The organism is Klebsiella sp. JB_Kp042 (assembly GCF_040065275.1).
Lineage (GTDB): Bacteria > Pseudomonadota > Gammaproteobacteria > Enterobacterales > Enterobacteriaceae > Klebsiella > Klebsiella quasipneumoniae.
Window position 1 is genome coordinate 56,045 of the sequence record NZ_JBEAJL010000083.1, and the last position, 83,537, is coordinate 139,581.

Consider the following 83,537-nt stretch of genomic DNA (forward strand, 5'->3'; position numbering starts at 1 on the left):
CTGCCGGTGATCCCGCTGCTGTTCGCCAGCGTCCGGGGCCGACGGGGGCAGCTGGCGATCATGCTGGCGGGAATGGCGCTGATGTTTGGCGCTGTCTCGTGGCTGGTGACGGTCGCCAGCGGCTGGGTGGTCAATCTTACTCTGGTTGGACGCAGCCTGGCGCTGGCGTTCTTCGCCCTTGTCGGGCTGAGTCTGCTTTCGCAGCGCATCGCACAGCGGCTGACGTCACCCCTGGTGGCGCTGGGGAATCAGCTTAACGACGCCAGCTCACGCCAGCGCGGCTGGATCGGTTCGTTGCTGGCCGGGCTGGCGGTGGGTCTGCTGTGGGCGCCGTGCGCCGGGCCGGTACTGGGGGCGATACTGAGCCTGGGCTTTGTGCATCCGGGCCAGGCGACCACCGGTGGGTTGCTGCTGGCCTACGGCAGCGGCGGGGCGCTGATGTTATTCCTGCTCGGGTGGTGCGGCGCGGCGTTGATTGCCCGTCTGCGTCGCGGGCTGGCGTTCGGCGAACGGCTGCGCCGGCTTGCGGGGGTGGCGATGCTGGCCTCGGTGGCGCTGATCGCCAGCGGCGGCGACCGCTATTTGCAAAGCGCGGGAGGGTGGAGTCAGGCGCTGGAGCAGCGGCTGGCCGCCCATCTGCCGCAGCCGACGCAGAAAACGGTTCTGCAACCGATCGCTATGCCCAAGCCCAGCAGCGCCATGCCTTCGCTGGTGGGGGGCAGCGCATGGCTCAATAGCCCGGCGTTAACCCCGGAGCGTCTGAAGGGCAAAGTGGTGCTGGTGGATTTCTGGACCCGGGAGTGCATCAACTGCCAGCATACCCTGCCTTACGTGCGCGACTGGGCGAACAAATACCGCGCGGCCGGGCTGGTGGTGATTGGCGTTCATACCCCGGAATATCCCTGGGAGCGTTCGCTACCGCTGCTGCGCCAGGCGGTGAAGGACTGGCGGATAACCTACCCGGTGGTGGCGGATAATGAGTACGCCATCTGGAACGCCTTCGGCAATCAGTACTGGCCGGCGCATTACATTTTCGACGCACGTGGGCAACTGCGCTATACCGCCTTCGGCGAAGGGGATTATGCCGGCCAGGAGCAGGTGATCCAGCAGCTGCTGCAGGAGAGCAAAGCCTGACCCGCGGACGCCGGTGACTGCCGGACGGTTCCCTTTATCCCTTATGCCCATTGCCGGGCGGCGCTGCGCCTGCCCGGCCTACAGGATCGCGCAGGGAGAATGTAGGCCCGGTAAGGCGCAGCCGCCACCGGGCATTGAAACGGGAAGGGTGCTGAATGCCTGTTGCCGGGCGGCGCTGCGCTTGCCCGGCCTACAGGAGCGCGCAGGGAGAATGTAGGCCCGGTAAGGCGCAGCCGCCACCGGGCGTTGAAACGGGAAGGGTGCTGGATGCCCATTGCCGGGCGGCGCTACGCTTGCCCGGCCTGGGGGGTTACGAAGCCGCGTGTAGGCCCGGTAAGGCGGGTTACGAAGCCGCGTGTAGGCCCGGCCAGGCGGGTTACGTAGCGGGTGGAGACAGAATCTTGGCCGGGGTAACAGACGTTGCCGAACGGTTCCCTCTCCCTCCGGGAGAGGGTTAGGATGAGGGAAACTGGCGTGACACTGTCACCGAACAACCCACTCCTGCAGGGCCTCGGACATCAGTTCGCCGAGCAGCGTGACCGCGGCGGAATGGGGTTCCTGACGCGGGGTTTGTTGCAGACTGACGGCCAGGTTGCCGGGGGATGGCAGTGATCTGCCGGCGGGGCGCAGATTGCCTGGCATGCCGATGCGGGTGCGTACCGTCAGCCCCAGGCCGGCCTGCACCGCCGCCCAGATGCCGCTCAGGCTGTGGCTGACGAACACCACCTGCCAGGGGATCCCTGCGGCATCGAGACAGGCAATAGCGCGGGAACGCATCAGACACGGGCTGTCGAACATCACCAGCGGCAGCGGCTCGCCGGACGCCAGCCGCGCGCGAACGTCAAAGTCAGGATGCGCAATCCACGCCAGCGGGCAGCGGCCCAGCCCGGGCCCCTGATCTTCGGTTTGCCACAGCAGCGCCAGATCCAGCGTCTGCTCCGCCAGCGCCTGGCGCAGCGGGCCATTGCGATCCACCCTGGCGACGATCCGCACCTGCGGATGGTGGCGGGTAAACTGCCCAAGGATCCCCGGCATCAGCGATTCGCCAAAATCTTCCTGCATGCCAAGGTGAATTTCGCCAGTGAGCCGTTCGCCCTGCAGCGCGCGCAGGGTTTCATCATTGAGCGCCAGCAGCCGTCTGGCGTAGCTCATTAGCTTTTCGCCCTCCGCGGTCAGCGCCAGGTGCCGCCCCTGTTTAACCACCAGCGCGGCGCCGCACTGACTCTCCAGCTTTTTGAGCTGGGCGCTGACGGCGGAGGTGGAGCGCGCCAGACGCTGCGCCGCCAGGGCGAAGCTGCCGCACTCCATGCCGGTCACAAAGCTGCGCAGGGCGTCGAGATCGAGGCCGGGTAAGCGTTTCTCCATTATCATCCTTATTACCGGGACGTTGGATTCTGGCGATTGCCATTATCGGGACCTTACTGTGGCATCGCGGCGGGCAGGCGTCAACGGACCCTGCGGCGAGAAGCGTAGAAGCGCGCGCCAGTCGCGCAGGCAGGCATAAAAAAAGCCGATAAGGGAACTTATCGGCTTAGTGCAGGCAGGGCTGGCCGCTGAGCGGGGCGACAGGCGCCGCCTCGCTCAGGCAGATTATTGCGCCAGCAGCTCCTGAGCGGTGCGCTCCACCAGGCTCAGCAGGACCTTCACATCATCCAGCGTCACCACCGGGTTCAGCAGGGTCAGCTTCAGGCAGGTAACGCCGTTGTGCTCGGTCACGCCAACGTTGGCGCGGCCGGAAGCCAGCAGGGCGTCGCCGACGCGCTGGTTGAGCAGGGCGATAGCCGCCGCGTCGCTCTGCGCCATCTGCGCCGGACGGGAACGGAACAGCACGCTCGCCAGCTGCGGCTGCATCACCAGCTCCAGCGTCGGCTGCGACTTCACGTACTCCGCGACGTTTTTCGCCATGGTGACGCCGTGATCGATGATCGCCGCATACTGTTTCTGCCCCAGCGCTTCGAGGCCCATCCACAGCTTCAGGGCATCGAAGCGGCGGGTGGTCTGCAGCGATTTGGAGACCAGGTTCGGCACGCCGTGTTCTTCATCGAACTCGGAGTTCAGATAGGCCGCCTGATAACGCATCAGCTCGTAATGGCGGGCATCCTTCAGCAGGAAGGCACCGCAGCTGATGGTCTGGAAGAACTGCTTGTGGAAGTCCAGGGTAACGGAATCCACCAGCTCCAGACCGTCAAGATAGTCGCGATACTGCTCAGACAGCAGCAGCGCGCCGCCCCAGGCCGCGTCAACGTGCAGCCAGATCTGATGCTCCGCGGCGATACCGGCGATGTCGCGCAGCGGGTCGATAGCCCCCGCGTCGGTGGTCCCGGCGGTGGCGACGATCGCCATGATCTGTTCGCCGTTAGCCTGCGCCTGCGCAATCTTCGCCTTCAGGTCGGCCACGTCCATCCGCGCGAATTCGTCGGTTTTCACCAGCGTAACCGAGCGGTAGCCGAGGCCCATCAGCGCCATGTTCTTCTGCACCGAGAAGTGGGCGTTTTCCGAGCACAGCACTTTGTACTGGCGGATATCCCCCGGCAGCCCATCCTGCTGGATGGAGTGTCCCTGACGGGCGAAGAAGGCGTCGCGCGCCAACATCAGGCCCATCAGGTTGCTCTGGGTGCCGCCGCTGGTGAAGACGCCGGCGTCGCCTGCCGGATAGCCGACCCGGGCGCGCAGCCACTCGATCAGCTTCATCTCAATGATGGTCGCCGACGGGCTCTGATCCCAGGAGTCCATACTCTGGTTGGTGGCGTTGATCAGCACTTCCGCCGCCTGGCTAATCACCAGGCTCGGGCAGTGCAGGTGCGCCACGCACTGTGGGTGATGCACCGACAGGCTGTCTTTCAGGAAGTACTCGATCGCACGATCAATCGCCGCCTGGTTACCCAACCCCTGTTCGTTAAATTCAAGGGAGATACGCTCACGCAGTTCGTCAACGCTTTTCCCCTGATACATCTCAGGTTGCTTCAGCCACTGCACAACGGCCTGACTGGTCTGCTCGATAACCTGCTGATAGGCCTCAACGCTCTGCGCCGAACCAGCAAGAATCGGATTCAATGTGGACATGGTGGTCACTGACTCCACTCAGACCGGTTTCACACCGGCGGCCAGCAGGGCCTGTTCAAATTTGTCGAGGAACACATTCAGTTCCGCGTCGCTGATCAGCAGGGACGGCAGCAGGCGCAGCACGCAGCCGTGACGGCCACCGCGCTCCAGAATCAGGCCCGCTTCGAAGCATTTCTTCTGCAGCAGGGCAGAGAGTTCGCCGTCAGCCGGGTAGCAGCCCATATGATCCTGCGCGTCGTTCGGCTTGACGATTTCGATACCGATCATCAGACCGAGACCGCGAACGTGGCCAATGACCGGGTAGCGCTTCTGCAGCTCCGCCAGTTTGCCTTTCAGCCACTCGCCCTGGGCGGCGACTTTGTCGGCAATGTTGTTGTCGCGCAGGTGACGCAGGGTGGTCAGGCCGGTAGCCATCGCCAGCTGGTTGCCGCGGAAGGTGCCGGTGTGGTGACCCGGTTCCCAGGCGTCGAACTGCTTTTTAATGCCCAGCACCGCCAGCGGCAGACCGCCGCCAACCGCTTTCGACATCACGATGATGTCCGGCTGAATACCGGCGTGTTCGAAGGCGAAGAATTTACCGGTACGGGCAAAGCCGGCCTGCACTTCATCGACGATCAGCAGAATGCCGTGCTCTTCGGTCACTTTGCGGATGCGCTGCAGCCACTCGACCGGCGCCGGGTTCACGCCGCCTTCGCCCTGAACGGCTTCGAGGATCACGGCCGCCGGTTTACGGACGCCGCTCTCCACGTCGTTGATCAGGTTTTCGAAGTAGTAGGTCAGCGCTTTGACGCCGGCTTCGCCGCCGATGCCCAGCGGGCAGCGGTACAGGTGCGGGTAAGGCATAAACTGCACTTCCGGCATCATGCCGTTGACCGCCGCTTTCGGCGACAGGTTGCCGGTGACCGACAGCGCGCCGTGGGTCATCCCGTGATAGCCGCCGGAGAAGCTGATCACCGACGTACGACCGGTGTATTTTTTCGCCAGCTTCAGCGCCGCTTCCACGGCGTCAGCGCCGGAAGGACCGGTGAACTGCAGGCAATACTCTTTCCCTTCGCCCGGCAGGCAAGAGAGCAGGTATTCGGAGAAACGATCTTTTAACGGGGTAGTCAGATCGAGAGTATGTAACGGCAAGCCGCTGGTAATGACACTTTGGATGCTCTGCAATACATCAGGGTGGTTGTGGCCCAGAGCGAGAGTACCGGCGCCGGCGAGGCAGTCCAGGTACTGTTTGTTATCCGCATCCGTCAGCCACACGCCTTCAGCTTTAGTGATAGCCAGCGGTAACTTACGCGGGTAACTCCTGACATTCGATTCGAATTCGGCCTGGCGGGCCAAAAAGGTTTCGTTGTTTGCGTCTAATAAATCGGCACGTAAAGTATCAATACGGACTTTATCCGTCATCATATCACTCCCACAACCAGCATTGCGGTTGAACGCTGGTTGAATAATTGGTGTAAGGAATTGAATTGGCATTCATAAAGCGCGCACAATATATGGCTTTTTAAATCCGCATTCAACGTTTTATTGATTGCGTTATTTTGACGTTATTCTTACCGGGGTAAAAATTAACGTAACCTGCTGAATTATAATAAAACAACCCAGAGTAACGATAACCCTTTAAAGTGTAATTATTAGTGAGAAAGTCTCTATATTTTTATTGCCGCTGCGTTAAAGCGCTGACGGAAAGCCTTCCGTCAGCGATGGCAAGAGTCAATGCAGCTCAACCGCATAATTTGTTAAAGGTGTAACTTTTTTCACCAACTTATTGTTATATAAAAACTGTTCGTAAGTGTCGTAGCGCGCTTTATCCAGCGCCGCCGGATCGGCGGCGAACAGGGGCACGGTTTGCAGCCACGCCTGATGGTTAAGCTCGGTCTTCAGCTCCGGATGCGCGGCGGCGAACACCTCCCAGCTCTCCTGCGGATGCGCGCGCAGGTAGCTGACCCCGGCCTGCAGGGCGGTGAGGAATTTACGGATTTTCGCCTCATGAATCGCGTCGCGGTGGGCGACAATCACCAGCTCGTCATAGGCCGGTACGCCATAATCCTCAACGTTCATCACCACCGGGGTTTTGCCCTGCAGCTTCAGCTCCTGCGCTTCTATATTACGATAACCGCCGATGACCGCGTCCACCTGGCCCGCCAGCAGAGCGCTGGTCAGCTGAAAATTGACGTTGACCAGCTTGATACTGGCCGGATCGATCCCCGCATGCTGCGCCATGGTCGACAGGGTGGCCTGCTCAATGCCGCTGACCGAGTACCCCACCTTCTTGCCTTGCAGATCCGCCGGGGTTTTGATCTGCTTATCCAGGGCGATCACCGTGTTCAGCGGCGAGCCGATCAGGGTGCCCACGCGCACCAGCGGTAACCCTTCGTCAGCGAAGAAGTGCACCTGCGGCTGGTAGGTGATGGCCAGGTCCGCCTGACGGGCGGCCACCATGCGGGGCGGCAGCGCCGGATCCGACGGGGGGACAATCTTGACGTCCAGACCCTGGGCCTTAAAGGCGCCGATCTGCTCGGCCACCATAATCGGCGCATGGTCGGGGTTAATATACCAGTCCAGTACCAGGGTGAGCGGTTCATTGGCCAGCGCGTGACCGCTGAGCAGCGCCGTCAGGGTTGCTCCGGCGAAAAGCGACGTTTTCATCTGTTTTCCTTTATTACTTCATGATTATTCCGGCGACCAGTCGATCAGCCGGTGCAGCAGGGTGTCTACCGCCAGCCACAGGAAGAGGGTCAGCAGTACTAAAATAAACAGCGCGGCGAAGCAGATATCGGTTTGCAGCCGCGCGTTGGCATTGAGCATGACGTAGCCCAGCCCCTCGGCGGAGCCGACCCATTCGCCGATAATGGCGCCGATGGGAGCCACCGCCGCCGCCATGCGCAGGCCCGAGCCCAGCGCCGGCAGGGCGGCCATCAGGCGGACATGCCGCAGCTGAGCGCCGAAGGAGGCGTTCATACTGCGCGCCAGATCGAGATACTCGTGGTTGACCCGTCGCAAGCCGTCAAAGAAGGCGGACGTGACGGGAAAGAAAATCACCAGCACCGCCATCGCCACTTTGGCGCTCATGCCAAACCCCAGCCACAGCACCAGCAGCGGGGCGAGGGCAAAGACCGGGATCGCCTGACTGGTGAGCACCAGCGGCATCAGCCAGCGCTGCAGGCGCGGGGAGAGGATCATGCCCAGCGCCAGCGTGACGCCGAGCGCCACCCCCAGCGCCAGGCCGCTGAGGATCTCGCTCAGGGTAATCAGCGTGTGCCAGCCGAGATAGGCGCGATTGACCCACAGCGCCTCGGCGACCGCCGCCGGGGAGGGTAAAAGAAAGTGCGGAATGCCGCTGCGGCTGGCCAGACCCCAGAGAAGCATCAGTCCGCAGAACACCATGCCGCCGCGCCAGAGACGTCCAGTCATGAGTGGGCCCTCATCAGCTGCTGCAGCAGCGCCGCCTGGGCGTTCAACAGCTCGGGCGCATCCGGCGCGCGCGGAGGCGCGCCGGTGAGGTGATGGCTGTCGTCGATCTCCCCGTCGGCGGCCGAGAGGACCAGCAGACGGTGGCTCAGCCGGCAGGCTTCCAGCGGATCGTGGGTGATCAGCACCACCGTGCGCCCCGCCAGCAGAGTGGCTGCGAGGGTCTGAATGCGCGCGCGGGTGAGGGTGTCCAGCGCCGAGAAGGGCTCATCCATCAGCACGATGGGCCGGTCCTCATACAGGGTGCGGGCCAGCGCGGCGCGCTGACGCATCCCGCCGGAGAGCGTCGCCGGCCGGGCGTCGGCGCTGGAGGCGAGCCCCACCTGTTCAAGCAGGGTGGCGACCCGGGCGTGATCCACTTTCTCACCGCGCAGCCGCGCGCCGAGGGCGACGTTCTCCCGAACGCTCAGCCAGGGGTAAAGCAGGTCTTTCTGCCCCATCCACGCCAGGCGGCCGGGTATCGGCTTTCCGTCGCTGGCGACCACTTCCCCGCGGGTGGCGGGGGCCAGGCCGGCCATGACCCGCAGCAGGCTGGTTTTACCGGCCCCGCTGGCGCCGAGCAGCGACACCCACTGGCCGCCGGGGACCGTCAGCGACAGGTTGTCGAACAGGCGGCGGTCGCCGAAATGGAGGCTCAGCTTGCGGACCTCGATACCTGGCGCCGTCACGCCCGGGACTCCGCCGCGGCGTTAAGCCCCATCTGCCAGAACTGCGCCTCCAGGCGGGTGGCGGTGGTGAAGATGTCGCTCAGCCCGGCGAGGCGGGCCTCGCTTCCGCGCTGTTGCCACACGGTCTCCAGCAGCGCCAGCGCGGCGCTGACGCCCTGCAGATAGCCTTCATCGCCATAGTTACGGATCCACGAGGCGTAAGGATTATCCTCCAGTCGGGTGGAGGGGTGATGCAGCAGGCCCAGACCGATTTCGGCGTAACCCGCCACGCAGGGCATCAGGGCGACCAGCAGATCCAGCGCGTCGCCTGAATGACCGATATCCAGCACGTAGCGGGTGTAATTGATGGTTTCTGGCGCTTCGGGCTGGGCGGCCATCTCCGGTTCGCTAATGCCCCACTGGGCGCAGTAGCCGACGTGCAGCGGCACTTCGTTAAGGATGGCGTTCATGGAGGCGGCCGCGGCGCGCATCTCCGGCAGCGTGCGCAGTTTACTCACCAGCAGCGCGTAGCTGCGGGCGAAATGGATCAGAAACAGATAATCCTGGGTCAGATAGCGACGGAACGCGCTTTTCGCCAGGGTGCCTTCGGCAAGCTGCCGGACGAAAGGGTGCGCCACATAGTGCTGCCAGTCAGCGGCGGCCAGCTGGCGTAAACGGCCATAAAGACCTTGGCTAAACGCGGGAACAATCACAGGACCTCCATTTATGCAGGGGAGATCCGGGCGTGCAGGGGTGTGAACAGGCAATGGCGGTAATGCTGGCAAAATTGCCGACCCGTCCCTTCGCTGGCATGACCCAGATCAGGTTCAAAGGGTTCGGCTTGCGCCATCTCAGCCCTCACGGGACACCCCTCGGTAGCGCTATGTTATACGACATTCACCTTATGAATACAATCATCGCGCCGACCGGCGGCGCGAAGGCGTTTTTCTGTGACGGCCAGCTCTTTTTTGTACAAAAATACCCGAAAAACAAGCCGCTGCGCGTTGGTGAGGGTTCTCCGGTTACGTTATATTTTCATTATTCCGTTGTAATAATCCTGTTCGCCACGCGTGTCGTGCGCGCCCCAACGCCCTGGAGTGAGCATGAAATTCCCGCTGTCCGCGCTGGCGCTTCTGTTCCTGTTGTGCCCGCCTGGCGATGCCGCCGATCTCTTCGATGCGGAAGATAGCATGCTCGACATGAGTCATTATCTGGCGGAAAACCGTTACGGTTTTCTGCCGGTGCCGCTGGTGATAACCGAGCCGGCGATCGGCTATGGCGGTGGACTGTTTGGCCTGTTTTTACACGGTAAAGGCAGCCGGGAGGGCGGGCAGTTTATTCCTCCGCCGCTCACCGCTTTCGGCGGGGCCGCCACGCAGAATGGCACCTGGTTTATTGGCGGCGGCCATCGTCACACCTGGCGGCATGATCGCATTCGTTACCTGGCGGGAGCCGGCTACGCTAACGTCAATCTGGATATCTATTCCGGCGATACCGGCGGCTTCAGCCATGCTAAACCGGTGCAGACGCAGACCAAAGGGGTCGCCGCGCTGCAAAAGCTGCTGTTTCGCGTGGGCGATACGCCGGTGTTCCTCGGGGCCTCCCAGGTGTATGCCCGGGCGGATGTCTCTTTCGATAATCCGCGGGTCAACCGGGTCTGGCAGCAGGTGCTCGGGCAAAACAGCACCTCTTCGGCGCTGGGGGTGGTGGCGGAATATGACACTACCGATAATATTTTCTATCCTCAGAATGGGTTAGCGCTGAAGGGAGAATATCGGTTTTTCCGTTCGCTGCTCGGGGGCGATTATCACTACAACACGTTTACTCTGGACGGGAAGGTGTTTATTCCGCTCAGCCACACGCTGACCCTGGCGGTCGCGGGCAATTATCAGTCCTTAACCCACCATGATAAGCACCTGATGCCGATGGCGCGTCCTTACATCGCGCTGCGCGGGATTTCGCGCTACCGCTATCAGGGCGACTATGTGGCCACGGCGCAAACCCAGCTGGCCTGGGCGGTCACTCCGCGCTGGATCCTGCAGGGATTCGTTGGCGCCGGGAGCGCCGCTGACGCGGCGGAGACGCTATGGGAACAGTCAGAGATGGCATGGGGGGCCGGTTTTCGTTACCTGATCGCGCGACAGTACGGTTTGCGTACCGGGATTGACGTGGCGTTCAGCGAGCATGAGCAGGCGGTCTATTTCAATGTCGGTTCGGGTTTATAACTACACATGAGAACAAAAATGAGAGCATCCGGCGCGGTGTTAACGCTGCTGTTAGCGACCTGGGGCACGTCGGCTGCGGAGCCGGACGAGAGCGACAGCTATTTTCCTATCTGGGGCGATGAGGCTCGCGCCAGAGGATATTCCATTCCGTTACCCTACGGCGTCAACCTGAGCTATATGAATATCCGCCAGGATATCATGGTCGACAGTATTACCTTTTCCGGGCTTAAGCTCGGCAATCATCCCATTCCCAGCGATATGTTCGCCATCGATGCCGGACACACCCGTGAGAAAAGCAAAACCGAAAACCTGCGCCTGGATATGTGGGTCTTTCCGTTCCTCAACGTATACGGACTGGTGGGGCATACCCGCGGGTCGTCCGTCTCCCAGGTATCAGTGGATTCAGACCCGTCGCAGTTTCGCGGCCTGGATCGGGCCATCGCCGGCGCGGTTCACCAGCTTTATCAGAGCGGGAAGTTGCAGGATATTGATTTTAAACTTGATTTTAAAGGGACCACCTGGGGGGCCGGCTTTACGCTCGCCGGCGGCTACGGCAACTGGTTTGGGTTAGTGGATACTAACTATACCCGCACCGACTTCGATATCCTCGACGGCAGCATTTCGGCGGTCACCGTCTCGCCGCGCGTCGGCTATCGGTTCAGTTTTCAGGGGATCGATGGGCCGTCCCATCTCAGCCTGTGGGTCGGCAGCATGTATCAGGACGTGCAGCAGGAGTTTAAGGGCGATCTCGCCGACCTGCACATGCCGCCAGAGCTGCAGCCCCTTATTGCCGCGGTCAATAAAGACGGCGAGGGCAAATTCGACGTTAAGCAGAAGCTGACCTCGCCGTGGAATATGCTGATTGGCGCCCAGTATGAGGTCACCAAAAACTTTAACGTGCTGACTGAATTCGGTTTTAACGACCGCAACAGCTTCTTTGTCTCCGGTGAATACCGTTTTTAACTAAAACTGCAGGCGCCGTCTGCCGGTAAGATGCGCGCTCTTTTGTTGCTGTGGAGAGGCTGTTGATGCGTAAAGCCTTATGGCTGTTATTCGCGCTGGCGCAGGACCCGGTGTTGCCCGCCGTGACGGCGATCCATCCTGCGCCCACCCTGGGCGAGCTGTCGCCGCCGGAATCGCTGCGGCCATGCTGCGCCTTTGGCTACGACCTGCACGTGCGGGCGGTGGGCATTCCGATCCCGGTGTATCAGATTGGTAACGTGCTGACCCTGGATACCCTGGGCAAGCACCATTACAACGACAGCGCGCTCGGCGCGGTGAAAAATCTGCTGGGGCTGAGCGAGGAGCAGAACGGGCTTATCTATACCCGTCGCGGCGGGTTTATCGATATTGCCCATGTGCGCGACACGGCGGATTACACCTTTTATCTGTTCAATCGCATTTCGCCGACGCTGGGCCAGGCGGGGCGCATATTCTACAGCGAAGAACTTGGCGTGCGCCGCGTTCAGCTCAATGCCTTTACGCCGCCGGCGGGGGTCAGGCAGCGCTATCAGTTGGCGGCCTGGCTCGCCGGGCATCTGGCCTTCGAAATCGCCCAGTGGCATGAGATCGCCCAGTGGTATGGCTTCCAGTCAGTGCCCGGGTTTTCAGAGGAGATCTCCGCGTTTTCGCCGGAGGATCTCTACTCCAACTTACTGGGCGCCAGACTGGCGATTAACGTCATCCTTAGCGGCCACGGCGGGTCAGTGGAAGCGTATAACCGGGCCATGGAGGCGGCGCTGAAAAAGGCGCTGACCCGGCTGATGGTGGCCACGCGAGGGGAGACGGAAGCGATGTTCCAGCGGATCGATGGCGACTGGTGGAACAGTCGCCGCCGGGTGCCGGATAAGTTTCTGGTGCTGAAGCGTAATTACGATCTACAGGAAAACCGGCTGCCGACGCCGGTCCCTTTCGAAACCATGCCGCCATATCGCCTGACCATGCCGGCGCAGGTGGGGGGATTCCGCTTGCGCGACCTCGGCGAGCTGCAGATCTATCCGGGGCACGATATGCAGGCGCTGCCGGTTCCTGAGCAATACTATGGCGCTGCCGCGTTTCAGGGGCTGGCCGATCGCGCCCGCGAGGCCGATAAAACCCAGCTGGCGCGCATTGAGAAGTAGCGAGAAAGGCTCAGGGCGAGGCCCTGAGCCGGCGAATTAGCGGAAGTTGACCCAACAGGCGCCGTTGTCGGCAGAGCGTACGCAGTTTTCCACCCAGCGGACGCCGAACGCCCCGGCGCGAGCGTCCGGATACCAGAAGTCCGCCAACAGCGCCTCGTCACGCCGGTCAGCGGCGTCCATGGCGATGGCGAAGCGGCGATAGAGATTCGACCAGGCGTCGAACAGCCCCTCCGGGTGGCCACCGCCGATGCGATCGTCCTGGCGCGCCAGCGGATCAAGATAGCCCATGCCGCGCTCCAGAACGCGCGCCGGTTCGCCCTGCACCTCGTAGCGCAGCTGGTTGGGCTGTTCATCCCACCATTCAAGACTGGCTTTTTCCCCCACGATGCGCACCTTTTGCCCGTGCATGGAGCCGCAGTTAACGGCGGAGCTCCACAGCGAGCCGACGGCGCCGTTGTCATACTCCATCAGCACATGCGCGTTATCTTCCAGCGGGGCGCGGCTTTTGACGAAGCTTTGTCTGGCGCACATCAGCCTGGCGATCTTCAACTGCGGGGCCATGGTTTCGACCAGAAACAGCGGGTGAGTGGCAAGATCCCCCAGCACATAGCTGGGGCCGACGAAGCGGGGATCGACCCGCCAGCGGGTACTGGCGTTTTCCTGCTCCACCGGCTGGGCGTGGAAGCCATGAGCAAACTGCATGTTGACGATACGAATGTCGCCCAGCAGTCCGTCGGCGATCATCTGCCGGGCCTGCAGGATCATCTGATGGCCGGCATAGCCGTAGGTCACGCCGATGATCTTACGCTGCCGTTGGCTGAGGGCCACCAGTTCGTCCGCCTCTTCGCTGCTGAAGCACAGTGGCTTTTCACACACCACGTGCAGGCCGGCCTCCAGCGCCGCCCGACAGATGGCATAGTGGGTGTTATTCGGCGTGGCAATCGATACGGCCTGAATACCGTCCGGGCGGGCAGCCTCGTCGCGAAACAGACTCTGGTAATCGGCGTAACAGCGTGCGGGATCCACCCCCAGCTGTTGGCCGAACTGGCGCCCGCGATCGGCATCAATATCAAAGGCGCCGGCCAGCAGCGCAAAGGTGTTATCGCGCAAGGCGGCAGAGCGGTGAATATAGCCGATCTGGCTGCTGCCGCCGCCGCCGACCATGCCCCAGCGCAGGGTGCGGTCGAGCGGTCTTAAACCGTTAATCATGGGGTTCTCCTGTCAGAATCCGATGCCGCGCAGATAGCGCAGGCTCTCCGTGACCGCCTGCAGGCTGCCTGCGGCATGGCGCGGATCACGCTCTTGTTCAATGGTTATCCAGCCCATATAGCCGCGGCGGGCAAGAAAATCGTTAATGGCCGGGTAGTCAATGGCGCCGCTGCCGAGCGGGCACATCACCCCTTCGGCGCAGGCGGTGAAAAAGTCGATGCCTTCGGCGATGGCGCGCTGGTAAACCTGCGGATCCACATCCTTGAAGTGCAGGTAGTCGAGCCGCGCGTAATAGCGATCCAGCCAGGTGAGCGGATCCATTCCGGCGTAGTAGAGATGCCCGGTATCCAGACACAACCCTGCCACGTCGTGCGGGATAGCGTTGGCCAGCCGCTCGATTTCATCGGCAAATTCGATGCAGCCCCCGGCGTGGGGATGGATAACCGCCCGCACGCCGTACTCCCGCCAGGCGAGGGTGCTGAGGGCGGTAATGTGCGCCATCATCCGCTGCCAGTCTGCGTCATTGAGGCGCGGAGCCAGCGCGCTGCGTCCGGCAAAGCGCGCCCGCTCGGGGTTGCCGAAGTCGATAATCACCAGATAGGGCGGCTGGAAAGGGTGTCCCGGGATGGGGGCGGCGGTCGGAACCTGCGACAGATTGCGGCAGATTTGATGGGTCAGCGCCTCCAGAGTGGGATAATGGTCTTCGCTCACCAGATCGTCAAAGATCGTCCCGGCGACCAGCGACAGCTGATGCTTTTCCAGCGCCGCGCACAGGCTGCTCGGGTCGGTGGGCAGGTAGCCCCACGGGCCGAGCTCGATGCTGCGATAGTCGGCCTGCGCCGCCTCCTTCAGCACGGTAGTCCAGGCGGGAAGGTCAGGGTTTTTCGGGTCATCCACGCCCCAGCTACAGGGGGCGTTGGCGATAGGATAGGTCATGTCGGCTTCCTTTTATCACAGGGGATGCCGCTGAGTATTGAATAAAAATTTCATAGCCAACAATGTTGGAATGATAATTTTATGATGGCCGTCATGATTTGTATTGAGGTTGTTTTTGATAGTTATTTATCAAAATGAGTCCAGGCGTGGTCCAGGCGTGAGGCCGCCCCGTCGGCGACGGGGCGGGCGTTTACATATTTTCTTTGGTGATGATATCGAAAGGCTGAGGGTGCGAAATCACTTCGCTGGGCGGCCGCGAAACGGCTTCCGTCATGGCGCGCAGGGTGGCGGCGGCAAAGTCATCCAGCCGGTGGTTGAGAATGACATCGATGGTGCCATCGATCAGTGCCAGTTCACTGTCGCTTAGCGGGCCATGGCAGACCAGGGTGACGGCCTGCTGGCGGCCGCTGTCGCGCAGCGCCCCGACAATCCCTTCAATGCCGCCGCAGGGAGCATAGATCGCCTGCAGGGCCGGGTACTGGCTGAGCAGCTGTTCCGTTACGCTTCTGGCGACATCCGCCCGTTCATGGCTGCGAACCGGCTCAAGGATCTGCTGCCCTTTACCCTGCTCGCGCAGACAGGAGCGGAAGCTGATCTCACAGCTTTCCTGACAGGTAAAACGATTATCGCCAATGATAATGGCTATTTCGCCTTCGCCACGGCATAAGCGGTCGATAAACCAGGCGGCGGTGCGCCCGGCTTTTTGGTTATCAAGTCCGATATAGCCGCTGCGCTGGGCAACCGACAGATCCGAAAGCAGGGTGAATACGCGAACGCCGCGGGCGGCGGCCCGGCCCACCGCATGGCGAATCAGCGGGTGATCCAGCGCCACCAGGCCGAGCACCTCCACCTCATCGCTGAGCCGGTGAATGGCCTGGGCCATCGCTTCCACCGCATCAATGGCAAAATGCAGGATCGCGGGCGTCTCGCCCGCCGGCAGCCACGGCGCGGCCTCTCTTGCGAGCGCCCTCGCCAGCGGCAGGTAGAAGGAGTGGGTCTCCTGCAGCAGAATAAAGCCCATCCTGACGGTAACCGGCGCTTTGCCGGCGGCCAGGCGATAGTGCGGCTGTTCGAGCGTAAACCCCAGCCGTCGGGCGGCCTCCAGCACGCGGTACGCGGTAGATTCCTTCACCGCCGCGCGTTTGTTGAGTACCCGGTCGACGGTGGCCACGCCGACGTTGGCTTCGCGCGCAATGTCGGTAAGCGTGATTTTGCTGGCGGATTTTTTCACTGTGATGACCATTGAAAATGAGCGTTATGATAGAAACTATCATGGTAACGCTGAGCAGAACAACGGCCATCTGTGTGCCACGGCACAAGCCTGCGCCCCTGCAGCGTAAAGTGTGACGGGTATACACAGTCTGTGATCAAAAGCGACTACCCGTTCTGGCATTGCTGCTATGCTATTGAAATAAAATTAATAATAAAGGCAGTGTCTCCTCTGTCGGTTAAACCGTGCGCAAAGTCGCTCCGGGTGGGCGTCGCTGGGCCAGGAACCGACTATACTTGCCGCGCACGCGCGTAATGACGGTTACTCGATTATTTTTGCTATCACTTTATGCCAGCGTCAGGGCTGCACTGAATGATGTGCCGTTCCGCGCCGGGAGTGGGTCGGTTTGGGGCCTGTATGTTATTAAAAGAACTGGCTGTTTTTGATGTATTAAGCACCCCTATCTGGGTAGTCCATCCTTTTACAGAGTGTGTGGTCTATGCCAATCAGGCTTCCCGGACGCTGAGCGGCGATATGTCGCTGAATGAGATGCGCAACGGTATCTATTCCACCTGCCCGGAAACGCAGCTGCAGCATTATTTGCGCTATCTCGACGCCATGACTGAGATATTTGAAGTCTGGACGCTGCAGACCGCCAAAGGGTTGCAGTCGGTATATTGTAAAACCACCCTGGTGGAGACCGAGGACAGCGGCACCTTACTGTTATTCGAAGCGGTGAAGCTGCTCGCGCAAAATCAGTCGATTCATACCGGCTCTCGCCGCTACCAGCGGCGGAACAATGGCTTTTTTGCCCGCTTTTTTATGACCAATACCGCGCCGATGCTGTTGATCGATCCTCAAAAAGAGGGCCGGATTGTCGATGCCAATATTGCCGCGCTGCGCTTTTATCATTATTCCGATGAGGAAATGCGCAATAAACATACCTGGCAAATTAATACCCTGGGCCGGGATGTGATCCCCATTATGAATAACATTGCCAATATGCCCGGCGGGCATAAGCCGCTTAATTTTACTCATATTCTGGCTGACGGTTCGCTGCGCCATGTTCAAACCTATGCCGGGCCGGTGGTGCTGTATAATATCCGGCTGATGTTATGCATCATTCACGATATCACCGAAGAAGTGCATCTGAAAAAAGAGCTGGAATTTTCCGCCGCCCACGATCCCTTAACCGGACTGTTAAATCGCCGCGAATTTTACCGGCTCGTCGACGCGCCGTCGTTTATCCCCCATGGTTTTTGTCTGTTGTTAATCGATATCGATCATTTCAAGAGTATTAATGATATTCACGGTCATCAAAAAGGCGATGAAGTTCTGCTGGTGATCTCCCGCATTCTGGAAACCTCGGTGGACCGTGAAGATAAGATATATCGCTGGGGAGGTGAGGAGTTTCTGCTCTTTTTGCCCCATTCGCCGATCGCCCGCGCGCTGATGGTGGCGGAGGCGATCCGCCAGGCGGTCAGCGAATATCAGACGCTGTCGGTCACCGTCAGCATCGGCGTCGCCGAGCATCATGATGGCGAAGCGATTGATCAGCTGTTTTACCGCGTCGATAAAGCGCTGTATGCGGCGAAAAATGACGGGCGCAACCGGGTAACGCGCATGCCTTTTGACAGTGCGGAACTGTTGCGCAATAGCGGTGGCGCAGCCTGATTCGCGCTCGCCGACTATACTGAGGATGAGCCAGCCTGCTGTAACGGGTGGTAATAAGATTAGCCTGTGTTTGAGGTGGCAAACAACGTATGGTGCGTCTTCTCGTTCTGCTGTCGGTAGTCTCTCTTTCTGCGCCGACGACGCTGGCGGCGGACGGGCACGCGATTAAACAACGTGCCGATGCGGTATTGACCTTGATGAGCTATACCGTGGTTCCCGACGTGACCGCCAGCGATCTCAACATCGGTTCCGGGAGCAACGATAAACACAACCTGACCATCACCCAGTTTGGCGGCGGAGCGACCCTGAGCGAGTCGTTTCCTCTTTACCTCGAAGGCACAATGGGCTACAGCCGTTACGACCCGCGATTCGTCGTCAGCAATGGCCAACAGACGCGGAATGTGCCGACCAAATGGAACAGTCTGACCACCACCGGCGGCGTCGGCTGGGATTTTTCGCTGCATCGGGACAGCCTCGGAGGTAACCTGGTGTTGCGGCCGATCGTCAATGTGATGCTCGGCACCCTGGCCAGCGATGTACGCCTTGGCCGCTGGGTCATAGAGCGAAAAACCAACGCCGATCTGCAGTTTCTTGACGGCGGACGCTTCAACGCCTGGGGGCTGGGCGGGGCGCTGATGCTGGATTATGAACGCTTCTCCGCCACCCAGGATATTGATGCCGAACTGCGTTACTCCTATATGCGTCTGCAAAGTTTCGGCAGCAGCGCCGAGGTGGTGCAGGGCGAAGCCAGCGCGGAGAACCTCGGCCTGTATCTGCGCCGCCGCGCGCCGATCGCTGACTGGACGCTGCTGGGCAACCCGTTGCGCTACGTGCTGGAGGGCGCGCATACTGAATTTATCGGCGACCAGCGAGGGGCGCTGGGTTTTACCGGTTTGACCTCCCTGGGGGTTGGTCTCGAACTGGACAGCAGTAAATACCCGGTCTTTATCACCCGCACCCGGCTGGTGGCGCGCTATATGTTCGGCAATAACACCACGGGCTATGGCCTCGGCCTGGCGATGAGTTTTTGAATGCCATTAACCCAGCCGCCGCCGGCCAGCGCCTTCTCCCTTTTGAAGAGGGCCAGGGCGAGGATCAATCCTGACACCACACCCGCTCGCCGTTCACCCACGTCTCGCTGATATTGCGCTCATCGCCCAGGGTCATCAGTACGAACAGCTGCTCATAAATATCATGGCAGCGGCCCATCCGCAGACGCTGCAGCGGAGTGACCGCCGGGTCAATGACCACAAAGTCGGCCTCTTTGCCCGGCTGAAAATTGCCAATCTTCTCTTCCAGCCGCAGGGCGCGCGCCCCGCCGAGCGTGGCGTGATAGAAGGCCTCGCTGGCGCGCAGGCGATAGCTCTGTAGTTGTCCTACCTTGTAGGCCTCACCCAGCGTTCGCAGCATGCTGAAGGTGGTCCCGGCCCCGACGTCGCTGCCGATGCCCATCCGCACCCGGTGCTGCCAGCAGGCGGGCAGGCGGAACAGCCCGCTGCCGAGGAACAGATTCGAGGTCGGACAGAAGGCAACGGCGGACCCGGTGTCATGCAGGCACTGCCACTCGGCATCATCAAGATGGATCCCGTGAGCAAATACGCTGCGTTCGCCGGTGAGCTGGTAATGATGATAGACATCCAGATAGCGTGCATGCTCCGGCCACAGCTGTTTAACCCAGGCGATCTCCTCCCGGTTTTCACTGAGATGCGTCTGCAGCCAGGTATCGGGAAACTCGGCCCGCAGACGCTGCACCGCCTCCAGCAATGCCGGCGTCGAGGTGGGGGCAAAGCGCGGGGTGATGGCATACCCCAGCCTGCCGCGCTGATGCCAGCGGCGGATCAGCGTCCGGGTCTGCTCGTAGCTTTCCCCGGCGGTTTCGCACAGATAGTCGGGCACATGGCGATCCATCATCACCTTTCCGGCGATCAGGCGCATATTGAGGCGCAGCGCTTCGCTGAACAACGCCTCCACCGAGGCCGGATGAAGGGTACAAAACACCAGCGCGGTGGTGGTGCCATGGCTAATCAGCTGATTGACAAAAAACTGCGCTATCTCCTGGGCATACTCCGCATCGGCAAACTGGCTCTCCACCGGGAAGGTGTAAGTGGTAAGCCACTCCAGCAGCTGTTCGCCAAAGGCGCCGATCATCTCAGTCTGCGGATAGTGGACATGGGCATCGACGAACCCCGGCAACAGCAGCTTACCCCGCAGGTCAACATAGCCCTTCAGCGGATGCAGAAAGGCTTCACCCTCCTGCCATGGCAGCAGCGTAACAATTTTCCCGTCCTGCAAGAACAACAGGCCATCATTGAGATAGCGGGCCTGGGCGGCCACCTCATCCGGCGTCTCCGCCACGCCGGCGATATCAAAAAATGCACCGCGCACCGCGGTCTGGTAATCCATCATCGAACCTGCCTTCTCTTAACGCTCAGGGAATAGTGATAAAAAGCAAGATTGGTGCCAGTTTGCAGCCTGCCGCGGCCAGTCGCCGCGGCAGAAGGGGAAGGTTACTCTTTTTGCGCCACCGCGCCGGAGCGGAAGGCGGCTTTCGCCTCCACTTCACGCTCGTCGCGAGCCAGCCAGCGGTAGGTGGTCGCGCCGAGGAAGACGCCGATAAACCAGCTGAAGTTCGCCACTTCGTGCAGGGCCGGAATAAAGCTGATAATCAGCCCCAGGCCCACCGACGGCAGCAGGGCGGCAATGGCTTTCGGGTTAAAGCCGTTGCGGTACCAGTATTTACCCTTCGGCGTATCGTCAAACAGGTCGTCCACCGACACCCGACCGCGTTTGATCAAATAGAAGTCGGCGATCAGGATGCCAAACAGCGGACCAATAAAGGCGCCCAGCACGTCGAGGGTATAGTGGATCAGTTCCGGTGAGTTAAACAGGTTCCACGGCGTCAGAAGTATCGACCCCACCGCGGCGATCATCCCGCCGGCGCGGAAGCTGATTTTCTGCGGCGCGCAGTTGGAAAAATCGAAGGCCGGCGAGACGAAGTTAGCCACGATATTGATGCCGATGGTGGCGGTGATCATAGTCAGCAGGCCGATGGCCACCGCCAGATCGTTGCCCACGCGGCTGACGGTTTCAATCGGGTCGGTGATCATTTTGCCGAACAGCGACTGGGTGCCGGAGACAATCACCACGGTGACCACCGAGAACAGCAGGAAGTTAAACGGCAGTCCCCAGCGGTTGCCGCGGCGGATCTCGCCCATGCTTTTGCCGTAGCGGGAAAAGTCGCCGAAGTTAAGCAGCGGCCCGGAGAAGTAGGAGACGACCAGGGCCGTGGCGGTGATCATCTGCCAGGTCTGCTCTCCGGCGCTCAGTGATTTGCTGGCGAGGGTAAAGGAGATCCCGTCGAGACCGGTCTTGTATACAATCCAGCCCGCCAGGGCCAGCATTACCACATAGACCGCCGGACCGGCGATGTCGATAAAACGCTTGATGGCGTTCATGCCGTGCCAGAAAACCATCGCCTGCAGCAGCCACATGGTGGCGAAGCACAGCCAGCCGAGCGTCGACAGCCCGAGGAAACTGCTGCCGGTCAGCGAGGCAAGGGAGGGCCAGAACTTGAGCAGGACCAGCATCAGGGCGTTTGCCGCCAGATAGGTCTGAATACCGTACCAGGCGAAGGCGATCAGCCCGCGGATCACCGCCGGGATATTGGCGCCGAAGACACCGAACGCCTGGCGACAGATCACCGCGTAAGGCACCCCGGCCATCTGGCTGGGCTTCGCCACCAGGTTAGCGCACAGCTGCACAATACAGATGCCCACCAGCAGGCAGAGCAGAACCTGCCAGCTGGCCAGTCCAAGCGTAAAGAAGCTTGCCGCCACCACGTAGCCGCCCATGCTGTGCACGTCCGACATCCAGAATGAAAAGATATTGTACCAGCTCCAGTTCTGGTCGCGGGTGGGCGCCAGATCGTCATTACATAGCCGCGGACTGTAGCCGGCGGCCGCCTCGTGAGTCTTCGTCTGCTGCGTGTGGGATGAATGTGGCATGAAACCTGCTCCTCTGAATGAAAACCCTTTGATATGGATTGCTGAGGCTATTGCAGGATCCAGGCCAGAATGATGAATCTTGTATACAAAAAATAAATTTTATGTATACGATCTCCTATCGATAAGTGAAACCGGAGTGGGTTAATGAATAATGAACATCGTCTCCAGGCCGCGCCAGCGCTGCAGGATAAGGACGAAAGCATTTACCAGGCGCTGATGACGGCTATCGTCGAACATCAGCTGCCGCCGGGCAGCAAACTGCCGGAAGAGGCGCTGGCGGAAGTATTCGCCGTGAGCCGCACCGGCATCAGAAAGGTGCTGCAACGACTCGCCGCTGTGCAACTGGTCACGTTAACGCCCAAACGTGGTGCACACGTCACCAGCCCGAGCGTGGAAGAGTCCCAGGCGATCTTTCGTACCCGGGCGCTGCTTGAGGTCGCTAATCTGCCCGATGTGATCGCGCGCTGTCAGCCGCCGCATCTGGCGGCGCTGGAGAACATTATCCAGCGTGAACAGCAGGCCCATGAGGCGCACGACGGCCCGGCGGCGATCCGCCACTCCGCTGACTTTCATATTCAGCTGCAGGCTATCTCCGGCAACCCGGTGCTCACCGAGATGGTGACCCGCCTCAGCCAGCGCTCCTCGTTAGTGATTGCCGCCTGGGGCGCACCCTGGCGCCAGGGCTGCCGCTGCGACGATCACCAGCAGCTGGTCGGTTTGCTGCGGGATAAAGCCCTGCAGCCGCTTAGCGAGGCGCTGATGCACCATTTTGATCATATTGTCGCCAGCCTGTGCTTCGAGCGCGATGGCGTCAGTCTGCCCGATTTTTCCCGGCTGTTCGCCGGCCACAAGGAGTCGTGATGTCTTCCGTTTGTATACAAGTGATCAACCCCAACACCAGCCTGGCGATGACCGAAACGATAGGCGCCGCCGCGCGTGCGGTCGCCGCGCCGGGCACCGAGATCCTTGCGGTCTGTCCCCGCGCCGGCGTGCCGTCAATAGAGGGCCACTTTGACGAAGCCATCGCGGCGGTCGGCGTGCTGGAGCAGATCAGGGCCGGACGCGAGCAGGGAGTGGATGGGCATGTGATCGCCTGCTTTGGCGACCCGGGGCTGCTGGCGGCGCGCGAGCTGGCTCAGGGGCCGGTGATCGGCATTGCGGAAGCGGCGATGCATATGGCGACGATGGTCGCCACCCGGTTCTCCATTGTGACCACGCTGCCGCGCACGCTGATCATCGCCCGCCATTTGCTGCACCAGTACGGATTTCATCAACATTGCGCGGCGCTGCACGCCATTGATTTACCGGTGCTGGCGCTGGAAGACGGCAGCGGCCTGGCGCAGGAGAAAGTGCGTGAGCGCTGCATCCGCGCGCTGAACGAGGACGGCAGCGGGGCGATTGTCCTTGGCTGCGGCGGGATGGCGACGCTGGCGCAGGAGCTGACCCGCGAGCTGCGGGTGCCGGTGATCGACGGCGTCAGCGCGGCGGTGAAGATGGTCGAGTCGCTGGTCGCGCTGGGCCTGGCGACCAGCAAGCACGGGGACTTAGCGTTCCCGGAGAACAAAGCGTTAAGCGGACAGTTTCAGTCGTTAAATCCATTTTAAAAGGGGCAGGAGATGGTTGAGAACCAGGAACACTATCCTCGCGATCTGCGAGGTTATGCAGGGCAGCCGCCGCACGCGCGCTGGCCGGGCGGGGCGCGGATCGCGGTGCAGTTCGTCCTTAACTATGAGGAAGGCGCTGAGAACCACGTCCTGCATGGCGATGCGGGTTCGGAACAGTTCCTGTCCGATATTATCGGCGCCGCCAGCTACCCGGCGCGCCATATGTCGATGGACTCGCTCTATGAATACGGCAGTCGGGCCGGGTTCTGGCGCATCCATCGCGAATTTAGCCAGCGCGGGCTGCCGCTGACGGTCTTCGGCGTGGCGATGGCGCTGGCGCGGCATCCGGAGATTGCGGCGGCAATCAAGGCCGCGGATTACGATGTGGTCAGCCACGGCTGGCGCTGGATCCACTATCAGCACATGGATATCGCCGAGGAGCGCGAGCATCTGCACAAAGCGGTGCAGGTGCTGACCGATCTGTTCGGCAAGCCGCCCACCGGCTGGTATACCGGCCGCGACAGCCCCAACACCCGCCAGCTGGTGGTGGAGCACGGCGGCTTTGACTACGACAGCGATTATTACGGCGATGATTTACCTTTCTGGAGCGAAGTGGCCTGCAGCGACGGCAGCCGCCGACCGCACCTGATCGTGCCTTACACCCTCGACGCCAACGACATGCGCTTTGCCACCGCCCAGGGGTTCAACACCGCGGAGCAGTTTTATACCTACCTGAAAGACAGCTTTGACGTGCTGTACGCCGAAGGGGAAACCGCGCCGAAGATGATGTCCGTGGGGATGCACTGCCGGCTGCTGGGGCGTCCGGGCCGTTTCCGCGCGCTGCAGCGTTTCCTTGACTATATCCAGCAGCACGACAAGGTATGGGTCTGTACCCGGCAGCAGATCGCCGACCACTGGCGCGAGGTCCATCCGTATCGCGGGTAGCTTGCTGCCACTCATCAGGCCCTCTCCCCGGGGAGAGGGCATCGCCCGGTCGCGTCTGTTGAACCGGTTCACCAGGATGTATTTTGATTATTGAATAAGCATGGCGAGGAGTACCAGGCACAACAGCAGCACATAGATGCGTGCATACCATACATCTGGTACTGCAGGGATAGCCCGGCGGCTAAACATTATCCCGGCCCAGCCGGTCAGGACGAGCAGGACCAAAATTTTCAGGCTGATAAACCCAAGAAATCCGTTCAGCGGAATGCTGTGCCAGCCAATGACGGCATAGGTCACAGCCCCACATAGCGCCACGGGCAAAGAAAGCGGGTTGGATGCGCTAACGCACTCCTGCATCGCATACCCGTGTCGCCGTAGCAGGGGCACCGTCATGACGCTGCCACCCACGCCCAGCAATGCGGCAATCATGCCGATAACCATACCGCCGCCAGTGACCACTGGCAGGGACAGGCGACGCCGAGCGCTGCCCGTGAAAAAACCTTTGCGCAACAAACAATCGCTGATGGTTGCCAGCATATAGAGAATAAACAGCGCGCGAACGATCTTCTCGCTCAATATCCCTGCCAGACAGGAGCCGACCACCGCCCCAATGGCAATAAACCATAACAACGGGAACAGCGTCTGCGCGGCAAGCTTACCAGCCCGCCAGTTTCGATAGCTGACCCAGCCGGCGTTAAATATCATCACCGCCGTTGAGGTAGCCACCGCGACATGCATGGCGTTTCCCGTGAGTTCCGGCTGCCGAAGCATCAGTTGATAGACAAATGGCACCACCACAAAGCCGCCCCCGAAGCCGAACAGGACTGTGGTAATGCCGGTCGTAAAGCCAGCCAGCGCAATAATAACGATCTCATTCAAGAGAGTATCCCCGACCTGAAAATGAGCGAGCAGCTTATACCGGTCGCGTACGGCTTCCCATTTGCGTAGCGCTCAATTACCTTTGTAAATCGGTCAAAGGGAGGCAGGTGTGCGCAACGTAAAAGTTGACGAAGTCGATCAGCTCGATCGCGAAGTGGTGGCGTTAGGTAATGACTATGCGCAAGGGTTTATCCTGCCACCGCACCAGCATCGTCGCGCACAGCTGCTGTATGGCGCGACCGGACTGATGTATGTCACCACTCAGGACGGAGAATGGGTGGTTCCTCCGCAACATGCTGTCTGGATCCCTCCTGAAACTGTGCACGCCGTCAGATTTGTGGGGGTGACCACGCGTAGCTTATATATTGAGCCAGATTATGTGACCGCTTTCATTAAACACCGTCGTTGCGAAGTGATCAGCGTCTCGCCGCTGTTGCGCCAGCTACTGCTTGAGGCTGTGGATTTGCCACCGTTGTACGACAGCCCACGCGATCGCATGCTGATACAGTTGATGTTGCTGGAACTGGCCGCCATGCCGGTCCGCGAATTTGACATTCCGTTGCCGCAGCATCCGGCGCTGCTGGCGCTTTGTCAGGCTTTTTTGCTTAACCCCTCTATCCATGATCCTGCGGCGCGCTGGGCCAGGGCGCTGTTTATGAGTCCTAGTACCTTTCGCCGCCATTTCCTGAAGCAGCTGGGCCTGTCATTTTCCGCCTGGCGACAGCGAGCCTGTGTGGTGAGCGCTATGGCATGGTTGATAGCAGGGAAACCGGTGAACGAAGTGGCATTATCTCTTGGATACGACAATGCGTCCTCTTTCGCCACCATGTTCCGCCGCGTGACCGGGCAGCCGCCATCGTTTTATCACCCAGCCTGATGCGTCGGGGAAGGGGACTCCGGCAGCATGGGTCGGAAATGAATGTCACTTTATATGGCGTGGCTATGCGTTAACGCAGTCATAAGACAGACAATCCTGGTATGCCTGGCTTGCGTCTTCAGATACCCCTACATTTAGTGGTGGCTGCCTCCAGGCGGTTTCTCTATTCTGCCTGTAACCGTGAGAAGACCGGAGTCTCTCTTTGTGAACCATCTTATCGTTGAAAAAGTCATCATCATCTTTCTTCTCATCCTGTGGGGATTCGATACATTCAGAACCAGGAAAAGAAAACGTTATGATCCCGCGATTGAAGCCGCTGATGCCAGCGAACGCCATCAATGGCGCTATCTGAGATGGGGGTTTCGGATCATACAGGTGGTAGCGGGAGTGTATATCGTCGTGCAGCTGATTCAGGTTTTACTGAGATAGCGGTCCCGGGCAGGGGCGACTGAATATAACCCTTGTCAGCGACACGTGTTCCTGTTTTTCGCCGAGAGCTGAGAACTTGCCTGCATATAAACGGGGTGTTTTTAGTTTGTAACATTTCAAACAACAGCATAGGTGACCTTTCAATGATGCAAGTGATACTGGTTCGACACGCAGAAACAGAATGGAATGTAAAAGGTCGTATTCAGGGGCACAATGATAGCGCATTGACGCTTCGGGGGGAGCGTCAAACATCAGCCTTACTGGCGGCGTTTGCAGCGAGTGATTACCGGGCAGAATGTGTTTACGCTTCTCCGCTTGGCCGGGCCTGGCAAATGGGACAGCGCCTGGCGGAGAGTTTTTATTGTTCACTGATAGCTGAACCAGCTCTGAAAGAACAGGCTTTTGGTCAGTTTGAGGGCATGACAAGCGTAGAGCTCCTGCAGAATAATCCAGACGCCGCAGAAGCATTATTCAACCTTGATGCAGAGTATTGTCCGCCAGGGGGGGAGTCTCTCTCACATGCTTCGCAGCGAATTATGCATTTTTTATCCAATCTGGAAAAAAAACATCATCATCGAACAATATGTCTTGTGTCTCACGGGCAGGTCATTCAGGGCGTGCTTGCGATGCTAACAAGCGGAGCTGTGGATGATTTTCACAGGTATGCGCAACCCAACGCGAGTTACTCCGTTTTCGAGCTGGTTAATGGAAGGTGTTCCGCCCTTAGATGGGGGATCGCGACACATTTACGTCACCTGGATTGAACAGTCTGACTTACCCCAAATTAATATACTTCACTTAACGTATATCCCTGCTTTGATACAGATAAATGCCCCAGGAATCGGCAGGCTGAGTAACCAGGAACCCCTTAGAATATCGGATGATTTGTATCGGCACTCATTACACCATGCGTTCCGAATAACGCCGCATAGCCAGTTGAACTTTGCTACTCTGTGAAAGGTAGTGCCGTCTATCCAGTGCGGATTTAATTAATGGAATAAATGATTATGAGTAATAATGATACAATCCCAAAGAAGTCTACAAGCCAGATTAACAAAGCGGTATTCTTTACATCTGCTTTGCTAATTTTCCTTCTTGTCGCCTTTGCCGCCGTATTCCCGGATGTCGCCGACAAAAATTTTAAACTACTACAGCAACAAATCTTCACGAATGCCAGCTGGTTCTACATCCTTGCTGTGGCCCTGATTTTACTAAGTGTCACGTTCCTTGGACTCTCACGCTACGGTGATATCAAGCTGGGCCCGGACCATGCGCAGCCTGATTTCAGCTACCACTCCTGGTTTGCGATGCTTTTTTCGGCAGGGATGGGGATCGGCCTGATGTTCTTTGGCGTTGCCGAACCTGTAATGCATTATCTTTCGCCTCCCGTTGGCACGCCAGAAACCGTTGCGGCAGCCAAGGAAGCAATGCGTCTGACCTTCTTCCACTGGGGACTGCACGCATGGGCAATTTATGCCATTGTGGCGCTGATTCTGGCGTTCTTCAGTTACCGTCACGGTCTGCCTTTAACTCTGCGCTCCGCACTCTATCCCATTATTGGCGATCGCATATACGGGCCTGTAGGCCATGCGGTTGATATTTTCGCTGTTATAGGCACGGTCTTTGGCGTCGCGACATCGCTGGGTTACGGTGTTTTGCAGGTGAATGCCGGTTTGAACCATCTTTTCGGGGTGCCCATCAATGAAACGGTGCAGGTCATTCTGATCGTAGTCATCACGGGGTTAGCGACGATTTCAGTGGTGTCCGGCCTGGATAAGGGAATACGTATCCTGTCTGAGCTCAATCTGGGTCTGGCGTTGTTGCTCCTGGCGCTGATTTTGTGTCTGGGACCAACCGTGCTTCTGCTGAAGTCATTTGTGGAAAATACGGGCGGTTATCTTTCGGAACTGGTGAGTAAAACGTTCAACCTTTACGCGTATGAGCCTAAGTCGAGCAACTGGCTGGGGGGCTGGACATTACTGTACTGGGGATGGTGGCTTTCATGGTCGCCGTTTGTGGGGATGTTCATCGCCCGGGTCTCCCGCGGGCGAACCATTCGCGAGTTTGTCACCGGCGTGCTGTTTGTTCCCGCGGGTTTTACGCTAATGTGGATGACGGTGTTTGGTAACAGCGCGATCTATCTCATTATGAACCAGGGGGCCACAGACCTCGCCAATACTGTTCAGCAGGATGTGGCGCTGGCCCTGTTTAATTTCCTCGAGCATTTCCCGTTCTCTTCCGTGCTGTCATTCATCGCAATGGCGATGGTCATCGTCTTCTTTGTCACGTCTGCTGATTCGGGGGCAATGGTAGTTGATACTCTGGCATCAGGTGGAGTGGCAAACACACCCGTCTGGCAGCGAATATTTTGGGCCTCGCTCATGGGCATTGTCGCAATTGCGCTTCTCCTTGCCGGAGGGCTCAGTGCGCTGCAAACAGTGACAATAGCGAGTGCATTGCCTTTCTCAGTGATCTTACTGATATCTATATACGGACTTTTAAAAGCTTTGCGCCGGGATTTGACCAAGCGTGAAAGCCTGAGTATGGCGACAATTGCTCCTACAGCTGCACGTAACCCAATTCCCTGGCAGAGAAGGTTGCGCAATATCGCGTATCTGCCGAAGCGATCTCTTGTGAAACGTTTTATGGACGACGTCATCCAGCCCGCCATGACGCTGGTTCAGGAAGAGCTGAACAAGCAGGGGACGATAAGCCACATCAGTGACGCAGTCGAGGATCGTATTCGTCTTGAAGTCGATTTGGGTAACGAGCTGAATTTTATATATGAAGTGAGGCTTCGCGGGTATAGCTCACCGACCTTCGCGCTCGCCGCGATGGATAATAATGAGCAGCAGACTGAACAACATAGATATTATCGCGCTGAGGTTTATCTCAAAGAAGGCGGTCAAAATTATGATGTGATGGGCTGGAACCAGGAGCAGCTGATTAATGACATACTGGACCAGTACGAAAAACATCTGCACTTCCTGCACCTGGTTCGTTAATAGCAACATGCCGTCCTGGGGGCGGCAATTATTTATCCCGGCCGCAATATGAGGAATGCAGAATGATTTCACGCTGGAAATGGATTCTGAAGCAGACATTTAAAAAGCTATGGTTCAGGGCAACGTTATTCGCCATTGTCGCGATAATAACGGCCCTTTTATCAATTCTTTTTAAATCAATGATACCTGAGTCGGTTTCCGTGAAGGTTGGTGCGGAAGCAGTCGATAACATTCTGAACATACTGGCATCGAGTATGCTGGCAGTGACCACTTTTTCGTTGAGTATCATGGTCACAGCCTACGGTTCAGCCACTACTAATGTGACTCCCAGAGCTACGCGTTTAGTTGTTGAAGACGTAACCACACAAAATGTACTGGCCACCTTCATCGGTTCTTTTCTCTTCAGTCTGGTAGGGATTATTGCCCTCAATATGGGAGCTTATGGAGAAAGGGGGAGAGTCATTTTATTCATTGTCACACTGGTTGTCATTGCCTTAATCCTCATCACATTGCTTCGCTGGATACAGCATTTGACCTCTCTGGGGAGGGTAGGTGAGACAACGGCAAAAGTAGAACAGGCGGCCATCGAATCATTTATTGCGAGAGCAAGAAATCCCTTTCTCGGCGGATATCCATGGCTTGAGAACAATGAACAGCCGAAAGGAACGGTTGCAGTTTATCCGAAGAAGATTGGCTATGTTGAATATATTGATATGGTGCAACTTAGCAAGCTGCTGACCAATGATCCCCGTCATGTATACCTCGTGGCGCAGCCAGGCAGTTTCATACATCCATCCATGCCCGTTTTGTACCTGAGTCAAGGCCAGGAGTCATCAATCAGCGCCGATTTACTTGAGGCGATTATTGTCTCGGATGTACGTTCATTTGCTCAGGATCCCCGATTTTGTCTTAGCGTCATGGCCGAAATAGCCTGCCGGGCCCTTTCCCCCGCAGTGAACGATCCTGGAACCGCCATTGATGTCATTGGCAGAGGTGTTCGTATACTTTCCACTTACGCGCAGAATAAATCTGATGAAATAGAAGTGAAATATCCTTCCGTTCATGTTGCACCACTTCAGAATAACGATCTACTGGAAGACTTTTTCTCACCTGTCGCGCGCGATGGTGCCAGTATGAGGGAGATTCAGATAAGAGTCCTTAAAGGACTGTCTATGCTGAGTAAGGGTTGGCCTGGAATATTTTCTGAGACCGCGCATAATTTAGCATTTGAAACATTAGAACATGCAACACGTGCTGACCATATAGATTCTGACAGATGTCTAATAAAATCAATTTATTATAATTTATTTGGTGGCGAAGATTCTAATAAAAAACCATAGTTGTGGAGCAATCGATTCGGTTGTTGGCAAGTAAAGGGCAAAGCATTCGCGTGAGAATGGGCGTCTGCTTTGTGCCAGGAGCGGACATTGTCGCCTCACTCAAATTTGATGGGTATGCTTTAGAACTTTTATGGTAGATGTAAATAGCTCGCAGAATAAAACGTACAAGGAAAAGCTATGAAGATCAGACTTGCTGTGCCTGTAGAGGCAGAAGAATGTTGGAACATTCGAAATCAGGCTATACGTTACGGATGTAAGAATAGTTATGATGATGCGATTATTGAAGCCTGGACACCGGAAAAAATGCCTGAAAGCTACAGGAATGTCATTGTAGCGAATCCTTTTTTCGTTGTTGCTGCTGATGGCAGACTATTAGCTACAGGCTATCTTGATCTATCTACAGGAAGTATTGAGGCTGTATTTACGTTACCTCGATATACAGGTAAAGGGTTAGGTAGTCAGATTATTGAAGCCATCAAAAGTGAAGCTCGTGAACGTGGATTTGAGCAATTGACTTTGTCCTCAACACCTAATGCCCAGACTTTTTATGAGAAGCATGGTTTCAAACTTATGCAGGAAAGCATGTATCCCTCTGCCTTGGCGCAGGCTGAACTGCGCTGCATGGAAATGTCTATAAATCTCCTGGGATAGTAGTTCGCTGTCTAATCGCAATGATCACTATACCCAGTAACCACTGCAGATAGATCTTAAAAGCTTCAAAAATTAACGTCCGCTCTTTGCACCGTCCGGACCTTGCTTAGCATGAATTTCTTCTGTGCCCAGGTGCGGAAGTGGTTACAACATTCTGTGTGATGCAACGGGGAGCGTGTCAAAGGAGTCAAGCTGGCAATCAGGCAGAGCTTGAAATTACGCTAGGGACTAAAATCAGTCCTGCCATCGCAACACTAAATTAGCGTCAAGAAACGCTTTAGATTGCCGACATATACATTTAACGTAATCCCTGAAAATAAACAAAATGGATTGAGCCGTATGAAAAAACTTTTACTTCTTTTTCCGCTGGTGTTTATTGCGCCGGTACAGGCTTCTGAAGTCACGGTAGGTCAGATTTGCAAGGCTACTTCTGCTGCGATGTTTGGCCGTGACCATAAGATCATGCAACTGGATAAAGTTGAATCAGGTATTGCCTACGTACATTATATCCGACAGAACGATGGCACCCGTTGGGCAATAAAGTGCAAACTTATAGGTGATCAGGTTATGTGGGCATTTGATAACCCTGACAGCACCGGTCGCTGGCGGGATGATCCTGCGGACAGTACAGTCAAATATTCTATTGATGGTAAAAAAATAATTATTACCGAGCTCTATAGTGACGGTTCCAGTACCACGAACTCTTATCCCTTGAAGCAGCTAAAATGACTTTGACCTGCTCTCCGTTGATTACGACACCTCAATGTTAGTAACGTAGTTGTGGGAGTTGCAAACTTCCGCTCCTCGCTCATAGCGGACCTTCAAATCAGTTAGTTCGTCCGCTCTGTGCCAGGAGCGGACATGACAATCTCAACCCGATGGCAAGCTCACCGAGCATGACATTAGGCTTGAGCGGCGTTGTAACGCGCTTCCAGCTTGTCCAGAAAGCCAAAAAGCACTTGATTCATTTCACTGTAATCGTGGGCCCGGAGCGCTGCAGGCGTGTCAACGAAACGGTAGTCTGCTGCACGGCTCAGGTCTTGCTCAGAATGGGCGATCAGCCGTTCTACAACGTCCAATGTGAGCTCCATATGGCACTGGAAACCAAAGACGCGGTCTGAATAGGCAACGATCTGCCGGGGACAGCCTTCGCTGTAAGCGATAATTTTAGCCTCCGGCGTCAAGCCTGGCATGTCGTTATGCCAGTGACCCACTTCCAGTGTTTTCCCAAAGTGAGAGAACATCTCATCCTTTCTGCCGTCTTCGGTCAATGTGATCGGGAATTTACCAATCTCTTTTTCCGGGCTATGAGAGAACGGCGCGCCCAGTGCTTCACCAATGAGCTGTGAACCCAGGCAGATACCGATCACCGCCTTACCGGTTTTAACCGCGGAAGCAATCAGCGCCTGTTCCGCTTTAGCATTAAAGTGCGGGCACGCTTCAAGCGTGGTGTCCGGATCTTGCGGACCGCCCATCACGATAAGAAAATCGATGCCTTCGGCGTCATCAGGTAGCCGATCGCCTGCATAGACGCGTGAGTAAGTTACATCATGACCTTGGTTTATTGCCCAGGTTTCATATGCGCCCGGGGCTTCAAAACTTTCATGTACGATAAAGTGTACACGCATGAGGTTAAGCTCCTGTAATATCTTTGATGATCAGAATGATAAGTCACGCACCCATTGCCTAAGGCTCTACTCCGGGTGGTTCCAGTTTCGATATGATAAATGCAGGGGCTAAATCTGAAATGCCAGGTAGTATAGATAAAGCGCCAAGACATGATGAAGCCACAGGCTGGTCCAATACTGCGATAAGCTATCAACGTGGTGAGGTAGATCCTCCCCATCATCATGTTGAGGGGCAGCTACTCTTCGCCACCAGAGGGGTTATGCTGGTGCAAACAGAGAGTGACCGTTGGGTGATCCCTCCTCAGCGGGCATTATGGCTACCGCCTCTGCATATCCATAGTTACCATCTGCTTTCACAAACCGATCTCAGGGCGATCTATTTCAGCAGTAGCCTTATCGCAGAATGTATGAGCTTTACGAAGAGTCAACAGGTGCATGTGATCACGGCTACGCCGTTAGTCAAAGAGCTTATCGCAGGGCTGTTCAGTGAGGACTACGCCAGACCGATTCAACGGAAGATAGCGTTGTTGCTTCTGGAAATTCTCAGCGAGGCGCCACCTTTAACGATGGCGCTACCCATGCCGAATGATGAGCGATTATTTAGCGCGGTCAGATCGCTACTGGTCAATCAGCGCTGGGAAGCATCGTTGAGCGAGCTGGCTTTTATGTCGGCCATGTCGGAACGGACCTTTTCCCGATTGTTTATGAAGGATACAGGCTTTAGTTTTCGAACATGGAAGCAGAGAGCCAGAATTTGCGCTTCGTTGGATCTTCTCGCGAACGGCGTTCCAATCAAACAGGTCGCTTACCAGCTTGGTTTCTCATGCCCGGCGGCATTTACTGCTGCTTTTCGTTCCATTCTTGATTCAACGCCGCGCGATTTTGTGCCTTAAACCGGGAAACCATATCCGCTTTTTGCTCATCGCAGCCGTTCGGATATTTTGCACGACAAAGAGGGGATGGCAGGGGAGCCATCAGCGAAAAACAGAATCACCGTAAAATCCCTGGGGAAGAGAATGATATTTACCCCTGTAATCCTGTGCACGGGCGGCCTGCCAGCGCGGTGTCTTCGGTCGCCATTTCGTAGAAATACAGGGCGCTTGTCTGAGTTTTTGTGGTAAGGCACATTGCCAGACAAAGCCATGTCGATTGTTTCATGTGTCCTCTGCCGGTTCTCAGCCATTAAAGCGAATTTTTCCCGTCTGACGGAGCGGCGGGGGCGGCATACCAGTTCTCTTTTGCAACCATTACGCTGCCTTCAGGCTGCATAACAAAGTTCGGCGACATTATCTGAACGTTAAACTCATTGAAAACATCCTGAATATTGCTGTGCAGTTCGTTGCGCGCGACGGCCAGTGACTGCTCCGGTAATAGCCGGACCTGAAGTTCATAGGCGATATACCAGTCCATCAGCTCCAGCTGACGCACCACCGGCGGGCGCGTCAGGTCAACACATGTTGCCCGTTTGGCTGCCAGCTCAAGCATGGCGTGAACCTGCCGCCAGGGGGTGTCGTAGCCGATAGTAACGCTGACGGTTAAATTGATGCTGCCATCGTTATTTTGCGCGCTGAGATTGGTGATCTTGCCGCTGACCACCACCGCGTTAGGCACGGTGACCACGTAGTTTTCGCGGGTGATAATTTTGGTGGCGAGCATGCCTATTTCGCTGACTTTGCCTTCATTATCCGCCACGCGAATGACATCCCCTTTGCGCAGCGCGCGGGAATAGATAAGCACCAGGCCACTCATGGCATGGTTCATCACCCCCGCCGACCCCAGCGTTAACATCAGGCCAAAGAAGACGCTGATGCCCTTAAACGCCAGTGAATTTGCCCCCGGTAAAAACGGGTAGGCGGCAGACAACGCAAATAACCACACCATCACTGAAATCAATTTGCGGGTCGCGCCAACTGTTTCGGGGTGCAGGCCCGGAAACTGCATGCGCCCCGCTTCAACCTGATTAAGTACCATCTTAAGCAGCTTAAGAATGAAGGCGGTGATCAGGAAAATAATCAACACAATCAGCAAGCCGGGTAACGATGAAACGATGGATAAGGCAATCTGACGAATGACGCGCAGCGACCAGTCACCCAACGACGTTGCCCAGACGCGAGTCCAGGGGAACATGCCAAAAGCCCAGCTCAGCCATGCGTAAAAGGCAAAAATAGCGAGAATAATCATCAGCAGAGCGAATAATCGAGCCTCCACAACGCCGATATATCGCCGCCAGCTTTGCGGAATTTTGCTTCGGTTTTCCACCACGCGGCGACGGAAATAGCGGCTAACCCAGCGGTACGCGCGCCATGCACCGTAGAAAAAGCCCGCTAAAACCAGCAATCCCGCCAGCGTTTTAATACCGGAAAGCACCAGCCAGCCGGTGTCATACTGATCGCGAAGCGCTGTGCGCTGCGTTTCCATGCGGGCCAGCACGCGCTGTGCGGCCTGATCCAGGGTGAGATCGTCCCCCTCGTCCAGATCGGCCTGAGTCAGCAACATAATCGGTTTGCCATTCATCACGATAAGACGGCCCTGCTGGTTATAGCGCGTCACAGGAATGATTTTTAGCGGTTCACTGACATCCGCCTTTGTGAAGCCACGTAAGGTATTTCGAATACGCAAAACCCGCTCTTCCGGCGTGGTGAGACCAAATTTCGCCTGCAGCATCACAATGGGTTGATGGAAGATATAAACCGTACGGGCTCGCTCTGCGTCGGTGGGTTCCTGACGGGGTTCTGCAGCAAGAGAAGAAAACGAGATAATCGATAACATCGTCGAGACAATTGCGAGCACAAGCTTATTCATACCCACCACCGAGTAATGTGAAATTATCATTATTATTCAAGCAACCCGCCGAGCGGCAGTTCCCCTGTTTTTCTGAGCATAGACCAGCGATCCACATCTGCAATGTCTTCCGGTGAGTGTGGTCGCCATCGCGCAAAGCCCCGTCTGGCGCTATCCGGTGTTCTCGCCAAAATAACGGTAACTGGCTTCCTCAGGAGGAGGCGCAGTCGCTGAGCGACGAACTTTACTATCAGGATGCAATCCAGGCCTATATTCAGACATTGCCATTGCTCAACACCATTGGCCTGCGCGACGGTTCGGAAGCGGCATTCGGCAAAGGCTATAACGTCCTGCCTGTCTGGAAAGAGCGCATGGACAGTCGCGCAGTGGTGCCAACTCCGAACGGCGACGTTATCTATTCGATGAGCTATCTGGATCTGAAAGAGACCGGCCCGTTGGTCATCAAAGCGCCGCCGAACGTGATCGGCATGTTTACCGACTTTTTCCAGAAAACGATCACTGACGTGGGCGCTATTGGCCCGGATCGCGCCCGCGGCGGGCTGTATCTGCTGTTACCGCCGGATTACGAAGGGCCGGTGCCTCAGGGGTACTACGCGTTTAAATCCTCTACCTACAATGTGTTCCTGTTCTTCAGAACTATTATGGGCAAAGGCGACGGTAAGCCAGACCCGGTCCCTGCGGTGAAAAACGCGGAAACCACCCGTGTCTATCCGCTGTGGGATGTCGAAAAAGAAGTCAAACCGATGCAGTTCCCGGACGCCAGCGGCAAGCGCGTGAATATGATGTACCCGACCGACGCCAGCTACTGGCAGAAGCTGAAAGCCTTCGTGGACTATGAGCCGTTGACGGCCATCCCGGAGGAAACGCGCAGCGCGTTACTGAGCATTGGGATGGTGAAAGGCAAACCGTTTAACCCGACCGCGAAGCAGCAGGAGATGCTGAAAAAGGCCGTCGAGACCGCGCCACGGATGATCCTTGCGCGTCGCCAGGTGGGCCGTGACGATCAGCGCCAGCTCTACTATAAAGACCGCCAGTGGGAAACCTCCTGGGCTGGCGCGACCGCTGAGTGGATGCAGTACGGCACGCTCGATGCCAACCAGCGTGCGGCATTCTTCCAGATTGCTTACTCCAGCGCGGCGGCGATGGTAATGCATACCACCGGCGCCGGTTCTAAATATCCGTTCGCCACCAAAGACAATACCGGTAAGTTCCTCGACGGCGGCAATACCTACAAGCTGCACCTGCCGCCGAACCCGCCGGCGGCGCTGTTCTGGGCGGTCACCGCCTATAACATTACCGACGGGACCATGCCGGAAACCGACCAATTGCTACCGTCGACCAACGGCTATTACAACATTCCCAAAAACCAGGACGGCTCTATCGACCTGTGGTTTGGGCCGAATAAACCGGATGGCGTAGCCGACAGCGCGTTTATTAAAACCGTTTCCGGCCGCAACTTCCTCGTGGCATTACGACTTTACGGTACCGAAGATGGTTTTTATGACCAGACCTGGGTGCCGGACGATCTGGTTCAGACCAATAAATAACAGCGAGATAGAAAATGAAATTGAAAATGAAACACCTGGCGATGTTGACTGCTCTGACGTTAAGCGCCGGCGCCTTTGCCCAGAGCGCGCCGCTGACGATCCCGCATCCGACTAAATTTGCTGAGCTGACGCAACCGTCGCCGGACGTCACCATGCCGGAGAGCTATGTAAAGGCCATTGCGCAGCAGGCCTACATCTGGGGCTGGCCGATGGTTAACCAGTTCAACCGCCGTGAAACTATTACCAAAGCGCCATACCCGGCGCTGAACGGAGGGATGGTACCGGTCGCGCCGATGGGCCAGCTGAGCATGCTCACCGACTACATCAAACCGGAAGAGACCTTCGTCACCTGCCCGAACCAGGACGTGGCCTACGGCCTTGGTTTCTTTGAGCTGGACAAAGAGCCGATCGTTATTCAGGTGCCGGATTTTGGCGATCGATTCTGGGTCTATGCCATCTATGATGCCCGTACCGATCAAATTGGCAATGTGGGTAAGCCCTATGGAACCAAACCCGGTTTCTATTTGCTCGTTGGCCCTAACTGGAAAGGCGAAACGCCCAAAGGCTTTAACGGCGTGATTCAATCTTCAACCGAAATGGCGAACGTCATACCTCGTATCCAGATGGATGATACCCCGGAAGATCGCAAGGCCATTCAGGCGCCTATCAAAGAAGTGATGACTTACCCGTTAAGTCAATTTGATGGCAAGATGAAATCCTATGAATATTCCAAAATCCCGGCAATCGGCGATAAGCCAGATCCAAGCGCCGGTGAGACACGCTGGGTCGTTCCGGAAAAATTCTTTGACCAGTTCGCTAACGTGCTGGAAAAAGTGCCGCCGCTGCCGGGGGAAGAGGCGATGTATGCCCAGTTCCGTCATCTGGTAGAAGCGGGCAAGAAAAACCCGGAAATCCGTAAATGGATGGACGAAACCGCCGTCGCGACGGACAAAACCGTCATCGCGGATTTCTTTAAATGGAAGAACAACGGCGTGCCCGCCGGCAACGGCTGGAACCGTTCCAAAAATAACGCCGAGTTTGGTGTGGATTACTACAACCGTACCGGCACGTCGAAATCCAATATGTTCGACAACAAGCCTGACGAAACGCAGTATTTCTATACCGACAATGATGCCGCCGGTAACCAGCTTTCAGGCGACCATGATTACACGGTAACCTTCCCGAAAGGCGAGCTGCCGCCGGTGAAAGGTTTCTGGTCACTCACGCTGTATAACAGCAAACATCTGTTTAGCCCAAATGAGCTGAACCGTTATTCGCTGGGGACGAAAAATAAAAACCTGAAGTATAACGAAGACGGTTCTCTAACCCTCTACGTGAGCAAAAAGCGCCCAGCAGAAGATAAGGTGAATAACTGGCTGCCGGCACCGGACGGTAAGTTATCACTGTATATTCGCGCTTATTGGGGTGAGCAGTCGATTCTGGACGGGACCTGGCAGCCGCCGAAAATTGAAACCGTGAAATAAGCGAACCAAGTAGCCTTCTGTTTATGAAAGGGGGCTTTTTCTAACTCCTTTTGACCGTTTGCGCCTCGCGTACTGCAGACCTTTTGCTCGATAGCTTTTCCGCTCCGCGCCAGCATCGAATATTGTTATCAAAGGCGATTGATAAAACGTCAGCCCGTTAACCTTGTCTCACAGCACCTCAACCACTTCAAACTCTTCTGCGATCAACTCCATATCCTCAGAAAAATGACCTTCACGAATGAAAAAACGCTGATGCTCTTGCTGCCAGTATTCAAGGCTTAAATCGCCTTCACCCTCTTTGCGGGCGAATGCTTCAGTCACATCACAAAAACGCACCAGCTGCATCGAAACCAGTCTGATCACGCAAACTGGAACATTCTGGCCATCAAGAATAATGTTATAATCCCCAATCCTCGGGGCAGACGCTTCCTGCTGATAAGAGGCAAAAGATCCGCAAGAAGCTGTTTTGATCCCTTTTTTAATCAGCTCCGCAAGCTCGCTTGCCAGTTCCGGACTGTCACCCATTTGCCAGGCCCCTGCGCCCGGATATTTCCTTTTTATTTCCTCAACCTCAACCATGAAAATTCCTTCGTTATCGTCAATGAAAAGAAAGTTATACCTTTTTTAACCTGAGCGGTCCTGACATTATCAGCGAAACCCTTCTTTAGATAGCGTCGTCCGGTCTTCGCTCAAAACGGACCTTAAGCGCATTTAACGCATTCGCTCTGTGCCAAAAACGGAAATTAACGTCAGGACGATCAATAACATCGCCTGTCTTAGTCAGACTGCCAGTAAAGCGGTGAACCGAACGCGTCCAGGTAGTAATCGATAATCGCCCGAACATTCAGAGGAGGGTGGCGGGCATTCGGATAGATTGCCGCGATATGCTGTGGCTCCGTTTTTATGGACGTATCCAGCTCCGGCAGCAGTTCGACAAGCTCGCCGCGCTTCAGCCGGTCTCCAATCAGCCAGTCAGGAAACAGCACAATCCCCATCCCCCCGAGCGCGGCAATCAGCAGAGTTTCAGCATTATTCGATGACATCAGGGGCGAGACGGGGTAGTGCACCCATTCCTCTCCGTGCCTGCGCAGCAGCCATTGGTTTGGTCCTGACGAACCGCGATAGACCAGGCATTTATGCCGCGCCAGCTCTTCGGGTGATCCCAACATGCCGTGCCGGCGGATGTAATCCGGTGACGCGGCAAGATGATAGAACTGCTGGCCAAACACGCGCGCATGAAATGCGGAATCCGTCAGCACGCCAATGCGGAAAATTACGTCAGCCGGCTCGCGGTGCGGATCGATGTAATCATCAGTCAGGGTAAGCTCAATGCTGAGCTTCGGATATCGCGCCGTCAGGCCGGGTAACGCGGGGGCGACATGGCGCTGTCCAAAGAACACCGGTGCGTTTATGCGCACCATTCCGGAAGGCTCAAGCGTTCTCTCGTTGAGTTCCCGCCGCGCCTCCTCCATGCTGCCAGTCATGGCTCGCGCATAGCGGATAAAAAGATGGCCGCTTTCCGTCGGAATTATCGCCCGGGTATTGCGGTAAAAAAGCTGCTGCCCGAGCACATCCTCCATCTGATGGATGACGCGCGAAACCTGAGAGGCTGATATCCCTTCCCGCCGAGCGACCACAGAGAAATTCTGCGTCTCATAAACGTCTATAAAAATCAGCAGGGCGCGAATACTGATGTTCCCGAGTTCATTCATTAATGCATATCCTGCACAGGTGTTTATCTCATTATGGCATTTTTCTCATCTATGTTAAGTCGTAATCTTCTCCGCCTGAACAACGGGAGACTGATTGCTATGCAACTCATATTGATTTTTATCGTCATTGCCGGAGGCATGGGACTGTCCATAGAGGCAGGATTGCTCGGGCCACTGGGTGGGGAGGTCGGTGACCTCTGGGCTACCTTCAGCATATTCGGCGTGGGTGCGGCGCTGACCTTTCTGCTGATGCTTTTTTTCAGCCCGCGCAACAGCCCGTCATTCTTTGCGCAACCAGGGTGGCAGCTGCTTGGCGGCGTGCTTGGGCCGATTTACGTCATCATCCTCACCGTGGTAACGCCGGCAATCGGCATCGCCATGACGATGATCGGCATTCTGGCAGGCCAGGTTTTCAAAAGCCTGATGATTGATCACTTCGGCCTGCTCGGTACATCGCACAGGAAAATTGACAGTAAACGTATCATTGCGCTGATTTTTATCATTGCAGCGCTGGTTATGGTTGCCCAGGGGTAAAGGAACGTTATGACAATTATCATGATTCTTCTCGCCGTCGCCGGTGGCGCCATGCTGAGTATCCAGGCGGCTATCAATGGCCAGCTGGGCAGCAAGGTCGGCGTATTCAAAAGCGCGTTCCTGACATTTTCTGTCGGCGCGCTGGTGACGGGATTGCTGATCTTCTTCTTCGAACCCAAACACACCCTGACGCTGATGGATGTGCCTAAATGGCAACTGCTGGGCGCAATGTTTGGCGTGCCGTATATCGTCATTATGGTGCTGGCCGTGCAGCGTATTGGCGCAGCAGTGGCTACGGTCGCCGTCATTTTTGGCCAGTTAACCATGAGCATGCTGATCGATAACTTCGGCTGGCTGGGCAATGCGGCGATTCCATTCTCGCTGAGCCGAATCGGCGCCATTGTCTGCCTGGGTATTGCGCTGTTCTTTATTTACGCCAGCAGCAGGTCAAAAGTCGCAACGGCGATACCCCCCAGGCAGCAGGAAAACGCTAACACATAAGCTCAGGTCTTCGTCATTAACATCGGTTTTGGTCTGCAGGACGCCAAAACCCTAACGCACCCGTTTTCGCAGCAACGCGTCAGTGGCTCCCATTTTTTGACCTTAAGAGAAAGGGGCCGCTCACCCGGCTTCAGCGTTGGTAGCGAATTTTTCGGCTTCAGCAGAGAACACAGGAGCAAGGTGGACAAGTGACACCAGCGACAGCGTAGGGTGTCCGGGTGGAGCTCCCCCGCCAGCCCGCGCCGGCGGGGGAGTTGACGATTATTCCCAGCGTTTCAGCAGCAGGCTGGCGTTAACCCCGCCAAAGCCAAAACCGTTCGACAGCGCATAGCGCATCTTCTGCGGGCGGGCCTCCAGCGCCACCAGGTTAAGACCTGCCGCCTCTTCATCGGGGTGATGCAGGTTCAGCGTCGGCGGCACCACCTGGTCACGCAGCGCCTGAATGGTGAAGATGGCCTCAATCCCGCCTGCCGCGCCTAACAGATGGCCGGTGGCGGATTTCGTCGAGGTAATGGCGACGGGATGGGCGCCAAACAGCGTTTTAATCGCCGCCAGCTCGCCTTTATCGCCGACCTGGGTCGAGGTGGCGTGGGCGTTGATATGGTCAATCTCTCCAGCGGTCACTCCGGCCTGGCGAAGGGCGGTTTCCATGGCCCGACGCGCGCCGTTACCGTCTTCCGGGCCTGCGGTCAGGTGATAAGCATCTGCGCTGGTGCCGTAGCCCACCAGCTCGGCCAGCGGCGTGGCGCCGCGCGCCAGCGCGTGCTCCAGCGACTCGATCACGATAAGCCCGGCGCCTTCTCCCATCACAAATCCATCGCGGTCGCGGTCAAAGGGGCGGGAAGCGGCTTCCGGCTGGTCGCTGGAGGCGCTGGAGAGCGCCCTTGCCGCGGCGAACCCGGCAAGGCTAACGCGATGTATTGCCGCTTCCGCGCCGCCGCAGAGGGCGATATCCGCCTCGCCGCTGCGGATCATCCGCGCCGCATCGCCAATGGCCTGGGCGCCCGCCGCGCAGGCGGTGACCGGCGCGCCGATGGGGCCCCGGAAACCGTGAGCGATAGACACATGCCCGGCGGCCAGGTTGGCCAGAAAAGAGGGAATGGTGAACGGGGAGAGGCGACGCGGCCCGCGCTCATCGGTGGTATGTACCGCATTGGCGATCTCGCTGAACCCGCCGATCCCGGTGGCGATCACCGTGGCGGTGCGTTCCTGTTCGGCCGCAGATGCCGGCGACCAACCGGCCTGAGTCAGCGCTTCACGCGCGGCGACCAGCGCAAACTCGATAAAACGATCCATCTTTTTGCGCTCTTTCGCCGGGATGGTCGCCAGCGGGTCGAAGCCGTGCAGCGGATCGCTGTCAATGGACGGCACCTGGCCGGCCACTTTGCAGGGAATATCCGCGACCAGTTGCTCGCTGAGTCGGGTGATCCCTGATTTACCTGCCAGCAGCGACTGCCAGACGTGCTGTACGCCGCAGCCCAGCGGGCTGACAATCCCCATCCCGGTGACGACAATGCGTTTAACGGAAACGCCCATAGTTAACTCTCCTGTAGTATCAGTGTGCCGGCGGCTTTTTCATCAAGGGAACCAGCAGCGCGGCAAGTAAAAAACCCATCATGATGAGGTATAACGCATCGGAAAATGCCTGGGTTCGCGCCTCCCGCAGCGCCAGCGCGGCATCCGGCGAGATCCCCGCGTGGCGAAGTTTGCCGCGCTGCGCTGAACAAAATCCTGGCGTTATTCAGATGGCCGCCAGAACGACGACGCTTTTCTTACTGGTCGGATTCATTGCTGGCATCTCTGTAAGGTTCAGGCTGGAATTTTTGCCCGCTATCGCCTTCGCGTTTGCGCAGCAGATATTCATGACGATATTTCATCAGCGGCGAGGCGGCGGGGCCCGGCACCATGGCGTATTTACCCGGAATAATCTCTTCCCCGGTCGCTTTATCCACCATGACTGGCTCCACGCGGCGCTGGGTGGCGGTTTCCACCAGCTGCATCTGACGGCCTTCGGGAGCGAAGTGGCGATTACCCCATTCCGCCAGCGCCAGCAGCACCATGCGGAAATCGCGGCCGCGCGGGGTGAGGTGGTATTCGTAGCGCGGCGGGGTGCTGCTATAGCAGACCTTCTCCAGCAGCCCGTCGTCGACCAGCGCCTTCAGGCGGCGCGACAGAATATTGGGCGCGACGTTGCTGCTTTTCTGAAATTCGTCGAAGCGGGTAAAGCCCGCAAAGGCGTCGCGCAGGATCATGATGCTCCAGCTGTCGCCGATGCGGCCCAGGCTACGGGCGATGGGGCAGGGAGCGTGGCAAAGCGGTTCATTTTTCATGGGCGGTCCAGGGAGCAGGTGGCTGTTGCCAGCAAATTGACATAGTCACTATCAAAATGCAAGTTACTCTTGATAACTGTCAGGGGAGCAACCGCTGGCGTTCCGCTACGTCATTTCTTCCTTTGAATGCTGAAAGCGGGACAGTCTCCGCCGCCTGCTTATTTCTGCTTTACCGTAATAAGAGATAAAAACCGCTGATGGCAGATGAAACATTTTAATAATCATAGAAATCGATGTGGTGGGTAATGACCTTTATTGGGGGATACGATATAAGGTATGGCGAAGGCAAATTAATATTCTCATAACTTTTTAAGGTTAAATAAATGAAGCAGGTGGGTATTGTTGGCTGGCGGGGCATGGTTGGCTCAGTATTGTTGCAGCGAATGATCGAAGAGAATGATTTCGACGATATTTCAGCGCATTTTTTTAGTACCTCCAGTGCGGGTGCCGCGGGCCCGGTTATTAATGGTAAAAGCGACAGACTGAAAGATGCGAATTCCCTTAGCGCCCTCGCCGAAATGGATATTATCATCACCTGTCAGGGCGGGGATTATACCAAAGCCATCTATCCGGCGTTAATTCACTCTGGCTGGCAAGGGTACTGGATCGACGCCGCTTCGGCGCTGCGAATGGATGAGAACGCCTGCATTATTCTCGACCCGGTCAATCGCGATAATATCGATCGTGCGGTGAAAGCAGGAGTGAAACTGTTTGTCGGCGGCAACTGCTCCATTACGCTGAGCCTGATGGGGCTGGCCGGGCTGATCAAGGCTGATCTGATCGAATGGATGAGCGTCATGACCTATCAGTCTGCCTCCGGGGCGGGCGCTAAACAGGTGCGGGAATTGATCGCGCAAAGCGCGTACATCAGCCAGCATTTGTCCGCTGACGAACTGGCGGCATCAGGTTCCGTGCTGCCTTTAGTCAATAAAGTGAGTGAGCTGATTAATAGCGCCGGCATGCCGGTGGAGAATTTTGGCGTCCCACTGATGGGCAGCATTATTCCATGGATCGACAGCGATTTAGGCGATGGAAATAGCCGCGAAGAATGGAAGGGGGAGGCGGAAACCAATAAAATACTTGGCCTTGCGCCCGGCACCATCCCGGTTAATGGTTTATGTATTCGGGTCGGCGTGATCCGCTGCCACAGCGCTGCCATTACCCTTAAACTTAAACGTGAGGTCAGCGAAACGGAATTCGCAGAGTTAGTGACCCATTCCCATCCGTGGGTAAACTATATCCCCAATAATAAGCCAGAGAGTGTCAGTAAACTGACCCCGGCTGCTATTAGCGGTTCGCTGCAGGTGGGTATTGGCCGCTACAAGAAAATGTCGCTAAATAATGAGCCGATCTACTCGGTGTTGACGGTGGGCGATCAGCTGTTATGGGGCGCGGCGGAACCCTTGCGCCGTATGTTAAATATCCTGCTTGGCAAAGTGTAATGACTGGTGCTGCCTGACAGGCCTGCGGCAGAAATGACCTTTTCAGCGCAAGACTCTCTGCTGGTTCAGCAGCCCTCAATCATCCTGACCATCGTCAATCACTCTATTTTTACCGGTCCGGGAATGGCCAGGGGAGACGGTATCCACCTGGCCATAATCGGTATTGTTCCCCTCAGTCCATCAGACTGACCTGGGCGGCGACAATCCGCCAGCCATAGGGAAAACGCACCCACGTCTGCTGCTGGCGTCCAGGGCGGGCGCTGCCTTCGCGGGTGAACTCGGTGCTGCACACCGCCATGTCCGCGCCAAAGGTGGTGATGATGGTATGGCGCAGATCGCGGGCCAGACCGGCGGCGGGGCGGGCGGCGCGAAAGGCGCGGATCGCCTCGATGCCATACAGATTTTCGCCGGCTCCCAGCCGTACGGTGCGCGGGTCGTGCCAGAACAGCGCATCCAGCGCCTCGATGTTATTGCTTACCAGCGCCTCTTCATACTGATAAAACGCCGCCGTCACCTCGGCGAGGATCGCCGGGCGGTCTATATTATCCAGATTGATCATGCTGCACTCTCCGCCACTCGGGCATCGGTAATGCCCATCGCTTCCAGCGCCCGCGCGGCGCGAAGACAGGCTTGTTCGTTAAACGGCGCGGCAATCAGCTGCAGGCCAATCGGCTTGCCGCTGGCGGTACGCAGGGGCACGGTCGCCACCGGCAGCCCGAGGAAGGAGATCGGCTGCGTCAGCATTCCCATGCTGGCGCGCACCGGCAGCGGCTGGCCGTTAATCACCATCTCCTCGGCGCCAATCAGCGTGGCGCTGCATGGGGTGGCCGGGGCGATCAGCACATCGGCCTGACTGAACAGGGATTTCATCGCCTGACGGGCATGGCGGCGGAAGCGCTGGGCCTGCAGATACCATGCGGAGGGGATCATCGCCCCGGCCAGCAGCCGCTCGCGGGAGTGAGGCTCAAAGCGCTCGGGCGAGTGGCGAAGATCCGGCAGATACTGATTGCCGCCTTCGCTGGCGCTGATGATAAAGGCCGCCGAGCGGGCCAGGGCGGCATCCGCGAACTGCAGCTCGCTGTCGGCGCCCAGCGCGTGGGCGACCCGATCCACGGCCGCCCGGGCGTCGTCATCGCACCAGGTGGTGAAATAGCCCCCCAGCCGGGCGCAGCGCAGACCCTCCAGCCCGCGCTCCAGCAGGTTGCCGGTGCGCTCGCTGGCTTTATCGGCCTGAAAGTCATCGGCCGGATCGCGCCCCTGCAGGGCGTCATACACCGCGGCGAGGTCGGCCACCCGGCGGGCAAAGGGACCAATATGATCCAGACTGGCGACAAACGGATGGCTGCCGGAGCGGGAGAGGCGGCCGAAAGTGGGTTTCAGGCCAAAGATCCCGCACAGCGACGCGGGGACGCGGATCGAGCCGTTGGTATCGCTGCCGAGGCTGAAATGGACCAGCCCGGCCGCCACCGCCGCGGCCGAACCGCCGGAAGATCCGCCGGCGATCCGCGACAGATCGTGCGGGTTATGCGTCGCGCCATAGTGGCTGTTTTCGGTGGTGAAGCCGTAGGCGTAGGCATCCATATTGAGCATCCCGCTGAGCATGGCGCCGGCGCTATGCAGCTGGCGCACCGCCCAGCTGTCGCTGGCTGCCGGCGGCCGGTCGCTCAGCAGTTCCGCGCCGGCGAGGGTGGTGTGCCCGGCGACATCAAACAGATTTTTCACCGCGTAGGGAATGCCCGCCAGCGGCGGCAGGGGGCGCTTTTCCCGGCGCAGGGCGTCGATGCTGTCGGCCTCCGCCAGCATGCGCTGGGCGGTGACCTCGGTCCAGGCGTTGATCTGCGGATTCACGCGGGCGATATCGTCCAGCGTCTGACGGGCGATCTCCCGGGCGCTCAGTTCGCCCTCGTGCAGCGCACGCTGGATCTCGGCGATGGTGAAATGGTGAAGTGTCATGCTTTATACACCCCCGCAATGTCGTCGCGCGGCCCGAGGGGATAGTCCATCAGCGGCTGCGCCATGGCGGCGATGCGGGCAAACTGGCGCTCCAGCTCCTCACGGCGCGGCGCATCCAGCTCCAGGCGCAACAGGTGGGTCATTTGCGTCAGATACTCGCTCCAGTCTGGCTGTGTGGTCATGGTCTGCTCCTTAGTATCCGGCGGCGGCGCCGTTGCTGCGTGGATCGGTAGCCCCTTCAAGCAGGCCGTTGGGATGGCGGACAATGGCCCCGGCGTGGCCCATCGCCTCGCTGAAATCGGCCAGCACTTCCACCTCGTGCCCCAGCTCGCGCAGGCGAGCGATGCAGGCGGAGGCAAAGCGTCCCTCCAGCTTCAGTGAATCCGAGGACTGGCCCCAGGTGCGGCCCAGCAGCCAGCGCGGCCGGGAGATGCTCTCCTGCAGCGGCGCCCCCTGCAGGATATAGCGGGTAAACAGCGCCGCCTGGGTCTGCGGCTGACCGTCGCCGCCCATCGAGCCATAGACCATCACCCGGCCATCGTTCAGGCGCGCCGCGGCGGGGTTGAGGGTATGGAACGGCTGTTTGCCTGGCGCCAGCGCCAGAAGATGCTGCGGATCGAGGCTGAAGGCCGCCCCGCGGTTTTGCCAGACGATCCCGGTGTCCGGGATCACCACGCCGCTGCCAAACTCGTGATAGATACTCTGAATGAATGACACCGCCAGGCCGCTGTTATCCACGACGCCCATCCAGACGGTATCGCCCGGGCCTTTGCCGCCGCCCCAGGGCGAAGCGCTGGCCTCGTCGATGCTGTCGGCCAGCGGCTGCAGCGCCTCCGGAGTCAGCAGTTGCTGAACGTCGACATCCAGATGGCGCGGATCGGTGATATGCGCATCGCGCAGGGCAAACGCCCGCTTGGTGGCTTCGACGATGCGATGCACCGTTTGCGCCTCGTCGGCGTCGGCCATGTTCAGACGGTCAGTGATGCCGAGGATCGCCAGCGACACCAGCCCCTGCGTGGGTGGGGCAAGGTTCCACAGCGTGCCCTGCCGGTGCTGAAGCGTCAGCGGCGCCGGGCGCCGGGCGCGGTGGGCCTGCAGGTCGCCGAGGGTGACGGGCATCCCCAGCGCGGCCATCCCCTGGGCGAGACGTTCGGCCAGCGGGCCGCGATAGAAACTGTCGAGACCGTCGCTGGCCAGCATGCGCAGGGTTCCGGCGAGGGCGGGCTGGCGAAAGCGGCTGCCGGCCCGGGGGGGCTCGCCTGCCGCCAGCCAGGTTTCGCTGAAGCCCGGCTGGTGGCGCAGCTCTTCCAGTTTGCTGGCGGTGGCATGGGCCTGGGAGGCGGTGACCGGAATGCCGTCTTCGGCATAACCGATAGCATCGGCCAGCAGGCGCGCCACCGGCAGCGCGCGGCCGGTTAAGTCCCGTGAAATTCGCAGCGCCTCGTCCCAGCCGCTGACGGTGCCGGCGACGGTCAGCGCAGCCTGCGGCCCCCGGTGGGGGATATGCCGCTGACCGGCATAGGCCTCGAGGGTGGCCAGCGAGCCGGCCGCACCGCTGGCGTCAATGGCGATGGGATCCCCCTCGGGAGGCACGATCAGCCAGAAACCATCCCCGCCCAGGCCGTTCATGTGCGGATAGACGACGGCGATGGCCGCGGCGGCAGCCACCATCGCTTCAATGGCGCTGCCGCCCTCGCGCAGGATGGCCAGCGCGCTCTGGCTGGCGAGGTGGTGGGGAGCGACCGCCATGCCGTGGGTCGAAACGTTGCTACTGTGCATAAATTATCCTTTCTGAACGAATCACCCGCAGAACACTGCAAAAGCTGTTCCATCTCTGAACGTTTCGTTTCATTGATAAAAACAATGACCGGAATTTTCCCGCTGGCACGCTATGTGTAAGGCATAGCAGATACAGTATGATGAGGGATGGATGATGAAACGAAAGTTACAGGGGCGCTATGCAACAACTCGATGAACGACTGAAAGGGCAATACGCCTCGCTGTCGCCGCAGGAGCAGCGGGTGGCGGATTTCATCTTTGACCACTTTGATGACCTGATAAGCTACAACAGCGCCGAGCTGGCGCAGCTGAGCGGCGTGTCGAAAGCCACCGTCAGCCGGCTGTTCAAGCGCCTGGGCTATGACAAATATAAGGACATGCGCGATGAACTGCGCACCCTGCGACAGAGCGGAATGCCGCTGACCGACCAGCGCGACGCGGTGCAGGGTAACACGCTGCTGGCGCGTCATTATAAGCAGGAGATGGCGAACCTCACCCAATGGGTCAATGCCCTTGACGCTCACCAGTTCGCCGAGGCGCTGACGGCGATGGTGGCCGCGCGCCGCATTGTGGTGATTGGCATGCGCAATGCCTATCCGGCGGCGCTACACCTGCGCCAGCAGCTGCTGCAGGCTCGCGGTCAGGTGCTGGTGCTGCCCCAGCCGGGGCAGAGCCTCAGCGAAGAGCTGGTCGACCTGACCGCCGATGACCTGGTGGTGATGATGGCGTTTCGCCGGCGGCCGCGGATCGTGCGCCCGCTGCTGCAGCAGCTGCAGCGCGACGGGGTGCCGGTTCTGTTAATGTGCGAGCCGCAGGCCCACAGCCTGTTCCCGCTCTCCCGCTGGCAGCTCTGCGCGCCGCTGGACAGCGTCTCGGCTTACGACAGCTATGCCTCGGTCAACAGTCTGATCAATCTGCTGGCCAATGCCTTTCTGCATGAAACGCTCGACAGCGGTCGTCCGCGGATACACGATATCGCTACGCTTTATCAGCAGCTGGACGAGCTGGAACAACGCTGATGGGGCGCCAGCGTGGTGCTGTGCATCAATATGGTGCATTTGGTTCCGCGTTCTGGCGCCGTCGATTTTTACTCTTCCGCTCCTTACTCCCTGTCCGTTCTCACTTTTTGCCTTAATTCCTCGCCAACCCGCGCATCGACCGTATCTGGCACATTAGTTGCAAAAACAGATTCAAAGAATCTTTTGTTTCATGCTAACGTAACGGGTAAACATCATGAAGAAACTGTTGATCGCACTGGCCGGGGCCGCTTGTCTCCTTTCGTCTGTTTCCGCCGCTCAGGCTGACCAGCTCCAGGATATTGAAAAACGCGGCGTCATCCGCATTGCCGTACCCCAGGATTTTCCGCCATTCGGCTCGGTGGGGACCGACCTGCAGCCGCAGGGGTATGACATCGACATGGCGCGCTATCTGGCGAAGTCGATGAAGCTCAAGCTGCAGCTGGTCCCGGTAACCAGCGCCAACCGCGTGCCGTATCTGCAGACGGATAAGGTGGACCTGGTGATCTCCAGCCTCGGCAAAAACGCTGAGCGTGAGAAAGTGATCGACTTCAGCCGCGCCTACGCGCCGTTTTTCCTCGGGGTGTTTGGCCCGAAAGGGGCGGAGCTGAAGGACGCGGCCGCGCTGAGCGGTAAAAGCGTCGGCGTGACCCGCGGGGCGGTGGAAGACATGGTGCTGACCAGCGTGGCGCCGCAGGCGGCGCAGATTAAGCGCTACGAGGACAATAACACTACTCTGTCGGCCTATCTGTCAGGCCAGGTGCAGTATGTCGCCACCGGGAACCTGGTGGTGGCGGCCATCGCCCGGCAGAACGCCGACAAAGCGCCGGTGCCGAGCTTTATGCTGAAGGACTCGCCGTGCTTTATCGGGCTGAAAAAGAACGAACCAGCGCTGAAGGCGAAAGTGGATACCCTCATCGAGCAGGGCATTAAGGACGGCACCCTCAACGGTCTGTCTGAGAAGTGGCTGAAAGCGCCGCTGCCTGCCAGCCTCGGCGCGTAAGGTCTGTGGATGACGGAGCAACTTCATTTTTCTGAGCTCTGGCCGCATTGGCCGGAGCTGCTGGCCGGCCTGTGGGTGACGGTGCAGCTGACGGTGCTGGCGACGATCGGCGGACTGGCGATCGGCATCCTCGGGGCGGCGATCCGCAGCGGCCGCCCGGGCATCCTCAGCCGGGTATGGGGCGGATATGTGGAAATCATTCGTAACACGCCGTTCGTGGTGCAGCTCTTTTTTATCGTCTTTGGTTTACCGAACCTGGGACTGAAAATGACCGCCGGCGAAGCGGCGCTGCTGGCGATGGTGGTGAACCTTGGGGCCTACAGCACCGAGATCGTGCGCGCCGGCATTCAGGTGACGCCGAAAGGCCAGTGGGAGGCCGGACGCGTGCTCGGACTCAGCCGGACGCAAACCTTCCTTCGCGTCGTGCTGCCCCCGGCGCTGCAGCGGATTTATCCGGCGCTGGTCAGCCAGTGCATCATCGTGATGCTCGGCTCGTCGGTGGTGTCGCAGGTCTCCTATGAGGAGCTGACCTTCGCCGCCAACCTGATCCAGTCGCGAACATTTTTGAGCTTTGAGGTCTATCTGGTGACCACCGGGATCTACTTAGCGTTATCGATAGCGATGCGTCAGCTGCTGATGGCGGCGGGGCGTAAATGGCTGGGAGTGCAGGCATGATGACCACCTTTACCGACTGGGACATTATCCGCAACCTGCTGCTGGCCGGTCGCTGGACGGTGCTGCTGTCTCTGGTCGCGTTTACCGGCGGGGCGCTGGTGACCTTACCGTTGCTGCTGCTGCGCCTGACCGGCGGACGGCAGGTAAAACGACTGATCCGCGGCTACGTCGAACTGTTTCAGGGGACGCCGCTGCTGATGCAGCTGTTTCTGGCATTTTTCGGCGTGGCGCTGTTCGGCATCGACGTCTCGGCATGGACCGCGGCGTCGGTGGCCCTGACGCTCTACACCAGCGCCTTTCTGCTGGATATCTGGTTCGGCAGCATTCGCGCGCTGCCGAAAGGCCAGTGGGAAGCCTCGCGCTGTCTCGGGCTGAGCTTCGGCCAGACCCTGTACCGGGTGGTGGCGCCGCAGGCGCTGCGCATCGCCATCGCGCCGACGGTGGGGTTCGCCGTGCAGGTGATCAAAGGTACGGCGCTGGCCTCGATTATTGGCTTTGTGGAGCTGACCAAGGCGGGAACCATGCTGACCAACGTCACTTACCAGCCGTTTAAAGTGTTTGCCCTGGTGGCGCTGGGCTATTTCATTCTGTGCTATCCGCTGTCCCGCTACAGCCGTTATCTGGAGAACAAATTCAATGCCTCTCATCACCATTAATCAGATGCAGAAGTACTACGGCGACAACCATGTGCTGAAGGGCGTCGATCTGGATATCGACATGGGAGAAGTGATCTCGATCATCGGCCGCAGCGGCTCAGGCAAAAGCACTCTGCTGCGCTGCATCAATGGCCTGGAGGGGTACCAGGAGGGGAGCATCAAGCTGGGGGGCATGACCATCACCGACCGCGATTCCCAGGCCCGGGAGATCAGCCGCTCCATCGGCATGGTGTTCCAGAACTTCAATCTCTTTCCGCACATGACGGCGCTGGAGAACGTCATGCTGGCCCCGCGGCGGGTGCTGAAGAAGTCCCAGGCCGAATGCCGTGAGCTGGCGCAGCGGATGCTGGAGAAGGTCGGGCTCGGCGACCGTCTGGATTACTACCCGGCCAACCTCTCCGGCGGCCAGCAGCAGCGCGTGGCCATCGCCCGGGCGCTGGCCATGTCGCCAAAGGTTTTACTTTGTGACGAAATTACCTCGGCGCTCGACCCGGAACTGGTGGGCGAAGTGCTGAAGGTGCTGGAGCAGCTGGCGGCGGAAGGCATGACGCTGATCCTCGTCACCCATGAAATGAATTTTGCCCGCGAAGTGGGCGACCGCGTGGTGTTTATGCATCAGGGGCGCGTCTGGGAGCAGGGCGACAGCAAAACGCTGTTCGCCAGTCCGCAGACAACCGAACTGAAACAGTTTATCTCCTCGGTGCGCGGTCTTAACTAACGTAAGGAATGGCAGATGGATATCACTCAGTTTTCGCAAATTAACCCGCCGCAGCGCCTGCTGATGGGGCCGGGGCCGATCAACGCCGACCCGCGCGTGCTGCGCGCCATGGCGAGCCAGCTGGTGGGGCAGTACGATCCGGCGATGACCCACTATATGAATGAAGTGATGGCGCTCTACCGCGGCGTGTTTCGCACCGAAAACCGCTGGACGATGCTGGTGGACGGTACCTCCCGCGCTGGTATCGAAGCGATCCTGGTGTCGGCGATCCGTCCGGGCGACAAGGTGCTGGTGCCAGTGTTCGGCCGGTTTGGCCACCTGCTGTGCGAAATAGCGCGCCGTTGCCGGGCAGAGGTACACACCATCGAGGTGCCGTGGGGGGAAGTCTTTACCCCGGACCAGGTTGAGGACGCGATCAAGCGCGTGCGCCCGCGCCTGCTGCTTACCGTGCAGGGCGATACCTCGACCACCATGCTGCAGCCGCTGGCGGAGTTGGGGGAGATTTGTCGTCGCCACGACGTGCTGTTCTATACTGACGCCACCGCGTCGCTCGGCGGCAACCCGCTGGAAACAGACGCCTGGCAGCTGGACGCGGTGTCCGCCGGGATGCAGAAGTGCCTGGGCGGCCCCTCCGGCACCTCGCCCATTACCCTCAGCCCGCGGATGGAAGAGGCGATCCGCCGCCGCAGCTGCATTGAGCAGGGGATCCGCACCGACGCCCACCACGATGGCGTCGACGAGATGATCTACTCCAACTATTTCGATCTCGGGATGGTGATGGATTACTGGGGGCCGGAGCGCCTTAACCACCACACCGAAGCGACCTCGGCGCTGTTCGCCGCCCGGGAGTGCGCGCGCCTGATCCTTCAGGAGGGACTCGACAACGGCATCGCCCGCCACAAGCTGCACGGCGATGCGCTGCTGAAAGGGATCCAGGCGATGGGTCTTGAGACCTTTGGCGACCTGCGGCACAAAATGAACAACGTACTGGGGGTGGTGATCCCCAACGGGGTCAACGGCGACCAGGTGCGTAAGCTGATGCTGGAAGATTTCGGCATTGAGATTGGCACCTCGTTCGGCCCGCTGCACGGTAAAGTCTGGCGCATTGGCACCATGGGCTATAACGCGCGTAAAGACTGTGTGATGCAGACCCTCAGTGCGCTGGAGGCGGTGCTGAACTACCTCAAGTTCACCACCACCCAGGGCGCGGCGATGCAGGCGGCCTGGGATCACTACCGCACCGAGGGCAACCTATGAGTGATACCATCCGCCAGCAGGCGGAGAGAGAGGCGGCCGCCAGCCGGGTAATGGCGCGCGCCGACCAGCTGGCCGCCCTCAGCGAAACCGCCGACGCCCTGACCCGGGTCTATCTGTCGCCGGAGCATCTGCAGGCCAACCAGCTGGTGGGTCAGTGGATGCAGGCCGCCGGTATGATGGTGTGGCACGACAGCGTCGGCAACATCTGCGGTCGCTATGAAGGCGTGCAGGAGGGCGCGCCGGCGGTGCTGCTGGGCTCTCATCTTGACACCGTGCGCAACGCCGGGCGCTACGACGGCATGCTCGGCGTGCTGACGGCGATTGAGGTGGTGCAGCGTCTGCACCAGCAGGGGCGACGGCTGGCAAAGGCTATCGAGATCGTCGGTTTTGGCGATGAAGAGGGCACCCGCTTCGGCATCACCCTGCTTGGCAGCCGCGGCGTCACTGGCACCTGGCCTGAAAGCTGGCTGTCGCAGTGCGATGCCGGCGGGGTGAGCGTCGCCCAGGCGCTGGTGAATGCCGGGCTCGATCCGGCGCGGATCGCCCATGCCGCCCGCCGCCCGCAGGATATCGCCGCCTATCTGGAACTGCATATCGAGCAGGGGCCGTGCCTGGAGCAGGCGGGTCTGGCGCTCGGCGTAGTGGAGGCGATTAACGGCGCCCGCCGCCTGAACTGCCGCTTTACCGGCGAAGCCGGCCATGCCGGCACGGTGCCGATGCTCCATCGTAAGGACGCGCTCGCCGCGGCGGCGGAATGGATGGTGCAGGTGGAAAGCCTGACCCGGCAGCGCGGCGGCAATCTGGTGGCGACGGTCGGCACCCTGCGCTGTGCGCCGGGCGCGGTGAACGTGATACCGGGCGAGGTGCAGCTGACGCTGGATATTCGCGGCCCGCAGGATGCGCCACTGGCGGCGCTGCTGGAGGAGCTGCTGGCGGAGGCGCAGGCCATTGCCGGGCGCCGCCAGCTGAGCTTCAGCGCCGAGGAGTATTATCGCATCGCCGCCACCGCCTGCGACAGCCAGCTGCAGGCGGTGCTGAGCGAGGCGGTGGTGGCGGTGCAGGGGCGTTCGCTGACGCTGCCGAGCGGCGCAGGGCATGACGCTATCGCCATCGCCGAGCGCTGGCCATCGGCCATGCTGTTTGTGCGCTGCCTGGGGGGCGTCAGCCATCACCCGGCGGAATCGGTCACCACCGCTGACGTCGGGCTGGCCATCGACGCGTTCTCCCGGGCGGTAGAGCAGGTGGCCGACGCCTGATCGCGCCGGTTGCCGTACCCCGGCTGGCGGCGTTACACCGCCAGCCGGTTGACCACCTCGGCGACGGAGGTGATGGCATGGATATTGCCGATCCCCGCCCCCACCGAGATATACCCCTCATCAGTATTCCCCTCCAGCATGCCCAGCCGCATTCCTCGCAGACCGCCCATCGCCTGGGCCAGCTCGGCCTTTGAGGCGCCGGCCAGGTCCATGGCCACCAGTGTGTCGCTCAGTTTGCCGGGCAGAGCGCGGTAGTAGTCCGGCAGGGTACGGAACAGCCGCAGATCGAGGCCGTTGGCGGCGACAATTTTCGCTTTCACCGAGTCGGGAACCCGGCTTTCGACGGTGCTGATGAATACCGAACCGGCGAAGACGCCTTCCGCGCCGAGGGCGTGAGCGGCACGCGCCCCTCGGGCATCGGTTATCCCCCCCGCGGCCATTACCGGAACCCGCTGTACCGCGTCAACAATCAGCGGGACGCCGGCAGCTTTTCCCAGGCGGCGGAAAATTTGCAGATCCACCGGCCGGCGGTGACCAAAGCGCTGCAGCAGCTGGAGCGGGAGAGCGGGGTCAGGCTGCTGCAGCGTACCACCCGGCGCCTGTATCTCACGCCGGAGGGAGAAGAGTTTTATCGCCGCAGTAAACCGCTGCTCTCCCAGGCCGACGATCTGCTGGAGTCGTTCGCGCCGGACCGGCCGATACGCGGCCAGCTACGCGTCGATATGCCGATCGCTTTTGCACGGCTGCTGGTGATCCCGCATCTGGCGGATTTTTATCAGGCCCATCCGGAGGTGGAAATTGTCCTCAGCAGCTCCGATGTGCGCCGGGATATGCTGCGCGATGGCCTGGATTGCCTGCTGCGGGTGGGTGAACTGGAGGATGGCGACTATGTGGCGCGCTCGCTGGGGGAGGTGGCGTTAACCACCTGCGCCAGTCCGGAATATCTGGCGCGCTATGGGGCGCCCGCCACGCTGGAGGACCTGCAGTCGCACCTGGCGGTGAACTGGGTGAACAGCAGCAGCCGGCAGATTATGCCCTGGCGATTCCAGACCCCGGAGGGCGTCCGGCAGGTCGCCATTCCCGGCAAGCTGGTGCTGGACAACTCGGAAGTCTTTACCGCCGCCGGGCTGGCGGGGCTGGGGATGCTGCAGGGGATGCGCTTCTTTTTACAGCCCTACATCGACAGCGGCCAGCTGGTGGAAATTTTACCGGACTTTCCGGCCCCGCGTCGGCCGCTGTCGCTGCTCTATCCGCACCGGCATCTTTCGCACAAGGTGCGGGTCTTTGCCGACTGGCTGCAGGGGCTGGTGGCGACCCTGGAGCGGACGCCGCCGGCTTGACTCTGCTGGCTGAGCGTTTATATATAAAATGTGAATGCTATTAAAGCAATAAATCACAAGGCTGGATAATGACTCAACCTGTAAGGGAATGCTGATGAAACTCTGGAATAAAACACTGCTCGCTTCCGCACTGTGCCTGACCCTGTTTGGCTGCGACGATGCGTCGAAAGTAGATAACAAACTGGATAAGGCCAAAGATAATGCGGAGCAGATGAAGGATGCCGCGGCGGACAAAGCCCAGGCGATTAAGCAGGATGCGGATAAGCAAATTGATACCTTGAAAAGCCAGGCCGACGCCGAGGCCGATCGCCTGAAGGATCAGGCCAGCGCTATCAAGGCGGAGGCGGACAAGAAAGCGGATGCCATCGCCGAGCAGGCGAAAGCCCAGGCCGATGCGGTGAAGCAGAACGCAAAGCAGGAAAGCGACCGCATCGTCAAAGAGGCGGGTCAGATCAAAGACAACGCCATCGGCGATGCCAATCAGCTTTCAGCGGAAGCGGCGAGCAAAACCAAAGCCATTCAGGACAGTATCGCGAAGGATAAACAGAACGCTACGCCACCGGCCGCCCAGCAGTAACTCGCGGTGTTTGCCTGGCCAGCCGCCGTCCGTAAAAACAGAGCGTGGAGCCTGATATCGCGCCCGACGGCGCTGCGCTTGCGCGGGCCTGCAAGCGGGGCGAGTTGGCTGCGCAATGATCGGGTATTGTAGGCCGGGCAAGGCGTTGCCGCCGCCCGGCACATAGAACGGCATTAACATCCTGCTCAGGGGTATCTTACGATACCCCTTTTTGATGCCCGTTCCGGGTTCAGCGGTTTGGAAGCAGGGTGCCTTTCAGGCCGTGCGGCTCGGAGCGCAGATATTGCGAAGGTACGCGAACCTGGGCGCCAAGGCTGGCCGCGGCGTGCCATGGCCAGTGCGGATCGTAGAGCACCGCGCGGGCGAGGGCGATCAGGTCGGCATCGCCATTCTCCAGCGCCGCTTCCGCCTGCTGCGGGTCGGTGATCAGCCCCACGCCAATCACCGGGATGGCTACCTGCTCGCGAATGTCGCGGGCGAAAGGCAACTGATACCCCGGCCCGACGGTGATTGCCTGCTGCGGCGACAATCCGCCGCTGGAAACATGGATATAGTCGCTGCCCAGCGCTTCCAGCTGCTGACTGAACTGAATGGATTGCTCGCCGTCCCAGCCGCCTTCGACCCAGTCGGTAGCCGACAACCTGACGCCCACCGCCATGGCGTTGCCCACCGCCTCGCGGATTGCCTTAAACACTTCCAGCGGATAGCGCATGCGGTTTTCCAGCGAACCGCCATACTCGTCCCGGCGCTGATTGCTGAGCGGCGAGAGAAACTGGTGCAGCAGATAGCCGTGGGCGGCGTGCAGCTCAATCAGCTCAAAGCCCAGGCGTTGGGCGCGCAATGCGCTGGCGACAAAGGCCGCTTTGATGCGCGCCAGATCGGCATGGCTCAGCTCGGCCGGGGCGCGATCGCCGTCGTGAAACGCCACCGCGGAGGGGGCGACGGTCTGCCAGCCGCCCTGGTTGAGCGCCAGCTGATGGCCACCCTGCCAGGGGGCCGCGCAGGAGGCCTTGCGCCCGGCATGCCCCAGCTGGATCCCCAGAGGGATCGGTGACCAGGCCCGGATATCCTCCACCACGGCGCGCAGGGCGTTTTCGGTTTCATCATCCCACAGCCCCAGATCTCCCGGCGAGATACGTCCCGCCGACTCTACCGCCGTGGCTTCCAGAATTAACAGGCCGGCGCCGGAGAACGCCAGCTGCCCGAGATGGATCCGGTGCCAGGACGTCGCCTTCCCCTCGTCGGCAGAGTACTGACACATGGGGGCGATAACGATACGGTTATCCAGCGTCAACTGACCAATACGCGTCGCGCTAAAAAGATGACTCATGAGTACCTCGTAAATGTTAGACGTGGTCTTGCTCGGGGGCGAACAGCCACTGTTTATAGCACGCCTGCCAGCCCCCCTTTATTCGGATATTGCGTTTAAACGTCCCGCTACTCGATAAACCAGAGACGGCGCCGCCGGCCGGTTGCCTGCTGTGACACCGCGCGGGCCATTGCGCTGCCAATCTCGGCGCTGGCCGTCAGCCCCTGGACAAAGGGGCGATCGTGCATCAGCCAGGGAAGGGCGCCGAAGGCGACCCGGCCGCGCACTGCCTCCGGCGCCTGCAACGTGTAGTCATCGCCAACGTCCGGAATAGCGTCGCCGCAGGCCAGCAGCTGTTGGCGCAGTGAAGGAAAGGGCAGATCCCGGGTTTTGAGCGCTTTCTGTCCGCGGGCATCGATAAAGACATCGAATTCACAGCGCTGCTGATGATGGACAATCAGCGTCCGGTCAGACTCGAGCTGCAGATCGTAATCCTCGCCCAGCGCCACAATGCGCAGAATGCCCGCCCGGTGCAGGGCCAGCAGGCGGCGAATGGACTCCGGCGGGATCGCGGCGTAGTTATCGATAAACACGCGGGCGAGCCCCTGGCGGAAGCGACGGCTGTCCTCGTCGTTGAGCTGCGGCACCACGGTTTCAATCGCCTCGTGCAGGCGGAGAATGGCATAGCGCCAGGGCACCGTGTGGCGCTCGCGCTTATTGCGCTCCACCTCCTGCAGATTGCGCTGCGCCCACTGGAAGGGGTCATGGGTGAGACGGTCGGCAAACCAGGCGTCGGCGATGCTGTCAGGCGTCAGCTGGCGCAGCCCCATCACCTGGCACCAGGCCGGGGCGGCATATTCCAGCTCCTGGACGATCAGCTGGAACACCCGCTCCAGCAGACCGTCGCTGCCCTGAGCGACGGCCGCCTCGAGGGCGGCAGGGGTGGCGATCTCCAGCGGCTCCCACGGGATCGGGCAGTAGAAATCGGCCTCTGGCAGCACGCCGTTGCGTGACATCAGCGTGATCTCCAGCGCTTCGCTGCCGGGATGCAGGGAAAAATGGGTCGTTTTGTCGTGTTCAGTATGGAAAACGCCGTGGCGGGCTACAACCGCCACGGCGGCATCAATCGCGCTTAAGGAGGTCCCGAGGATCCCCACCCGACAGGGGGCGATGCGGGCCTCCATCAGGCCGGTCCACGGGCTGGGGAAGTATTGCCGGCTGGCGCGTTCTTCTTCAGGCCACAAATGGCCGGTGGCTATCACCACCAGATCGACGATAACCGGCTGCGCCGCGCTGTCGGTGTGGATGGCGATCCCGACGGGCTGCACCGCAATATCCGTGACCTCACAGGACTCGCAAACGTTCACCACGAAGCCGGCGTCTCTGGCCCGTTGGACAAGATACAGAAAGCGGTCGCGGTAGTACTCGCCGAGGATCACCCGCGGCAGAAACTGGCGCTCATGCAGCGCGTGCCGTTCAAGACCGCGCGCCGCCAGCCAGTCATCGCTCTGCTGCTGCAGCCATTGCAGATAGGTCAGGTCGATAGGGGGGATCTCAATGCTGGCGATGTTGGCCAGCATCTGCGCCGCGGTATTATCATCGCTGTAGGGCATACCGACCCCGGCCTGCGCCTCTTTTTCAAACAGCGCGATCGATAGCGGCTCACCGCGCTTCACCAGTTCATACATGGTGTAAATCCCCGTCGGCCCGGCGCCGACGATGGCGATTCTCTTCATGATTCTCTCCCTTCCTGTGGGTGGATACGGCATCGGGGCAGTGCACTGAAGCCAGCCTGCCCTTAATTCTGGTCGAAAATTAGCGAACCGGTGGGCCGTCGCACGCAATTTGAAACAAATTAGCGTGCTAATAAACTTGCCGACGGCCGGAAAAGGGGTGTAATTAACAAAAGAGCAACTTTCTATACAAACAATTTACACAAGCGGTGACACCAGCCTGCTCTGCCGGACGCCGCGCAAGCTCCCGGCAACGCCGTCGGGATAGGGATGACAAGATGCACGGCTGGACTTCACGACAGCGCAATGCGGCGATCGCCAGTTTTTTAAGCTGGACGCTCGATGCTTTCGACTTTTTCCTGTTGGTTTTTTTACTGAGCGATATCGCCCACTCCTTTCACGTCGACCTCGAAGAGGTCACCCTGGCGATTCTGCTGACCCTGGCCGTGCGGCCCGTCGGCGCATTGATCTTCGGCAGGGCGGCGGAAAAGTTTGGCCGCAAACCGATCCTGATGCTCAATATCGTGTTCTTCTCCGCCTTTGAGCTGCTCTCCGCCGCGGCGCCGTCGTTGATGCTGTTTTTTCTGCTGCGGGTGCTGTACGGCGTGGCGATGGGCGGGATCTGGGGCGTGGCTTCGTCGCTGGCGATGGAGACGATCCCCGACCGCTCGCGCGGCCTGATGTCCGGTCTGTTCCAGGCGGGGTATCCTTTCGGCTATCTGCTGGCGGCCGTGGCCTACGGGCTGCTGTTTGCACAGCTCGGCTGGCGCGGGATGTTTGTCATTGGCGCCGCCCCGGTGCTGCTGTTGCCGTTTATCTATTTCTGCGTCGAGGAGTCCCCGGTCTGGCTGGCGGCCCGGCAGAGTAAAGCGAGCACGGCTCTGCTGCCGGTGCTGCGTAGCCACTGGAAGCTGTGCCTGTACCTGGTGGTGCTGATGGCGGCCTTTAACTTCTTCTCCCATGGGACGCAGGATCTCTACCCGGTATTTTTGAAAGTCCAGCACGGGTTTGCGCCGGAAACGGTCAGCATTATCGCGGTGTGCTACAACATCGCCTCAATCATCGGCGGGGTGTTCTTCGGCTCACTGTCGGAGAAGATTGGCCGGCGCAAAGCGATTATGATCGCCGCTCTGCTGGCGCTGCCGGTGATCCCGCTGTGGGCTTTCGCCAGCGGCTCGCTGGCGCTGGGGGCCGGGGCGTTTCTGATGCAGTTTATGGTGCAGGGCGCCTGGGGGGTGATCCCGACCTGGCTCAACGAACTGGTCCCGGCCAACACCCGGGCGGTGCTGCCCGGTTTCGTCTATCAGCTGGGGAATCTGCTGGCCTCGGTGAATGCCACCCTGCAGGCCTCCATTGCGCAGCACCACGGGCATAACTACGGCCTGGCGATGGCCCTGGTGGCCGGGACGGTGGCGATCGTCATTACCATTCTCACCTTCTTTGGCCGCGAGGGCCGGGTGGCGCAACCTGCCGGAGCGGCGCGTCAGCAGCCGCTCTCCACCAGCCGTTAAGGGCTGACGCCGGGCGTAATCAGGCGCCCGGCAGACACGCTAACCGCGCAGGCGAACCGTCGCCGCCTGGCGTTTTTCCAGCGAGCAGATGCCAATCCCCAGCATAATGAACAGCGCGCTGAACAGGTGCCAGGCATGGGGCTGGGTATGCAGGAAGAGGATGCTTAACACGCCACCCGAGAGGGGGATGATGTGGGTGTAAATCTCCCCCCGCGTGGCGCCGATGGTGGCGATCCCTTTATTCCAGAACAGATAGGCCAGCCATGACGGAAAAATCACCAGATAAGCCAGCCCGCTGAGGAAAAACGGCTCGCGCCAGGCATCCCAGTCCTGCGCCGGGTGGCGCATCAGCCAGAAGGCGACGATCGGCAGCAGGAGCAGGGCGCCGAGCAGCGAGCTGACGGCGACAAAGCCATTCGCCGGGATCCGGCGGTCCTTTAGACGTAACAGCGAACAATAGAGCGCCCAGCTCAGCGCCGACCCCATCGCCCACAGATCGCCGACGGAAAAGGTATGCAGCGAGGCGGCATGCAGCGGGTTGCCCTGGAATAAGAGGATCATCACGCCGAGGGTGCTGAAGACCACCCCCAGCCAGTTGCGGGCCGATACCGGGTCGCGAAAAATCAGCCGGTTAATCAGCAGCACCATGCTCGGCGTGGCGGACATATAGATGGCGGCGTTGAGGGCGGAGGTGGTTTGCAGACCGATATAGAGCGTGAGCGGGAAACTGACCTGACCGCAGAGGGTGAGCACCAGCACCGCCGGGGCGTTTTCCCGCAGCAGGTGACGACTGCCGGCAATCTGCCGGCGGTAGAGCAGGCCCAGCAGCAGCGCCGTTAACGCCCACCGCGCTTCGGTCATCAGGATCGGATCCACGCCCTGAACCAGCACGTGACCGACAACGTAATTCCCACCCCAGAACAGGGCGGCCAGCGTCAGTAACAGATAGGGCATCGTGATTCCTTGTGTCGTTTGTCACTGTACTGAATGGTAACGTTATTATTTTTATAATATCAACACTATTTTAGTGGCTTTTGTTCTGTTTATTTAAAATCGTTAATAAACAGTGCATTAATGATGTGGTTGAAATTTACGTTGCCGCATTGTGAGCGGTACTATACCGTATAGTCGCCATGCATTTCACAGGGATAAATTCATGCGTAATACCGACAATGGGGTCATTGGTAGTGACCAAACCGAGGTGATAGCCAGGCTGGCGCTGGATGAGTTAATTGACCAGCTTCTGCACAGCAACGCGCTGTCGCTGAAGCTGACGGCCAATCCGCTGGTCGCCGACAGAGCCTGGCATCTGACGGAGAATACCTGCATCCGCGCCTTCTCCGCTGACGATCCGCAGGCCAAAAAGCGCGCGCACCATGCGCTGTTCATCCTTTATCAGTCCTGGCTTGCCGACCCGCTCTCGCCGGCGGCTGCCAATCAGTTTCATCCGCTGCTCTCCGGGATCCGAAATTACATTGAGTCTGAGTGGCTGCGGGCGGAAAGCAAACGTTTCCACCGCCAGCGGCCGGTGCTCAATGCCGGCAATATCGTCGACGAACTGCGCGCCTTATGCCAGCAGCACCCGGCGTCTCATCATCCGCTGTTCGATTTCCTTGCCAGCGAGGCCTCCGCGGCGCAAATCGACTATTTCTTCAAAAGCGACAGCGCGCTGAATCTGCTTTTCTTCGATCTGGTGGCGATGGGGCTGGTGGGCTCGTTGCCGGAAACCCGCGCCGAAATTGCGCAAAATCTGTGGGATGAGATAGGCCAGGGCAGCACTGAGATCACCCACGTCAATCTGTATAAGGATTTACTGAAGCGGCGGAATATCGCCTTACCGGACAATCATTTTGCCCATCTTTATGAGTGGCAGGGGCTGGCCGGGTATAACGCCTTTATGCTCGGCGGCGTAAATCGCCAGCATTACTACAAATCGCTGGGGGTGATGGCGATGACCGAACTGCTCGACCCACCGCAGTATGAAAAACTGGTGGCGGGCTGTCGGCGGATTGGGCTTAGCGATCGCGACGTGCATTACTATGCCGAACACATCACGGTCGATATCGGCCATGCGGACGGTTGGCTGAACAATGTGATTGTGCCGATTGGCAAAAAACATCCGGCGGCGATGGAGGAGGTCTACTTTGGCGCCGCGCTGCGCCTGCAAACCTGCAACGATTACTATGATGGTCTGCTGGCGGCGCTGCAGTCGCTGGACGGCAGCATGCGCTCACAGCGTACCGCCTTCTGAGTAGATCAACGCTTTGGCCGCGCTCCAGGCGGTCGTCCCCGGCGGGATCTCCCGGCATTCGGCAGACTCGGCCTGCTGGGCGGCGATGGCGCCATCGATGAGCATCACCATCATCATGGCGACCCGTTCGGCAGGCTCTGGTTTTAATACCCGAGTCAGAATATCGCGGAAGAACTGCCACAGGCGCGATTTGAACCGGGAGCACTGCTCCCGGATCGCCGGCGATGACGCGCCATATTCGAACAGCGCGCGGGTAAACATGCAGCCGTGGAAGGTTTCGCAGGTCAACCAGCACTGATAGTAGTCGAACACGGCGAACAGCTTCTCCCGCGCGGTGGCTTTATCCGCGGTGATCTGCGTCAGATCCTGCATAAACTCGCTCTCTTTCTGCCGGAGGATAGCCAGAATGAGCGCCTCTTTATCGGCATAGTAGCGGTAGAAGGTCATTTTGGAGATGCCGGCATGCTCAGCAATCCGCTCGATGCTGGGCGACTGATATCCTTCGCGATTAAACAGCGCGCTGGCGTGGCGGAGAATGTCCGCTTGTTTTGGCTTCATGCGTTTTCCTGTCGAATGGTTCGCTGTCATGACTGCCGGTGACCCGGTCGTCCTGCGACAGCGGTGCATTATGCCGGATCTTGCCGCCAGGCGGGCAAAAAGTAAATCAGCCGCGCCTCGCGCGGCGCCGGTATTGGTGTATAAGGTGACAAGGATGAAGAAGAACATTGCCTTTTTTGACTTCGATGGCACGATAACCCACGAAGATACGTTTACCCCTTTCATTTATCAGTCCCTCGATGCGAAAGCCATTCGTCGGGGCAAACTGCGGCTGTTGCCCTATATTCTCGCCTGGAAAATGGGCTGGCTTTCAGCCTCTGCCATCCGGCAAAAAGTGTTTCATTATGCTTTTGCCGGGAAATCGCAACCTGAGATCCTGCAGCGTGGGAACGATCATAGCCAGGCGTTTATTCCCCGCACGCTGCGGGAGAACGCGATGCAGCGTATAGCCTGGCATCAGGCGCGAGGGGACACCGTGGTGGTGGTCTCAGCCTCGCTGGATGTCTACCTTCGACCGTGGTGCCAGCAGCATAATCTTGAGCTGCTGTGCAGCGAAGTGGAATTTCAAAACGGGGCAGCGACCGGAAAGTATCAGGGTGGAGACTGCAGCGGCCTGGCCAAAAAGGTGCGTATCCTGGCGAACTACGCCCTGACCGATTACGAAGCGATCTTCGCTTACGGCGATACGCCGGAAGATTTCGCCATGCTGACGCTGGCCACCACTCAAATCTATCGCTGGGAGGAGGCACCGCCATGCGGCTAGCGGCGTCAGGCTGCGCAGGTTAAGATGGCGCGCTATTGCCCCTCTCACCAGGAAGAAGAGATGTTGCTACCCCTGACCACGCCCCGGCTGCTGCTGCGCCGGTTCAGAACGGAAGATCTGCCGTCTTTCAGCCGCTATCGCAACCTGCCGGAAGTGGCCCGTTTTCAGAGCTGGAGCCATTACGGTATGGCAGAGGCGACTGCCTTCTATGAACAACAGCGTTCCCTGGCCTTTGCTGAGGATGAGAGTTGGTTCCAGCTTGCCGTAGAGATCCAGGCCAACGGTGCGCTGGCGGGAGATGTGGGGATCCACTTTTTCGATCAGGGCAGACAGGCCGAGCTGGGGATGACCTTTTCCCCGGCGTATCAGCATCAGGGGTATGCCCGGGAAGCCATACAGGCGGTGATAACCTTACTTTTTGAACCGTTGGCCCATCACCGGCTGATCGCGGTGGTAGACACCCGCAATACCGCCGCGATCAAACTCCTGGAAGGACTGGGCTTTCGTCGCGAGGCGCATTACCGGCAGAATATCTTTTTTAAAGGCCAGTGGGGCGATGAGTATCTGTACGCGCTGCTGCGCAGCGAATATCAGTGAAGTGACGGCCTGGCCGTCACTTCTGCCAGGGTTGTCGTTAGCTATGCTGGCGGATAAAGCGCGCGCGCCACGGTTTTAGCACCCACAGCGCGAGGGCGGCGGTGACAAAATCCAGGCCAATGGCGCAGCTGAAAACCACATGCCAGCCGTGGGTGTACTGATAGAGCAACGCCGCCAGCGGGCCGCCGAAGATTGACCCGATGCCCTGTGAAATATACAGCCAGCCATAGTTGCTGGCGGCATGTTCGCTGCCGAAGGTATCGGTGAGCGTCGACGGGAAGAGGGAGAAGATTTCCCCCCAGCCAAAGAACACCACCCCGGAAAGCAGGACAAACAGCAGCGGATCTTCCCGGCACGCCAGCCAGAGCGTCATCGCCACCCCCTCCAGCGCAAAGGCGATAAACATGGTTTGCTCGCGGCCGAAGCGGTCGGAAATAAAACCAAACAGCGGCCGGGTTAAACCGTTGGTGAAGCGGTCTATCGTTAACGCCAGCGGCAGCGCCGCCATGCCAAACACCACCGCCTGGCTAATGCCGAAGTCTTCGGCGAACACCGCCATCTGCGAAGTGACCATCAGCCCGGAAGTCGACATCATCGCCATCATGGCAAACATCAGCCAGAACAGCGGTTGGCGCAGCATTTCCCGGGAGGTAAACGATCTGCTGCTCTGCGCCACCGTCTGGCTGACGGGCAAAGAGACAGCAGGCGGCGGCAGCTTCAGTCCCTGACTGGCGAGGAAGCCGACGAGCGCGAAGAGGACCCCGAAGGTCGTCATCGTGTGTTCAAGGCCGTTGGTGGTCAGCGACAGGGAGATGGGGAAGGTGGTTATGATGGCCCCCATCCCGTAGCCCGCCGCCACCGCGCCGGCGGCGAACCCCCGCTGCCGCGGAAACCATTTGACCATCAGGCCGACAACGCCGATGTAGACGATCCCGGTTCCAAGGCCGCCCATGCAGCCATAAACCAGCCACAGCGTCGCCAGGCCATTCACCTGTGCGGAAAGCACCCAGCTCATTCCCGCCATCACCGTACCGATAGCGATTAGCCGCCGTGGGCCAAATTTCTCCACTAACCGCCCCTGAAAGGGCGAAAAGAAGGTCTGGAGGATGATCAGCAGCGAGAAGGTGACCTGCAGCTCGGGCAGACCGACGCCCAGCTTTGCGGCCAGGGGTTTCGTCAGCAGCGTCCAGACATATTGCGGACTGGAGATGGCGGCCATACAGATCAGGCCCAGCACCAGCTGGCGCCATTTGCCATATTTCGGGGTAACCAACGGTTCGCTGAGTGTCGTCATGTTGTTCTCCGTTTTCAGTTAACAGGTTTCCGTGAAACGCATCCGCCCTGGAGGCTTCACGGAGAGAAGAAGGCGTTGGCGTCGCGACCGCAGGTGGCTATGGGTTGTCGCCTCCTGGCCTGAGATCTTGTCAACATCGCTGTATACAACCGCAGAGCATTAAACGTGCCAGTTAAAATAGTTCTTTATATACAAACAGTTAACATGGAAGTGTGGGAGGGGATGGGATTCAGTATGGTGAACAGGCGGCACTGAGTCGGTGCAAATGGGTCATCGCTGTGCGCTTCACTTATTGACTGGCTCAAGGCCAATGGTAGGTCTAATGGAAAATGAGGCATGGCATTCAGGCGGGGGACAGGCACCCTCCTGCTTATCCTCTTCCCGATCGCTGATTATATTCACGCTATAGATACAGGAGGCGCTAACCTGGTCGGTGCGAACGGCTTTAAATCGCATGCTGATGAAGTTGAAGATAAACCCTGCTTAAACATGACGCAGAAATAAGTGAAAAATAAGTTACAGTTAACAATTTATTAAATTCACATTAAAATTATTTTAATGGTTATTTTCTCAATGCACTGATTTATAAGTTTAAATATAATGACAGACTGGATTTTCATCAAATAGTGATGACGGAGAATATCATTGATAATACCAATATCATGATCTATGGTAGCGTTCACTTAATAGTAAATTGAATGAGGTGGGAAATGCATAATTATATTGCCAAAGGTATTGCGATGGCTGTAGCCATCGCTGCCTCAGGAACGGTGCAGGCTATTGATAAAAAGAATCCAGATCCTTATTTTTCAGGGGTCAAGATTTTTGCCCTAAAGGAGGCCGCCGGAAGTGAATGGGATAGCGTGACCGGCGAGGCGAAGTATCTGGTGACCTATAAAGTTACGCTTGATAACTTCTCTGATAAAAGCATTGAACCTGGCAAAGATAACAAAATGTGCTTCTTTTTGTATGATAAAAATGGCAAGTCATTTATGAGCACGGGTATTGAAATGGCGATGCTGAAAAAATACAAACCCATTGAAAGCCGAACAGGTAACGTGTTCTTCAGCAGCGCCGATCCTGAAATACTGAATATACCTTTTGTCCGTCTCGCTTTCGGTAAAGACTGCTTAACAAAATAACCACCATCCCGAGTGTGGATGATCTGCATTATATGACATTAGCGTAACACCAGGCGTCCGTCAGGTGTTACGAGATGAACATAACATCTGGATGATGAGGAGGCGTGCGCGGCAGACATCAACCGTGTCAAGCACTACGCTCATCTGAAGTAGGTCACTCGTATTTCATTTTACGGGGGAGGTGCGTCTGCCGGGAGGGGGATACACTGGCCAGCTATTGGACAATCTTTACGCGTCTTTTTTTGCGTCGCTATCCGTGACGCTCCTGATGATTTTTCTCAGTTGGCAAATGCCAAAACTCATCGCTAATTTATTATGGTGCTTCGCTTTGCTTACGGTGCCTGAAAAAAGAGAGTGCCCGACAAAACGGCTATCCTGATAAAAAACAGTATCAGCGTGTAACTCGCCAGAAATCACCAGCACTGCTATTAGCAAAAGGAGAGAGGTTTTCATCATTCGTTTCTTGCCAGCTTAACTCTGTCTCTGGTTATCCGGGCATTATGAACACCGTTCAGCAATGGTAGTGACCGACCGATGTATATCCGGGGCATGCGGCGCATAATAAAATTCTACCGAAGTCTGCCTGCCGTTGAAGTTACTGATTTCCACCCACGCGACAGTCGTGTTTTCAGTATTCATCAGGTTGTATTTATCGATGTTTTCAGGAAGAGTGTCATCATATTCCAGCGATAAATTCGCTTTAGAAGCGGCATAATGAAGGCAATCGATCACCTGATTTTTTCCCTGATTAACGTAATAGGTTTCTTCTTCCGGGTGTATGCCCACATCCCCCAGATCCACACAACCACTTAACAGAAAAAGGGTGGGCAACATCAGCAATATTTTCATGGAACCTCTCTGTGTTAAATAACATTGGCGTGATTTTAACTTGTATTTAACAGGCCAAGCATTCTGAGTTAACGAATGGTGAATTTATTCCACCCTCTACTTAACGTGGCGCAATATTATCACTGTGCGTTAAAACGCACAACCCTGCGATTTAGCGTTAGTATGTATTCAACATTTAAATGCTTTACCGTCAGGCGGGTAAAACAGGCGGTAAAAATATGATGCCCCCTGGCGACGGGACAGGGAAGAAGCGCCTGCGACATCCCCCCATGTCGAAGCGGCGTAATGGTAAACATTTACCCCGCGCCATGATAATTAGCTACAGGATTCATCCCCCATGACCCCCGGCCGGTTGTTGGCCAGAACGCGGTGGGCTTTCCCTTTGCACCAAAGCCATGCAATGCCCCACTTTTACTCCCCATTTTTGGGAGGCGATGCGCCGGTTGGCGGTAAATCACTGAAAGTACTGCTGTCTGGCTCCTGGCATGGCGCTTGCAAGACCATCAGCAGAAAGCAGCGCAACAGACAATTTAGATCACACAATAGCTGGCTAGGGTTCCGGTTCACCGCGGTGAACGTCTGGTCCGAGAGCTGGCGACCTCGGCGAGGTTACACGGCGGGATAAAAGCCCGGGAGACAGCAGCACCGTTGGGTGTCGCGCTGCTCCGTTTCTCGTGCTAACCAGAGGTCCACCATGAAAACATCGCCGCTCCTCCGCTCACTTGTCCTGTCACTGACGCTATTGACCAGTGTCCCGTCCTTTGCCGCCGTCAAGAAAGAGTTCAACGTCTGCTGGACCATCTACGCCGGCTGGATGCCCTGGGGCGCCATCAGCAATGAAAAGATCATCGATAAATGGGCCAGCAAGTACGGCATCAAAATCAATATTGTTCAGCTCAACGATTACATCGAATCCATCAATCAGTACACCGCCGGGCAGTTTGACGGCTGCACGATGACCAACATGGACGCCCTGACCATTCCGGCGGCCGGCGGTGTCGACAGCACGGCGCTGATCACCGGCAGCTACTCCGATGGTAACGACGGGGTGGTTCTGAAAGGGGCGGATAAAAAGCTCAGCGACCTGAAAGGGATGTCGGTGTATCTCCCGGAGCTGTCGGTCTCCCACTATCTGCTGGTGCGCGGCCTGGAAAAAGCCGGGCTGCAGGAAAAAGACGTCAAGGTGGTGAATACCTCCGATGCCGATATCGTCTCGGCCTTTGGCACCAGCGGCGTGCGGGCGGCGGTGGCCTGGAATCCACAGCTGTCGGTTATCAAAAAGACCCCGCAAACCAGCGAAGTGTTTAGCTCCTCGCAGGTGCCGGGCGAGCTCATCGACATGATGGTGGTCAATACCCAGACCCTGAAAGATAACCCGGCGCTGGGCAAAGCGCTGACCGGCGCGTGGTTTGAAATGATGGCCAAAATGAAGGCCGGCGATACCCAGGCGCTGAGCGCTATGGCCGCCGACTCCGGTACCGATCTCGCCGGCTACCAGGCGCAGCTCAAAACCACTCATCTTTTCTGGACGCCTGCCGACACCCTGGCGTTTATCGCCTCGCCGGATCTGGCGAAAACCATGCAGCGTGTGGCGCAGTTCTCCTTCGATAAAGGTCTGCTGGGCGAGGGGGCCCAGAGCGCGGACTTTATCGGCATGACCTTCCCGGGCAATGTCACGCTCGGCGATGCCGCCAACCGCAAACTGCGCTTTGACGACAGCTACCTGAAGCTGGCCGCCGCGGGCCAGCTGTAATGATTGCCGCCGGGAGACCACGCCATGCGCCACATTAACCGATATCCCCAAAAGGGGATGCGCCTGACGCTGATGCTGCTGCCGTTTGTGCTGCTGATCGCCGCCTGGTTTATGGGATCGGCGGTGCGGCTGGAAGCCAATCCGCAGGACAAGTTGCTGCCAGGCCTGTCGCAGATGGCGGCGGCCATTGACCGGATGGCGTTCACCCCGGACAAACGCAGCGGTGAGTATCTGCTGTGGGCCGACACGCTGATCAGCCTGAGCCGTCTGCTGACGGGCCTGGCCGTCTCGTCGCTCATCGGCCTCGGCATCGGTATCGCCGCCGGCGTCTTCCCGATGTACCGCGCGGCGCTGTCGCCGCTGATGACGGTGGTGTCAATGATCCCGCCGCTGGCAATCCTGCCGGTGCTGTTTATCGTCTTTGGCCTGGATGAGCTGTCGAAAGTGATGCTGATCGTCATCGGCATTACGCCGATGCTGGCGCGCGACCTGGAGCAGCGGGCGCGGGAGATCCCGGCGGAGCTGTTTATAAAGGCGCAGACCCTGGGGGCTAATAGCTGGACAGTGGTGCTGCGGGTGGTGCTTCCTCAGCTGCTGTCGCGGCTGATCGCTTCGCTGCGCCTGCTGCTGGGCTCGGCATGGCTGTTCCTGATCTCCGCCGAGGCCATCTCCGCCACCGCCGGGCTGGGATATCGCATCTTCCTGGTGCGGCGCTATATGGCGATGGACGTGATTATTCCGTATGTCATCTGGATCACGCTGCTGGCATGGCTGATGGATCTGGCGCTGCGTCAGCTGCACAAAGCCTGTTTCCCGTGGGCGGAAGGAGGCCGGGGATGAGTTTTATCGACATCAAAAACATCTGGCAGGAGTACGGCGACCATGTGGTGCTGGAGCGCATTAATCTGCAGGTGAAAGAGGGCGAGTTTTGCTCAATGGTCGGCGCGTCCGGCTGCGGTAAATCGACCTTTCTGCGTCTGCTGCTCGGTCAGGAGCAACCGACCCGCGGCGCCATCCTGCTCGACGGCCAGCCGCTGGCGGCGGAGCCGGACCGCAGTCGCGGCGTGGTTTTCCAGCGCTATTCGGTGTTTCCGCATCTCAACGTGCTGGATAACGTCGCCATCGGCCTGGAGCTGCCGGCGTCCCCGCTGCTGGGGCGCCTGTTTGGCGGCAGAAAGCGCGAGGCCCGGCAACAGGCCCAGCGAATGCTGGAGAAAGTGGGCCTGGGACACGCCCTGGATAAATACCCGGCGCAGCTCTCGGGCGGGATGCAGCAGCGGCTGGCCATTGCCCAGGCGTTCGTGATGCAGCCGCGGGTGCTGCTGCTGGACGAGCCCTTCGGCGCGCTGGATCCCGGCATTCGCAAGGATATGCATACGCTGCTGCTCCAGCTGTGGAGCGAAACGCGCATGACGGTGTTTATGGTCACCCACGACCTGGCCGAAGGCTTCAACCTGGGCACGAGGCTGCTGGTGTTCGACAAAGTGCGCATCGACCCGCAGGCGCCCAACGCCTGGGGCGCGCGTATTACCTACGACATCCCGCTCAATGAAGCGCGGATGGCGCAACTGGCCGCCGGTAGCGACACCAACGTTTACGCATTAAGGAGATAAATTGATGACTGAACTGTTTCACTCCACCCCCAGCCTGCGCGAAGAGCGGCTTCCCGGCGGGGCGCACACCTCGCTGATTTTGCGCAAAGGGCAGATCCTGCGCCTGACCGATCTCGACGGCGGGGCAAACGTCAGCATGATGATGCTCAATCCCCATGAGAAAAGTGAGCGGCTCAACCTGCCGGATACCCTCAAAGGACAGCATACCGCGCGCCTGACCGCCGGGCACTGTTTCTACTCCGATATGGGCCGGGTGCTGGCCGGGATCGTCGCCGACAGCTGCGGCTGGCACGATCCGTTCGGCGGGGTCCTCAACGCCGGGGAGACGCACGACAAATATGGCGCCGGACGCTACCAGGAATTACGCAATGGCTTCTATCGCAACGGCGTCGATAACCTGCTGGTGGAGATGGGGAAATGGGATCTCGGTCTGGAAGATCTGCTGATGGTGGTCAACTTCTTCAGCAAAGTGACCGTCGATGACGAGGGGCGCTTTCACTTTGTCTCCGGCAACAGCCGCGCCGGGGACTATGTGGAACTGTATGCCCCGATGGACGTCCTGCTGGTCCTCACCGCGCTAGCGCATCCTCAGGATCCGGCCACAGAGTATGCCCCCCGTCCGGTACAGCTGAGCTGGTATCAGGCCGACGATGAAGACGCGGCCACTCAGGCGCTCCTGACCCGCGATGAGAACCTGCGCGCGTTCCGCAATACCCAACTTTTTGCCCTGTAAGGAGACGTTTATGACCCTTATCACCAGTCACCGACGTCCTGAAGAGGCCGTCTATCGCCATGTGATCCCCGCCGGGGAGCCGTGGCTGTTCGAGGTTAAACAAGGGCAAACCCTGCGTCTGCTCGATCTCGAAGGCAACCAGGCGATTGATACCCTGTTTTACAACGCCGACAACCCGCGCGAGCGCTACGATGCGCAGCGCACGCTGCGCCGCCAGGGTAACGCCTACCTCACCGCCGGCAGCGTGCTCTATTCCAACCTTGGCCGTCCGCTGATGACCATCGTGGCCGATACCTGCGGGCGGCACGATACCCTCGGCGGCGCCTGCGCCCAGGAGAGCAACACCGTCCGCTACGCCCTCGACAAGCGCTACATGCACAGCTGCCGGGATAATTTCCTCTGCGCCTGTCTGCATGATGGCCGTCTGCATAAGCGCGATATCGGCGCCAACATTAACTTCTTTATGAACGTGCCGGTGACGCCGGAGGGCGGTCTGACCTTCGCGGATGGCATCTCGGCGGCGGGAAAATACGTGGAACTGCGCGCGGAGTGTAACGCCATGGTGTTGATCTCCAACTGCCCGCAGCTCAACAATCCCTGCAATGGCTGGAACCCGACCCCCGCCGAGGTGCTGGTATGGAACTGACCCGCTGGCAGCGCTGGCGTTTGCTGGCCTTTCGGCTGTTCGCCGTTCGCGCCGACCGCCTGAACCACACGCCGACGCGCCACCTTTAAGCGCCGGTTCTCCCGGGGACGACCTCAGGGGAAGACGAATTGTTGCGGGACGACCCGCTTCGCTGTGAGTTCCGCTTATGTTTGATACCTTACTGATTGCCAACCGCGGGGCGATTGCCTGCCGCATTCTGCGCACCTTGCGCGCCATGCAGGTGAAGGGCGTCGCCGTTTACGCCGAAGCCGACCTGAGCAGTCTGCACGTCCGCGAAGCGGATGAGGCGCTGAGCCTCGGCGAGGGGCCGGCAGCGCAAACCTATTTAGTCGTAGAGAAGATCATTGCCGCCGCGCGGCAGAGCGGCGCCCGCGCCATCCACCCCGGCTACGGCTTTCTGTCGGAAAACGCCGCCTTCGCCGAGGCCTGTGAGGCGGCGGGACTGGCGTTTGTTGGCCCGACCCCGCAACAGCTGCGAACCTTCGGCCTGAAACATACCGCCCGCGCGCTGGCCAAAGCGGAGGGCGTTCCGCTGCTGGAAGGCAGCGACCTGCTGGCCGACAGCGAAGAAGCCTGCCGGGCGGCAGAGGCGGTGGGCTACCCGGTGATGCTCAAGAGCACGGCGGGCGGCGGGGGGATTGGCATGCGCGTCTGCCGCGACGCCCGCGAACTGAGCGAGGCGTTTGCCACGGTGCAGCGGCTGGGGCAAAACAACTTCAGCGACGCCGGGGTGTTTCTCGAAAAATATATCGAACGCGCCCGCCATCTCGAGGTGCAGATCTTCGGCGACGGGAAGGGGGCGGTTATCGCCCTCGGCGTGCGCGACTGCTCGCTGCAGCGGCGTAACCAGAAAGTGATTGAAGAAACGCCGGCGCCAAATCTGCCGGACGGGATGGCGCAGGCGCTGTGTAGCGCGGCCATTGCCCTCGGTAAAGCGGTGAACTACCGCAGCGCCGGGACGGTGGAGTTTGTCTACGACAGCGCGGCGCAGCGCTTCTATTTCCTCGAGGTCAATACCCGGCTGCAGGTGGAGCACGGCGTCACGGAGCAGGTGTGGGGCGTAGACCTGGTGCGCTGGATGATCGCCCTGGCGGCAGGGGATTTACCGCCGCTGAGCGAGCTGTCCGCCGGGCTACAGCCCCGGGGGCATGCCATTCAGGCGCGAATTTACGCCGAAGATCCTGGCCGCCAGTTTCAGCCTTCGCCCGGACTGTTAACCGACGTCTGGTTTCCGCCGGCGGACGGCGCTACCCTGCGCATCGACCGCTGGGTCGAGGCCGGCTGTGAAGTGCCGCCGTTTTTTGACCCGCTGCTGGCGAAAGCTATCGTCTGGCGCCCCAGCCGCGATGAGGCGATCGACGGCCTGGCGCAGGTACTGGCGGAGACCCGCCTGTACGGCGTCGAAACCAACCGCCAGTACCTGCAGCAGATCCTTGGCTTTGCGCCGTTCACCGCCGGGGAACCCTGGACCCGCTGTCTGGAGCAACTGCGCTACCGGGCCGATACCGTGGAGGTACTCAGCGCCGGCACCCAGACCAGCATCCAGGACTACCCGGGACGTCTGGGGTTCTGGGCGGTGGGCGTACCGCCCTCAGGCCCGATGGATGACCGGGCGCTGCGCCTGGGCAATCGTCTGCTGGGCAATGCCGAGGGCGACGCCGCGCTGGAGATCACCCTTAGCGGACCCACGCTGAAATTTAATACCGCGGTGCAGGCGGTGGTCTGCGGCGCGCCGCTGCCCGTAACGCTCGACGGCATTGACCAGGAGATGGACGGCGTCTTCTCTGTTCCGGCGGGGGCGACCCTCAGGCTGGGGGCGATAAGCGGGCCAGGCGTCAGAAGCTATCTCTGCCTGCACGGCGGCATTCAGGTGCCGGACTACCTGGGCAGTAAAAGCACCTTTACCCTCGGTCAGTTTGGCGGCCACGGCGGACGGGCGCTGCGCGCCGGCGACGTGCTGCATCTTGCGCCTCCGGCTGAGACCATGGAAGGCGCGGCGCTTCCCGCAGGGTTGCGCCCTGAACTTGCGGAAGTGCGAACGCTGCGGGTGATTTATGGCCCCCACGGCGCGCCGGAGTTCTTTACCCCGGCGTATATGGCGACCTTTTTTGCCACCGACTGGGAAGTGCATTTTAACTCCAGCCGCACCGGCGTGCGCCTGATCGGGCCCAAGCCGGTCTGGGCCCGCGACAGCGGCGGCGAAGCCGGGCTCCATCCGTCGAATATTCACGACAACCCCTACGCGGTGGGGGCGGTGGATTTTACCGGCGATATGCCGGTGATCCTCGGGCCGGACGGCCCAAGCCTCGGGGGCTTTGTCTGCCCGGTCACGGTGATCGAAGCCGATCTCTGGCAGCTGGGCCAGCTTAAGGCGGGGGATAAGGTGCGCTTTGTGGCGGTTGACGTCCCCACCGCCCGGCGGCTGGCGGCAGGCCGTCGCGCAGAGCTGGCGACTCTGCAGGCGCAGGACGTTGCCTGGCAGCCTGTGCCGCTCACCTCGCCGGTGGTGATGACCTGCGGCGACGCTAACAAACGTCTGGTGGCGCGCCTCTCCGGCGATACCCATCTGCTGCTGGAGGCCGGTGAGGCGGAGCTGGATCTGGTGCTGCGCTTTCGCATCCATGCCCTGATGCAGGCCCTTGAGGGGCAATCCCGGGACGGGATCATCGATATCACGCCGGGGATCCGCTCTCTGCAGCTCCATTTCCAGCCGGAAACGCTGGCGCTGGAGACACTGCTGGCGTGGGTCCGCGAGGAGTGGGCCACGGTCTGCATGAGCGACGATCTGCAGGTTCCAACACGGGTGGTGCATCTCCCGCTCTCCTGGGACGATCCGGCCTGCCGCAAGGCGATCGACAAATATATGACCACCGTCCGCCCGGACGCCCCCTGGTGCCCAAGCAACCTCGAGTTTATTCGCCGGATAAACGATCTCCCGGATGAGCAGGCGGTGTGGCAAACGGTGTTTGACGCCAGCTATCTGGTGATGGGTCTCGGCGATGTCTATCTCGGCGCGCCGGTGGCCACGCCCCTTGATCCGCGCCATCGGCTGGTCACCACCAAATACAACCCGGCGCGAACCTGGACGGCGGAAAACTCGGTGGGCATCGGCGGAGCGTATCTGTGCGTTTACGGCATGGAAGGCCCGGGCGGCTATCAGTTTGTCGGCCGCACCCTGCAGATGTGGAATCGCTATCACGAGGTGGCCGATTTTGCCGGCAAGCCCTGGCTGCTGCGCTTTTTCGACCAGCTGCGTTTCTATCCTGTCTCGGCGGAAGAACTGCTGGCTATTCGCCGCGATTTCCCGCTCGGACGCTACCCGCTGCGCATCGAGCACAGCACGCTGCGGCTGGCGGAGTACCAGCAGTTTCTCTCTCGCGAGGCGCAGAGCATTAGCGCATTTCGCGACCATCAGCAGCGGGCGTTTAACGACGAGCGCGAGCGCTGGATCGCCAGCGGCCAGGCCCATTTCGACAGCCAGGAGAGCGCGACAGAAGAGGCGGGCGATGCGCCGCTGCAGCCGGGGGAGCAGGGGGTGGAAAGCCCGGTATCCGGTAATCTGTGGCAGGTACAGACCGCGGCCGGCAGCCAGGTACGCGCCGGCGATGTGCTGGTGGTGCTTGAGTCGATGAAAATGGAGATCCCGCTGCTGGCGCCGTGCGATGGCAGGGTTCAGCAGGTCAATGTGCAGCCAGGCAGCGCGGTGCGTGCCGGGCAGCGGGTGGCAGTGATTATTGAGGAGAAGGCATGATGCAGCAGACGTTTGATTTACGCCTGGCGACTCTGGCGGCGAACTATCGTAACGGCCACACCACCCCGCGCGCGCTGCTGGCGGGGATCCGTCAGCGGGCGCAAGCGCTGGATCCCGAGTTTAATCTGTTTATCCATCTCCTGAGCGAAGCGGAGCAGGCGCCGTTTCTGGCGGCGCTGGAAGGCCATTCGCCAGACACGCTCCCGCTGTACGGGGTGCCGTTCGCCATCAAAGATAATATTGACCTTGCGGAGATCGTCACCACTGCCGCCTGTCCGGCGTTTGCTTACCGGCCGACGCAAAGCGCGACCATTGTCGCACAGCTGATTGCCCTGGGGGCGGTGCCGGTGGGCAAAACCAATCTCGATCAGTTTGCCACCGGCCTGAACGGGACCCGTTCGCCGTATGGTCGCTGCCGCAACGCGTACCATCCCGCTTATCCCTCCGGCGGCTCCAGCGCCGGCTCGGCGCTGGCGGTAGCCCTGGGCGTCGCCAGCTTCGCGCTGGGGACCGACACCGCCGGTAGCGGTCGCGTCCCGGCCGGGCTGAATAACCTGGTGGGCCTGAAAGCGACGAAAGGGGTGATCTCCACCGCCGGGGTGGTACCGGCCTGCCGCACGCTGGACTGCGTGACCTTTTTCAGCGCCACCGCCGACGAGGCCAGCCAGCTGCTGGCGCTGGTTGCCCGGGCCGACCCGCAGGATAGCTTCAGCCGCCGCAATCCCCAGTGGAACACTCGTCAGGCCTTCGGCAGGCCGCCCGCCGGGTTTCGCTTTGGCGTCCCGCGGGAGCTTAACTTCCTCGGCTGCCGCGCCAGCGAAGCGCTGTTCGCCCAGGCCGTGCAGCGGCTGACGGCGCTCGGCGGGGAAGCCGTGGCGATCGATTTCGCGCCTTTTCTCGCCGCCGCCCGCTTGCTGTATGACGGGCCATGGGTCGCTGAACGCTATGCGGTGGCTGGCCCGTTGATTGAGCAGCAGCCGGACGCCGTGCTGCCGGTTATTCGCGACGTGCTGGCGAAAGCGCCTGATATCGACGCGACGGCGACCTTTAAGGCGATGTATCAGCTGCAGGAATATAAAGCGCAGTGCGATGCTATCCTCGAGACGCTGGACTGCGTGCTCACGCCAACCTTTCCGCGGCCGGTAACGCTGGACGAGCTGGAGGCGGAGCCCATCGCCCGCAACGCCGACCTGGGCTACTACACCAACTTTATGAACCTGCTGGACTATGCGGCGGTGAGCGTGCCGTGCGGGTTTATGCCCGACGGACTGCCCTCCGGCGTCACGCTGTTCGGCCGGGCCTTTACCGATCAGTATTTGCTGAGCCTGGCCGACGCCTTCCAGCGCGCGGAGCGGCTGCCGCTGGCAGGCGGCGCGCGGCTGGAGAGCCTGCCGCCTGCGTACCCCGCGGGCCATGATCGGATGGCCCTGGCTGTATGCGGCGCCCACCTGACCGGCCAGCCGCTGAACGGCCAATTGCTGGCGCGGGGCGGCCGGCTGCTGCAGGCGACCCACAGCGCGCCGCGCTATCGGTTGTATGCCCTCCCGGATGGCAAGCGCCCGGCGATGGTGCGTGACGAGCCAGAGGGGGCTGCGATAGCGGTGGAAGTCTGGGAGATCCGCAGCGCTGAGGTGGGGTCGCTGCTGGCCGCCATCCCCGCGCCGCTGGGGCTGGGACAGATTGAGCTGGCGGACGGCCGCTGGGTGACGGGCTTTATCTGCGAAGCCGGGGGGCTGGGCGCGGCCACCGAGATCACCGCCTGGGGCGGCTGGCGCCAGTGGCTGGCCAGGTAAACGGAACACCCTCTGCGGTAGCGCCGCAGAGGGAACTTTCGCTTATAGCGGGCTGTTCTCATCGAGCCGGGTGACGCTCCAGACGCGGGCGTGCGTGTCATCAATGCGATAGTAGCTTTTCACGCTTGCCGTACCGCCGATGGCGTAGCCCACCAGAGCCACAATGTTGAGCTGATGCCCCTGCTTATCGGTAAACGCATAATATTCATCCAGCACATAGCCGCTGATTCCAGACGATCGTCCCTGGCTTTCAGGTCCGGGGTATAGTCCGCGATGGTTTTCCCCACAAAGTTTTTGGCGACGTCCTGCTTTTCGTCAACGCTGACGATAAACGCTGCGCTGGCAGGAAAGTGCTGAACCACGTCAGCCAGGGTCGGTTTCGGCGCGGCAGAGGGGAATAACGTGTGATCGATAGTGTAGGCCTGTAGCCAGCAGGAGAATAACGCCGCTTCCGCCGCACGGCCATCCGGGTCGGAAAGTCCGGGCAGCGCATCGACGGTCTCTCCCGCTTTACGCAGCGCAATGAAATCGGCACAGGAAGAGACCCGTGCCTGATTCTGGTCACTCAGCACCAGCGTCAGAGGAGACTGGTTTATCTCAAGCTCGCCCGCCGCCAGCACCGGCGTGCTCAACAATAACGTCACCGCCATACCGATAAAATATTTCATCACATAGCCTCCATGAATATCGACGTATCCTGATCCGAGGTGACAGGGAAAGCAAGCGATGGATGATGTCTTTTCCACATGTCCGGGCGATGCCTCCCGGACGCCGAGCGACGGCCGGGGAAGGTTACTGATGGTGTGGGGCGGGATAAAACGCTTCCGCTGTCCATTGCGCTGATGGCTGGCGGTATTGCTGCCAGAACAGTTCGGCAATCTCCCGGGCTTCGGCGGAACCCGGCGTGACGTACGCCCCCACCGTCACGATGGAAAGATGAATATTCTGCGCTTTTAAGAGCGGAAAAAGGCCATGCGTCAGGTTAAGCAGCCCGGCTTTGCCGACGCTCAGCGTCAGATACTCCGGGTGAGGCTGAGTGGCAAACATCCCGCCAGTCAGCAGGATCGCGCCTTTTCCACGCGCGGCCATCAGCGGAGTGACCGCTTTGATGGCGGCATATACCGCGCCAATATTGGTGGTGAGATCCTGGATGAAGCCTGCCACCGACTGGGTCTCCAGATTACCGTCATGCATGGCCGCGGCGTTGAAGTGCAGCACATCCACGCCGCCGGTCTCCACCTCTACCTCGCGAATGAGTTCCACGATACTGGTGATATCGCTGGCGTCCGCCACGCGACCTTCCGCGGCTAATCCAGCCGCTCTCAGTTGGTCGGCCTGCGCCGCCACATAGTTTTTATTGCGTGAGGGCAGGACAATCCGGAATCCCTCACCACCAATATCAGTGAAGCGCTGCTGACGGCGGTCATTCGGGCAACCGGGATCGCACTGCTGCCGGGGTGGATGGTTTGCCAGGCGGTGCAGCGCGGGGAACTGGTCCGCGTGCTGCCCGACTGGCGTAGCGCGGCGAAGGTCAGCGTTTATGCCCTGATGCCGCCCGGCACGCTGGTTCCCGCCAAGACCCGGGTATTTATCGACACGGTATGCCATCAGCTGGCGTCATCCCCGCTGTGGCAGGACGAATTGAAGCGATAAGCAGGGGGGGCCGCTAGAGTAAGCCATGGATGGCGGTTATACCGCGGTACTGGCCCGGACTTTGAGTTCTGACGGAATTTCTATGAACTTTTCACAAGGCTTATCGTTAAGCAGCTCGAGAAGCGCTTTGCCCGCCTTCACCCCAATGTCATGCCAGGGAAATTCAACGGTTGTCAGGGCAGGGGAACAGACTGTCGATAATACCCCGCCGCCTAAACTCGCAATGGCTACGGTATTGGGCACTTTGATCCCGGCGCTGTGGCAGGCCATCATGCATCCGCACGCCATTTCATCCGATGTGCAAATTAGCGCATCCAGATCGCCCCAGGTAATCATCATATCCTTGAAAATATTCACGCCTGTGGCGATGGTTGAAGGCAAATGCGTGGTCACCACCCGATGTGGTGAACGGTTCAGGGCCAACATCGCCGTATTCCAGCCGCTCAGAAGCTGGCGAAACATCGTATTGTTGGCTGGGGTACACAACAACGCGATGTTTTTTAATGAGGCATCCGCAAGGTGGGTTACGATCTGTTTCACTGCCTTACCGTAATCCACGCCGATGCACATGCCAACAGGCTGGGTATTTAACGCGCCAATCTCCAGGATAGGCACATCTACATTGGCCAGCAGCTGGGTGCAGCTCTCAATGGTGTCGATATTGAACTGAATAATCGCTGCCGGGTTATAGGCGAGCATTTTTTCAAACGTTTTTTGTTCGTTTTGACCGTCATGACCAGATTCCATAAACATCATGGTATAGCCGCGTTCAGTCAGGATTTTTTGTAATGCTTCCGACACCGGCAAAAAACCTGGCGAAGAGAAGGTGGGGACGACGGCCAAAATGAGATCGGAATGGACCGACGCCAGATTACGCGCCTGGAGATTGGGGACATAGCCGAGTTGACTGACTGCCGCATCAATACGATCGCGAAGGTCAGGGTTGACTTTTTCAGGCATTCTCAGCGCACGGGAGACGGTCATGGCGCTCACGCCGACAAACTCAGCCACTTCGGTCAGGGTTATCTTCCCAGTTCCCTTACGACGTTTTTCTTTCGGGCTATTGTCTGCGTCTAGACTCTTCACCAGGATCACCAACCGTTTGAAAAATAATAAGTAACAAAAGTAAATCGTTGATACGCATTATAACTTACCACAGCGTAGGGGAAAGCACATTATAACACATGTTAGCGGTAACTCATTTTTTAACATTTTTGCTTGTTAGCGCTAACTTTGAGAGATGTATCACAGTTGCATTTTATTTAGCTGTTTATAGTTCAGCACATGGAATCCCTCGGGAGTGCATATGATTAGAGACTGGTTAACCCCGGATAAAATTAATGTCATTAACGCAATAGATAACTGGAAAAATGCCATTCGACTCTCAGCAGAACCTTTGCTGGCGCAGGGGTATATGGCAGAGCACTATATTGAGGCGATTTTTAAAAGCCATGAAGAATTTGGGCCTTATTATCTATTAGCCCCAGGATTAGGGAAGGTGCGAATAAGCAGGTCATTTCTTCCCAAGCTGACTCGCTGATTAAAATTTCGCGGATCTGGGCCGATTTTTTTCCCGCAAACACATCGAATCAGCCTATTTAGGCTATTTTTTCCACCATTTCTGGCGTTATTTCCGGTTTTTACTGAGATCTCTCCCACTGACGTATCATTTGGTCCACCCGAAACAGGTTGGCCAGGGTGAATAACATCGCCAGTTGGTTATCGTTTTTCAGCAGCCCCCTGTATCTGGCTTTCACGAAGCCGAACTGCCGCTTGATGATGCGAAACGGGTGCTCCACCCTGGCACGGATGCTGGCTTTCATGTATTCGATGTTGATGGCCGTTTTGTTCTTGCGCGGATGCTGCTTCAAGGTTTTTACCTTGCCGGGACGCTCGGCGATCAGCCAGTCCACATCCACCTCGGCCAGCTCCTCGCG

General features: G+C 58.9%; 77 protein-coding genes, 5 pseudogenes and 2 riboswitches (1 of these 84 cut by a window edge). Of the genes and pseudogenes, 45 read left to right on the top strand and 37 right to left on the bottom strand.

The window, feature by feature from the left end; all coding sequences use genetic code 11:
* A protein-coding gene (locus tag ABLV54_RS14205) for a cytochrome c biogenesis protein/redoxin (protein ID WP_226564135.1) crosses the window boundary here: on the top strand, positions 1–1,134 show its 3' portion. Its footprint begins 57 nt before the window's first position; the window shows 1,134 of its 1,191 coding nt (coding positions 58–1,191); its start codon lies beyond the left edge, outside the window; it ends in the stop codon at positions 1,132–1,134.
* A 483-nt stretch (positions 1,135–1,617) separates the two neighbouring features.
* On the opposite strand, the gene ABLV54_RS14210 is transcribed toward ABLV54_RS14205, so the two are convergent.
* The 7 genes from ABLV54_RS14210 to tenA all read right to left on the bottom strand — a co-directional run bounded on the left by ABLV54_RS14210 (position 1,618) and on the right by tenA (position 9,025).
* Positions 1,618–2,511: a LysR substrate-binding domain-containing protein gene (locus ABLV54_RS14210; RefSeq protein ID WP_248860894.1), complete on the bottom strand. Its 894-nt coding sequence runs from the start codon at positions 2,509–2,511 to the stop codon at positions 1,618–1,620.
* Between the two features lie 213 nt (positions 2,512–2,724).
* A complete protein-coding gene (locus ABLV54_RS14215; protein ID WP_072413243.1) occupies positions 2,725–4,206 on the bottom strand; it encodes an aspartate aminotransferase family protein in 1,482 nt (493 codons plus the stop codon).
* Between the two features lie 9 nt (positions 4,207–4,215).
* Positions 4,216–5,601: a diaminobutyrate--2-oxoglutarate transaminase gene (locus ABLV54_RS14220; protein WP_072096675.1), complete on the bottom strand. Its 1,386-nt coding sequence runs from the start codon at positions 5,599–5,601 to the stop codon at positions 4,216–4,218.
* Positions 5,602–5,907: 306 nt separating this feature from the next.
* On the bottom strand, positions 5,908–6,843 hold the full coding sequence (locus tag ABLV54_RS14225; protein ID WP_050534074.1) for an ABC transporter substrate-binding protein: 936 nt from the start codon (positions 6,841–6,843) through the stop codon (positions 5,908–5,910).
* A 24-nt stretch (positions 6,844–6,867) separates the two neighbouring features.
* Complete coding sequence (locus tag ABLV54_RS14230; RefSeq protein ID WP_032452953.1) at positions 6,868–7,608, bottom strand: ABC transporter permease; 741 nt, start codon at positions 7,606–7,608, stop codon at positions 6,868–6,870.
* Complete coding sequence (locus tag ABLV54_RS14235) at positions 7,605–8,333, bottom strand: ABC transporter ATP-binding protein (protein ID WP_050534075.1); 729 nt, start codon at positions 8,331–8,333, stop codon at positions 7,605–7,607. Before ABLV54_RS14235 ends, ABLV54_RS14230 begins: the two co-directional genes overlap by 4 nt.
* Positions 8,330–9,025, bottom strand: a complete 696-nt coding sequence (tenA, locus tag ABLV54_RS14240; RefSeq protein ID WP_050534076.1) for a thiaminase II — start codon at positions 9,023–9,025, stop codon at positions 8,330–8,332. The genes ABLV54_RS14235 and tenA overlap by 4 nt, the downstream gene beginning before the upstream one ends.
* A gap of 68 nt (positions 9,026–9,093) precedes the next feature.
* Positions 9,094–9,195, bottom strand: a riboswitch (TPP riboswitch).
* Between the two features lie 220 nt (positions 9,196–9,415).
* On the opposite strand from tenA, the gene ABLV54_RS14245 reads away from it, so the two are divergent.
* The 3 genes from ABLV54_RS14245 (at position 9,416) to ABLV54_RS14255 (ending at position 12,657) form a co-directional block, all read left to right on the top strand.
* Positions 9,416–10,537 carry a BamA/TamA family outer membrane protein gene (locus tag ABLV54_RS14245; RefSeq protein WP_050534077.1) on the top strand — a complete coding sequence of 374 codons (1,122 nt, stop codon included), beginning with the start codon at positions 9,416–9,418 and terminating at the stop codon, positions 10,535–10,537.
* An 18-nt stretch (positions 10,538–10,555) separates the two neighbouring features.
* A complete protein-coding gene (locus ABLV54_RS14250) occupies positions 10,556–11,500 on the top strand; it encodes a hypothetical protein (protein ID WP_050534078.1) in 945 nt (314 codons plus the stop codon).
* Between the two features lie 65 nt (positions 11,501–11,565).
* Positions 11,566–12,657 (top strand): DUF4056 domain-containing protein, encoded by a 1,092-nt coding sequence (locus ABLV54_RS14255; RefSeq protein WP_348814185.1) that lies wholly within the window; start codon positions 11,566–11,568, stop codon positions 12,655–12,657.
* A gap of 36 nt (positions 12,658–12,693) precedes the next feature.
* Here the strand turns inward: ABLV54_RS14255 and ABLV54_RS14260 are convergent, their stop codons facing one another.
* From ABLV54_RS14260 to ABLV54_RS14270, 3 genes are all read right to left on the bottom strand, one after another.
* Positions 12,694–13,866 carry a Gfo/Idh/MocA family oxidoreductase gene (locus tag ABLV54_RS14260; protein ID WP_050534079.1) on the bottom strand — a complete coding sequence of 391 codons (1,173 nt, stop codon included), beginning with the start codon at positions 13,864–13,866 and terminating at the stop codon, positions 12,694–12,696.
* A gap of 12 nt (positions 13,867–13,878) precedes the next feature.
* A complete protein-coding gene (locus ABLV54_RS14265) occupies positions 13,879–14,802 on the bottom strand; it encodes a TIM barrel protein (protein WP_050534080.1) in 924 nt (307 codons plus the stop codon).
* Positions 14,803–14,992: 190 nt separating this feature from the next.
* Positions 14,993–16,033: a LacI family DNA-binding transcriptional regulator gene (locus ABLV54_RS14270; protein WP_050534124.1), complete on the bottom strand. Its 1,041-nt coding sequence runs from the start codon at positions 16,031–16,033 to the stop codon at positions 14,993–14,995.
* 396 nt (positions 16,034–16,429) lie between these two features.
* Here ABLV54_RS14270 and ABLV54_RS14275 point away from each other — a divergent pair, with 396 nt between their 5' ends.
* A complete protein-coding gene (locus tag ABLV54_RS14275; protein WP_192242883.1) occupies positions 16,430–17,686 on the top strand; it encodes a sensor domain-containing diguanylate cyclase in 1,257 nt (418 codons plus the stop codon).
* An 89-nt stretch (positions 17,687–17,775) separates the two neighbouring features.
* Entirely contained in the window at positions 17,776–18,717 is a 942-nt protein-coding gene (locus ABLV54_RS14280) for a hypothetical protein (protein WP_023289776.1), read from the top strand.
* 64 nt (positions 18,718–18,781) lie between these two features.
* Here ABLV54_RS14280 and guaD read toward each other — a convergent pair whose 3' ends face one another.
* Both guaD and ABLV54_RS14290 read right to left on the bottom strand, forming a co-directional pair.
* A complete protein-coding gene (guaD, locus tag ABLV54_RS14285; RefSeq protein ID WP_050534082.1) occupies positions 18,782–20,092 on the bottom strand; it encodes a guanine deaminase in 1,311 nt (436 codons plus the stop codon).
* A 101-nt stretch (positions 20,093–20,193) separates the two neighbouring features.
* The gene (locus tag ABLV54_RS14290; protein ID WP_050534083.1) at positions 20,194–21,690 is read right to left on the bottom strand and encodes an NCS1 family nucleobase:cation symporter-1; all 1,497 of its coding nucleotides are present in this window, start codon (positions 21,688–21,690) and stop codon (positions 20,194–20,196) included.
* Between the two features lie 144 nt (positions 21,691–21,834).
* Between ABLV54_RS14290 and ABLV54_RS14295 the strand changes: the two genes are divergently transcribed.
* The 3 genes and pseudogenes from ABLV54_RS14295 to puuE all read left to right on the top strand — a co-directional run bounded on the left by ABLV54_RS14295 (position 21,835) and on the right by puuE (position 24,239).
* Positions 21,835–22,551 carry a GntR family transcriptional regulator gene (locus tag ABLV54_RS14295; protein ID WP_002905523.1) on the top strand — a complete coding sequence of 239 codons (717 nt, stop codon included), beginning with the start codon at positions 21,835–21,837 and terminating at the stop codon, positions 22,549–22,551.
* Positions 22,551–23,416: pseudogene (gene hpxA, locus ABLV54_RS14300) on the top strand (allantoin racemase). Before ABLV54_RS14295 ends, hpxA begins: the two are co-directional and overlap by 1 nt.
* A complete protein-coding gene (gene puuE / locus ABLV54_RS14305; RefSeq protein WP_225608545.1) occupies positions 23,340–24,239 on the top strand; it encodes an allantoinase PuuE in 900 nt (299 codons plus the stop codon). The pseudogene hpxA and the gene puuE overlap by 77 nt, the downstream one beginning before the upstream one ends.
* A gap of 87 nt (positions 24,240–24,326) precedes the next feature.
* Here the strand turns inward: puuE and ABLV54_RS14310 are convergent, their stop codons facing one another.
* Positions 24,327–25,118, bottom strand: a complete 792-nt coding sequence (locus ABLV54_RS14310) for a sulfite exporter TauE/SafE family protein (protein WP_032452938.1) — start codon at positions 25,116–25,118, stop codon at positions 24,327–24,329.
* A gap of 109 nt (positions 25,119–25,227) precedes the next feature.
* On the opposite strand from ABLV54_RS14310, the gene ABLV54_RS14315 reads away from it, so the two are divergent.
* The 7 genes from ABLV54_RS14315 (at position 25,228) to ABLV54_RS14345 (ending at position 32,149) form a co-directional block, all read left to right on the top strand.
* Entirely contained in the window at positions 25,228–25,995 is a 768-nt protein-coding gene (locus ABLV54_RS14315; protein WP_050534086.1) for a helix-turn-helix transcriptional regulator, read from the top strand.
* A gap of 204 nt (positions 25,996–26,199) precedes the next feature.
* Positions 26,200–26,424, top strand: a complete 225-nt coding sequence (locus tag ABLV54_RS14320) for a hypothetical protein (RefSeq protein ID WP_050534087.1) — start codon at positions 26,200–26,202, stop codon at positions 26,422–26,424.
* Between the two features lie 143 nt (positions 26,425–26,567).
* Positions 26,568–27,188 (top strand): histidine phosphatase family protein, encoded by a 621-nt coding sequence (locus ABLV54_RS14325; RefSeq protein ID WP_072096676.1) that lies wholly within the window; start codon positions 26,568–26,570, stop codon positions 27,186–27,188.
* Positions 27,189–27,431: 243 nt separating this feature from the next.
* A complete protein-coding gene (gene betT / locus ABLV54_RS14330) occupies positions 27,432–29,429 on the top strand; it encodes a choline BCCT transporter BetT (RefSeq protein WP_050534125.1) in 1,998 nt (665 codons plus the stop codon).
* 62 nt (positions 29,430–29,491) lie between these two features.
* A complete protein-coding gene (locus ABLV54_RS14335; protein WP_050534088.1) occupies positions 29,492–30,769 on the top strand; it encodes a DUF2254 domain-containing protein in 1,278 nt (425 codons plus the stop codon).
* 177 nt (positions 30,770–30,946) lie between these two features.
* Entirely contained in the window at positions 30,947–31,420 is a 474-nt protein-coding gene (locus ABLV54_RS14340) for a GNAT family N-acetyltransferase (protein ID WP_050534089.1), read from the top strand.
* Between the two features lie 339 nt (positions 31,421–31,759).
* Positions 31,760–32,149: a hypothetical protein gene (locus ABLV54_RS14345; RefSeq protein ID WP_050534090.1), complete on the top strand. Its 390-nt coding sequence runs from the start codon at positions 31,760–31,762 to the stop codon at positions 32,147–32,149.
* 173 nt (positions 32,150–32,322) lie between these two features.
* Here ABLV54_RS14345 and ABLV54_RS14350 read toward each other — a convergent pair whose 3' ends face one another.
* Positions 32,323–33,048: a type 1 glutamine amidotransferase gene (locus ABLV54_RS14350; RefSeq protein ID WP_050534091.1), complete on the bottom strand. Its 726-nt coding sequence runs from the start codon at positions 33,046–33,048 to the stop codon at positions 32,323–32,325.
* A 92-nt stretch (positions 33,049–33,140) separates the two neighbouring features.
* On the opposite strand from ABLV54_RS14350, the gene ABLV54_RS14355 reads away from it, so the two are divergent.
* Positions 33,141–33,941 carry a helix-turn-helix transcriptional regulator gene (locus ABLV54_RS14355; protein ID WP_172039877.1) on the top strand — a complete coding sequence of 267 codons (801 nt, stop codon included), beginning with the start codon at positions 33,141–33,143 and terminating at the stop codon, positions 33,939–33,941.
* Between the two features lie 289 nt (positions 33,942–34,230).
* On the opposite strand, the gene ABLV54_RS14360 is transcribed toward ABLV54_RS14355, so the two are convergent.
* On the bottom strand, positions 34,231–35,850 hold the full coding sequence (locus ABLV54_RS14360) for a mechanosensitive ion channel domain-containing protein (RefSeq protein ID WP_050534126.1): 1,620 nt from the start codon (positions 35,848–35,850) through the stop codon (positions 34,231–34,233).
* Positions 35,851–35,966: 116 nt separating this feature from the next.
* On the opposite strand from ABLV54_RS14360, the gene ABLV54_RS14365 reads away from it, so the two are divergent.
* Positions 35,967–37,397 (top strand): DUF1254 domain-containing protein, encoded by a 1,431-nt coding sequence (locus tag ABLV54_RS14365; protein ID WP_050534093.1) that lies wholly within the window; start codon positions 35,967–35,969, stop codon positions 37,395–37,397.
* Positions 37,398–37,417: 20 nt separating this feature from the next.
* Entirely contained in the window at positions 37,418–38,881 is a 1,464-nt protein-coding gene (locus ABLV54_RS14370) for a DUF1254 domain-containing protein (RefSeq protein ID WP_050534127.1), read from the top strand.
* Positions 38,882–39,049: 168 nt separating this feature from the next.
* On the opposite strand, the gene ABLV54_RS14375 is transcribed toward ABLV54_RS14370, so the two are convergent.
* Together ABLV54_RS14375 and ABLV54_RS14380 are read right to left on the bottom strand one after the other, a co-directional pair.
* Positions 39,050–39,406, bottom strand: a complete 357-nt coding sequence (locus tag ABLV54_RS14375; RefSeq protein ID WP_072096678.1) for an ASCH domain-containing protein — start codon at positions 39,404–39,406, stop codon at positions 39,050–39,052.
* A gap of 251 nt (positions 39,407–39,657) precedes the next feature.
* Entirely contained in the window at positions 39,658–40,593 is a 936-nt protein-coding gene (locus ABLV54_RS14380) for a LysR family transcriptional regulator (protein ID WP_050534094.1), read from the bottom strand.
* A gap of 99 nt (positions 40,594–40,692) precedes the next feature.
* On the opposite strand from ABLV54_RS14380, the gene ABLV54_RS14385 reads away from it, so the two are divergent.
* Positions 40,693–41,127: a DMT family transporter gene (locus ABLV54_RS14385; RefSeq protein ID WP_050534095.1), complete on the top strand. Its 435-nt coding sequence runs from the start codon at positions 40,693–40,695 to the stop codon at positions 41,125–41,127.
* A 9-nt stretch (positions 41,128–41,136) separates the two neighbouring features.
* Positions 41,137–41,628, top strand: a complete 492-nt coding sequence (locus ABLV54_RS14390; RefSeq protein ID WP_050534096.1) for a DMT family transporter — start codon at positions 41,137–41,139, stop codon at positions 41,626–41,628.
* A 261-nt stretch (positions 41,629–41,889) separates the two neighbouring features.
* Here ABLV54_RS14390 and fabF read toward each other — a convergent pair whose 3' ends face one another.
* The 3 genes and pseudogenes from fabF to ABLV54_RS14405 all read right to left on the bottom strand — a co-directional run bounded on the left by fabF (position 41,890) and on the right by ABLV54_RS14405 (position 43,958).
* On the bottom strand, positions 41,890–43,164 hold the full coding sequence (fabF, locus tag ABLV54_RS14395) for a beta-ketoacyl-ACP synthase II (protein WP_050534097.1): 1,275 nt from the start codon (positions 43,162–43,164) through the stop codon (positions 41,890–41,892).
* Between the two features lie 19 nt (positions 43,165–43,183).
* Positions 43,184–43,376, bottom strand: a pseudogene (locus tag ABLV54_RS14400) (EmrB/QacA family drug resistance transporter); the annotation flags it as partial.
* Positions 43,377–43,400: 24 nt separating this feature from the next.
* Positions 43,401–43,958: a helix-turn-helix domain-containing protein gene (locus ABLV54_RS14405; protein ID WP_032446066.1), complete on the bottom strand. Its 558-nt coding sequence runs from the start codon at positions 43,956–43,958 to the stop codon at positions 43,401–43,403.
* 323 nt (positions 43,959–44,281) lie between these two features.
* Here ABLV54_RS14405 and asd point away from each other — a divergent pair, with 323 nt between their 5' ends.
* The gene (gene asd / locus ABLV54_RS14410) at positions 44,282–45,400 is read left to right on the top strand and encodes an aspartate-semialdehyde dehydrogenase (RefSeq protein ID WP_044523352.1); all 1,119 of its coding nucleotides are present in this window, start codon (positions 44,282–44,284) and stop codon (positions 45,398–45,400) included.
* 172 nt (positions 45,401–45,572) lie between these two features.
* On the opposite strand, the gene hpxZ is transcribed toward asd, so the two are convergent.
* From hpxZ to hpxW, 4 genes are read right to left on the bottom strand one after another with little or no spacing between them, the layout of a single operon-like run.
* Positions 45,573–45,959, bottom strand: a complete 387-nt coding sequence (gene hpxZ, locus ABLV54_RS14415) for an oxalurate catabolism protein HpxZ (RefSeq protein WP_032452923.1) — start codon at positions 45,957–45,959, stop codon at positions 45,573–45,575.
* Complete coding sequence (locus ABLV54_RS14420; RefSeq protein WP_050534098.1) at positions 45,956–47,353, bottom strand: AtzE family amidohydrolase; 1,398 nt, start codon at positions 47,351–47,353, stop codon at positions 45,956–45,958. Before ABLV54_RS14420 ends, hpxZ begins: the two co-directional genes overlap by 4 nt.
* On the bottom strand, positions 47,350–47,535 hold the full coding sequence (gene hpxX / locus ABLV54_RS14425) for an oxalurate catabolism protein HpxX (protein ID WP_023289758.1): 186 nt from the start codon (positions 47,533–47,535) through the stop codon (positions 47,350–47,352). Before hpxX ends, ABLV54_RS14420 begins: the two co-directional genes overlap by 4 nt.
* A 10-nt stretch (positions 47,536–47,545) precedes the next feature.
* The gene (gene hpxW / locus ABLV54_RS14430; RefSeq protein ID WP_050534099.1) at positions 47,546–49,132 is read right to left on the bottom strand and encodes an oxamate amidohydrolase; all 1,587 of its coding nucleotides are present in this window, start codon (positions 49,130–49,132) and stop codon (positions 47,546–47,548) included.
* Positions 49,133–49,311: 179 nt separating this feature from the next.
* Here hpxW and hpxU point away from each other — a divergent pair, with 179 nt between their 5' ends.
* The 7 genes from hpxU (at position 49,312) to hpxK (ending at position 55,713) form a co-directional block, all read left to right on the top strand.
* Positions 49,312–50,151, top strand: coding sequence for a MurR/RpiR family transcriptional regulator HpxU (hpxU, locus tag ABLV54_RS14435; RefSeq protein ID WP_023289756.1), 840 nt, complete (start codon positions 49,312–49,314; stop codon positions 50,149–50,151).
* A gap of 214 nt (positions 50,152–50,365) precedes the next feature.
* On the top strand, positions 50,366–51,151 hold the full coding sequence (locus tag ABLV54_RS14440) for a transporter substrate-binding domain-containing protein (RefSeq protein ID WP_023289755.1): 786 nt from the start codon (positions 50,366–50,368) through the stop codon (positions 51,149–51,151).
* Positions 51,152–51,160: 9 nt separating this feature from the next.
* Positions 51,161–51,826 carry an amino acid ABC transporter permease gene (locus ABLV54_RS14445; RefSeq protein WP_101881685.1) on the top strand — a complete coding sequence of 222 codons (666 nt, stop codon included), beginning with the start codon at positions 51,161–51,163 and terminating at the stop codon, positions 51,824–51,826.
* Positions 51,826–52,482 (top strand): amino acid ABC transporter permease, encoded by a 657-nt coding sequence (locus ABLV54_RS14450; RefSeq protein WP_002905295.1) that lies wholly within the window; start codon positions 51,826–51,828, stop codon positions 52,480–52,482. Before ABLV54_RS14445 ends, ABLV54_RS14450 begins: the two co-directional genes overlap by 1 nt.
* Positions 52,463–53,200 (top strand): amino acid ABC transporter ATP-binding protein, encoded by a 738-nt coding sequence (locus tag ABLV54_RS14455; protein WP_002905293.1) that lies wholly within the window; start codon positions 52,463–52,465, stop codon positions 53,198–53,200. Before ABLV54_RS14450 ends, ABLV54_RS14455 begins: the two co-directional genes overlap by 20 nt.
* Positions 53,201–53,215: 15 nt before the next feature.
* A complete protein-coding gene (locus ABLV54_RS14460; protein ID WP_050534101.1) occupies positions 53,216–54,457 on the top strand; it encodes an alanine--glyoxylate aminotransferase family protein in 1,242 nt (413 codons plus the stop codon).
* Positions 54,454–55,713 (top strand): allantoate amidohydrolase, encoded by a 1,260-nt coding sequence (hpxK, locus tag ABLV54_RS14465; protein WP_101881683.1) that lies wholly within the window; start codon positions 54,454–54,456, stop codon positions 55,711–55,713. The genes ABLV54_RS14460 and hpxK overlap by 4 nt, the downstream gene beginning before the upstream one ends.
* A gap of 32 nt (positions 55,714–55,745) precedes the next feature.
* Here hpxK and ABLV54_RS14470 read toward each other — a convergent pair.
* Positions 55,746–56,192: pseudogene (locus ABLV54_RS14470) on the bottom strand (nitronate monooxygenase); the annotation flags it as partial.
* Between ABLV54_RS14470 and ABLV54_RS14475 the strand changes: the two are divergent.
* Both ABLV54_RS14475 and ABLV54_RS14480 read left to right on the top strand, forming a co-directional pair.
* Positions 56,166–57,053: a LysR family transcriptional regulator gene (locus ABLV54_RS14475; RefSeq protein WP_050534129.1), complete on the top strand. Its 888-nt coding sequence runs from the start codon at positions 56,166–56,168 to the stop codon at positions 57,051–57,053. The pseudogene ABLV54_RS14470 and the gene ABLV54_RS14475 sit on opposite strands and share 27 nt — an antisense overlap.
* An 88-nt stretch (positions 57,054–57,141) precedes the next feature.
* Positions 57,142–57,630: a hypothetical protein gene (locus tag ABLV54_RS14480; RefSeq protein ID WP_032452914.1), complete on the top strand. Its 489-nt coding sequence runs from the start codon at positions 57,142–57,144 to the stop codon at positions 57,628–57,630.
* Between the two features lie 229 nt (positions 57,631–57,859).
* Here ABLV54_RS14480 and ABLV54_RS14485 read toward each other — a convergent pair whose 3' ends face one another.
* Both ABLV54_RS14485 and ABLV54_RS14490 read right to left on the bottom strand, forming a co-directional pair.
* Positions 57,860–58,960, bottom strand: coding sequence for an NADH:flavin oxidoreductase/NADH oxidase (locus ABLV54_RS14485; protein WP_050534103.1), 1,101 nt, complete (start codon positions 58,958–58,960; stop codon positions 57,860–57,862).
* Between the two features lie 107 nt (positions 58,961–59,067).
* Positions 59,068–60,675 (bottom strand): FAD-NAD(P)-binding protein, encoded by a 1,608-nt coding sequence (locus ABLV54_RS14490; RefSeq protein WP_050534104.1) that lies wholly within the window; start codon positions 60,673–60,675, stop codon positions 59,068–59,070.
* A 275-nt stretch (positions 60,676–60,950) separates the two neighbouring features.
* Here ABLV54_RS14490 and ABLV54_RS14495 point away from each other — a divergent pair, with 275 nt between their 5' ends.
* Positions 60,951–62,183 (top strand): MFS transporter, encoded by a 1,233-nt coding sequence (locus tag ABLV54_RS14495; protein ID WP_050534105.1) that lies wholly within the window; start codon positions 60,951–60,953, stop codon positions 62,181–62,183.
* Between the two features lie 39 nt (positions 62,184–62,222).
* Here ABLV54_RS14495 and ABLV54_RS14500 read toward each other — a convergent pair whose 3' ends face one another.
* Positions 62,223–63,137, bottom strand: a complete 915-nt coding sequence (locus ABLV54_RS14500) for a DMT family transporter (RefSeq protein WP_023289745.1) — start codon at positions 63,135–63,137, stop codon at positions 62,223–62,225.
* Positions 63,138–63,339: 202 nt separating this feature from the next.
* Here ABLV54_RS14500 and ABLV54_RS14505 point away from each other — a divergent pair.
* Positions 63,340–64,438, top strand: a pseudogene (locus ABLV54_RS14505) (iron-containing redox enzyme family protein).
* Here the strand turns inward: ABLV54_RS14505 and ABLV54_RS14510 are convergent.
* A complete protein-coding gene (locus ABLV54_RS14510; RefSeq protein WP_023289743.1) occupies positions 64,414–64,992 on the bottom strand; it encodes a TetR/AcrR family transcriptional regulator in 579 nt (192 codons plus the stop codon). The pseudogene ABLV54_RS14505 and the gene ABLV54_RS14510 sit on opposite strands and share 25 nt — an antisense overlap.
* Before the next feature lie 154 nt (positions 64,993–65,146).
* On the opposite strand from ABLV54_RS14510, the gene ABLV54_RS14515 reads away from it, so the two are divergent.
* On the top strand, positions 65,147–65,755 hold the full coding sequence (locus ABLV54_RS14515) for an HAD-IB family hydrolase (protein ID WP_050534106.1): 609 nt from the start codon (positions 65,147–65,149) through the stop codon (positions 65,753–65,755).
* A 24-nt stretch (positions 65,756–65,779) separates the two neighbouring features.
* Positions 65,780–66,352 carry a GNAT family protein gene (locus ABLV54_RS14520; protein ID WP_072096679.1) on the top strand — a complete coding sequence of 191 codons (573 nt, stop codon included), beginning with the start codon at positions 65,780–65,782 and terminating at the stop codon, positions 66,350–66,352.
* A gap of 37 nt (positions 66,353–66,389) precedes the next feature.
* Here the strand turns inward: ABLV54_RS14520 and oxlT are convergent, their stop codons facing one another.
* Positions 66,390–67,646: an oxalate/formate MFS antiporter gene (oxlT, locus tag ABLV54_RS14525; protein ID WP_050534108.1), complete on the bottom strand. Its 1,257-nt coding sequence runs from the start codon at positions 67,644–67,646 to the stop codon at positions 66,390–66,392.
* 710 nt (positions 67,647–68,356) lie between these two features.
* Here oxlT and ABLV54_RS14530 point away from each other — a divergent pair.
* Entirely contained in the window at positions 68,357–68,788 is a 432-nt protein-coding gene (locus ABLV54_RS14530; RefSeq protein ID WP_050534109.1) for a DUF4354 family protein, read from the top strand.
* 228 nt (positions 68,789–69,016) lie between these two features.
* On the opposite strand, the gene ABLV54_RS14535 is transcribed toward ABLV54_RS14530, so the two are convergent.
* On the bottom strand, positions 69,017–69,244 hold the full coding sequence (locus ABLV54_RS14535; RefSeq protein ID WP_123822703.1) for a hypothetical protein: 228 nt from the start codon (positions 69,242–69,244) through the stop codon (positions 69,017–69,019).
* A 42-nt stretch (positions 69,245–69,286) separates the two neighbouring features.
* Entirely contained in the window at positions 69,287–69,637 is a 351-nt protein-coding gene (locus tag ABLV54_RS14540; protein ID WP_050534111.1) for a hypothetical protein, read from the bottom strand.
* Positions 69,638–70,176: 539 nt separating this feature from the next.
* Positions 70,177–70,275, top strand: a riboswitch (guanidine-I (ykkC/yxkD leader).
* A 56-nt stretch (positions 70,276–70,331) separates the two neighbouring features.
* On the opposite strand from ABLV54_RS14540, the gene ABLV54_RS14545 reads away from it, so the two are divergent.
* The 7 genes from ABLV54_RS14545 to atzF all read left to right on the top strand — a co-directional run bounded on the left by ABLV54_RS14545 (position 70,332) and on the right by atzF (position 79,947).
* Positions 70,332–71,390: a putative urea ABC transporter substrate-binding protein gene (locus ABLV54_RS14545; RefSeq protein ID WP_032452903.1), complete on the top strand. Its 1,059-nt coding sequence runs from the start codon at positions 70,332–70,334 to the stop codon at positions 71,388–71,390.
* A gap of 24 nt (positions 71,391–71,414) precedes the next feature.
* Complete coding sequence (locus ABLV54_RS14550) at positions 71,415–72,230, top strand: ABC transporter permease (protein ID WP_023289736.1); 816 nt, start codon at positions 71,415–71,417, stop codon at positions 72,228–72,230.
* Positions 72,227–73,003: an ABC transporter ATP-binding protein gene (locus ABLV54_RS14555; protein ID WP_050534112.1), complete on the top strand. Its 777-nt coding sequence runs from the start codon at positions 72,227–72,229 to the stop codon at positions 73,001–73,003. Before ABLV54_RS14550 ends, ABLV54_RS14555 begins: the two co-directional genes overlap by 4 nt.
* 4 nt (positions 73,004–73,007) lie before the next feature.
* Positions 73,008–73,736, top strand: coding sequence for an urea amidolyase associated protein UAAP1 (locus ABLV54_RS14560; RefSeq protein ID WP_050534113.1), 729 nt, complete (start codon positions 73,008–73,010; stop codon positions 73,734–73,736).
* 10 nt (positions 73,737–73,746) lie between these two features.
* On the top strand, positions 73,747–74,382 hold the full coding sequence (locus ABLV54_RS14565) for an urea amidolyase associated protein UAAP2 (RefSeq protein WP_023289733.1): 636 nt from the start codon (positions 73,747–73,749) through the stop codon (positions 74,380–74,382).
* Positions 74,383–74,548: 166 nt separating this feature from the next.
* Positions 74,549–78,154 carry an urea carboxylase gene (uca, locus tag ABLV54_RS14570; protein WP_050534114.1) on the top strand — a complete coding sequence of 1,202 codons (3,606 nt, stop codon included), beginning with the start codon at positions 74,549–74,551 and terminating at the stop codon, positions 78,152–78,154.
* The gene (gene atzF, locus ABLV54_RS14575) at positions 78,151–79,947 is read left to right on the top strand and encodes an allophanate hydrolase (RefSeq protein WP_050534115.1); all 1,797 of its coding nucleotides are present in this window, start codon (positions 78,151–78,153) and stop codon (positions 79,945–79,947) included. Before uca ends, atzF begins: the two co-directional genes overlap by 4 nt.
* A gap of 119 nt (positions 79,948–80,066) precedes the next feature.
* On the opposite strand, the gene ABLV54_RS14580 is transcribed toward atzF, so the two are convergent.
* Positions 80,067–80,615, bottom strand: coding sequence for a hypothetical protein (locus ABLV54_RS14580; RefSeq protein WP_256575608.1), 549 nt, complete (start codon positions 80,613–80,615; stop codon positions 80,067–80,069).
* Positions 80,616–80,739: 124 nt separating this feature from the next.
* On the bottom strand, positions 80,740–81,489 hold the full coding sequence (locus tag ABLV54_RS14585; RefSeq protein WP_248860896.1) for an SDR family oxidoreductase: 750 nt from the start codon (positions 81,487–81,489) through the stop codon (positions 80,740–80,742).
* On the opposite strand from ABLV54_RS14585, the gene ABLV54_RS14590 reads away from it, so the two are divergent.
* Positions 81,388–81,600: a LysR substrate-binding domain-containing protein gene (locus tag ABLV54_RS14590; protein ID WP_238875000.1), complete on the top strand. Its 213-nt coding sequence runs from the start codon at positions 81,388–81,390 to the stop codon at positions 81,598–81,600. The genes ABLV54_RS14585 and ABLV54_RS14590 overlap by 102 nt on opposite strands.
* 36 nt (positions 81,601–81,636) lie before the next feature.
* Here the strand turns inward: ABLV54_RS14590 and ABLV54_RS14595 are convergent, their stop codons facing one another.
* Positions 81,637–82,689, bottom strand: a complete 1,053-nt coding sequence (locus ABLV54_RS14595) for a LacI family DNA-binding transcriptional regulator (protein ID WP_048298673.1) — start codon at positions 82,687–82,689, stop codon at positions 81,637–81,639.
* 217 nt (positions 82,690–82,906) lie between these two features.
* Between ABLV54_RS14595 and ABLV54_RS14600 the strand changes: the two are divergent.
* Positions 82,907–83,092 (top strand): annotated as a pseudogene (locus ABLV54_RS14600) (PTS sugar transporter subunit IIA); the annotation flags it as partial.
* Here the strand turns inward: ABLV54_RS14600 and ABLV54_RS14605 are convergent.
* A complete protein-coding gene (locus ABLV54_RS14605) occupies positions 83,071–83,259 on the bottom strand; it encodes a hypothetical protein (protein WP_348814186.1) in 189 nt (62 codons plus the stop codon). The pseudogene ABLV54_RS14600 and the gene ABLV54_RS14605 sit on opposite strands and share 22 nt — an antisense overlap.
* Positions 83,241–83,537, bottom strand: a 297-nt coding sequence (locus ABLV54_RS14610; RefSeq protein WP_348814187.1) for a transposase, incomplete at its 5' end; no start/stop codon positions are given. The genes ABLV54_RS14605 and ABLV54_RS14610, both read right to left, overlap by 19 nt.

What these genes read in the sequence shown, in the direction of transcription:
- ABLV54_RS14220 (WP_072096675.1), bottom strand. Translation starts at nt 5,601, where the DNA reads ATGATGACGGATAAAGTCCGTATTGATACTTTACGTGCCGATTTATTA.
- ABLV54_RS14225 (WP_050534074.1), bottom strand. Translation starts at nt 6,843, where the DNA reads ATGAAAACGTCGCTTTTCGCCGGAGCAACCCTGACGGCGCTGCTCAGC.
- ABLV54_RS14230 (WP_032452953.1), bottom strand. Translation starts at nt 7,608, where the DNA reads ATGACTGGACGTCTCTGGCGCGGCGGCATGGTGTTCTGCGGACTGATG.
- ABLV54_RS14245 (WP_050534077.1), top strand. Translation starts at nt 9,416, where the DNA reads ATGAAATTCCCGCTGTCCGCGCTGGCGCTTCTGTTCCTGTTGTGCCCG.
- ABLV54_RS14250 (WP_050534078.1), top strand. Translation starts at nt 10,556, where the DNA reads ATGAGAGCATCCGGCGCGGTGTTAACGCTGCTGTTAGCGACCTGGGGC.
- ABLV54_RS14255 (WP_348814185.1), top strand. Translation starts at nt 11,566, where the DNA reads ATGCGTAAAGCCTTATGGCTGTTATTCGCGCTGGCGCAGGACCCGGTG.
- ABLV54_RS14260 (WP_050534079.1), bottom strand. Translation starts at nt 13,866, where the DNA reads ATGATTAACGGTTTAAGACCGCTCGACCGCACCCTGCGCTGGGGCATG.
- ABLV54_RS14265 (WP_050534080.1), bottom strand. Translation starts at nt 14,802, where the DNA reads ATGACCTATCCTATCGCCAACGCCCCCTGTAGCTGGGGCGTGGATGAC.
- ABLV54_RS14275 (WP_192242883.1), top strand. Translation starts at nt 16,430, where the DNA reads ATGTTATTAAAAGAACTGGCTGTTTTTGATGTATTAAGCACCCCTATC.
- ABLV54_RS14280 (WP_023289776.1), top strand. Translation starts at nt 17,776, where the DNA reads ATGGTGCGTCTTCTCGTTCTGCTGTCGGTAGTCTCTCTTTCTGCGCCG.
- guaD (WP_050534082.1), bottom strand. Translation starts at nt 20,092, where the DNA reads ATGATGGATTACCAGACCGCGGTGCGCGGTGCATTTTTTGATATCGCC.
- ABLV54_RS14290 (WP_050534083.1), bottom strand. Translation starts at nt 21,690, where the DNA reads ATGCCACATTCATCCCACACGCAGCAGACGAAGACTCACGAGGCGGCC.
- ABLV54_RS14295 (WP_002905523.1), top strand. Translation starts at nt 21,835, where the DNA reads ATGAATAATGAACATCGTCTCCAGGCCGCGCCAGCGCTGCAGGATAAG.
- ABLV54_RS14325 (WP_072096676.1), top strand. Translation starts at nt 26,568, where the DNA reads ATGATGCAAGTGATACTGGTTCGACACGCAGAAACAGAATGGAATGTA.
- betT (WP_050534125.1), top strand. Translation starts at nt 27,432, where the DNA reads ATGAGTAATAATGATACAATCCCAAAGAAGTCTACAAGCCAGATTAAC.
- ABLV54_RS14335 (WP_050534088.1), top strand. Translation starts at nt 29,492, where the DNA reads ATGATTTCACGCTGGAAATGGATTCTGAAGCAGACATTTAAAAAGCTA.
- ABLV54_RS14340 (WP_050534089.1), top strand. Translation starts at nt 30,947, where the DNA reads ATGAAGATCAGACTTGCTGTGCCTGTAGAGGCAGAAGAATGTTGGAAC.
- ABLV54_RS14345 (WP_050534090.1), top strand. Translation starts at nt 31,760, where the DNA reads ATGAAAAAACTTTTACTTCTTTTTCCGCTGGTGTTTATTGCGCCGGTA.
- ABLV54_RS14350 (WP_050534091.1), bottom strand. Translation starts at nt 33,048, where the DNA reads ATGCGTGTACACTTTATCGTACATGAAAGTTTTGAAGCCCCGGGCGCA.
- ABLV54_RS14355 (WP_172039877.1), top strand. Translation starts at nt 33,141, where the DNA reads ATGATAAATGCAGGGGCTAAATCTGAAATGCCAGGTAGTATAGATAAA.
- ABLV54_RS14360 (WP_050534126.1), bottom strand. Translation starts at nt 35,850, where the DNA reads ATGAATAAGCTTGTGCTCGCAATTGTCTCGACGATGTTATCGATTATC.
- ABLV54_RS14375 (WP_072096678.1), bottom strand. Translation starts at nt 39,406, where the DNA reads ATGGGTGACAGTCCGGAACTGGCAAGCGAGCTTGCGGAGCTGATTAAA.
- ABLV54_RS14380 (WP_050534094.1), bottom strand. Translation starts at nt 40,593, where the DNA reads ATGAATGAACTCGGGAACATCAGTATTCGCGCCCTGCTGATTTTTATA.
- ABLV54_RS14385 (WP_050534095.1), top strand. Translation starts at nt 40,693, where the DNA reads ATGCAACTCATATTGATTTTTATCGTCATTGCCGGAGGCATGGGACTG.
- ABLV54_RS14390 (WP_050534096.1), top strand. Translation starts at nt 41,137, where the DNA reads ATGACAATTATCATGATTCTTCTCGCCGTCGCCGGTGGCGCCATGCTG.
- fabF (WP_050534097.1), bottom strand. Translation starts at nt 43,164, where the DNA reads ATGGGCGTTTCCGTTAAACGCATTGTCGTCACCGGGATGGGGATTGTC.
- ABLV54_RS14405 (WP_032446066.1), bottom strand. Translation starts at nt 43,958, where the DNA reads ATGAAAAATGAACCGCTTTGCCACGCTCCCTGCCCCATCGCCCGTAGC.
- asd (WP_044523352.1), top strand. Translation starts at nt 44,282, where the DNA reads ATGAAGCAGGTGGGTATTGTTGGCTGGCGGGGCATGGTTGGCTCAGTA.
- hpxZ (WP_032452923.1), bottom strand. Translation starts at nt 45,959, where the DNA reads ATGATCAATCTGGATAATATAGACCGCCCGGCGATCCTCGCCGAGGTG.
- ABLV54_RS14420 (WP_050534098.1), bottom strand. Translation starts at nt 47,353, where the DNA reads ATGACACTTCACCATTTCACCATCGCCGAGATCCAGCGTGCGCTGCAC.
- hpxX (WP_023289758.1), bottom strand. Translation starts at nt 47,535, where the DNA reads ATGACCACACAGCCAGACTGGAGCGAGTATCTGACGCAAATGACCCAC.
- hpxW (WP_050534099.1), bottom strand. Translation starts at nt 49,132, where the DNA reads ATGCACAGTAGCAACGTTTCGACCCACGGCATGGCGGTCGCTCCCCAC.
- hpxU (WP_023289756.1), top strand. Translation starts at nt 49,312, where the DNA reads ATGCAACAACTCGATGAACGACTGAAAGGGCAATACGCCTCGCTGTCG.
- ABLV54_RS14440 (WP_023289755.1), top strand. Translation starts at nt 50,366, where the DNA reads ATGAAGAAACTGTTGATCGCACTGGCCGGGGCCGCTTGTCTCCTTTCG.
- ABLV54_RS14445 (WP_101881685.1), top strand. Translation starts at nt 51,161, where the DNA reads ATGACGGAGCAACTTCATTTTTCTGAGCTCTGGCCGCATTGGCCGGAG.
- ABLV54_RS14450 (WP_002905295.1), top strand. Translation starts at nt 51,826, where the DNA reads ATGACCACCTTTACCGACTGGGACATTATCCGCAACCTGCTGCTGGCC.
- ABLV54_RS14455 (WP_002905293.1), top strand. Translation starts at nt 52,463, where the DNA reads ATGCCTCTCATCACCATTAATCAGATGCAGAAGTACTACGGCGACAAC.
- ABLV54_RS14460 (WP_050534101.1), top strand. Translation starts at nt 53,216, where the DNA reads ATGGATATCACTCAGTTTTCGCAAATTAACCCGCCGCAGCGCCTGCTG.
- hpxK (WP_101881683.1), top strand. Translation starts at nt 54,454, where the DNA reads ATGAGTGATACCATCCGCCAGCAGGCGGAGAGAGAGGCGGCCGCCAGC.
- ABLV54_RS14480 (WP_032452914.1), top strand. Translation starts at nt 57,142, where the DNA reads ATGCTGATGAAACTCTGGAATAAAACACTGCTCGCTTCCGCACTGTGC.
- ABLV54_RS14485 (WP_050534103.1), bottom strand. Translation starts at nt 58,960, where the DNA reads ATGAGTCATCTTTTTAGCGCGACGCGTATTGGTCAGTTGACGCTGGAT.
- ABLV54_RS14490 (WP_050534104.1), bottom strand. Translation starts at nt 60,675, where the DNA reads ATGAAGAGAATCGCCATCGTCGGCGCCGGGCCGACGGGGATTTACACC.
- ABLV54_RS14495 (WP_050534105.1), top strand. Translation starts at nt 60,951, where the DNA reads ATGCACGGCTGGACTTCACGACAGCGCAATGCGGCGATCGCCAGTTTT.
- ABLV54_RS14500 (WP_023289745.1), bottom strand. Translation starts at nt 63,137, where the DNA reads ATGCCCTATCTGTTACTGACGCTGGCCGCCCTGTTCTGGGGTGGGAAT.
- ABLV54_RS14510 (WP_023289743.1), bottom strand. Translation starts at nt 64,992, where the DNA reads ATGAAGCCAAAACAAGCGGACATTCTCCGCCACGCCAGCGCGCTGTTT.
- ABLV54_RS14515 (WP_050534106.1), top strand. Translation starts at nt 65,147, where the DNA reads ATGAAGAAGAACATTGCCTTTTTTGACTTCGATGGCACGATAACCCAC.
- ABLV54_RS14520 (WP_072096679.1), top strand. Translation starts at nt 65,780, where the DNA reads ATGGCGCGCTATTGCCCCTCTCACCAGGAAGAAGAGATGTTGCTACCC.
- oxlT (WP_050534108.1), bottom strand. Translation starts at nt 67,646, where the DNA reads ATGACGACACTCAGCGAACCGTTGGTTACCCCGAAATATGGCAAATGG.
- ABLV54_RS14530 (WP_050534109.1), top strand. Translation starts at nt 68,357, where the DNA reads ATGCATAATTATATTGCCAAAGGTATTGCGATGGCTGTAGCCATCGCT.
- ABLV54_RS14535 (WP_123822703.1), bottom strand. Translation starts at nt 69,244, where the DNA reads ATGATGAAAACCTCTCTCCTTTTGCTAATAGCAGTGCTGGTGATTTCT.
- ABLV54_RS14540 (WP_050534111.1), bottom strand. Translation starts at nt 69,637, where the DNA reads ATGAAAATATTGCTGATGTTGCCCACCCTTTTTCTGTTAAGTGGTTGT.
- ABLV54_RS14545 (WP_032452903.1), top strand. Translation starts at nt 70,332, where the DNA reads ATGAAAACATCGCCGCTCCTCCGCTCACTTGTCCTGTCACTGACGCTA.
- ABLV54_RS14550 (WP_023289736.1), top strand. Translation starts at nt 71,415, where the DNA reads ATGCGCCACATTAACCGATATCCCCAAAAGGGGATGCGCCTGACGCTG.
- ABLV54_RS14555 (WP_050534112.1), top strand. Translation starts at nt 72,227, where the DNA reads ATGAGTTTTATCGACATCAAAAACATCTGGCAGGAGTACGGCGACCAT.
- ABLV54_RS14560 (WP_050534113.1), top strand. Translation starts at nt 73,008, where the DNA reads ATGACTGAACTGTTTCACTCCACCCCCAGCCTGCGCGAAGAGCGGCTT.
- ABLV54_RS14565 (WP_023289733.1), top strand. Translation starts at nt 73,747, where the DNA reads ATGACCCTTATCACCAGTCACCGACGTCCTGAAGAGGCCGTCTATCGC.
- uca (WP_050534114.1), top strand. Translation starts at nt 74,549, where the DNA reads ATGTTTGATACCTTACTGATTGCCAACCGCGGGGCGATTGCCTGCCGC.
- atzF (WP_050534115.1), top strand. Translation starts at nt 78,151, where the DNA reads ATGATGCAGCAGACGTTTGATTTACGCCTGGCGACTCTGGCGGCGAAC.
- ABLV54_RS14580 (WP_256575608.1), bottom strand. Translation starts at nt 80,615, where the DNA reads ATGAAATATTTTATCGGTATGGCGGTGACGTTATTGTTGAGCACGCCG.